We start from the raw sequence: 115,343 nt of genomic DNA, 5'->3' as shown, positions 1-115,343 counted from the left end.
TATCCAGTAACGTCAGCAGGAGTTGGCGTCCAGGGAAGTTGAAGCGAGTCACCAGCCAGGCCAGCAACACGCCAAACACCAGGTTCACCGGCACCGCAATCAGCGCAATCAGCACCGTAAGCCAGATCGCATGCAGCATGTCCGGGTCCGCCAGGTTCTGTAAAACCGGCATTAATCCCTTGCTGAACGCCTGCACGAAGATGTAAATCATCGGCACCAGCAAAATAAACGCGGATACCAGCATGCCCGTGCCGATTAAAAACCATTTCCCCCAGTTGATGCGGGGTGCGCCATAGCGTTTCAATTGGGTAATGTCTGCCATCAGTGACCTACCACGCGTCGACCAAAGCGACTTTGCAGGGTGTTAATTGAAAACAGCAGCAACAACGAAGCCCCGAGGATCACAGAAGCAATCGCGCTGGCGGCCGGGTAGTCAAACTCCTGCAGGCGAACAAAAATCATCAGCGAGGTCACTTCCGTTTTCCACGCGATGTTTCCGGCGATAAAAATAACCGCACCAAACTCACCGAGGCTACGGGTAAACGACAGCGCAACGCCCGCCACCAGTGCGGGTGACAGCTCCGGCAGCACCACTTTACGGAAACTCTGCCAACGCGTAGCACCAAGCGTTTCTGCCGCTTCTTCATATTCCGGGCCTAACTCTTCCAGTACCGGTTGTACGGTACGCACCACAAACGGAATGCTGGTAAACGCCATCGCTACCGCGATACCAAGCCAGGTGTAGGTCACCTTGATATCCAGCTTCGCCAGCCACTCGCCGTAGAAGCCATTAACCGAAAACAGTGACGCCAGCGTCAGACCCGCCACCGCTGTAGGCAGCGCAAACGGCAGATCCATCAGCGCATCCAACAGCGTACGGCCCGGAAAGCGATAGCGGGTTAAGATCCATGCCATCAGCAAACCGAATACGCCGTTAAAAATCGACGCCACAAACGCCGACAGCAGCGTCACTTTATAAGCCGCCACCACCTGCGGATTGGTAATCACATCCCAGTATTGCGCCCAGCTCATTTGCGCCAATTGCATCACCAGCGCGCTCAGCGGCAGCAGCAATATCAGGCAGACAAACAGTAAGCTGGTGCCCAGGCTCAAAGTGAAGCCGGGCAGCACGCGTCGGGAAGAAACAGCAAACATTTACTTACGCCCCGCCGCCAGCAGTTTGTCCAGCTCACCGCCGCTGACAAAGTGTGTTTTCATCACTTCAGGCCACGAGCCAAACTTATCTTCCACACGGAACAATTCGGTCTGCGGGAATTTATCTTTCAGCTTGTCCATTACCTGTGGGTTATTCACGCGGTAGTAGAAATCGGTAATGATGGTTTGCGCCTGCGGGCTGTACAGCCAGTTCAGGTAAGCTTTCGCCGCTTTTTCAGTACCGTTGGCCTGCACATTTTTATCTACCCAGGCCACCGGGAACTCCGCCAGAATGTTGACCTTCGGCACCACCACTTCGAAGCCCTGGTCTTCATACTGTTTACGGATATTGTTCACTTCCGATTCAAAGGTAATCAGTACGTCGCCCAGACCGCGCTCCACGAAGGTGGTAGTTGCACCACGACCGCCGGTATCAAATACTTCCACGTTTTTCAGAAACTGGGTCATGAACTGTTCGGTTTTAGCTTTATCCCCACCGTCCGCTTTATCTGCCGCGCCCCACGCTGCCAGATAGGTATAGCGTGCGTTACCGGAGGTTTTCGGGTTCGGGAAAATCAGCTTCACGTCCGGGCGAACCAGATCGTTCCATTCGTGGATATTCTTCGGGTTGCCCTTACGCACCAAAAACGCCATGGTGGAATAGAATGGCGAACTGTTATTCGGCAGGCGGCTTTGCCAGTCGGCAGGGATCAGCTTGCCTTTGTCATGCAGGATCTGCACGTCGGTCACCTGGTTATAGGTCACGACGTCAGCTTTCAGCCCCTGCAAAATCGCCAACGCCTGTTTTGATGACCCGGCATGAGATTGTTTAATCGTCAGTTTGTCGCCGCCGTTATCCTTCGCCCATTGCTGTTCAAACGGCGGATTAAGGGCGGCAAACAGCTCGCGGGAAACATCGTATGAACTGTTCAGCAGTTCCGTTGCCTGCGCCTGCCCCACCAGCAACAGCATGGCTGCCAGCGTCAGTGTTCTTTTTTTCAGTAAGTTAACGGCCATTGCGCACCCTTATAAATTAAATGACTTTCTTATGGTCATCATATTTATAACCAGTGCTAAAGGAGTAACGGTTTTATATACCGTTTGATGATTTGAAAGTTGAAAAGAGAATAAGGGGTACCTCCTCCCCAGCACATGGGGAGGAGACCGGCATCAATCAGACGCCGACGCTTACGCTTTCAGGCAAAGTGCTGCCGCCATCAATCACGTTTTGCGTGCCAGTTAAATAACTGGACTCATCCGATGCCAGGAACGCCGCCAGTTCGCCGACCTCAAGCGGGCAGGCCAGACGACGCATTGGGATCGCTTTCGCCATTTCGACTAAAACGGATTCAGGATCTTCCGGGTTAGACTGACGCGCAATGCTTTCCGCCATCGGCGTACGAACGTAGCCTGGGCAAATGGCATTCACGCGAATGCCGGACTGCGCATATTCTACCGCCAGAGATTTGGTCAAACCGATGATCGCGGCTTTCGACAGCGCGTAGGCCGTTTCGCCCGGGTCAGCAACCATATCGCCGGTCACCGATGACATCATCACGATGCGCCCGTCTTTGCGCGCAATCATCTCCGGCAGAACGGCTTTCGTCACGTTCCAGACGCCTTTAATGTTGATATCAATGTGGAAATCGCGATCTTCATCGCTCATATCAAGGAAGTTGCCGAGGCGGCATACGCCGGCATTGTTCACCAGAATATCGATTTTGCCTTCAATCTGCTTCGCGCGCGTCACCGCTTCCTTGACCGACGCAAAATCTCTGACGTCAGCGTGAACGGCTGTGCAACGGTGCCCACGCCCAGCCAACTCATCCGCCAGTTTTTCAATCTCATCGGAGATATCCAGCAGGATTAAGTTCGCACCATGGCGGGCAAACGTTCTGGCGATACCCTCGCCAATACCCTGAGATGCGCCCGTAATCAATGCTGTTTTGCCCGTGAGTTTTCCCATTTCAATATTCTCCTTTTGAATATGAAGCCTTCGCTTCATTCACGCAGAAGATACAGCAATAACAAATTAGTGCTGAGGAATAGCTCACTAAATCAGGTTAATCTCAGGTAAAAAAAATCCCCGACGATGCGGGGATGTCTATTTCGTGGCCGATAACAGGATCAGCTCACCATTACAGCGCCATTAAACGGTCCAGCGACGGTGCAAAGTAATAGCCGCCGGTTACCGGTTTGGTGAAGCGCAGCATCGCATCACGCTTACCGTCAGTGTCACCAAACATGCTCAGCAATTGTTGTTCAATGTTGTGCAGACGAGCGCAGTAGGCGCAGAAATAGAGACCATGCGTGCCGCTGGCAGTACCGTATGGCAGGCTCTGGCGCACAATTTTCAGCCCTTTACCGTCTTCTTTGAGGTCAACACGGCTCAGGTGAGAGGTGACCGGACGGTCATCACCGTCGATCTCTTCGTTGGCTTCCTTGGTGCGACCAATCATCATTTCCTGGTCATGGATGCTCATGCGATTAAGCTGCTTCAGGTTATGTTCCCAACGCTGTACAAACACATAGCTGCCACCGGCATCCACGCCATCTTTGATAACGGCAACTTCACGGCGCGTTTCTTCGCCTGCCGGATTTTCCGTACCGTCAACAAAGCCGCTGAGATCGCGCTCTTCGACCCAACGGAAACCGTGGATTTCTTCTTTGACTTCAATACAGTCGCCAAATGCTTCCATTGCCGCCTGCGCAACGGAGAAATTCACGTCATGACGCAAAGAGAGAATATGGATCAACACGTCATATTGGGTTGCTGGTGCCAGACCTTTACCGTAAGGGATAAAGTCTTTTAACTCTTCAGCACCGACGCCGCCGCTCAATGCACGCCAGGTGTTGTTGCCAAAAGCGACAACCGCGCCCAGATGCGCATCCGGGAACTTAGCTTCAAAGGTCGCCAGCTTATCGGCGAAGGTTTTGCTGGCCGCACGCAGGGCATCAACGTCGCCTTTAACATTGGCTTCAATCCAAATCGCCGCACGGCAATGTTCTGGCAAAATGCCACTCTGAACCTGAGACATTGTTCCTCCTGAAAAAAAGATGCCACGACATCGTGGCATTGATGGGCGCTATTCTACCTGTTTTTTTAACAAGCCGATTTGTTCAGACGCAAATTAACGCCGCCAGATAATTTTGCTTACTTTCCACGCTTTCAGCGTGTCGTCAGACGGCATTATATCCTCAGGCCCGCTCCATTCACCGGAAAAAATATAGCTAATATGTTGACTTCCCTCAGCTTTACACTCAACGCCCGCGCTGTCATCGCCGGTTGCTTTTTGGCAATTACCGAAAGCTTTAGTGTAAAGGTCGCTAAACGGTGTACCGATTTCGACACCCGCGGCTGACGAAATATCGTGATCTAATATATCAATACGACTGATGGTTCCCTGGCTGCCGTTGATGACTATCGCCAGCTTGTCGTCTTTCATCGCTTCATAGAAGCGCACCACATTACCGTTATCGGTCTTCATTCCGCTACGCAGGCGGTAATCACCGTCCAGCGCATCAGCAATGGCTTTTTCATCCAGCGGCGTAGCGCCCGTTAACGCTCCGACGCCCTGCTCTGTGACCTGCGTTGAAGAACCAAACCAGTTCCACGGATTGGCGGCAGACCAGTTCACCGAGGACAACGTTGAACACCCGGCCAGTAGCAGCGGCATCGCGCATAAAGTCAAACGCAGTGATTTCATTTCACTTCCTTCCTTATTTATCAACGTTGCTTGGAGTCCGGTTTCCCCAAAAAGTGCCGTTATTCTTTCTCAAGGGAAAAACAGGCGCGCAGACGTTGATTGGTTAACAGCCAGATCAGCGCGACAATATCCGCCACCAGCAGCGCCAGCCCGACGCCATTGAGCGGATCGCCTGCCAGCCACATCACCGGCTGCCAGCACAGCAGCACTAGTTGAGCGAGAATCAATAATCCACGCAGCCAGCGCCAGATCACCGGAAACGCAAAGCGTCGCCCGCTGAGTAAAAACGCCAACACGGCGGGAACGCCGGGAAGCAACCCCAGCCAGAATGCGTCATGATCGGGATAAAACAGATTCAGCAAGGTGTTGCCCTGCTCACGGGAAGAACCGGCAATCACAAACAAAACCCAGGTGCGTGCCTGCAACAGCAGTACGCACCAGAAGAGAAAAGGCAGGCGCAGACGCCCATGACCATCATAGTCGGCCGGATGAAACTCAGTACTCTTCATCTTCGATCAAACGCTTGCCCAGATTGAGTACATCCGCATGTTCATAGCCCAGACGTTCATACATGCCCTGTACGACGTCGTTATCGTCACGCACCATGATTTGAATCTTCGGACAACCGCGGGCAATGAGCTTTTTCTCCAGCCGGTTGAGCAGCGCATTGGCAATACCGCGTCCGCGAAACTCAGGATGCACGCCCAGGTAATAGGCGGAACCGCGATGCCCGTCGTATCCGCCCATCACCGTGCCGACCACCTCGCCGTTCACTTCAGCAACGAGGAACAAGCTGACGTCATGATTGACTTTACGTTCGATGTCCATTTCGGGGTCGTTCCATGGACGCAGCAAATCACAACGCTCCCAGAGGGTAATCACCTCTTCGAAATCTTCCTGGCGAAAAACGCGTATTTCCATGGTATTGGGTACCTTTTCAGGACGTTAAAAAGCGATTATGGCGCGAACGGCTGATTTAGCCAATATCTGACGCGAAGCGGCGGAAAAAATGGCATAATACGGAATTGTCACGTATTGAAATGAAAAGTAAAACAATTCTTATCTCGATCCGTCGCAACGGACTACGCGATACGATATAACGTTTAGAACCTTTTTTTTACAACTCAGGCCGTATGAGCACTTTTAAACCACTAAAAACACTCACATCGCGCCGCCAGGTGCTGAAAGCCGGGCTGGCCGCCCTGACGCTGTCAGGCATGTCACAAGCCATCGCTAAAGAAGAAGCGCTAAAGACCAGCAATGGACACAGCAAACCGAAAGCGAAAAAATCCGGTGCTAAGCGCGTTGTTGTCCTTGATCCGGGGCACGGAGGGATTGATACCGGCGCAATTGGTCGCAACGGCTCGAAAGAAAAGCACGTTGTGTTAGCTATTGCCAAAAACGTGCGCTCGATCCTACGCAACCAAGGGATTGATGCACGCCTGACCCGCTCCGGCGATACGTTTATTCCGCTCTACGATCGCGTCGAGATCGCCCACAAACATGGTGCCGATCTGTTCATGTCGATACACGCCGACGGTTTTACCAATCCGAGCGCTGCGGGTGCTTCGGTCTTTGCCTTATCCAATCGCGGCGCCAGTAGCGCCATGGCGAAATATCTGTCCGATCGTGAAAACCGGGCCGATGAAGTCGCCGGAAAGAAGGCCACTGACAAAGATCATTTGTTGCAGCAGGTGCTGTTCGATCTGGTGCAAACTGACACCATAAAAAACAGCCTGACGTTAGGCTCGCATATTCTTAAGAAGATCAAGCCGGTACACCGTCTGCACAGTCGCAGCACGGAACAGGCCGCCTTCGTGGTGCTAAAATCACCTTCGATTCCGTCGGTCCTGGTCGAAACCTCGTTCATCACCAACCCGGAAGAAGAACGATTGCTGGGTACGGCGGCGTTTCGGCAGAAAATCGCCACCGCTATCGCCAATGGCATCATCAGCTATTTCCACTGGTTTGATAACCAGAAAGCCCACTCGAAGAAACGTTAACCATGAAGCCCGATGCACAGCGCGTAAAACAGTTCCTGCTCAGCCTGCAGGATGAGATTTGTCAGCAGTTATCCACCGTAGACGGCAGCGAATTTGTTGAGGATAACTGGCAACGCGAAGCGGGCGGCGGCGGGCGCAGTCGGGTGTTGCGTAACGGCGGTATTTTCGAGCAAGCGGGCGTCAACTTCTCTCACGTCCACGGCGATGCGATGCCGGCCTCGGCTACCGCCCACCGACCAGAGCTTGCCGGGCGCAGCTTTGAAGCCATGGGCGTCTCGCTGGTGGTGCACCCGCAGAATCCCTACATTCCAACCAGCCATGCCAACGTACGGTTTTTTATCGCGGAAAAAGCGGGGGCCGATCCCGTGTGGTGGTTTGGCGGCGGCTTTGACTTAACACCCTACTACGGCTTTGATGAGGATGCGGTTCACTGGCATCGCACGGCGCGGGATCTGTGCCAGCCGTTTGGCGATGACGTTTATCCACGTTACAAAAAGTGGTGCGATGACTACTTCTTCCTCAAGCACCGCAACGAGCAGCGCGGCATTGGCGGGCTGTTTTTCGATGATTTGAATACCCCTGATTTCGACCACTGCTTCGCTTTTATGCAAGCGGTGGGTCAAGGTTACACCGAGGCGTATCTGCCCATCGTCGAACGCCGCAAAGCGATGAGCTGGGGCGAGCGCGAGCGTAATTTCCAGCTTTATCGTCGTGGGCGCTATGTGGAATTTAATCTGGTGTGGGATCGCGGCACGTTGTTCGGTCTGCAGACCGGCGGGCGCACCGAATCGATTCTGATGTCGATGCCGCCGCTGGTACGCTGGGAGTATGACTGGCAGCCGGAAGCAAGCAGCCCGGAAGCTGCCCTTAGCGAGTTTATTCAGGTCCGCGACTGGGTGTAATTGCCTGATGGCGCTACGCTTATCAGGCTTACAACAATGGCAAACCCGTAGGCCGGATAAGACGCGTTAGCGTCGCATCCGGCACAATAGTCTCATCATGCCCACTGGCGCATACGCTGATGCAGCGTCAACGATGGTTTCTCCGCAAACAGCTGCTGGTAGTCGGTGGCAAATTGCCCTAAATGCCAGAATCCCCACTGCATGGCGGCGTCTTTCACCGTCGCACTCTGCGACCATGGGCTTATCAACTCACGGCGCACGGCGTTCAGGCGAATACGTTTCAACCATGCATTCGGGCCAATACCGAGGATCGCGTGAAAGGCGTTTTGCAATGTCCGGCGGCTAACGTGCAGTTGATTGCATAAGTCGAGCACGGTCAGCGGCTCTGACATATTTTCCAGCACATATTCGCGCGCACGCGACAGCAAGCGACGATAACTCTGATGGCTGATGCTCTCCGCAGTCATAATCGGCTGCGCTTCTTCCAGCATGGTGCCCATCGCCAGCAGCAGGTTATCGCCCAACACTTTGCGTACCGCAGGTTGGTGAAGGTTTTCCGGATTTTCACTAAACGTCGCCAGCGCCTGCTGCACAAAGCCCCATAGCGCGGCTTTGTGTTGTTCTTTAACTTCCAGCGCCGACTGATTGCGCAGCATATGCAACACCCTTTCCGGGTTATGCAGGAAGTTGGCCTGACGAGCAATGGCCTCTTCCGAAATGACGACACCCAAAATGGTGTAATCATCTGGTGTACTTAATTCAAACTCCGTCCCGCCTGGGCGGGTGGCAATTTCAGCGCTACCCAAACACTGGGTACCAATAAATCCCTGCTCGCCGCGCGTGGCCGGAATGCCAAACCAAAATGAGTTTGGCCAGACAAGGCACGACTGACGCAGCGCCAGTCCGGTGTATTCACGGAACACCTGAATATCGTCGAGCAGGATTTCCGTGAACTCGCCATGAAATTTTCCCGGATGCAACTGGTCGTAGATCTGCTGCCAGGCGGTAATCGTCAGCGCGTGCTCATACACATCCGTTGTTCGCCGTTGGTGAACGTTGTCCACTTCCACTTTCGGCGTCAGTTTAACGTCTTCGGGTAATGCTTCATGATAAAGATGGTGCAGGTTTGCAGTACGGTTCTTTTTCATGATCTTTTAAGCCGGAAGCTTCAACGAAGCCCCCGGCCCTCCGACAGGTTAATTTTTTAAGCGATAGCGACTACTGCGTTTACGCAACGCTCCGTCAGAAAAGAGCTGTTCCAGCGCCTTTCTGGCTTCATCAAGTGACCAGCCAAAGTGGGCAGCCACTTCCCCTGCCGTCATTCCTTGACGGACCGATGCTAACAGCGTCAGAAGTTGGGCAGAGGATTCAGACGTCACTGGGGCGTCCTGCGTCTTCTCTGCTTTTACGTCTGTTTTCACTTCTGGCTTCTGTTCTGGTTTCTTCGGCTGGCGCTTAAAACCGCCGATCAGCCACTGGGTGTCATCGTCCGGTCGGCCTATCTCCTTACGGCTGATAACACGGCCCGTACGCGCTGCGGCGGCGCTGCCGGCATCCAGCGCTGCGCGGCATGCCGCCAGATCGCCTTCCACCACCAGCGTCAGCCGACCAGGATCGAGCACTTCGTGGCTAAGCAGACGCACGTTCGCGGCTTTCAGCATGGCATCGGCCGCGTCCACGGCAGCCACCATGCCATCCACTTCCAGTAATCCCAGTGCATTGATCATCACTACCTCTCTTACGCGCGCTGGATTGGATTACGGGCAATATCCAGAACGGCATCGGTAAAGGCGTTACATGCGGCTTTACAAGCGGCCTGGCTACCGGTCAAAAACGCGGCTGAATAGTTAGTTTCTGACGGCGGTGGTACATAGGTCACCAGTTGTACATCGGCAGATTTCAGCGCAGCATCAATACCAAATGTCGCTTCCAGCGGCGGAGCGACCAGATACGCCATCGGATCACCCAGTCGGCATCCCGCGGTTGCGGAGAGATACGAACCGGTACGCGAAACCACATGCGCCAGGAAGGCGGTATCTTCTGCGTCATTCGCCCACTGGAATGCCGCCCCGCTTTCAATATTGGCCACCATCGCGTCCAGACCCGCGCGAACTTCGGCCGGGTTTGGTCCACCGAGCATAATCAGCACTTCGCCCGATGTTGGAGAAGGACTGTGCGCCGCACCGGCATACAGCGAGCGGCCATAAACCACTTCCACCATCGCCTGTTTTGTCGCTTCATCTGCGGCAATATACGCCACGTCATCAGAGTCTGCTGTGATGAGTCCGAGGCTACGTATATGTGGCGGCAATTTAAGTTCGCGGGCAAAACCGTCATTTACCGAGGCAATCACGCGCATCGCGGTGACTGAAGGTCTAATCAAATCTAATGCTGGCATGATGCCTCCTTAACGGGTCATATTGATGCCGGAGGCTTTTTGCTCCAGCATGCGCTTGGCCAAATCCACAATTACTGCTGCCGCTTCAACCGGAGGCGTACCGCCCTGGTGAATGTTCGAGATGCAGGTACGGTCAGCTTCAACGGTCGTCGCCACGCGCGGCGAATAGACGGCGTAGCAGGAGAGACTTTCCGACTGGCCGAGGCCCGGACGTTCGCCCACCAGCAAGATCACCGCTTTCGCGCCCAGCAGTTCGCCGATCTGATCTTCGATTTTCACGCGACCATAGCGAACGAAGAACGGGGTCCCGACCTTCAGTCCGGCCTGTTTTAAGCCTGACAACAGCGGCGGCAGAATCTCTTCGTAGTTGGCAGTGATGGCATCGGTAGACAAGCCATCAGAGATAATCACCTGCACATCCGGGTTCATTACACACTGCGATTTCAGCGCTTCAATGGCTTCCGCACTCAGACGACGGCCAAGATCCGGGCGCGTCAGATACAGGTTTTTGTCACTGATTTCCGAACGCACCTCCAGCAGCCCTTGCGCTTTTACCCACTCTTCCGGCACTTCTTTTAACACCGTATCTTTCGAACGCGAGTGGTCGGCCAGGAAGCGCAGCAGCGCCTGGGTACGCGGACGAGGACCGGCACGACCGGTACATACACGCGCAGCGGTGCTACGGCGAAGTTCAGTCAACACCTCTGCACGGTGCGGATTCTCTACGCCAATCCATGCTTTGGCTTCGGCTGAGCCTAAGTCCATCGCGCAGCTTTCACCGGTCGGCGCGGCGCACTGCGTGGTGCTGCATTTTGCTGGTGCTGACGGTTCTTGAGCCTGCGGTTGAGACTCACCCATTGACGCCATTACGCTGCGTACAATTTCTTCAATCTGTTTTTGATCCATCGTGTGTCATCCCCGCGTCATCAGAAGAACAGTGACGGATCGCCCGCCCGTTTGGTCAGGCGACCGTTTGCCATAATGCCCATGGTTTCCAGCCAGCGTTCAAACTCCGGCGACGGACGCAGGTTCAGCAGCTGACGCACGGTCGCGGTGTCGTGGAAGGCGGTAGTCTGATAGTTGAGCATGATGTCGTCACCGAGCGGCATGCCCATGATGTAATTGCAGCCAGCGGTGGCGAGCAGAATCATCAGGTTTTCGTTAAGGTTCTGGTCAGCATCAGCATGGTTGGTGTAGCAGCAGTCGCAGCCCATTGAGATGCCGCTCAGCTTGCCCATGAAGTGATCTTCCAGACCGGCACGAATAATCTGACGGTCGTTGTAGAGATACTCCGGCCCGATAAAGCCCACCACGGTATTCACGAGGAACGGATCGTAGTGCCGCGCCAGCCCGTAGTTACGCGCTTCCATCGTCACCTGATCGGCACCGAAGTTCGCGCCCGCGGAAAGCGCAGACCCTTGCCCGGTTTCGAAGTACAGGCAGTTTTCCCCGGCGATACGGTTGAACTCAGCGCCCACGGCACGAGCTTCATCCAGCATGGCCAGCTCAACGCCAAACTCTTTTAAGCCTTTTTCGCTACCGCAGATACTCTGGAAAATCAGCCCGCCCGGCGCACCGCGACGAATCGCTTCGATCTGGGTAGTCACGTGTGCCAGTACGCAGCCCTGGGTCGGGATGTTGAATTTGTCGATAACGCCGTACACGGTATCCAGTACGCGGCTTAAGTTTTCCACGTCATCCGTTACCGGGTTAACACCAATCACCGCATCGCCCGCCCCGAAGGACAGCCCTTCGTAGATTTGTGCCGCAATACTCTGCACGTCATCACGGGTGTCGTTCGGCTGTAAACGGCAGCTGAAGGTGCCCGGCAGACCGATGGTGGTATTGGCCTTTTTGATCACCGGCATTTTCTTACCGCCGTAGATCAGGTCCGCGTTAGAGCAGATTTTTGCTACCGCAGCGACCACTTCCGACGTTAACCCTTTGCGCGTAAACGCAATGTCATCAACGGAGGTTTCATCGCTCAGCACGTACTCGCGCAGCTCGCTGATACTCCAGTTTTTGATACGGTTATATGCCGTTTCGTTGACGTCATCCTGAATCAGACGCGTTACACAGTCCTCTTCATAGGAAATCACCGGGTTATTGCGGATATCCGCCACCGTCATTTCCGACAGTACCTGCTTGGCCGCCACACGTTCCTGTGAACTGGTTGCAGCTACCCCTGCCAGCACATCCCCCGAACGCAGTTCGTTGGCTTTGGCCAGCACCTCTTTAACATCCTTAAACTGATAAACATTGCCGAACAATGTGGTCTTTAGTTTCATAAGTCGTTCCCTCAGGAAGGAAATGCGAGTGATTTCACCGTCACCGGCACAACCGATCCGCCAAAAAGAGGCGTACCAATGTCGATATAGTCCCCCGCCCGGACAACCACCTCATCGATGACTGCCAGCGGGTGTTGCTGTAACTGTGGGCGTAACAGCATGCCCAGGGCCTTACCAAAATCCTGCTCGGCTACCACCAGCAGGGGATGCGGATTCGGATAGCGCGCGACAAAGGCCAGCAGCGCATCTATCACCGTTAACAGCGCGGCGTAGCGCACCGGCAGTGAACCGGGCAGCGCCAGCACGTAGGCGTCCGTTTGCGGGTCCAGATCGAGCTGCATTAGCGCCTGTTGCCAGGCGGCCACCAAATCAGCCTCATCAACCGGAATCGCCACCGGCAGATTGCGCAGCGGAAGCGCCACACCTTCCAGCCAGATAGTGCTGCCCGAAAGCGACAGCGTATGTGCACCAGCGCCAATCACCGTGGCGCGCACGGTTTGCGCCGGGAACTGCACGTTCATCTCACGCAGGCGCGGATGTTCATGCAGAGCCGTCGCTAACAGCGGGCCAATGTCGGAAAAACAGAACGGGTCGGCGGGTTGGTTGCGGTAGCACTCGCCCACCCCGCCGGACAACGTAATCACTTCCGGTTTCATGCCCGCCGGTAACAGGCCGGTTTGCATCAGCGCCTGTGCCAGCGGTGATAACGTGCCGTCGATCACCTCCACAATCAGCGCCGCCATCCGTCGGGCTACCTGAACAAGCTGCGCCGCATTGAGAGTTCGGGCATCAGTGCCCGGACCAAATACGTCATCAACAATCATCTGCCCCGGCTGATGCGCATGCACTACTCGCCCCTGGCCGTCCGTTTCCAGCAGTCGTCCGCCGACGTTGAGGCAAGCCGAACCGCTGACCTTTCCGGCATCGAACAGAACGTAGTTCGACGTACCGCCACCGATGTCGATATTCAGTACGCGGCACAACTTCTGCTCGGACAGGGTTTGTGCCCCCGCGCCGTGACCGGCAATCACCGATTCCAGATGCGGACCGGCGCTGGCAACCACGAAGTCCCCCAGCGACTGAGAGAGCGCCATCACCGCCGGACGCGCATTACGGGTTTTGGCACTTTCTCCGGTGATGATGATCGCGCCGGAATCAACAGTCTCAGGTGCAATACCCGCCGCCTGATACTGGGCGAGGATCAGCGCCTTAAGTTCGGCCTCTTTCAACCCGCCCTGCTTATCAACGGGGGTAAAGAACACCGGGCTTTGCCAGCTAATTTCGCGTTTGATAAATTCGTAGCGCGGCACCTGCGACACTGCCGCACGGTTGACCAGCTCAAGGCGCGAAAAGATCACCTGAGTGGTGGTGGTGCCGATATCGATACCGACGCTCAGTAGCTGGCGAGTATTCACGATTGCGCCTCCGGGTTGGTTTCTACTTCTGCTGGCACATCTTCATCTTTCGGTACCAACAGCATAGCCACACCAATCGCCGTCACACCGCCAATCAACTTGCCGACAATCATCGGGAAGATCATCGCGTTCATGTTGGCTGCGGCGAAGCCTAAGTGGTCACCCAGTGCAAAGGCCGCGGAGACCGCAAAGGCGCAGTTGATCACTTTGCCGCGGGTATCCATATTCTTCATCATGCCGAACATTGGGATGTTGTTCGCCAGCGTCGCAACCATACCGGCAGCAGCAATATTATTGATTTTTAACAGGTTGCCGACGCTCATCAGCGGTTTTTCAAACCAGCGGGTCAGCAGCAGTACCATTGGATACGCACCGAGCAGTACGCAGGAAATAGAACCGATAACTTCGATGGCGCGCATCACTTCACCCGGCTTGTCGCCCGGAGCCATGAAGATAGGATCAAGACCTGGGATCAGCTCCCAGCCGAGCAGGAATTTAACCACCGCTGCTGCCAGGCCGATGGTGATCAGCGCCACCAGGAATTTCGCGAAGATCTGGAAGCCGTTGATCATTTTTTCCGGGATGAATTTCAGTCCCAGCGCCACCAGCACAGCCACGATCAACACCGGGATCATATTCATCAGGATCAGCGCGAAGGTGAACTCCACCGGCTGCCCGTTGATTTCGACGCCGGAGTACATCGCAATCAAACCGCCCGCAATACAACCAATCGGAATGGTGACAATACCCGCCAGCACGCCCAGCGCCAGATAACGACGGTCAGACGGTTCAATAATCCCCAACGCAACCGGAATGGAGAAGACCAGCGTCGGCCCCATCATCGCCCCGAGGATCAGGCCAGAGTACAGCCACGCCGCAACGTCGCCGCCCGCCAGTTCTTTCGCCAGGAAGAAGCCGCCCATATCGCACGCCAGCAGCGTTCCGGCAAACATCGACGGGTTCGCACCCAACATTTCATACAGCGGAATAATCACCGGCCCGAGCACATGCGCCAGAACCGGCGCCAGCGCGGTCATACCGACCATCGCCAGACCCAGCGCGCCCATCGCCATAAAACCTTCTTCAAACTGGCCGCCCGATCCCTCAATACTCTTACCGAATTTACCGAGGAAGCGTGCCGAACCGCCGAACTGCGACAGGATCCTGTCCACGGCGGCAATCAGCATAAAGAACATCATGATGTACATGATGATTTCGTTAATTCCCATAGCCCCTACTCCCTGTCATTTGTGATTTGTAGGCCGGATAAGACGTTTACGTCGCCTCCGGCATTAACGCCGTGTTATTGCCGGATGACGGTGCGAGCACCTTATCCGGCCTACAGGCATTACCCGGCAGCCGCGTACAGGTCGATGATCTGTGCCTGCGTGGCGGTCCGTGGGTTACTGCGAATACAAATATCCTCCAGCGCGGCGTGAGCCCATGCGCTGTGCTGCTCGGGCTTTGCCCCAACGTCAGAAAGTCGTTTGGTCTGGCCCACTTCGCTAATCAACTCGCTGACCGCGTTGATAGCATCACGATCGTCCGATTTCTTGTTGGTTAACGCGCGTCCGATATGGCTGAAGCGCTCACGACACACCATGCGGTTGAACCCCATTACCGTAGGAAGCAGCATGGCGTTAGCCTGTCCGTGTGGAATGTGCAACGTCGCCCCCGGCTGGTGCGCCATCGCATGGCACAGGCCAAGCCCAGCGCTGGAAAACGCCATCCCGGCCATACAGGAAGCCAGCAGCATGCTTTCGCGCGCAGCCAGATCCTGACCGTAGCCGACGGCCTTCGGCAGCGATTTACCGATCATCGCTATCGCACCAATCGCCAGGCTGTCGGTAAACGGCGTCGCGTTCAGCGCGCTATACGCTTCAACGGCGTGCGTCAATGCATCAATCCCGGTCATCGCCGTTACGTGTGCAGGCACGCCTTCCGTCAATGCGGCGTCAAGGATCGCCACATCCGGCATCAGGGTTGCGTGGGCCAGCACTTTTTTGAGTCCGGTCGCGGCGTCAATAATCACCGTGACGTTCGTGGTTTCTGAGCCCGTTCCGGCGGTAGTCGGTACGGCAATCAGCGGCAGACGCGGGCGTAACACGCTACGCTCGTCCATGTCAGCCAGCGTCTGGGTAGGATTGGTCACCAGCAACGCCACTGCCTTGGCGGCATCCAGCACGGAACCGCCACCGAAAGCCACGACGCCGTCGCACTTTGATTCACGCAGTTGCGCGACTGCCGCGCAGACGTCCGTAATGCACGGTTCACCTACCGGACAAGGCCACAGCGTCATTGCCACACCTTTCATCGCCAGGCTGCGCTCCAGTGCGGCGGTCATCCCCGCCTGATGCAGAAAGCTGTCAACCATGACGAACATATGCGTCAGTCCGCGCGTTTGTGCTTCCTGTCCGCAGGTACTGAGCGCTCCCAGTCCACATAACGTAACCGGGGGAACGCTAAACGTTTTTACGCGTTGCAGATTCAGGGTATCGAATGCCTGAAAGAGCGCGGTCTGCAATTCAGCTTGCATAGATTCCTTCCGCTTTTTCTTTTCCGCTGTTTGCAATGGCCAGCGGAGTCATAAACAGGCTGTGCTGGGGTAAATGCACCTGCAGTTCCGGGAAACGCTTACGGAACAGTTCATCAACGCCTGGCTGCATACAGGAGCCACCCGCCAGCCACAAATCAGCGACACTCTGTCCGGCAATATGGTGCGCCACGATTTCCGCCATCTTTTCGTAGACAGGCTTCACCACCGGCCAGATTTCTTTGCCATTGCTGCGCTTGTACTGCTCGGCTTCCTCCAACTGGATACGACGGTTCCCGGCCAGCGTCAGAGAGATATGGTGCCCGCCGGTCGCTTCATCAGCGGAGTAAGTCACTTTTCCCTGTTTAACAATTGCAATCCCGGTAGTGCCACCACCAATATCCACCACTCCGGCGTTATCAAGCTGCAACAGATCCGCCACCGCGGTTGGTTCGTCGAGGACATGGCTCACTTCAAGCCCGGCAGACTCCAGCACGTTAATAGAGATGCGTGGGTCAGTTCCCGGTGGAAACGAGGTTGCCGCATGGGTAAAACGGCAACCCAGCTGTTGTTCGAGCGTATCGAGATGGCGACGAACGATGGTCACCGCACCAAAGAAATCCCAGACGATGCCATCGCGCACGACATCGGCCCAGTCCAGGCAAACCGCGACCGGTTGTCCGTCACTGTCCACAACCATCGACACCACATCACACGTTCCCAAATCAATGCCCAACCACAGCGGTGAATCGCTCTTTGCGGGCGTCTGGTTACATAGCGTTGCCGCTTTTAGCAGTCTGGGTGTCAACCAACGTTGTTCGTCGTGCGCCATCTCATTTACTCCTTATACAATTCTGAAGGCGTCTACCAACACACAGCGACGCAGACGCACAAACGTACGCGCACTGGTCACCCCTTCCCCGGTTGGTGTGGTAATGGTCATCGTGGTCCAGCCTTCACCGCCCAGTCCAAGACCGGCAATGCACGGTCCGTTCTTAACGAAGATGCTGGTATCAATGGCGTTTGCCATACGGTTCATATTTTCGATATTGCGTGAGTGCATCGCCGCCGTATGGTGGCAGCCGCCTTCCAGCTTGACCGCCAGTTCAATGGCTTCATCGACGTTGGCAACCCGTACGACCGGCAGCACCGGCATCATCAGTTCGGTAACGGCAAACGGATGCGTCGCTGAGGTTTCGACGAATAACAGACGGGTTTGCTCCGGTACATTCAGACCAATCGCCGCAGCGATTTTTCCGGCATCGCGCCCGACCCAGTCACGACTGACTGTGCCTTTACCGCGCTCATCGATATTTTTCAGCAGCACCGGCTGCAGCTGTTCGACCTGAGCCGCGGTCAGTTTCACCGCATGCTGGCTTTCCATCAGACGCATCAGTTCATCAGCGACGCTATCGACCACGATCAGCACTTTTTCGTCGGCGCAGATGATGTTGTTGTCAAACGATGCACCTTTGACTATCGACTGCGCCGCGCGTGCCAGGTCAGCCGTTTCATCAACCACCACTGGCGGATTACCCGCACCAGCGGCAATCAGACGTTTGTTGGTGTGCTTACGCGCAGCGTCCACTACGGCTTCACCGCCGGTCACCACCAGCAGGCCGATACCTGGGTACTTGAACAGACGCTGGGCAGTCTCGATATCCGGGTTGGCAACCGTCACCAACAGGTTTGCCGGACCGCCTGCGGCAACTACCGCCTGGTTAAGCAGAGTGATAGCGCGCTGAGAGACTTTTTTCGCCGCCGGATGCGGTGCGAAGACCACGCTGTTGCCAGCGGCAATCAGGCTGATAGCGTTGTTAATGACGGTCGCGGCCGGGTTGGTGGACGGGGTTACCGAGGCCACCACGCCCCACGGCGCATTTTCAATCAGCGTCAGACCGTTATCGCCGGTCAGAACCTGTGGTGACAGGCATTCCACCCCCGGCGTGCCGCGCGCCTGCGCCACGTTTTTGGCAAATTTATCTTCGACGCGTCCCATGCCGGTTTCAGTGACGGCAAGTTCCGCTAATTCTCTGGCGTGCTTTTCGCCCGCCTCACGTAGGGCCGTGATAGCCAGTTGGCGCATGGCGACGCTTTTCAGCCCCTGCTGGGCCAGTTTTGCTGCCGCCACTGCGTCATCCAGGGAGGCAAAAACGCCCATTTCTTGAACGGCACTGACGGGTTGGCTGCTGTCTTTCATTTTCAGCAGTACCGCTTTCACGACCTGTTCAATATCCTGTTGATTCATGATTTTCTGCCTTATTTATGGAAGATCACCTGACCACCTGCCACCACTTCATCGACAATGCCAATCACGCACAGATCGACAGGCGATGATTCATTCCGGTGCGCCTGACGGGCGGAGCTTCCGCTGACCAGCAGCACCCACTCTCCGGTTCCCGCCCCGATGCTGTCGATAGCAACAGCACATTGCCCATCGGGATTTCCCTGGGCGTCAATCATTTCCACCATCAGCAACTTGTCGTGCGCGAGCCCCTGATGGCGTACGGTACAAACAATTTGTCCTGTAACGATTGCCAGTTTCATACGCGCCTCCGTGGCATATTTCAGGTAAAACCTCCCCCTACCCTCCGCAGAAGGTAATGTGAAAAGGAGAGAGGGTGACGCCAGCAATGAAGTCTGTGGCGTCACATGGACGACTTACATGTCGTTGCTGTCGCCTTTAAAGCTGATCGGGAACACTTCTTCCAGATCGCCGTGCGGACGTGGGATCACGTGTACTGAAACCAGCTCGCCAATACGCTGTGCAGCCGCAGCACCTGCGTCCGTTGCGGCTTTACATGCCGCTACGTCACCACGGACCATGGCAGTAACCAGACCGCCACCGATCTGCTTCACGCCAACCAGTTTCACGCGTGCTGCTTTAACCATTGCGTCAGAAGCCTCAATCAGTGCAACCAGGCCCCGGGTTTCAATCATTCCTAATGCTTCCATTGTGTTTTCCTCTCATTAAGGGGTCCAGAACGGGACCTAAACAACCAGTGTTTGTGAGGCGTTTTCACGACTCACGTCAGTCTGGCGCGGCACTGCTGCCACCAACGCCAGTTCGATAATTTCCTGTACGCTACAGCCACGAGAGAGATCATGAAGCGGTGCGGCAAGCCCCTGAATCAACGGACCTACTGCGCGATACCCTCCCAGACGCTGGGCGATTTTGTAGCCAATGTTGCCTGCCTCCAGCGATGGGAAGACCATCACATTGGCATTGCCCTTTAACGGGCTGGCGGGCGCTTTTTGCGCAGCGACATCCGGAACAAAGGCGGCATCAAATTGTAGTTCTCCGTCCACGGTAAGCTGCGGGGCACGCTCACGAACGATCTCGGTCGCCTGCTGCACGTTAGCGACGTTGGGATGGCGAGCACTGCCATTACTTGAAAACGACAGCATGGCCACGCGCGGCTCTTCACCGGTAATCGCCTGCCATGTCTGCGCGCTGGCAATCGCAATATCCGCCAACTGTGCGGCGGTGGGCTGCGGCACGACGCTGCAATCGGCAAAGCCCAATGACGGCCCAAGGTACTGCGGCAGCATCAGGAAAATTGACGACAGCGTTTTACAGCCAGGCTGTAGCCCGATAATGCGTAATCCGGCACGCAGCACGTTCGCTGTTGATGAAAGATTGCCCGCAATACAGACGTCTGCTTTGCCCGCGCTGACCATTGCGGCGGCAAACATCAGCGGATCGTTGAGTTTTTCCAGCGCATCTGCAGGCGTTTTATCTCCCGCGCGGGCCAGCCAGCGCAGCGCAAATTCTTCGCGCATTGGCAGGTTGCTTTGCGGATCGATAACCTGAATGCCATCCATTGCCACCCGGTGGCTGAGGGCAAACTGGCGCAGCGCAAACGGACTGGCGACGAGAATGGGATGTGCCAGACCGTGCTGATGCAGGTAATTCGCCGCCTTCAGCACCCGGACATCCAGCGCATCCGGGAACACCACCCGTGCCGGTGAGCGTTGGGCGAGTTGACGAGCACGTTCAATGATCATTGCTTCTCCCCCAGTCGCTGTTGAATTTGGTTAACCGTCAGCGGATGCTTCGCAACGCTCAGAATCATCATCACGTAGACCGTACTGGAAAGGCGGTTGAGCGCCTGCATGATGTCCGGCCGCATAACTTCAAAACTGCGAGTGATGAACACCTGGGCCGCCACCGTCTCCGTTTCACGAACTTTGGTACGCAGCAGATTAAGTAGCGCGCAATCGCGTCCGTGGCTGGCTTCAGGCACCAGATGGTCGTGATCCAGATAGCGCAGCGGTTGATGCGAAAGACGGTGTAAATCTTCGTCACTTAACCCCACGACAGCTTGTGCTGCCAGCGGCTCATCCATGGCGTCAGCGCGCATAATATTGCCCAGGCGCGAGCGGATATCCGCCAGCCACGGCTGCCACTGTTCTGCCATCTCAATCTGCAACCACACGGCCAGGGCGATGGTGCTGTCCAGCGCGGCGCGAAATCCCAGCCGAGGGTCACTTTTGGCGACCATCTTGTCCGCCGTCAGATGCGTCAGGGTGTCCGGTTTCTTCGCCACCGGTTGATGGCACAGTTCGCAGCTGGCCTGTGGATGCGTATCACTGCTGGTTAATCCATGCACCGGCTGCGGCTGCTGTTCTTCGTCATCAATAAACAGGCTGCCCTGCTCGTCGATAAACTTAATACGCAGATGTCGGCTTTCCAGTAATTCCCGGGCAGACGGCGTCAGGCGAGCGTCAGCGGGGAGATGAATTTCAGCCCCTTCGCTGAGCGTATGATTCGCTCTGAGCCATGCTTCGGTAATGAAATCCTTCATACATCCGCCTTAGCAGGACTGCCAGTTCGCAGGCCAGGCCACATACAGAAACTTCACCGTCGATGGCGTACCAAATTCGATGCTGGAACCTTTCGGGATAAACATTACGTCCCCGGCTTTTGCAATCATGGTTTCGCCTTCGTGGCGAACGTGCAGCTCGCCTTCCAGAATCATGTCGATTTCGTCGTAGTTCAGCGTCCATGGGAAAAAGGCGTTATCCCACTGCATAAACCCGGCGGCCATACTGCTACCGTCCTGGTCGGTCACCAGATCGGTTAAGCCCACGCAGTGCGGCTGCGCGCCGTCAAAACGACCAAACTTCACGCTGCTGCCGTCGATGACTTTGACGCCGCCTTTGCCGGTTACCGAGCTAAAACTCGGCTGCATTCCGCCCTGCTCCAGCGACTGCTTCTCCTTCATAACTTTGTCCATCAGCTGGGCGACCAGGCTTTCGGTAAACTGCCCTTCCGGTAACTGCGCAATGATGGTTTCGCGAATGCGCTGGCTTTCCGTTTTGCCATCATCAACCGCCGCCGGTACAGCAGCAGTTGGCGCGGATTCATCGCATTCACTGATGGTAACGCCCAGCAGCTCCGCAACTTCGCGCGCCTCCGGGGTGATGATGCTGGCGCGCAGAACAACCGACATTTCCTGTTCGCCGCGTGCGTGGGCCGCACGAATATCGTTAGCTGTGATGAGTTTTTTCACCTGCCCTTTCCTCCTTTTGGCTGAGCTCAGTCAGATAATCCACCAGGTGCTGCACGCTGCGCGGGTCATGGCTATTGAGCTCAAAAATCGGCTCCTGAAACCCCATCCCGCGAAGTAGTTGTCGCGTTGCGGCGACGTCGGCATCCGGCATGTCCGTTTTACTGATAACGGCGATTTGTCGTTTACTGGCGCCGATATCCAACAGCCCGGCAGGTAAGCGACTTTCTTTGTCATTTGCCGCGTGTATATAAATCAACGTATCGACATCCTGCAGCGTGGTAATTAAGGCGTGATACCAGCGCGGATGGCTAAAATATTCCCCTGGCGTGTCGATATCGCCATTTTCATTAAACTCCACGGCCTGAGTTTTTCTGGCGAGGGAATAATTCCCCTGTAGCGCATTAAAGAGCGTTGTTTTCCCCGCCCCCACCGTACCGACAAACGCAATACGTTTCATCGCCGCCTCTGATTAACTTTTTGTCAGGTTACACAAAGTGAAATTTAATAATCGACCCAGACCGCTTACCGTCTGTAATAACGCTTCTTCTACTGCGCCTACCGAGCCGTAGATCACCAGTGCGCCGCTGAATCTATCGAGAAAGCCGATATGTACATCCGCCGCCTTCATGGCTAAGTCACCGGCAATCATCGCGGTTTCGCCTGGCGTCAGCGTCATGATGCCGATAGCGCCCGCTTCGGGAACGCCGATCTTTTTCGCTAATTCCTCGCCGGGGTGCGCAATGAGATGCGCCAGCGTGACCTGTTTCCCCGGCACAAATTCCTGAATAATGCGTTCTTTTTCCATTGCTCACCGCCTCCGCTAAAACTGCCCTCATCGTGGCAATTTTTTGTCAGAGTAAATAACAAAATTCGGCAACCAGGTTTAAAAGGTGAAGTAGATCACTAAGAAAGGGAAAATAAAAAGGCGCGGGAGAAACCCGCGCCGGAAATAAATTAAAGTGAAATTACAGCGGCTGCGTTTGGGCTTCTACAACCGCCAGCGCCACCATATTAACGATACGACGAACAGAGGCGATCGGCGTTAATACGTGAACAGGTTTCGCAACCCCCATCAGCACCGGGCCAACCGTTACGCCTTCAGAACTGGAAACGCGTAGTAAGTTGTAACTAATACGGGCCGCTTCCATATTTGGCATCACCAGAATATTCGCTGAGCCTTTCAATGGACTGTCCGGCATGCGGTCATTACGGATGCTTTCCACCAGCGCGGCATCGCCGTGCATTTCGCCGTCAATCATCAACTCTGGCGCACGCGCCTTAATCAGCTCCAGCGCGTCGCGCATTTTGCTGGCCGACGGGCAGTTAGAGGAACCAAAGTTGGAGTGCGACAACAACGCCACCTTCGGTTCAATACCAAAGCGGCGCACGGTCTCTGCCGCCATCACGGCGATTTCCGCCAGTTGCTCAGGCGTAGGATCGTCGTTGACGTAAGTATCGGCGATAAAGGTGTTACCGCTTGGCAGCAGCAAGGCGTTCATCGCTCCGGCAGTATGCACGCCGTCGCGATGACCAAACACCTCTTTTACCACGCTGAAGTGCTCATGGTAGTCGCCAATCGTACCGCAGATCATCGCATCCGCTTCGCCGCGCTGTACCATGATTGCGCCGATCACCGTGGTGTTGGCAATCACCGCACGCTGCGCCTGCTCCTGGGTAATCCCACGACGCTTCATAATCTGGTAGTACTCGCTCCAGTACTCTTTAAAGCGCGGATCGGACTCATTGTTGACGATTTCAAAATCGACACCCGCTTTGATCTGCAGACCCAGCTTCTGGATACGCATTTCAATAACGCTCGGACGCCCGATCAGGATCGGTTTTGCCAGCCCTAACGTGATCAGCTCCTGGGTAGCGTGCAGTACGCGCGCTTCTTCCCCTTCGGTCAGCACCACGCGCTTCGGCGCTTTGCGTGCCAGGGAGAAAATCGGCTTCATGAACAGGTTGGTTTTGTAGACGAACTCGGTCAGCTTATCGATGTAAGCGTCAAAATCGGCAATCGGACGCGTTGCCACGCCGGAGTCCATCGCCGCTTTCGCTACAGCAGGGGCGATTTTGACGATCAGACGCGGGTCGAACGGTTTCGGAATGATGTATTCCGGGCCGAAGCTCAGGTCCTGATCGCCATAAGCAGAGGCCACCACTTCACTCTGCTCGGCATGCGCCAGCTCAGCAATGGCGTGCACCGCCGCCAGTTTCATCTCTTCGTTGATGGCCGTCGCACCAACGTCCAGCGCACCGCGGAAGATGAACGGGAAGCACAGGACGTTGTTAACCTGGTTCGGGTAGTCTGAACGACCGGTACAGATGATGGCGTCGGAACGCACCTCTTTTGCCAGCGGCGGCAGGATTTCCGGCTCCGGGTTGGCGAGTGCCAGAATCATTGGCGCACGCGCCATCTTCTTAACCATTTCCTGCGTCAGCACTTTCGGGCCCGAGCAGCCGAGGAAAATATCTGCGCCGTCAATAACATCATCCAGCGTGCGCTTACCATCATCCACCACCGCGTAAGCCGCTTTGGTTTCCGCCATGTTCGGTTCGCGGTCTTTGTAAATCACGCCTTTGGAGTCACAGACCACAATATTGTGTTTCTGCATACCCAGCGCTACCAGCAGGTTCATACAGGCAATCGCCGCCGCACCTGCACCAGACACCACCATGCGCACGTCAGAGATATTTTTCTCAACCACCCGCAGACCGTTCAGAATTGCGGCAGTACTGATGATTGCCGTACCGTGCTGGTCATCGTGGAAGACCGGAATATTCATGCGTTCGCGCAGTTTTTGCTCAATGTAGAAGCACTCCGGCGCTTTGATATCTTCGAGGTTGATACCGCCAAACGTGGGTTCCAGGGCCGCAACCACATTGATAAATTTATCCGGATCGAGTTCATCGACTTCAATGTCGAACACGTCGATCCCGGCGAATTTCTTAAACAGAACGCCTTTACCTTCCATCACCGGTTTGCCGGCCAACGCGCCAATGTTGCCGAGACCCAGCACCGCTGTACCGTTGGAAATAACCGCAACCAGGTTGCCGCGCGCGGTGTATTTGTAGGCTGCCAGCGGGTCCTTTTCAATTTCAAGACACGGTGCAGCCACGCCCGGCGAATAGGCCAGCGCCAGGTCGCGCTGCGTTGCCAGAGGCTTGGTTGGAGAAACCTGGATTTTACCGGGTACCGGAAATTCGTGGAAATCGAGGGCGCTTTGTTTTAACTGGTCATCCATCTTGTTGTTCCTTTCACGTATCTATCAAAAAAGTGGCGCGGGTAACCATTCTACTGAGCCGCACATTATCACCTCAGTCAACGGCACAAACTTTGAAGGTCCCCAAACTCTCACCATTCAAAGAAAGAATTTGTTATCAATTTATAACAGCCATGTTACCTGCTTAATCCAGCAATACCATGCTTGTCTGCTATGCTTTTTGCTGACAACGCCCGCAATTTTCCCAAAAGTGTGAATCACAACACGCATCTAACACTTTACTTTTCAAGGAGTATTTCCTATGACCCGTAAAGAGCTTGCCAATGCCATTCGTGCGCTAAGTATGGATGCCGTCCAAAAAGCAAACTCCGGCCACCCTGGAGCACCAATGGGGATGGCCGATATCGCCGAAGTGCTGTGGAACGATTTTCTACGCCATAACCCGGCCGATCCCACCTGGTACGATCGTGACCGGTTTATTCTGTCCAACGGCCACGCCTCAATGCTGCTTTACAGCCTGTTGCATCTTTCCGGTTACGACCTGCCGATCGAAGAATTAAAGAACTTCCGTCAGCTCCATTCGAAAACGCCAGGTCACCCGGAAATTGGCTACACACCGGGCGTGGAAACCACCACCGGACCGCTGGGCCAGGGGTTAGCCAACGCCGTCGGCATGGCCATTGCCGAGCGAACGCTGGCAGCGCAGTTTAACCAGCCAGACCATGAGATTGTTGACCACTTTACCTGGGTCTTTATGGGCGACGGCTGTCTGATGGAGGGTATTTCACACGAGGCTTGTTCGCTGGCGGGCACGTTGGGGCTTGGCAAACTCATCGGCTTCTACGATCACAACGGCATCTCGATTGATGGCGAAACCGACGGCTGGTTTACCGACGATACTGCAAAACGCTTTGAGGCTTATCACTGGCATGTGGTGCACGAGATTGACGGTCATGACCCTGAGGCGGTGAAAAAAGCCATTCAGGAAGCGCAGGCTGTTACCGATAAACCGTCGCTGATTATCTGCCGCACGGTGATTGGTTTTGGCTCACCAAATAAAGCCGGAAAAGAGGAAGCGCACGGAGCTGCGCTGGGCGAAGAAGAGGTGGCGCTGACCCGGCAGAGACTGGGGTGGCATCATCCTGCTTTTGAGATCCCCAAAGAGATTTACCGGGCGTGGGACGCACGCGAGAAAGGCGAAAAAGCGCAACAGGGCTGGAAGGAGAAATTCGCAGCTTACCAACAAGCCTACCCGGAACTGGCGGCAGAGTTTACTCGCCGGATGAGCGGTGGACTGCCGAAGGAGTGGGAGGCAACAACACAGAAATATATTACCGAGCTGCAGGCTAATCCGGCCAAAATCGCCACCCGTAAGGCCTCGCAAAATACCCTTAACGCCTACGGGCCTATACTGCCTGAGCTGCTTGGCGGATCGGCGGATTTGGCCCCCAGCAACCTGACCATCTGGAAAGGCACCTCCTCTCTTAAAGAGGATCATGCAGGAAACTACATTCACTACGGCGTGCGGGAATTTGGCATGACGGCGATTGCCAACGGTATCGCCCATCACGGGGGCTTCGTACCGTACACCGCTACGTTCCTGATGTTTGTCGAATATGCCCGTAATGCCGCGCGTATGGCGGCGCTGATGAAAGCCCGACAAATCATGGTTTATACCCACGACTCGATTGGTCTTGGGGAAGATGGTCCCACGCACCAGGCCGTTGAACAGCTCGCCAGCCTGCGTCTAACGCCTAATTTCAGCACCTGGCGACCATGCGATCAGGTTGAGGCGGCGGTAGGCTGGAAGCTGGCAGTCGAACGTCACGACGGGCCAACCGCGCTGATCCTCTCACGGCAGAATCTGGCGCAAGTTGAGCGCACGCCTGAGCAGGTACAGCAAATTGCCCGCGGCGGCTATGTGCTGAAGGACGGCGGCGGTAAGCCGGATATTATTTTGATTGCTACCGGTTCAGAAATGGAAATCACGCTGCTGGCGGCGGAAAAACTGACCGGCGAAGGTCGTAACGTGCGGGTAGTTTCTCTGCCCTCAACCGATATCTTCGACGCCCAGGATGAGGCGTACCGGGAATCGGTCCTGCCGGCAAACGTCAGCGCGCGCGTGGCGGTAGAAGCAGGGATTGCTGACTACTGGTACAAATATGTCGGGCTGAAAGGGGCAATTGTTGGGATGACGGGTTATGGAGAGTCGGCTCCGGCGGACAAGCTGTTCCCGTTCTTTGGCTTTACGGTGGATAACATCGTCGACAAAGCGCACAAGGTGCTTAACGCGTGATCCACAGCGTGGGCCAGGCATCTGGCCCATGCCAGTTATCACAACTTGGCTCCTGGGCATAGCGCACCAGGCGAAAACGTTGCCCGTCGTAGCGCCAGCGGGTCTGGATACCGCAATCTGCCAACCCTCGTCCTTTAGCGAGGGTAACCAGCTCCCGCGACTTCTCGTCAAACGTCGCGTTGGTCAGCTCCATATCGCGACTTTCCGCCTCCGTTTTAAAAGGCAGGCTTAAACGTACCGCGCGTGAAGTCAACGGAGTAGTACGTGAAACCACCCACGCCAGATCGATAGTGTTATACGCCCCGGCCTCACAACTAATCATAAGCAGCGCTTTATCATCCGTTAGGGCCGTGACGCGCATCTCGCGACGCAGCGGATCGATAGAGCAGCGAATACCGTTGATTCGCCAGTTACCATAGTCCAGCAGTTCACTGCGCTCCTGCTGTGTGAGAGGCGTTGGCGTTGGATTAATGACCGCTACACCTTTCAGCGCGGGGGCCGGAGGTACGCTGAGCGGAGGCTCGTCACCTTTTTCAATCCATGCGGTTTCGCTCCCCACCCGTTTTTGCTGGGCGTCGATAAACAACAACGCGGCTTTTAGCCCGACCAGCGAAAGGTTTTGCGCACCTTTTTGCAGGGTAATCGCCTTCGCGTCCTGTACGGTTTGTAAAAATGCGCTGATGGTGGTGGGATCATCGGTCGTCAGCTGCCAGGGAGTTATGCGCCAGTGCTCGCCGCTCAGCGAGAGTGGCGCACCATCCAACAGCAGACGCGGCGCAATATCGCTCTCTTTGACGCTGGACGATTCCAGCCCGCCCAGCTCAATACGCAACACGGCATCGGTATGTGCCCCGGCGCTGCGGCTCAAGGTCATGACCAGGCCGTGGTGCTCTCCGGTATTACGCGCCACGCAAAAATTTTGGTTATTACACGTTACCTGCCAGTCAGAAAACGCCTGTTGCGCGGGCGCAGCCCACAGCAATCGGGCGGGTAGCAACCCGAGCAGGAAAAGGAGAATAACGCGATAGCGCATGGACGGTACAACCCCGAAGTCAAAACACACAGCCTAAGCGGTATCTTCCTTGCGCGACTGATGTGGCTCAATAAGAATCGTCGGATTGGCCGTAAATTTGTAAAGAAATATAAATCCCGCGCATCAGTCCATGAGATGCGATGACTGCAAATAGTTCAGTAATAGCACCGTTTTACCGTCACGGATCTCACCTGTTTTGATCATTTCCAGCGCCTGTGTGAACGGCAGTTCCAGAACTTCAATATCTTCATCTTCCACGCCGCCACCCGCGTTTGCACGCTGGCTGTCACTGTATTGTGCGATGAAGAAGTGGATTATTTCCGTCACACCGCCCGGCGACATGTATAGCTCAAACAGTTTACGTACTTCACCCACTTCAAAGCCGGTCTCTTCAATCGCCTCTTTTCGAATACATGCTTCCGGTTCGTCGTTATCCAGCAGCCCGGCGCAGGTTTCAATCAGTTGACCGTCTTCGTTACCGTTGACCCATGTCGCAACGCGAAACTGGCGGATGAGCACCACCGTTTTCTTCTCCGGGTTATACAGCAGGATTGTGGCGCCGTTGCCACGATCGTAAACCTCACGTTTGTGACGGATCACCTCTCCATTCTTACGGGTCAGGTCATAAGTGATATTGCGCAGGACGAAGTAGTTATCGGAAAGGACTTTATCTTTGATGAGGGTAATTTTTTGCGACATACCGGCTCCACAGCAAGAAGTGAGAAATAATACTACGCTGTGAAACCGGGTTTGTCTTGGAACAATGTAGGCCTGATAAGCAAAGCGCCATCAGGCATTCATGCGGCACATTGCCGGATGGCAACGCTAACGCATTTTATCCGGCCTGCTCGCCGATTAATGAGATTTGACTGATTTTACGCCCAGCCAGTCGACGATCCCCTGGGCGGCGTGCCGCCCTTCCGCCATAGCCGTCACCACCAGGTCTGCACCGCGTACCGCGTCACCACCGGCAAAGATTTTCGGGTTACTGGTTTGATAACGGTATACGCTTTCAACATCGGCGGCAATGCGCCCCCAGTTATCGACCTTAACGCCATGCGACTCCAGCCACGGCATGCCGTGTGGGTGAAATCCAAACGCCATGATCACCGCATCTGCGGGCATAACAAACTCACTCCCGGCGATGGGAACCGGGCGACGACGGCCCTGCGCATCAGGTTCGCCAAGTTGGGTTCGTAAGAAACGCACGCCGCTGACTCGCCCATCGGCATGCAGCACCAGCTCAACCGGCTGGACGTTAAACTCGAAGCTTGCCCCCTCTTCCCGGGCGTTCTTCACCTCTTTTTTTGAGCCGGGCATGTTGGCTTCATCACGACGATAGGCGCAGGTCACCTGGCTTGCGCCATGACGCAGGGCGGTTCGCACACAGTCCATTGCCGTATCGCCTCCGCCCAGCACAACCACGTTTAGTCCGGCGGTATCGATAAACGGTTCTTCAGGCAGTTCCTCCAGCCCCATCACCTGCTTGGTGTTGGCAATCAGGAACGGCAGCGCATCATACACGCCAGGCGCATCTTCATTTGGCAGGTCCGCCTTCATGGAACGATAGGTTCCTACGCCCACGAACACGGCATCGTAATCCTCCAGCAGCTTTTCAAGCGCGACATCCTTACCCACTTCACAGTTAAGTTCAAAATGAATACCCATGGCGCTGAAGATTTCACGGCGACGCGCCAGCAGCGATTTGTCCAGCTTGAAGGCCGGAATACCGAACGTCAGCAAACCGCCAATTTCAGGATGGCGATCGTAAACGGTGGTGCTGACGCCGCTGCGCGCCAGCACATCCGCACAGGCCAGACCCGCCGGACCCGCACCGATGATGGCAACACGCTTGTCCACTTTCTGCACATGGCTTAAGTCCGGTCGCCATCCTTTACTCAGCGCCCGATCGGAGATGTAACGCTCAATATTACCGATGGTGACTGCGCCATGCTCGCTACGCACCGTGCATGCCCCTTCGCAGAGTCGATCCTGCGGGCAAACGCGTCCGGTCACCTCCGGCAGGCAGTTGGTCTGGTGAGAAAGCTCAACCGCCGCGTCGATATTCCCGGCTTTGACCAGTTCAATCCACTGCGGAATGTGGTTATGCAGTGGACAGGTCCATTCGCAGATACTGTGGTCGCCGCATTTCAGGCAGCGAGAGGCTTCGCGCTCCGCCTGTGCCGTACGAAACGGCAGATAGATCTCTTCAAAGCTGGTTTTCCGGGCTTCAATCGCCAGTTTATCCGGCTCCCCACGCGCAGGCGTCGCCTGCATTTGCTCACGTTTAGTGATGACATGTGGAACAAAATCGGTAGTGCTGGCATGCCATGGCTGGCTTTCCAGACTTGCGGCACGTAGCCTGCGCGCTTTTGACAGACCGGTAAGCGAATTTTCCGTCACCAGCTGTAACGCCTGCGCCGGACAGTTCTCTACGCAGGCGGGTCCCTGTTCACGCCCCTGGCACAGATCGCATTTGTGCGCGGTAGCTTTCACCTTCCCTTTGGCGACGGGAGTGAGTACGATCTGCATCGTGCCGAAAGGACAGGCAACGACGCACGATTTACAGCCAATGCACTTTTGCGGGTTCACCTGAATGCTGTCGTTATCATGGCTAATTGCCCCGTTTGGGCAACTTCTGGCGCAGGGTGCATCTTCGCAGTGGTGACAGGTCACCGCGCTGCGCTGCTGCTGATGCTTAATGACGGTAATTCGGGGCTGAAAATGCCGTTGGTCCAGGACATGCTGTTCGCCATTGTGAGCCATGACGCAGGCGACCTCACAGGCATGGCATCCCAGGCACTGCTGGCTATTGACCATAATAAAACGATTCATGGCTTCCTTCTTTTTTGGTTGCAAAAACCTTATTCTTTATAAGAGTGTTATTAACCGACACGGAAGGAAGCGGCAATGTTCATTTGCCCAGGAAGCACAACTATTTATCCAGAACCTGTGGCAGATCAATTTATTTCATCGCATATGAAATTGTGTTTCAGTTACCATCCAGTTTCATGGCGTTTTATTAACATTTATCAAATACACCGCATCGTTCACGCTGTTTTCAGGCGCGACGTGTATTGTGTGAGGATGCACAAGTGACGGTAAAGCGTCCGGTCTCGGCCAGTCTGGCTAAAGCTTTTTTCTACATAGTGCTGCTGTCAATTCTCTCAACGGGTATTGCGCTGCTCACGCTGACCAGCAGCTTGCGAGATGCCGAAGCCATCAACGTTGCTGGCTCGTTGCGCATGCAAAGCTACCGTCTGGGTTACGATCTACAAAGCCAGAGCCCGCAGCTTAACGCCCACCGCCAGCTTTTCCAGCAGGCGCTAAACTCGCCAGCACTACAGAATCTGAACGCGTGGTATGTGCCACAAGCGGTAAAAAGCCGCTATGGACGACTGCATGCTAACTGGCTGGAAATGAACGCCCGCCTGATCGACGGCGATTTGAAATGGTACCAGGCCAACATCAACAACTACGTCGATCAAATCGATCTCTTCGTGCTGGCGTTGCAGCATTATGCCGAACGCAAAGTGATGCTGGTATTTGGCATCTCGCTGGCGGGCGGGATAGGCATATTCACCCTCGTCTTCTTTACCCTGCGGCGCATTCGCCAGCAGGTGGTGCGTCCGCTGAATAAACTGGTGATGGCCAGTCAGCAAATTGAACACGGTCAGTTTGATATCCCACCGCTGGATACCGGTTTGCCCAATGAACTGGGATTGCTGGGCAAAACGTTTAGCCAGATGTCGAGTGAATTACACAAGCTGTATCGTTCGCTGGAAGCGTCTGTGGCCGAGAAAACTCACGATCTCCACGAAGCCAATCGCCGTCTGGAGGTGTTGTATCAGTGCTCCCAGGCGTTAAATACCAGCCAGATTGACGTGCACTGCTTCCGCCATATTTTACAGATCGTCCGCGAACATGACGCCGCGTATTTCCTTGAACTCACCGTCGGTGATAACTGGCGGATTAGCGAAGGGACTAAAAGCCCCGAGCTGCCGATGCAGATCCTGCCTGTCACCATGCAGGAAACCGTCTACGGCGAACTGCACTGGCAAAGTCCAAACGTCAGTGCTTCTACTCCGCTGCTCAACAGCGTCTCCTCGATGCTGGGACGTGGGTTGTACTTCAACCAGGCACAAAAACATTTTCAGCAGCTGTTGTTAATGGAGGAGCGAGCGACGATTGCACGCGAACTGCACGACTCACTGGCGCAGGTGCTCTCTTATTTACGTATTCAGCTCACGCTGCTTAAGCGTTCAATTCCGAAAGATAACGCCCCGGCCCAAAGCATTATGGCGGATTTCTCCCAGGCGCTGAACGATGCCTACCGTCAGCTACGAGAACTGCTCACCACCTTCCGTCTGACCTTACAGCAGGCAGACTTACCCTCCGCCCTGCATGAAATGTTGGAAACGCTGCAAAATCAAACCTCAGCTAAACTCACACTCGACTGTCGGTTACCCACGCTAGCGTTGGATGCTCAAATGCAGGTGCATCTGTTGCAGATCATTCGTGAAGCGGTGCTGAACGCCATTAAACATGCGAGTGCGAGCGAAATTGCCGTCAGCTGCGTAACGGCTCCGGACGGCAACCACACGGTTTATATCCGCGATAACGGCATCGGCATTGGCGAGCCGCATGAGCCTACAGGGCACTATGGACTAAATATTATGCGTGAACGGGCGGAAAGACTGAGCGGCACGTTGACCTTCTCTCAACCTTCCGGAGGGGGAACGTTGGTGAGCATCAGTTTCCGTTCGGCTGAATCAGACAGTGAGCTAACGTAAAGAACCGCAAAGCGCCGTCGAGTCTGGATCCAGGCCTGACGGCGTTGGCACGAAAGGTATGCTGTAAACGGGCATGATAATTTACATTATCTTCTTTTTTTCTCCACGTTTGACCCGTACCTTGCCGCTAAAGTGAAGCAAGCCATACCCATAACGATACGCAGAAACACGAGGTCCTCTTTTAATGGCGAATTTTTTCATCGATCGCCCCATTTTTGCCTGGGTGTTAGCTATCCTGTTGTGCCTGACAGGAGCCCTGGCTATTTTTTCACTGCCCGTTGAGCAATATCCCGATCTGGCACCGCCAAACGTGCGGGTCACCGCCAACTATCCCGGCGCTTCGGCTCAGACTCTGGAAAACACCGTCACCCAGGTTATCGAGCAGAACATGACCGGTCTCGATAACCTGATGTACATGTCATCGCAGAGCAGCGGGACAGGTCAGGCGACGGTTACGTTGAGCTTCGTTGCCGGAACCGATCCTGACGAGGCCGTCCAGCAGGTGCAAAACCAGCTGCAATCGGCAATGCGTAAACTGCCGCAGGCGGTACAGGATCAGGGGGTCACGGTGCGTAAGACCGGGGACACCAATATTCTGACTATCGCCTTTGTCTCCACCGATGGCTCAATGGATAAGCAGGACATCGCCGACTATGTCGCCAGTAACATTCAGGATCCGCTTAGCCGTATTAACGGCGTGGGAGATATTGACGCTTACGGCTCACAGTACTCCATGCGGATCTGGCTTGACCCGGCCAAACTGAACAGTTTCCAGATGACTGCTAAAGATGTGACCGACGCTATCGAGTCACAGAATGCGCAGATTGCCGTCGGACAACTCGGCGGCACGCCTTCGGTGGACAAGCAGGCGCTGAACGCGACGATCAACGCCCAGTCGCTGCTGCAGACTCCGGATGAATTCCGCGCCATTACGCTACGCGTCAACCAGGATGGCTCAGAAGTTAAACTGGGCGATGTGGCGACGGTCGAAATGGGCGCAGAGAAATATGACTATCTCAGCCGCTTTAACGGCAATCCCGCCTCTGGTCTGGGGGTGAAGCTGGCTTCAGGTGCCAATGAAATGGCGACGGCGGAGCTGGTTATCAACCGTCTGAACGAGCTGTCGCAATATTTTCCACACGGGCTGGAATATAAGGTGGCATATGAAACCACCTCCTTTGTCAAAGCCTCAATCATCGACGTGGTAAAAACCCTGCTGGAAGCGATCGCGCTGGTATTCCTCGTGATGTACCTGTTCCTGCAAAACTTCCGCGCCACGCTGATTCCCACCATCGCCGTTCCCGTCGTCCTGATGGGTACCTTCTCCGTGCTTTACGCCTTTGGCTATAGCGTTAATACCTTGACGATGTTTGCGATGGTGCTGGCGATCGGCCTGCTGGTCGATGACGCCATTGTGGTAGTGGAAAACGTCGAGCGTATTATGAGTGAGGAAGGACTCTCTCCGCGGGAAGCGACACGGAAATCGATGGGGCAAATCCAGGGTGCGCTGGTCGGTATCGCCATGGTGCTGTCAGCGGTGTTTATCCCGATGGCCTTCTTCGGCGGCACTACCGGGGCTATTTACCGTCAGTTCTCGATTACTATCGTCTCCGCTATGGTGCTGTCTGTTCTGGTGGCGATGATCCTGACCCCCGCTCTGTGCGCCACCCTGCTCAAACCGCTGCATAAGGGCGAGCATCACGGACAAACCGGTTTCTTCGGCTGGTTTAACCGGATGTTTAATCGCAACGCCGAGCGCTACGAAAAAGGCGTTGCCAGAATTCTGCACCGCAGTCTGCGCTGGATACTGATCTACGGCCTGCTGCTCGGCGGGATGGTTTTCCTGTTCCTGCGCCTGCCAACCTCCTTCCTGCCGCTGGAAGACCGCGGCATGTTTACCACCTCGGTACAGTTGCCCAGCGGCTCCACGCAGCAGCAAACATTGAAAGTGGTTGAGGAAGTGGAGAAGTATTACTTCACCCATGAGAAAGACAACATTATGTCAGTCTTTTCCACGGTCGGTTCTGGCCCTGGCGGGAACGGTCAAAACGTGGCGCGTATGTTTGTCCGCTTAAAAGACTGGGGTGAGCGCGACACCACTACCGGAACCTCTTTCGCCATCATCGAACGTGCGACCAAAGCCTTTAATAAGATTAAAGAAGCCCGCGTCTTCGCCAGCAGCCCTCCGGCTATCAGCGGCCTCGGAAGCTCTGCCGGTTTCGATATGGAGCTGCAGGATCACGCCGGTGCGGGCCATGATGCGTTAATGGCCGCGCGCGACAAACTCATTGAGCTGGCCGGGAAAGACACCTCCCTGACCCGCGTTCGTCATAACGGTCTGGACGACAGCCCGCAGTTGCAAATTGATATCGATCAGCGCAAAGCCCAGGCGCTGGGCGTTTCCATCGACGACATCAACGACACATTGCAAACGGCCTGGGGTTCCAGCTACGTCAATGACTTTATGGACCGGGGCCGTGTGAAGAAGGTTTACGTGCAGGCGGCAGCAAAATATCGCATGCTCCCGGACGACATCAACCTGTGGTACGTACGCAATAACAACGGTGGCATGGTGCCTTTCTCGGCCTTTGCGACTTCACGCTGGGAAACCGGTTCACCACGTCTGGAGCGCTATAACGGCTACTCCGCGGTCGAGATTGTCGGCGAAGCCGCGCCGGGCGTCAGTACCGGTACGGCAATGGACATAATGGAATCGTTGGTGCGCCAGTTGCCGACCGGGTTCGGCCTCGAATGGACGGCGATGTCCTATCAGGAACGGCTGTCGGGTTCTCAGGCCCCCGCCCTGTACGCCATTTCTCTGCTGGTGGTATTCCTGTGTCTGGCGGCCCTGTATGAAAGCTGGTCGGTACCCTTCTCCGTCATGCTGGTCGTGCCGTTGGGGGTTATTGGCGCGCTACTGGCGACCTGGATGCGCGGCCTGGAAAACGATGTTTATTTCCAGGTCGGGTTACTTACCGTTATCGGGCTATCGGCGAAGAACGCAATATTGATTGTTGAATTCGCCAATGAGATGAACGAGAAAGGACACGATCTGCTCGACGCCACGCTCCATGCTTGTCGCCAACGTTTACGCCCAATCCTGATGACCTCACTGGCGTTTATCTTCGGGGTGCTGCCGATGACCATCAGCAGTGGCGCTGGTTCTGGCGGTCAACATGCGGTGGGGACGGGCGTAATGGGTGGGATGATTTCAGCCACAATCCTGGCGATTTACTTCGTTCCCCTGTTCTTTGTGCTGGTGCGCAGACGCTTCCCATTGAAGCCACGCCCAGAATAATCGGACACAAAAAAGGCGACTTACGTTGAGTCGCCTTTTTTTATCCTTTACAGGATATGAATTTCTTCCAGAAAATTATTTACGAAGCATCACTTCGATAAAGTCTTTCCAGTTCCCCAGTTCACGTTCAATCATAACAACCTCTCTTATTATTATGGGCATTCTACGAAATCATCATCATTAAAAGAAGGCAATTTAACCGATGGTTGCGATTGATTCCTCCAGTGTTTGGGGTTTATGTGATCACTATGCGCTATACCCATAAATTTTATGTGACTTACTGCATTATTTTGAAATATTCATACATCATCTACTACTTTTGCAATTCTGATGGAAAAACAGGCTGATGCAAACAGGCAGATTCTGATTTTTAGTTATACGGTATTTTTTGGAGCTTTCAGGAATCATTATTCACTGTTGTTCAACAATGTTATATTTTTCTATAACGATTGAATGACAATATGTATTATTCATTGCCACAGAATAAAAGAATAAATATTCAAATTACGTCAATAAGGATTCAAATGTTCACCCTCTACGGCATTAAGAATTGCGACACGATTAAAAAAGCCAGACGCTGGTTGGAGGCTCAAGGTATTGACTACCGATTTCATGATTATCGCGTCGACGGTCTGGACAACACGCTATTACAGTCCTTTATCAGCGAATTAGGTTGGGAGGCGCTGCTCAATACGCGTGGAACCACCTGGCGTAAACTCGATGAATCCACGCGCAGTCAAATCACCGATGCTGCTTCCGCCGCCGCGTTGATGATTGAAATGCCAGCAATTATCAAACGCCCATTGCTCTGCGCGCCGGGTAAGCCTATGCTGCTTGGTTTCAGTGAATCCAGTTATACTCTGTTTTTTAATGAGGTGTAGTCTATGTCGTGCCCGGTCATTGAGCTGACACAGCAGCTTATTCGCCGTCCTTCCCTGAGCCCGGATGATGCCGGGTGCCAGGCGTTAATGATTGAACGCCTGCGCGCGGTAGGTTTTACCGTTGAGCGAATGGACTTTGGTGACACACAGAATTTTTGGGCATGGCGCGGTAAAGGTGAGACCCTGGCATTTGCCGGTCACACTGACGTAGTGCCTGTCGGCGATGTCGATCGTTGGATTAACCCGCCGTTCGAGCCGACCATTCGCGATGGCATGTTGTTCGGGCGTGGCGCTGCCGATATGAAGGGTTCACTGGCGGCGATGGTCGTGGCCGCAGAACGTTTTGTCGCCCAGCATCCAAACCATCAGGGTCGTCTGGCGTTTTTGATAACGTCTGACGAAGAAGCCAGCGCTAAAAACGGCACCGTGAAGGTGGTTGAAGCGCTGATGGCGCGTAATGAACGACTGGATTATTGTCTGGTGGGTGAGCCGTCCAGCACGGAGATCGTTGGCGACGTGGTGAAAAATGGACGTCGTGGTTCACTGACCTGCAACCTGACCATTCACGGCGTGCAGGGCCACGTGGCCTATCCGCATCTGGCCGATAACCCGGTACACCGCGCGGCCCCCATGCTCAATGAACTGGTGGGGATTGAGTGGGATCAAGGTAACGAATTCTTCCCGGCAACCAGCATGCAGATTGCCAATATCCAGGCCGGAACCGGCAGCAACAACGTTATCCCTGGAGAACTGTTTATCCAGTTCAACTTCCGTTTCAGCACTGAGCTGACCGATGAGATGATTAAAGCACGGGTTCACGCGCTGCTGGAAAAACATCAGCTGCGTTATACCGTCGACTGGTGGCTTTCCGGTCAGCCGTTCCTGACCGAACGCGGTAAACTGGTGGATGCAGTGGTGAACGCCATTGAGCACTATAATGAGATTAAACCGCAGTTACTGACTACAGGCGGGACGTCCGACGGGCGTTTTATTGCCCGCATGGGGGCGCAGGTAGTAGAACTTGGGCCGGTCAACGCCACTATTCATAAAATTAATGAATGTGTTAATGCCGCCGACCTGCAGCTGCTTGCCCGTATGTATCAACGTATCATGGAGCAACTCGTCGCCTGATGAGTGTTCCTGTAAGAGGAAATGAGCATGGACTGGCTGGCAAAATATTGGTGGATTCTGGTGTTGGTGTTTCTGGTAGGCGTGCTGCTGAACGTGATTAAAGATCTCAAGCGCGTCGATCACAAGAAATTTCTTGCCAACAAGCCGGAGCTTCCCCCGCATCGTGACTTTAACGATAAATGGGATGACGACGACGATTGGCCGAATAAGGACCAACCGAAGAAATAATTAATAGGCAGATAAGTCCCGTAGGCCCGGTAAGCGTTAGCGCCACCGGGCGTTACGTGCCGGATGGCAACGCTTCGCGTTTTATCCGGCCTACGGTGATCAATCAGATCATGGCAATCACATCATCATCGTGAGGCTTACCGCCGCTCAGCGCTTCATCAAAGTAGTGCTTCGGTACGGTAAAACGCAGATGATCGAGCGCAAACTGCATGCTGCGTTCATCAATGGCGTGCCCCAGATTTTCGACGATATCCAGCGTCACGTCTCCACCAGCGCGCATTAACGCTTCCTGCGCGGCAACGGCATGAGATAACTCAATTACCCGGTCTTCACCACCGTGAATCAAATGCACCGTCGTCGCGGTGGTTGCAGCCTCTGGCAAGGTGGCATAGCGGCCATTGAAGGCGATGACCCGCGATGCCAGCCCCGGCTCAGCTTTGATGCTCTCAAGTGACATAATCGCCCCCTGAGAAAAGCCAATCAGCGCGGTTGCCTGCGGCGAAACGCCGCTGTGCTTCTGCCAGTAGCGCACGGTTTCGATAAATACCGGCATAATGGCGTCAACACGTTCCTGACGATTCTCTTCAGTTACGCCCTGCACCGAAAACCACTGACGTCCGGACGTCGTACCGTAAGGCTCTGCCCCGCCAATGCTAACGATTAGCGCATCCGGAAACAGCGGCGCAAACCAGGAGCCAATTTCACCCATGGCAACCGGGTTATCGCCGACGCCATGAAACAGCAGCAGTAGCTGTTGAGCGGGTTTATCGGGACTTTGAACAACAAAATGGTCATGTTTCATGGCGATCTCCTTAACTGATGAGATTCATTCTACGCCGCTTAACCGCAATGACCATGCCAGGAAATTGAAGAAGTTAGTGAAAAAATTGCCATTGCATAATGCGATTATGTAGCCGCTGTTCACGCTCTGCATCCAGCTGATTTAATGCCTGCGCCGCTTCGGCGCGCTGAATGACCAGCAACGCTTTACGACCAGAAATCTTGAGCTGTTGGCACAATTCGGCGTCGCTACGTTTAGCCTGTATGCGTCCGCGTAATGCCGGAAGAGGTAACTCACTGTGCTCAAGCAGACGACTCAGACAGCCTAGCGACGTCAATAATGGCCGATGCGCGAAGGCAAACCCAGCCAGCTCAGCCCAGTCATCCTCATTAAGCGTAGCTTCTTTCAGAGGGACCAGCGGAATGTTCTCACCGTTCCATCGCGCAAGGATTTCCGCATCACGACGCAAATGCTGGTGCTCCCGCTCGGCAAGGCGTTTCCCCGCTTCGCTAATGGGAAGTAACGCCATGGCGGTATAACAGCCGCTGCTGGCTTCCCGATGATTTCCCATTCGCACCAGCACAAAACCGCAGCGCTGCCAGAAACGCCATAGTTCAGCCGTATACCCAAAACTGACCGACAGATAGTCACACGATGTGGAATAGCGGTGGGCCAGCATAATCAGCTGTTGCCCAATACCTTCTCTTTGGCGCGCAGGATGAACCGCAATTCGACTGACCCGTCTCCCGACGAGCGTCGCCGCCAACGGGTCACCACCGTGCGCCGCCAGCGACTGCGCAACCAGATTCCCTCTCGGTCGACGATATCCGGCCCAGACGGCCTGGCTTAATTCCGCGGATAGTCCCCCTTCATCGACCAACCAGACAGCCCCCGCCACTGAGTCAGCGGTTGATGCCTGAAGAAAATGCTGACCAGGCGCGTCCATCATCCGCCGCAGGTCCAATGGCGAGGTGCGATAATGCGCTCCAGAAAGCAGCAGGTATACCGCTAACGGCAGCGCCGGATTAGCATGCCAGCACTGTTGCTCAAATGCCGAGAAGTGAAGCTCTCCCAATGGGGCATGCGTGAACGTTTCATCATCAAACACCAGCGCATCGCTGACGATTTGCTCCAGCGGACATCCCTGCGCCCAGCGTACCGGTTGCTGCAACTCATAGCGTTGAAGATTGGGGAAGCGGGCACAGAATTTCAGCAAGAAGCCTCTCCCCGTTCCCTCGTAGCCTTGTACTGTAGTGGTTAACAGCGTACGAGGAAAACGCGCCACCAGTTGGTGCAGCAGCGGCGCGGGGATCGCGGCGGCTTCATCCACAATCAGCCAGTCTGCGATTGCAGAACTGCTTAACAGCGCATCCGGGGCCATAAAACGGTAACGCTCTCCGGCAAATTGCGCCAGCACATCGGTTGCCGCTTTGGCAGGCGCTGTCACAATCGCAGTGCCGTTAATCCGCGCTATGAGTTGCCCTGCCAGAGCGGACTTGCCCCGACCCCGTGCGGCCGTCACCGCAACCACACCGGGAGGCATAGCCAGCAAATGATTTAATATCATCGCCTGTTCTGGCTGGGGTTCGCCGGTTGCCGCGTGCCAGGCTGCGCGAGCAGGAAAATGCGGACAGGCAACCGGCTGATGCTGATGCTGTTGCCAGTGCAGAGCCTGTCTATCGCGGGAAATCACCCGTTTGACGTGTTCAATAAAGTGCGGTGTAGGGATAGGTTCAGCACAATCGCTCCAGCGTAGTGAATCCGCGTCCGGATGCGTGTGCCAGGAATGCCAGGGTGGGGTCAGCAATACCAGCCAACTGCCAGCAAGCAGTGTGCCGCTTAAGGCGGCAAACGCCGCAGCGTCAAAACCTTGCCTGGCGTCAAAAACCGCATGACGAAACTCGCGCCCTAATAATGTTTTTAGCGCCTGCGGCGTACAGCACGGCTCGGTAGGGGCTTGCTCCCCTACCCACAGCCAGTCGCCGGGTAACGTGCTGCGTAGCGCTAATGCCTGTTCCTGACACCAGTTATCCTCGCCGCTGATAATCAGCAGACGACGGATCCCATCGTGGGTCATTTGTTCGGTTAACGCGCTCAGCGCCGTGTTATCGGACATCCCTGCCTCAGTATCTTAAATACCTTTACCAAAAGTATTACATTGCCCCGGATCGCCGCTGTCAAAACCGCGTTTGAACCAGGTAAAACGCTGTTCAGAGGTTCCGTGAGTAAAGCTGTCCGGCACGACGCGTCCTTGTCCCTGCTGTTGCAGACGATCGTCACCAATGGCCTGTGCGGCGTTCAGTGCCTCTTCCAGGTCACCAGACTCCAGTACGCCCTGCTGCTGCATGCTGTGGCCCCAGACACCGGCAAAGCAGTCTGCCTGCAGTTCCATTCGAACGGAAAGACGGTTCACTTCTGCCTGTGAGGCATTCTGCTGCATCTGACGAACTTTAGGTTCAATACCCAGCAGTTTCTGCACGTGGTGACCCACTTCATGGGCGATAACATAGCCCTGAGCAAAATCACCATCAGCGCCCAGCTTGTTTTTCATGTCGTCATAGAATGAAAGGTCGATGTAAACCGTACCATCTGCCGGGCAATAAAATGGCCCCATCACGGACTGACCCGCGCCGCAGCCGGTACGCGTCGCGCCCCGGTACATCACCAGCTTCGGCTGTTGGTAGGTGCGACCCATTTTTTCAAACTGCTGTCCCCAGGTATCTTCTGTTGTAGCCAGAATCACCGAGGTAAATTTTGCCGCTTCATCATCGTTTGGGCTGATGGAGCGTGATGATTGCTGTTGGGAGACCGGCTGGCCAGTCATTAGCCCGGTGAGATCCACGCCATAGTAACCCGCCACCAGCACCACAATCAGCAGGATGATGCCTCCTTTACCACTGGGCAGACGAAAACCAGGCCCACCCATAGAGGGGCCGCCAGAGCTGTTTCGTCTGTCTTCCACGTTGTCACTTTCACGACGCCCTTGCCAGCGCATAATCACCTCAACTTTTTATTCATTATGATGATGATCGTAGGCGGTTCGGAACAGGATTACCATAAGAAATAGTAATCAAATCAGGTGGGGTTAATGAGCCGGAGAGCGATCGCCGGCTCAGGGGAAGATTAGTCTAACTTCACACCCAGGCGATGCGCGACGGCTTCATAGGCTTCGATCAGGCCGCCCAGACTCTGGCGGAAGCGATCTTTGTCCATTTTATCCAGCGTTTCTTTGTCCCACAGGCGGCTACCGTCCGGTGAGAATTCATCACCCAGGACCACTTCACCTTTATACAAACCAAACTCAAGTTTGAAGTCGACCAGAATCAGACCAGCATCATCAAACATCTTTTTCAGCACGTCGTTAGCTTTGTAGGTCAGCTCTTTCATACGTGCCAGATTCTCTTTGCTCACCCAACCAAAAGTTTCGCAATAGGAATCGTTAATCATTGGATCGTGCATAGCATCGTTTTTCAGGAACAGATCAAACAGCGGCGGATTCAGTTCAATACCTTCCTCAACGCCTAAACGCTTAACCAGAGAGCCTGCCGCGCGGTTACGTACCACACATTCAACCGGTACCATCTCCAGTTTTTTCACCAGACATTCGGTATCAGAAAGCAGTCGCTCCATCTGGGTAGGAATACCCGCTTCTTGCAGTTTAGTCATAATGAAATGGTTGAATTTGTTGTTCACCATGCCTTTACGGTCAAACTGTTCAATGCGCGCGCCATCCCCTGCTGACGTATCATTGCGGAATTCGAGCACCAACAGGTCCGGGTTTTCCGTGCTGTATACGGTCTTCGCTTTACCACGATACAACTCAGCTTGCTTTTGCATCTTTATTACTCCTGGGTGTGAATTAACGATAAATATTGCGTTTTTCTGCCGACGCACACGTTTGCGTATCATATCAGAAAAAAAGGGCTGGAGTTATCCAGCCCTTTATTTTTACTTACTGAACGCTGCCTGGAAGACGGCGACCAGCGCGTCGTTCTGGCTTTGCGTCAGGGTATGCCCCTTCGGATCGATAAACTGCAAGCTACTGCGGTTGTCTAAATCACCGACCTGCAGTTTATAGTCGCCGGATACCAGACCCGGGTCGCTTGCACCCAACTCCTGCCAGTTGCTATCGGACAGTGGTTTGTAGGTCACCGCGATGCTGCCCTGAGAACGGGTGCTGTCGGTTACCTTCATCCCCACTTTCTCAAGCGCTGCCGGCAGACGCTGCCACACCACGTTGAACGGCCCGCGTACCACCAGCATTGGTAAACCGGTGTCATCGGCGGCGCTCTGAACATCCATGGTGGCTGCAGAGCGGTTCTGCGCGGCATTCGCGGCGTCGGTGGCGTTCTTATCCAGACCAGCAGAGATAACGTTCATCATCTCAGCGCTGTAGCGCTGCATTGATGCCGCATCGGCTACGGGTTTACCCGCCTGCTCGAGGTTAACCAGTTTCACCGTTACCGCTTGCTGATAGCCCTGCGGTTTAACCGAGATTTGATAACGTCCACGGTACTGCTCGTCTTCATCCAGACGGTTCCAGTCAACCCAGTCGGTGGTCAACGTCTGGCTGGCATCATCACGTTTGGTGATCGTGTAGTTTTTAGACTGAATGACGCTAACGACCTGCGGCCACAGTGTGTTGCCACGACCGTTTTCCACCAGTAATGTCGACGTATCACCCGCGATCTGTGTGCGAGCACCGGTGACTAATGCTAACGGCTGAGCCGGTGGACGAATATCCAGCGCTTTACCCACGGCACCACTGCCGTTGGTTACCGGGATATTATAGTCGCCCGACATAACCGGCAAAATCATCCCAGCTGGAGCATGAAGCTCAGCAAGCGGTGCGGCCTCCAGATAGGATTCATCACCGCTCACCTGGCGCTTATAGCGCGAGTCAGAGCTACAGGCCGCGAGCAACATAACAAGCGAAACACCCGCAACCTTGGCCAGGCGCGACTTTTGTACTGAGTAAGCCATCAAATCTCCCTAAACTTTACAGCAAACCGGCATGCTTAAGCGCCGCTTTGACGATTTCACGAGCATTGTCCGTGATTGGCGTCATCGGCAGACGTAGCGTATCGGTCGCCACAAGTCCCAACTCCTTACACGCCCATTTCACGGGAATAGGATTGGGTTCGACAAATAGTTTGTTGTGTAACGGCATCAGACGCTGGTTAATCACCCGCGCCTCGGCAAATTGCCCGGCTGCCGCCAGTTTGCACATTTCAGCCATATCACGTGCCGCAACGTTAGACGTTACGGAAATCACGCCATGACCACCGAGCTGCATAAAATCCAGTCCGGTCGCGTCATCACCGCTGAGCAGAATAAAGTCGTCCGAAACCAGCTCTTTGATCTGGTGAACGCGACTTAAGTTCCCCGTGGCCTCTTTAATAGCGATAATATTTTTAACTTTCGCCAGACGACCAACGGTTTCCGGCAGCATATCGCAGCCAGTACGGGACGGCACATTATACAGAATTTGCGGCAGGTCAGTATGCTCAGCGATGGCTTTGAAATGCTGGAACAAACCTTCCTGGGTTGGGCGGTTGTAGTAAGGCGTCACCGTCAGGCAGCCGACAACACCGCTGTCGTTGAAACGCTGCGTCAGACTAATGGCTTCCGCGGTCGCATTGGCGCCGGTTCCGGCAATCACCGGAATACGCCCGTCAGCCAGTTCCAGCGTCATCATCACCACATCGCCATGTTCATCATGACTCAGGGTGGCGGACTCACCGGTGGTGCCAACAGAAACGATCGCCGAGGTGCCGCTGGCGACATGATAATCAATCAGTTTTTTCAGGCTCGACCGGCAGACTTTACCTTTCTCATCCATCGGCGTAACAAGCGCGACAATACTTCCCGTGAACATGGGCCATCCTCTGTGCAAACAAGTGTCTCAATGGTACGTTTGGTACGACAATAAAAGCAAGCGACCAGAGCCGTTCTGATTGTTGTATGCATGTTTTTTTTATGCTTTCCTTATGATTACCTCACCGCTCAAAGGAAGAACAGGTTTGACATCGTCATCGCAACACTATCTGGTCATTACTGCGCTGGGTGCCGATCGCCCAGGAATTGTGAACACCATCACGCGTCATGTCAGCAGTTGCGGCTGTAATATCGAAGACAGCCGACTGGCCATGCTGGGTGATGAGTTCACGTTTATCATGTTGCTGTCGGGAACCTGGAATGCCATCACCCTGATTGAATCAACCCTGCCATTAAAAGGCGCAGAGCTGGATTTACTCATTGTGATGAAGCGCACGACCGCGCGCCCCCGTCCGGCAATGCCTGCTACGGTATGGGTGCAGGTCGATGTCCCTGATTCTCCCCATTTGATTGAACGCTTCACCGCTCTGTTTGACAGCCACCAAATGAATATTGCGGAACTGGTTTCACGCACGCAACCGGCTGAGAATGGAAAGGCGGCGCAGTTGTTTATTCAAATTACCGCACATAGTCCTGCGTCACATGATTCGGCAAATATTGAAGATGCGTTTAAAGCACTCTGTACAGAACTCAATGCGCAAGGCAGTATTAACGTCGTCAATTACTCACAGCATGATGAACAGGATGGAGTTAAGTAATGAACCCACTGAAAGCCGGTGATATCGCACCGAAATTTAGCTTGCCGGATCAAGACGGAGAACAAGTAAATTTAACCGACTTCCAGGGACAGCGTGTTCTGGTTTATTTTTACCCGAAAGCCATGACACCCGGCTGTACCGTACAGGCCTGCGGCCTGCGCGATAACATGGATGAGTTAAAAAAAGCGGGTGTTGAAGTGCTGGGGATCAGCACTGACAAACCAGAGAAGCTTTCCCGATTCGCGGAGAAAGAAGTCCTGAATTTCACGCTCCTGTCCGATGAAGATCATCAGGTTTGCGAGCAGTTCGGCGTCTGGGGTGAGAAGTCATTTATGGGCAAAACCTACGATGGCATCCACCGCATCAGCTTCCTGATTGATGCCGAAGGGAAAATTGAGCATGTGTTTGATGACTTCAAAACCAGCAACCACCACGACGTGGTAATGAACTGGCTGAAAGAGAACGCCTGACCGTGAAATGCCGGATGGCGGTGTGAACGCCTTATCCGGCCTACAAATGCACGCACGTATGCCGGATAAGACGTTAGCGTCGCCATCCGGCAGATGACCGCCCGGTTACTCAAACGTCCCTTTCACGCACGCTTTCTGCTCTTTCACCACGGCTTTTCCCTTCGCCCACAGGTGATGAACTTCCAGCGCGTCGTTGAGCACCAGAATGTCCGCATCGCATCCCACCGCCAGACGCCCTTTATGCTCCAGTGCCAAAAATTCTGCGACCGTACGCGTCAGCGGACACAGCGCCTGTTCCAGCGGTATGGCATGAACCGTCACCAACTGGCGCACCGTCTCAGCCAGTGATTCAAACCCCGCGACACCGATGCCGGTGAGATTGCCAAGCTCATCAAATTCCGGCTGGCTGCCGTTGCCATCCGAGCTAAGGGTAATGCGCGACAGCGGCACGTTCTGGCGCAGCGCCGTGGCGATAGCCGTGGCCGGGTCGACGGGCTCATCAATGCTGCTGGTAATGTCGATATAACCGCCTTTACGGGCATACTCCAGCGCCGCCTGGAACAACGGTTCCGCACGGTTAACGTGTGTCGGCAACAGTTTAGTAATCGGCACATCGCAGCAGTCGAGGATCTGGTACAACGGTTCCAGCATGCGCGGGCTGTCGCCCATATGGAAAACGCTGATCCCCGGTTTGCGCCCTAACAATCCGCCGACACGCGACTGCGCCGCCATATTTGCCAGCGCCGAGGTATCCGGGGCTGAGGAACGATGGTCCGAAACCGCACATTTCACACCAATAACTTTATCAATCAGCGCCACATCGCGATCGATACTGCCGGTGATCGTCGGGGAAGGCAGAGAATACGCCCCGGTCAGCATCCATGCGCTGATGCCTTCAAACTCCAGCGCGCGGGTTTTTGCCAGCAGCGATTCCGGGTGACGGGTAATGCCATCGGTACCCAGCAAACCCACCACCGACGTGACGCCAGCTTCAACCAGCCGTGACAAGCGCACTTCCGGGGTGCGGGTATGCGGCCCCGCCTCCCCACCGCCGCCAATAAGATGGACGTGTTGATCGATAAATCCTGGGCATACAATCGCGCCGTCAAGATTGATACACTCGCAACCGGGAAAGTCTTCAGGAGAAATTGACGGGGCGATGGCAACAATTTTGCTGCCGGAGACCAGTATATCCTGTCGCTCTAAATCTTCCGGCGCATACACGTGTCCCTGCTGGAACAACGTCAAATCAAGAATTGAACAGTTCATAACCTTCCTTGTCAGGCAATAACCTGCATAACCCAAATAGAGAGCAGCGCATTAATGACGCATACCGCAATAATTAGCGGGTAATAACGAGGATGAACCCCCGCGGTCCCCAGACAACGGCCCACATTTTGCACCGGATTTCCCATCAGGTAGATAGCCGGTAACAACACCGTGGCATCATGTCCCGAAAGCGTACCGGCGACAACCAGGCTGGCGCACACGCCGACGCCGCCTCCCATACTCATCACCGCTGCCAGCAGCACAGTGGCAGATTCCCCCGGCAGCCCCCACAGCGCCATTACCGGCTCGCATACCCGCCCGACAACCTCGAGCAGCCCTGTCACCTTCAGCGCCTGAATAATCACAAACGCCATCACCACGTTAGGCAACAGACTGGTTGTTGCAATGGTAAACCCGCGCCGTGCGCCATCAATAAACATATCCATGACGTTTTTACGTACCTGTGTTGTCATCTCACGCCTCCTGCTGCATACGGCGATTTTCCAGCTGCGCGATCCATACACGCAACAGGTTCGCGCCCACAAATTTGAAGACAAGGATCACCGCCAGCGGCGTAATCACCGGAACGGTCACCATCGTAAACAGCGCTGCGCCAGAAGAAAAATAGTTGGTAATGCACGCGCTGCCGCTGGTTTGCCAGCAGGCAAAAATAGCGCGTTCCTGCTCTGTGATAATGCCCTCTTCCGCCATTTCTTTGGTCATCCCGGCCGCGGCATCGGTATTTTGCAAATTCGCAATCAACGCCAGCGAACAAATACCCGGAATGCCCAGTAACGGACGCAGGGCCGGCGTCATCAGCTGTTGTGCCGCGCGCAACCCACCCAACCCTTCGGTGACAGAAATAATCCCAAGCGAAAGAATGACGGAAGGTGCCAGCTCAAGCGCGAATAAGAAACCGTCTTTGGCCCCCATCCCTCCAGAGCCACGAAAAGAGACCGCCGTGCCGCCCGCAGCATTAATCTGCCCAAACGCACCGTTGAGGACGGTGAAGTCAAAGACCCGCCACCATTCGGTACTTTTCGCAAACATGCCGGAAAAAAGAATAATCGTAATAAAAAAAGCGAGATAACCGCCCCATCCCACCTTTTGCTGCGTGTGTGTGCTGTGACCCATTTTGTTCTCCTGTTGGCCTTAATCCTTGTGTGACTAAAAGACATCACGATGGTCAAGTTAAAGACAAACGCGGAGAAAAACGACACCAGAGGAGATTATTCAGAAAGAGTGGATAGAGGTCAGACAAGTTCAGATCCGGCGACATGATATCGCCGGATCTTGCAGATTAGGGTTCGTCAACGACCTGACCATCCGGCCAGGCATGCATTACCGCTTTGATTAACGTCGCCAGAGGAATCGCAAAGAATACGCCCCAGAATCCCCACAAACCGCCGAAAATCACCACGGAGAGAATAATGACCAGTGGATGCAGATTGACCGCCTCGGAGAACAGCACGGGAACCAGCAAATTGCCGTCCAGCGCCTGGATTATCAGGTACACGGCAAAACAGCTCCAGAACTCAGTGCCAAGGCCAAACTGGAACAGCGCCACGCCAACCACCGGAATCGTCACCACAAAAGCGCCGATATACGGGATCAGCACAGAGAACCCGACCAGCACCGCCAGCAGCAGCGAATAGTTGAGACCAAACAGCAGGAAGCCGAGCCAGGTCGCTACGCCGACCACCACCATTTCCAGCACCTTTCCGCGGATATAGTTGGTGATTTGCTGATTCATCTCTTTCCATACCTGCCCAGCCAGCCCGCGGTTACGCGGCAGCACCCGGCGCACGGCGTTCAGCATCTGTCCTTTATCTTTGATCAGGAAGAACACCATCAATGGGACAAGAACAAGATAGACCGCCAGGGTCAGCAATCCAACCAGTGAGGCTAACGAATATTTCACCACCGAATCGCCCATGGTGAGCATTCGCGAGCGCATATTTTCCGCCATCGCATCAATGATGCCTGCATCCATCAGCGCCGGGTAACGTCGTGGCAAGGTGGCGGCAAAATCAGACAATTTATTGAGCATGCCGGGCATGTCGCGGATCAGGTAAATTCCCTGCTGCCACGCAACGGGCATCACCACAAAGGCCATCAGCAGTAAAATACCGACAAACACCACCAGCACAATCGATGTCGCCCAACGCCGGGAACAACCAATATGTTCCAGCCGCACTGTCGGCCATTCAAGCAGGTACGCCAGCACAATGGCGACCAGCAGCGGCGCCAAAAGGCCGCTAAAGAAAAACAGGATGCCAAAACCGGCAACAAGAATAATCAGCAGGGCGATGGCTTCGGGGTCGCTAAAGCGGCGACGATACCATTGCATCAACATTTCGAGCATAAAACCCTTCCATGAACCCAATAGCGGGATTGCGATCCCGAATTGTATCGAAATGTCACAAAAAAGACTTCGCTTTTTATGGCTGATTACGCAAAGTGAAAAGACATTTTTCCTGGGTGTTCATCGTCAGGTTTCGCAGTTACACTCCGTAAGCTTGCGGAGTGTGAACGATACTTCACAGCATCGGTCAAATGGCTATCTCAAAAAAGAATACAGGACAGAGGTTATGTTCAGGCAGTTGAAAAAAAACCTGGTTGCTACCCTCATTGCCGCACTGACTATCGGTCAGGTTGCGCCCGCATTTGCTGATACTGCGGACACCCTGCCTGATATGGGAACGTCGGCAGGCAGTACGCTTTCCATAGGACAGGAAATGCAGATGGGCGATTATTACGTACGCCAACTGCGCGGCAGTGCGCCATTAATTAACGATCCATTGCTCACCCAATACATTAATGCGCTGGGGATGCGTCTGGTCTCGCACGCCGACTCGGTAAAAACGCCCTTCACCTTCTTTTTGATTAACAACGATGAAATCAACGCCTTTGCTTTCTTTGGCGGCAACGTTGTCCTGCACTCTGCACTATTTCGCTATTCCGACAACGAAAGCCAGCTGGCATCGGTTATGGCGCACGAAATTTCCCACGTTACGCAGCGTCACCTGGCGCGTGCCATGGAAGATCAGAAACGCAGCGCGCCACTAACGTGGGTTGGTGCGTTAGGTTCAATTTTATTAGCAATGGCCAGCCCGCAGGCGGGTATGGCGGCGCTGACCGGTACGCTGGCGGGTACACGTCAGGGAATGATCAGCTTTACGCAGCAAAACGAACAGGAAGCAGACCGCATCGGTATTCAGGTACTGCAACGCTCGGGATTCGATCCCCAGGCCATGCCAACGTTCCTGGAAAAACTACTCGACCAGGCTCGTTACTCTTCGCGTCCGCCGGAAATTTTGCTGACTCACCCCCTGCCGGAAAGCCGTCTGTCTGATGCCCGTAACCGCGCCAACCAGATGCGCCCGGTGGTCGTCCAGTCGTCAGAAGATTTTTATCTGGCTAAGGCACGAACCTTGGGCATGTACAACTCTGGTCGTAACCAGTTAACCGATGACCTGCTGAGTAACTGGTCGAAAGGCAACGTACGTGAGCAACGTGCGGCGCAGTATGGCCGGGCATTGCAGGCGATGGAAGCCAGTAAATATGACGAGGCGCGTAAAGCGCTGCAACCGCTGCTGGCGGCAGATCCTAACAATGCCTGGTATCTCGACCTGGCAACGGATATCGATCTCGGCCAGAAGAAAACCAGTGATGCCATTAACCGCCTGAAAAACGCCCGCGACCTGCGCACTAACCCGGTTCTGCAGCTCAACCTGGCGAATGCCTATTTACAGGGTGGACAAGCCAAAGAGGCGGCGACCATCCTGAATCGCTATACGTTTAACCATAAAGATGACCCTAACGGCTGGGATCTGTTAGCGCAAACGGAAGCCAACCTGAGCAACCGCGATCAGGAGCTGGCGGCGCGCGCGGAGGGGTATGCCCTCGCGGGACGTCTGGATCAGGCTATTTCGATGCTCAGCAGCGCAAGTTCTCAGGTGAAACTGGGTAGCCAGCAGCAGGCCAGATACGATGCCCGTATTGACCAGCTACGCCAGCTGCAAGAACGCTTTAAACCGTACACGAAGATGTAATTATCGAACCTTTGCCGGATGGCGACGCTGTAGCGTCTTATCCGGCCTACGTCAGACGCAATATGTAGGCCGGATAAGGTCTTTTGGCCGCCATCCGGCAGTATTGTTATGCAAGGAGAAGTCATGTCAGACGCGATTAAAATCTACCATAACCCACGCTGCTCCAAGAGCCGTGAAACGCTGGAATTACTGAAGTCCAACGGCGTGGACCCGGAAGTGGTGTTGTATCTGGAAACGCCGGCTGATGCAGCAACCCTGCGTGAACTGCTGCAAATGCTCGGTATGTCCAGCGCGCGTGAACTGATGCGCCAGAAAGAGGATCTTTATAAGTCGCTTAACCTGGCGGACAAAAATCTGAGTGAAGATGCGCTGATTCAGGCAATGGTGGAAAACCCGAAACTGATGGAGCGCCCGATCGTGGTTGCCAAAGGTCAGGCTCGAATTGGACGCCCGCCGGAGCAGGTACTGGAAATCGTCGGTTAACTTGCAACCTGCCGCAGTCTTCCCGGCTGCGGCGCTTACAGCTTCAGAATTTCTTTTACGAAAGGAATAGTCAGCTTACGCTGGGCGGTGATTGAAGCATGATCAAGCTGATCCAGCGTCATAAACAGCGTACGCATTTCTCGATCCAGACGCTTTAGCAGAAAACGTCCCACATCTTCCGGCAGTTCAAATCCACGAAGTCTGGCGCGTAATTGCAACGCCTGCAGCTTATCTTCATCAGAAAGTGGTTGCAGCTTGTAGATTTGTCCCCAGTCCAGGCGCGAGGCGAGATCCGGCAACCCCAGATTCAGCTGTCTTGGTGGACGATCGCCGGTGATCAGCAGGCGCGTTTTCCCCGACTCCAGAATGCGGTTGTAAAGATCAAAAATCGCCATTTCCCACAGCGAATCACCAGCCACACATTCGATGTTATCGATGCATACCAGCGATAAATGCTCCATCCCGTCGAGCACCTCGGGGACGAACCAGGTGCGTTTGTCGAGCGGCACGTAGCCTACCGCATCGCCGCGCGCGGAGAGTTCCGCACAGGCTGCATGCAGCAAATGACTACGGCCAGCGCCTTCACGCGACCAGAGATAAATATACCCGCTATGTTCCTGACGCAGCACGTTTTGCAGTGCAGCCAGTAAAGAGGAGTTATCCCCCGGCCAGAAACTTGCGAAAGTTTCGTCGTCAGGAAGATAAAGTGGCAAAGAGAGCTGTGCCGGTGTGTTCAGAGATACCTCAACCCAGGATTTCATAAAATCGCGTTGAGTTTAACACAGAAATACGTCGCGATAGAACCGGGCAGCGTTGCCGCCCGGTCAGAGATTTACTGTTGCGGACTGTCTGCATCTTTCGCGTCAAGCACGACTTCTTCCGGACGCAGCAGGCTGATAACTTTGAAAATCAGGCTCAGACAGACACCAACGATGGTCGCCAGCGCCATGCCTTTCAGCTCTGCGGCACCGATGTGAACTTTCGCGCCACTTACGCCGATGATCAAAATAACCGAAGTCAGGATCAGGTTCTGCGCCTTGTTATAGTCAACCTTCGACTCGATCAGTACGCGAATACCAGAAGCGCCAATTACACCGTACAGCAGCAGTGATACGCCGCCCATAACCGGCAGTGGAATGATTTGGATCGCTGCAGCCAGTTTACCCACGCAGGAGAGCAGAATGGCGAAAATTGCCGCACCGCCGATAACCCAGGTACTGTAAACGCGGGTGATCGCCATTACGCCGATGTTTTCGCCGTACGTGGTGTTCGGCGTAGAGCCGAAGAAACCAGAGATTACCGTAGACAGACCGTTAGCAAACATAGAACGATGCAGGCCAGGATCGCGAATCAAATCTTTTTTCACGATATTCGCCGTTACCACCAGGTGCCCGACGTGTTCAGCGATGACCACCAGCGCTGCTGGCAGGATGGTCAGAATGGCAACCCATTCAAAACGCGGCGTGTAAAACGTCGGCAGCGCGAACCAGTGGGCCTGCGCAATCGGCGTAGTGTCCACAACGCCCATCACGAAGGAGAGCGCATAACCGGCCAGCACCCCGATCAGAATCGGGATAATCGCCATAAAACCGCGGAACAATACGGAACCAAAGACCGTTACCGCCAGCGTTACCATAGAAATGATGATGGTTTTTGAATCCGGTAATTGCCCCTCAGCAGGCAGTAACCCCGCCATACCCGCAGCAACGCCAGCCAGCTCCAGACCGATGACGGCAACGATTGCGCCCATCGCCGCAGGCGGGAACATGACATCCAGCCAGCCGGTTCCTGCCTTCTTAACAATGAAAGAAACCAGGCAGAACAGGACGCCACACATAATGAAACCGCCCAGCGCCACTTCATACCCTAACGGCAGCAGCAGCAGTACCGGGGAAATAAAGGCAAAGCTGGAACCCAGATATGCGGGAATTTTACCCTTACAAATAAAGAGATACAGCAACGTACCAATGCCGTTAAACAGCAGAACGGTAGCTGGGTTGATGTGGAACAGGACTGGCACCAGCACCGTTGCGCCAAACATGGCGAACAGGTGCTGCAAACTAAGCGGGATTGTCTGTAAAAGCGGCGGTCTTTCACTCACCCCGATAGCACGGCGCGTCATAGTGTTTTCCTCTGAGTGTTGTTTGTTATTAGCCATTGGGTTGTTTTATTCAAAAAAAAGCCGACTCTTAAAGTCGGCTTCTTTTCACTTATTCGTTTACTTAGTACCAAAAATCTTATCGCCGGCATCGCCGAGCCCCGGAATAATGTATCCGTGCTCATTCAGTCCCTGATCGATGGAGGCGGTGTACAACTCCACATCCGGGTGCGCTTTTTCCAGTGCCGCGATACCTTCCGGTGCAGCAACCAGGACCAGCACTTTAATGCTGGTGCAGCCTGCATTTTTCAGCAGGTCGATGGTGGCGATAACAGAGCCGCCGGTTGCCAGCATTGGGTCAACGATCAGCGCCATACGCTCATCGATGTTAGAAACCAGCTTCTGGAAGTACGGAACCGGCTCCAGCGTCTCTTCGTTACGGTACATACCGACCACGCTGATACGCGCGCTCGGAACGTTTTCCAGAACGCCTTCCATCATGCCCAGGCCCGCACGCAGGATTGGCACAACGGTGATTTTTTTTCCTTTGATTTGGTCAACTTCAACTGGACCGTTCCAGCCTTCAATGGTCACCTTTTCGGTTTCCAGACCAGCGGTTGCTTCATAAGTCAGCAGACTGCCAACTTCCGAGGCGAGTTCACGAAAGCGTTTAGTGCTGATGTCGTTTTCACGCATCAATCCCAGCTTGTGTTTGACGAGTGGGTGTTTGACTTCCACGATCTTCATACTCTTCTCCTTTCCTCAGACGAGTGGCAACCACAAAAAAAATCGCCGGATTATACCGCTTTTCGTCTCTGGCGCAACACTGCATACGCTTGATATGGATCAACCAAAGTCATTTACGTCTGGATAATGAGTATAAAACAAGCCCCGCACCGATGGCGGGGCTAGCTGTCAACACTCTGAATTTTAAAGGTATTCAGCATTGGTCTGGATGACATTTTGATACCATGAAAAAGATTTTTTAGGTGAGCGAGTTAATGTCCCGCTACCGTCATTATTTTTATCGACATAGATAAACCCATAGCGTTTTTTCATCTCTCCCGTCCCGGCCGAGACTAAATCAATGCAGCCCCACGGGGTATATCCCATCAGATCCACACCATCCTCCACCACCGCTTTTTTCATCTCACGTATGTGGGCGGCAAGGTAGTCGATACGGTACTGGTCGTTAACTGTACCATCGTCCTCGCGCACATCAATGGCGCCAAATCCATTCTCCACAATAAATAGTGGCAGCTGATAATGATCCCAGAACCAGTTCAGTGAATAACGCAGGCCAACCGGATCAATCTGCCAGCCCCAGTCTGATTTCTGCACGTACGGGTTGGAAACCAGGCTTTTCGACTCGTCGTAATCCAGCTGTGGGTTGTCCGCCGTTGCCTGGGTCGCGAAAGACATATAATAGCTAAAGCCGATGTAATCAACGCAGCCCTCGGTCAGCGCCTGACGGTCTTCCTCGGTGATATCCAGTTCAAAGCCACGACGGGCAAAGTAGTTGAGAAGATGCTGCGGGTATTTGCCGCGCACATGGACGTCAGTAAACCAGTAACGCCGGTGCATGGCATTCATCGCCATCATCATATCGTCTGGCGCGCAGGTCAGCGGATAGATTGGACACATGGCAATCATGCACCCTATCTGTAATTCCGGGTTAATCTCACGCGCGACCTTTACCGCCAGCGCGCTTGCCACCAGCTCATAGTGCGCCGCCTGGTACATGACCGGCTCGCGGTCTTCGCCGGGCTGGTATTTCAGACCTGAGTTAGTAAAGGGCGCGAAATCTTCGTGATAATTTGCCTGGTTGTTAATCTCATTAAACGTCATCCAGTACTTCACTTTGTGCTGGTAACGAGTGAATACCACCCTGGCAAAACGGACAAAGAAATCGATAAGCTTGCGGTTGCGCCAGCCGCCGTACTCCATCACCAGATGGTAAGGCATCTCAAAATGCGACAGCGTAATCACCGGCTCAATGCCATATTTCAGGCATTCGTCAAACAGGTCATCATAGAACTGTAGGCCAGCCTCATTGGGTTGTTCTTCATCGCCTAAGGGGAAAATACGTGTCCAGGCAATAGAGGTGCGAAAACATTTAAACCCCATTTCGGCAAACAGCTTTATGTCGTCTTTATAGCGATGATAAAAATCGATGGCCTCGTGGTTAGGGTAATTTTTACCGGCAATCACACCGTCGGTAATTTCACGCGTCACACCATGCGCTCCCGCGGTCATGACATCGGCAACGCTAATGCCTTTTCCGCCCTCCTGCCAGCCACCTTCCAGTTGATGAGCCGCGACAGCACCACCCCACATGAATTCTGCTTTAAATCCTGACATACCCTTCCCCTATCGTGATGACTCTGCGCAAAACGCTGTTGATGAGGTCCGCAACAGAAAACAGAAACCGGTTTCAGTAAGATACTGTGCATTCGGCTAACAGGATTCAAGCACAAGACTGTACCCGGTTTCATTTTCGTGGCGCAGCTCAAACAAATAGATAAATGATTGTAAAATGCTGAAAAAACCAGCAGATAAAACTTGATGCAGAGCAGGCTCGCAAACGTTTGCTTTCCCTGTTAGAATTGCGCCGAATTTAACTTTTACTGCAAGTAAACATGTGGGGAAGCAGGCAGTGACCGATAAAACCTCTCTTAGCTACAAAGATGCCGGTGTTGATATTGATGCAGGTAATGCTCTGGTTGATCGAATCAAAGGCGTAGTAAAGAAAACGCGTCGTCCGGAAGTTATGGGTGGTCTGGGTGGCTTCGGTGCGCTGTGCGCATTGCCGCAAAAATATCGTGAACCAGTACTGGTTTCCGGCACTGATGGCGTTGGTACAAAACTGCGTCTGGCGATGGATCTGAAACGCCACGACACTATCGGCATTGACCTCGTCGCAATGTGCGTCAACGACCTCGTGGTTCAGGGCGCTGAGCCGTTGTTCTTCCTCGACTACTATGCAACCGGCAAACTGGATGTGGACACCGCAGCCAGCGTCATTAACGGGATTGCCGAAGGCTGCCTGCAGTCTGGCTGCGCGCTGGTCGGTGGGGAAACAGCTGAAATGCCGGGGATGTACCACGGCGAAGATTACGACGTGGCAGGTTTCTGCGTTGGCGTCGTCGAAAAATCAGAGATTATCGACGGTTCAAAAGTAGCTGACGGTGACGTACTGATTGCGCTCGGCTCCAGCGGCCCGCACTCCAACGGTTACTCTCTGGTGCGTAAAATTGTAGAAGTCAGCGGTTGTGACCCAGAAACCACCGAGCTTGAAGGCAAGCCGCTGGCCGATCACTTACTGGCCCCTACCCGCATTTACGTGAAATCCATTCTGGAACTGATCGAGAAGGTTGATGTGCACGCCATTGCCCACCTGACCGGCGGCGGCTTCTGGGAAAATATTCCGCGCGTTCTGCCGGACAACACGCAGGCAGTGATCGACGAATCTTCATGGCAGTGGCCAGCCGTCTTCAACTGGCTGCAAACGGCGGGTAACGTCAGCCAGCATGAGATGTATCGCACCTTTAACTGCGGTGTAGGTATGGTTATCGCCCTGCCAGCTCCGGAAGTGGACAAAGCCCTTGCTTTGCTCAATGAGAAAGGTGAAAACGCATGGAAAATCGGTATCATCAAAGCTTCTGATTCCGAACAGCGTGTGGTCATTGAATGAAAAACATTGTGGTGCTCATTTCCGGCAACGGAAGCAATTTGCAGGCGATAATAGACGCCTGCGAACAGAAAAAAATCAATGGCACCATACGTGCAGTATTCAGTAACAAGGCCGATGCGTTCGGCCTTGAGCGCGCACGCGAAGCGAATATTCCGGCACACTCGCTGGAAGCTGCCCAGTTTGCCAGTCGCGAAGCATTCGACCGCCAACTGATTCAAGAGATTGACGCCTATGCGCCCGATGTCGTCGTGCTGGCCGGTTATATGCGTATCCTCAGTCCGGCATTTGTCGCTCACTATGCTGAGCGATTGCTGAATATCCACCCGTCTTTATTGCCGAAGTATCCCGGCCTGCATACGCACCGTCAGGTTCTGGAAAACGGCGATGAAGAGCATGGTACCTCCGTCCACTTCGTCACTGATGAACTGGACGGCGGACCGGTTATTCTTCAGGCCAAGGTTCCGGTATTTGAAGGTGACAGCGAAGATGATGTCACGGCACGAGTCCAGGCTCAGGAGCATACCATTTACCCACTGGTGGTAAGCTGGTTTACCGATGGTCGCCTGAAGATGCGTGATAACGCTGCATGGCTGGACGGCGTTCGTCTGCCGCCACAAGGCTACGCCGCCGACGAATAATAAAATTCAACCTGTAAGCCGGATCTCATCATCCGGTCTACAGGCATAACTACCTTTTCCGGTTAATACTACCGGTATTCATCTACGCTCCCCCTTTCTCTTTGCTATCAGACGGTTTATTGTCATATTTTTCTGGCACAGTTGGACATCTGAGAGCAATGCTCGCCATAATAAATCGGTAGTGTCCCGTGAATGAAACGGAGTAAAAGTGGTAATGGGTCAGGAAAAGCTATACATCGAGAAAGAACTCAGCTGGTTAGCGTTCAACGAACGTGTACTCCAGGAAGCTGCTGATAAGTCAAACCCGTTGATCGAACGGATGCGTTTCTTAGGCATCTATTCCAATAATCTCGACGAGTTTTATAAGGTTCGTTTTGCAGAACTGAAGCGCCGAATCATTATTAGCGAAGAACAGGGTTCAAACTCTCACTCCCGCCATTTGTTAGGCAAAATCCAGGCCCGCGTATTAAAAGCCGATCAGGAATTTGACGGCCTGTACAACGAGTTGCTGTTGGAAATGGCGCGCAATCAGATTTTCTTAATCAACGAACGCCAGTTGTCGGTCAATCAGCAAAGCTGGTTGCGTCATTACTTCAAGCAATATCTTCGCCAGCACATCACGCCGATCCTGATTAACCGCGAGACGGATTTAGTCCAGTTTTTAAAAGATGACTACACCTATCTGGCGGTAGAAATTATCCGTGGTGATACGATACGCTACGCGCTGCTGGAAATCCCTTCCGACAAGGTTCCCCGTTTTGTGAATCTGCCGCCGGAAACCCCGCGCCGTCGCAAACCGATGATCCTGCTGGACAACATCTTACGTTACTGCCTTGACGACATTTTCAAAGGGTTCTTTGACTACGACGCACTGAACGCCTATTCGATGAAAATGACCCGTGACGCCGAATACGATTTGGTGCATGAGATGGAATCGAGCCTGATGGAGCTGATGTCATCCAGCCTGAAACAGCGTCTGACCGCAGAACCTGTACGTTTTGTCTATCAGCGAGACATGCCCAATGCGCTGGTCGAAGTACTGCGTGAAAAACTGACAATTTCTCGCTATGACTCGATTGTTCCCGGCGGGCGTTATCATAACTTCAAAGACTTTATTAACTTCCCTAACGTTGGCAAAGCTAACCTGGTGAACAAACCGCTGCCGCGTCTGCGCCATATCTGGTTCGACAACGAGAAGTTTCGTAACGGCTTTGACGCCGTTCGTGAACGCGACGTGCTGCTGTATTACCCCTATCACACCTTTGAGCACGTTCTTGAACTGCTGCGCCAGGCCTCTTTCGACCCGAGCGTGCTGGCTATAAAGATCAACATCTACCGTGTGGCAAAAGATTCACGCATTATTGATTCAATGATCCATGCCGCGCACAACGGTAAGAAAGTTACCGTGGTGGTGGAATTGCAGGCCCGCTTCGATGAAGAAGCCAACATCCATTGGGCCAAGCGTCTAACCGAAGCAGGCGTTCACGTCATCTTCTCCGCGCCAGGCCTGAAAATTCACGCCAAACTGTTCCTTATCTCGCGTAAAGAAGGTGATGAAGTCGTGCGCTATGCGCATATCGGGACGGGGAACTTCAACGAAAAAACGGCACGCCTGTATACCGACTACTCATTGCTGACCGCAGATTCGCGCATTACCAACGAAGTGCGTCGGGTGTTTAACTTCATCGAGAATCCGTATCGCCCGGTGACGTTCGATTATCTGCTGGTTTCCCCGCAGAACTCACGCCGTCTGCTGTACGCAATGATCGACAAAGAAATCGCCAACGCGCAGCAAGGACTGCCTTCCGGCATTACGCTAAAACTGAATAACCTGGTCGATAAAGGTCTGGTTGACCGCCTCTATGCGGCCTCAAGTTCAGGCGTGCCGGTCAATTTGTTGATTCGCGGAATGTGCTCGCTCATCCCGAATCTGGAAGGTATCAGCGACAATATTCGCGTTATCAGCATCGTTGATCGCTATCTTGAACATGACCGGGTCTATATCTTCGAGAACGGGGGTGACAAGCAGGTGTATCTCTCCTCCGCTGACTGGATGACAAGAAACATCGACTATCGTATCGAAGTTGCCACACCGCTTCTTGACCCGCGCCTTAAGCAACGCGTGCTGGATATTATCGATATCCTGTTCAGCGACACGGTGAAAGCCCGCTTTATTGATAAAGAACTGAGTAATCGCTACGTACCGCGCGGAAACCGCCGTAAGGTTCAGTCACAATTGGCGATTTACGATTACATCAAATCACTCGAGCAACCTGACTAAAGATATGCCAATACACGACAAGACTCCACGACCGCAGGAATTTGCTGCGGTCGACCTTGGTTCAAACAGTTTCCATATGGTCATTGCCCGTGTGGTCGATGGCGCAATGCAAATTATTGGGCGACTGAAACAACGCGTACATCTGGCGGATGGCCTCGGCGAAGATAACAAGCTGAGCGAAGAGGCCATGGAGCGCGGGCTAAGCTGTTTATCACTGTTCGCCGAACGTTTGCAGGGGTTTCCTCCATCAAGCGTATGTATCGTGGGAACCCATACTTTGCGTCAGGCACTGAATGCGACTGATTTTCTCAAGCGAGCGGAAAAAGTCATCCCCTACCCAATTGAGATTATTTCCGGCAACGAAGAAGCCCGATTGATCTTTATGGGCGTTGAACATACGCAGCCGGAAAAAGGTCGCAAGCTGGTTATCGATATCGGCGGCGGCTCAACCGAATTAGTGATCGGCGAGGATTTCGAGCCTAAACTGGTCGAAAGCCGCCGCATGGGCTGCGTCAGTTTTGCTCAGATGTATTTCCCAGGCGGTGTAATTAACCGTGAAAATTTCCAGCGTGCCCGCATGGCGGCTGCGCAAAAGCTCGAAACCTTAACCTGGCAGTTTCGCATTCAGGGCTGGAACGTTGCGCTGGGCGCATCGGGCACCATTAAAGCAGCCCATGAAGTGCTGCTGGAGATGGGTGAAAAAGACGGTTTTATCACCCCCGAACGTCTGGACAAGCTGACATCTGAAGTGCTGAAGCACGCGTCATTTGATGCGCTCAGCTTGCCGGGGTTGTCAGAAGAAAGAAAAGCAGTGTTTGTACCCGGACTCGCGATTCTGTGCGGCGTTTTTGACGCGTTAGCTATTCGCGAACTTCGCCTTTCTGATGGTGCGTTACGTGAAGGCGTGCTGTACGAGATGGAAGGCCGTTTTCGCCACCAGGACGTTCGTAGCCGTACCGCCAGCAGCCTGGCAAACCAGTACAACATTGACAGCGAACAGGCCCGGCGCGTACTGGAAACGACGATGCAAATGTACGACCAGTGGCATACGCAGCAGCCAAAGCTGGCCAATCCCCAACTGGAAGCGTTACTGCGTTGGGCAGCAATGCTGCATGAGGTTGGGCTGAACATCAACCACAGCGGTCTGCATCGCCACTCTGCGTATATCTTACAAAACAGCGATCTACCTGGTTTCAATCAGGAACAACAGCTGATGATGGCAACATTAGTTCGTTATCATCGCAAAGCGATTAAGCTCGACGACTTGCCCCGCTTTACGCTGTTTAAGAAGAAACAGTTTCTGCCGTTAATTCAGCTGCTGCGCCTGGGCGTGCTATTGAATAATCAGCGTCAGGCGACCACCACGCCGCCGACTTTGACCCTGATAACCGACGACAGCCACTGGACCTTACGCTTCCCGCATGACTGGTTTAGCCAAAATGCGCTGGTGCTGCTCGATCTGGAGAAAGAGCAGCAATACTGGGAAGCCGTAACAGGCTGGCGACTCAAAATTGAAGAAGAGAGCTCACCCGATATCGCCGCATAAGATCTCAGCAGGTGTCAGTTCATCTGGCACCTGTTTTTCCAAGGTTTCGTTCAACGGCAGTGGCTCACCAATCAGATACCCCTGCATGTAATCAATCCCCAGCGAAATCACCGCACTGCGTATTTCCTCGCTTTCGACGTACTCCGCAACCACCAGCATTCTTTTCATCCGCGCCAGATGGCAAATAGAGGCCACGATTTGGTAGTCGAGGCTGTTCGAAACAATATTGCGAATAAAGCTACCGTCAATTTTCAGGATATCGGCATTCACATTTTTCAGCCGCGCATAGCTGGCATATCCAGTACCAAAATCATCAATCGCAATCTGACAGCCCAGTGATTGCAGTTGCAGCAACGTTGCCTGTGCCTGTTCCGCATTGGTCAAGGCATTGCTTTCCGTCACTTCAAAGATAAGTTGCCATGCTTCAACCTTGTACTTATTCAGTAACTGATTGATGTCATTAGGAAGTCGCGCGCGACATACTGAGGTGGGTGATAAGTTGATAGCAAACCGGTGGGCGGGCATTTTTTCCCGATTCTGCGCCATAAATTTCAGCGTATTTTCAATCACCCACAGATCGATACGGGAGGACAAACCAAACTCATGGGCTACCGGCAAGAAGCTATCAGGGGCGATAGTTTCACCGTCATCCCCCTCAAGCCGCAGCAGGATTTCGTGATAAACGTCGCCACGTACGCCAAAAATCGGCTGCGCCTTCAGGAAAAAGCGATTGTTCTCCAGCGCCTGCTGAATACGGTTCATCATCGCAACTTTATCTTTCAGGTCACGTTGCAGGTGCATCACACCACGCCGCTGCAAATTCTCTGGTGAATTGGTTGCCAGCGATAATTCGGCAATGGTACTTAACTCTCCCAGCAACAAATAGATATGGTTAACAGGAGAACGGACATAGCAAAAGCTGATCCCAACCTGCGGTTGCAAAGGCATACCGTCCCAGACAAAACGAAACTGCTTGATATGCCTGTCCAGTGCTTCAATGCGTTCCTGGTGTTGCTCAGTGTTAAAACGCAGGATTAAATCATTACCCGATAATTGATAGACATGCTCATCCTGTTCAAGCAGCGGCGTTATCCACTGAGCCAGTTTTTGCTTGTACTGGATACGCAGCATAATGCCGTAATTTTTTACCAGCAGTTCCATGCCCGGGACACCCAAAAAGCAAAGCACTGACCATGGCGAGTTTTTCAAATCCCGGTTCAAAGCGCGCAAATTCGGAATATGCACCATAGGGTCAAAGAAGGCCAGGCGATGGTTGCGCCGGGTAACAAACCGTTGACGTGTTGCCAGTACGGCAATGAAATTCACAATGAAAGAAAAAACCAGATAACTTGATGAGGTAATGGCAAGCTGCGTATCGTAACCCGAATACCATGGCATATAGCGCTGATAATAATGAATTGCGGTAATAAGTACGACCGCCCATATCAACGAAATAAATTTATACCCGTAACGCATTGCCCCCCACAGCATGACAGGCAGTAACAGTGACAATGTATAATTCGTGCTGAATATTGAGCTTTGTTCATTGAGCGGCATACACAACATTGCCATTAGCACAGTCAATATAATCAACCAGACCGCAAACTCTGTTTTAGTCACTTTGGTATCAAACTGCTGCTTTAACTGAGAAAAATAGCCTCTCAGATGCAAGGGGTTGCGAATTGTTCGAATGATGAAATAACACAGCGGCACACCTACAAGATTCCCTGCGAGTATGGACTGATAGTTGATCAATGTGCCTGTATTGAAGGGCATAACGCCCACCATGCCAGATTTGCTTTCATAAACACCCACAAATGCGGCAAACTGAAAGAGTATCAGAAACAGCGTAGCCGGGCAGAAGACCTGCCAGAACATACGCTGAAACAGCAGGTGAGAGTCGCCGTGGGAAACATTGTTTCGTCGGGGAGCAAATACTTTATATCCTCCCCAGCTAAGCACGATCGTAACTATAAAGTGCGAAATTATTGAAAGTGTTTCAAATAACCCGACCTGCGGATATTTGTACCAGATAATGGAAATGATAATTCCTGGCAATGCCGCCCAGCCAAAAAAAAGCATCAGGCTAATCATCAGCGCTAAAGGCAGATAGAAAAGAATTACGGTCCCCGTACTAATATGGGCGTAGGTAGTAGCAGTGCTCAATACAGGCAACAACAAAGAAGGTAAGATGAGAGGTAATGCCCACCATCTGTCTCTAATACCAATATAATTTTTATTGAGTTTCATAGATGCTCAGTAGAATCCCGCACATCCTGTAGTGGGTATTCAGACAGGCATCCCACCTGACCTTAAAACGATAGAATAAAATACATCACAATGATTCATCGATTTTAGTTGTCAACAAAGTGTGATGTTTGATACATATCAAAAAAAATAGCCCTCATTCATCAATTATTACTCTTTTCATTATTTTTTATCGTTAATACATTATTCATGCAAATAATAATATTAATTTCCATAACATAAGAAGATAAAACAACTGAAGCAATTTTACATAAGGAAGAATTGACCATTCCCTCCCAATGTGCCTTAATGTGAGTATCGCCCTCAGTTGGGTACACTACAAGGAACCTTTTGTGAGCCAGGTTACCAGCCTACGCAAACGACACCGATTTAACAGTCGCATGATCCGGATCGTACTGCTTATCAGCTTTCTCTTCTTCTTCGGACGCTTCGTCTACTCCGCCATTGGTGCGTGGCATCACCACCAGGACAAAAAAGAATCTCAGCAGACTACTCAGCCGCAACAGACATCTCCTGCACAAACCGACGTACATTGATCGCTCGCGCCTGTGATATCCCCAGCATTAAGATTCCTTACCGGATGGCTAATCGCCTGGCATTTAACCATCCGGTAAGGGATTTGAGTGATGAAACTTAACACACGTCCCCTACCACTCTCGCTGAATTATCGGATAATCGGCCGTATTTTTCGCACAAATACACAATCTTTTCATCCCACTTCACCGCACCATTCGCGCTGATTTTTTTACGTTCCGGTTTAACGAACATAAAAAAGACAAACAGTGCTCAAATAAATGCTAATTAATATCATCAGCAAATATCACTGACGAAAATATTTATATTTCGCATGAAATTAAATAGTTATTTGAATTGTTATCATTTTAAATGAAATAGGGTAATACCATGAGTGGTTTTTTATTATTCCCGAAAATAAGAAGCGGTCTTGAGTGGATCTCCGGGCACAGCGATGCAGTCATTCAATTCGGCTGGAATATCGTTGCCGCCGTGATCTTATTGTTTGTCGGTAAATTTATCGCTCGCCTGCTCTCTCGTGGGCTGGAAAAGTTACTGCTTAAACGTAAAGTCGACAGAACCATCATTCAGTTCTTCACCGCGCTGGTACGTTACATCACCCTCGCTTTTTTCGTCGTCGCTGCGTTGGGCCGCATCGGTATTGAAACATCCTCCATTATTGCCGTCATCGGTGCCGCCGGACTCGCTATTGGCCTCGCGCTACAAGGCTCGCTTTCCAACTTTGCCGCTGGTGTATTACTGGTTTCTCTGCGGCCCTTTCGCGCCGGGGAAGTGGTACAGATTGGTGCAGTCACCGGAACAGTGGAAAAGGTGCACATTTTCTCCACTACCCTGCTCACCGCCGACAGCAAAGAAGTTGTGATTCCAAATGGTAAGATCATCGCTGACAACATCATTAACTATTCCCGTCACCCTTTTCGCCGTATCGATCTGGTAATTGGTGTAGGCTACCAGAGCCGAATAGCAGACGTTAAGCGCGTGATTAACCATATCATCGAGCAGGACAGTCGCATCGATAAGCAACGTGGAGTAACCGTTCGTCTGGGCGAACTGGGCGCTTCAGCGTTGAATTTTTACGTGCGCGTATGGGTGCCCAACATCGAGTACTGGAACACCTATTACGATCTGCTGGAAAACATTAAAGAGGCGCTGGACGCCAACCATATTGACCTGCCCTATCCACAGATGGATGTGCGTATTCAGAATGTCGCACCTCAGCATCAGCCTCAACTGCAACTGGTCGATTAGCGTACTATCCGACAGAACATACGCCAGAAGTATTTACTGAAGTATTTGCTGAAATGCGTGCAATAAAAAAACCCTCTGTAAACAGAGGGTTTTTTACATATTACCGGTTCAAAAACCGCTAACGGAAAGGGATATTATTCCCACTCAATGGTAGCCGGCGGCTTACCGCTGATGTCATATACGACACGGGAAATACCGTTCACTTCGTTGATAATGCGGTTGGATACGCGGCCTAAGAAGTCATACGGCAGGTGTGCCCAGTGCGCGGTCATAAAGTCGATGGTTTCAACCGCACGCAGGGAAACAACCCAGTCGTACTTGCGGCCATCGCCCATCACGCCAACGGAACGTACCGGCAGGAACACGGTAAATGCCTGGCTTACCTTGTTGTACAGGTCAGCTTTGTGCAGTTCTTCAATGAAGATAGCATCCGCACGACGCAGCAGGTCGCAGTACTCTTTCTTCACCTCGCCAAGCACACGTACGCCCAGACCCGGTCCCGGGAACGGGTGACGGTACAGCATATCGTACGGCAGACCCAGCTCCAGACCAATCTTACGCACTTCGTCTTTGAACAGCTCACGCAGCGGCTCAACCAGACCCATCTTCATCTCTTTCGGCAAACCGCCCACGTTGTGGTGAGATTTGATAACGTGCGCTTTACCGGTGGCAGATGCCGCGGATTCGATCACGTCCGGGTAGATGGTGCCCTGCGCCAGCCACTTAACGTCTTCCAGCTTCAGCGCTTCTTCATCGAATACTTCCACGAATACGCGGCCGATGATTTTACGTTTAGCTTCTGGGTCGTTCTCGCCTTTCAGCGCGTCCAGGAAACGCTGCTCGCCTTCCACGTGAATGATGTTCAGGCCAAAGTGGTCGCCGAACATATCCATCACCTGCTGAGCTTCGTTGAGACGCAACAGACCGTTGTCAACGAACACGCAGGTCAGGTTTTTGCCGATAGCACGGTGCAGCAGCATCGCGGTGACGGAGGAGTCAACGCCGCCGGACAGGCCGAGGATAACTTTATCATTGCCAACCTGCTCACGAATGCGGGCAACGGCGTCATCGATAATTTTTGCCGGCGTCCACAGCGCTTCACACTGGCAGATGTCGCGCACAAAACGCTCCAGCATGCGCATACCCTGACGGGTGTGGGTAACTTCCGGGTGGAACTGCACGCCGTAGAAGCGTTTTTCTTCGTGCGCCATGATAGCGAACGGGCAGCTGTCGGTGCTGGCAACGGTCACGAAACCTTCCGGAATGGCGGTCACTTTGTCGCCGTGGCTCATCCACACGTCCAGCAACGGTTTGCCGTCTGCGGTCAGGGAGTCTTCAATACCGCGGACAAGCGCGCTGTCGGTCTGAACTTCAACCTGCGCATAGCCGAATTCACGTTCGTTAGAACCTTCAACATGACCACCGAGCTGCATTGCCATGGTCTGCATGCCGTAGCACACGCCGAACACCGGCACGCCCGCATTGAAAACGTATTCCGGCGCACGCGGGCTGTTTTCTTCGGTGGTACTTTCCGGACCACCAGAAAGAATGATACCGCTTGGGTTGAATTCGCGAATTTGTGCTTCCGTAACATCCCATGCCCACAGTTCACAGTAGACGCCCAGTTCACGTACGCGACGTGCAACCAGTTGAGTGTACTGCGAGCCGAAATCGAGGATGAGAATGCGATGTTTATGAATATTGTCTGTCATTGACGCTAATTCCGAGGCAAGTGAAACAAATTCGCCCGGCATATAGCCGGGCGCGGAAACTTATCAGGAGCCCATGCGGTAGTTAGGGGACTCTTTGGTGATGGTCACATCGTGAACGTGACTTTCCTGAATACCCGCACCGCTGATGCGTACAAACTCTGCTTTCGTTCGCAGCGCGTCGATAGTACCACAGCCGGTCAGACCCATACAGGAGCGCAGGCCGCCCATCTGCTGGTGAATGATCTCTTTCAGGCGACCTTTATAGGCAACGCGACCTTCGATACCTTCCGGGACCAGTTTGTCAGCGGCGTTATCGCTCTGGAAGTAACGGTCAGAAGATCCTTTGGACATCGCGCCCAGAGAACCCATACCGCGGTAAGATTTGTAAGAACGGCCCTGGTACAGTTCGATTTCGCCCGGGGATTCTTCAGTACCCGCCAGCATGGAGCCAACCATCACTGCGGCAGCACCAGCAGCAATCGCTTTAGCGATGTCGCCGGAGAAACGAATACCGCCGTCGGCGATAACCGGAATACCGGTGCCTTCCAGTGCTTCAACGGCATCAGAAACGGCAGTGATCTGCGGAACACCGACGCCGGTCACGATACGGGTGGTACAGATGGAGCCAGGGCCGATACCCACTTTAACAGCGCTGCAGCCGGCTTCAGCCAGTGCGCGAGCACCTGCGCCCGTAGCAACGTTACCGCCAATGATCTGCAGGTCAGGATATTTAGCGCGAGTTTCACGGATACGCTGCAGAACGCCTTCAGAGTGGCCGTGAGAGGAGTCAATCAGCAGAACGTCTACGCCAGCGGCAACCAGCGCGTCTACACGCTCTTCGTTACCTGCGCCAGCACCTACCGCTGCACCAACGCGCAGACGACCATGCTCGTCTTTACAGGCGTTAGGTTTACGTTCTGCTTTCTGGAAATCTTTTACGGTGATCATGCCGAGCAGGTGGAAGCTGTCATCAACAACCAGCGCTTTCTCAACGCGTTTTTCGTGCATTTTGGCAAAAACGACATCGCGCGCTTCGCCTTCACGAACGGTCACCAGACGCTCTTTTGGCGTCATATATACGCTAACCGGCTGGTTCAGGTCAGTCACAAAACGCACGTCACGGCCGGTGATGATGCCGACCAGTTCGTTATCTTCAGTCACCACCGGGTAGCCTGCAAAGCCGTTACGCTCGGTCAGTTCTTTCACTTCGCGCAGAGTAGTGGTTGGCAGTACGGTCTGAGGGTCAGTTACCACGCCAGATTCGTGTTTCTTCACGCGGCGAACTTCTTCAGCCTGGCGCTCGATGGACATGTTTTTGTGGATAAAACCGATGCCGCCTTCCTGGGCCAGGGCAATTGCCAGGCGCGCTTCCGTCACGGTGTCCATTGCTGCGGAGAGCATAGGAATGTTCAGGCGAATGGTTTTCGTCAACTGGGTGCTGAGGTCAGCAGTATTCGGCAGAACGGTAGAATGAGCGGGAACGAGGAGGACGTCGTCAAACGTCAGGGCTTCTTTTGCGATACGTAGCATGGGCAATATCTCACCTGGGAGGTTATTAAATATTGCCGCGGCATTATACAGAGCGTAACCGATTGCATCCACACTTTTTTGCAAAAAAACCTTGCGCTCCTCTGTGAGCATGTTACTTTCGACTGAATAACTTGCTGATTTAGAATTTGATCCCGCTCACATGTTATCCTCTCAGACCACCTCAATTTTTACCGTAAGCCGCCTAAATCAGACGGTTCGTTTGCTGCTTGAGCAGGAAATGGGACAAGTTTGGATCAGCGGTGAAATCTCGAATTTCACTCAGCCGTCCTCCGGTCACTGGTATTTCACGCTCAAAGATGACACCGCCCAGGTACGCTGCGCGATGTTTCGCAACAGCAATCGACGGGTAACGTTCCGCCCACAGCACGGTCAGCAGGTCCTGGTACGCGCCAACATTACGTTGTACGAACCGCGTGGCGACTACCAGATAATTGTTGAGAGCATGCAGCCAGCTGGTGAAGGCTTGTTGCAGCAAAAATATGAGCAACTCAAAGCCAAACTGCAGGCTGAGGGGCTATTCGATCAGCAGTTCAAAAAATCACTACCCTCTCCGGCTCACTGCGTTGGGGTCATTACCTCGAAAACCGGGGCTGCGCTGCACGACATTCTCCACGTGCTGAAGCGTCGTGACCCATCCCTGCCCGTTATTATCTACCCGACCGCTGTCCAGGGCGACGATGCGCCAGGACAGATCGTTCGCGCCATTGAGCTGGCGAACGCGCGGAGCGAGTGCGATGTGCTTATCGTTGGGCGCGGCGGCGGTTCTCTGGAAGATTTGTGGAGTTTTAACGACGAACGCGTAGCGCGGGCAATCTTTGCCAGCTGCATTCCGGTAGTAAGCGCCGTCGGCCACGAAACAGATGTCACGATTGCCGATTTTATTGCAGATTTACGGGCGCCTACGCCATCAGCTGCGGCGGAAATTGTCAGCCGCAATCAACTGGAACTGCTGCGTCAAATTCAGCATGGCCAGCAGCGTCTGGAGATGGCGATGGACTACTACATCGCCAACCGTACTCGTCGCTTTACCCAGCTTCATCACCGTTTGCAACAGCAACATCCGCAACTGCGTCTGGCCCGTCAGCAGACCGTGCTGGAGCGGCTACGTCAGCGGATGAATTTCGCTCTTGAGAATAAAATTAAGCAGGCCAATCAGCGCCAACAGCGCGTAAATCAACGCCTGAGCCAGCAAAACCCACAGTCGCGCATTTATCGGGCGCAAACCCGTATTCAGCAACTGGAGTACCGTCTGGCAGAGAATATCCGCGCGCGTTTAAGCGCACAGCGAGAACGCTTCGGTAATGTGGTGACGCATCTTGAAGCGGTGAGTCCTCTCTCGACGCTCGCTCGTGGTTATAGCGTCACTACCGCGACGGACGGCAAAGTGCTGAAGCAGACCAAACAGGTAAAAACCGGTGATGTGCTCACTACCCGCCTGTCAGACGGTTGGGTAGAGAGCGAAGTGAAAGGCGTAACGGCGGCAAAGAAAACGCGGAAGAAAAAGTCAGATTAAACCGGCACAAATTCCACACGTTTCTTCGAAATCAGACCATGGCCATTCTGACAGAAGTAATCCACCGCTCCGCAGGCTTTTAACACCTGGAGCGACTGATGGCACTCCGGACAGCGCGCTTCTAACGGAATATCTTTTTTACAGTTTTCACAGTGTGCCACACCGTTTTGTGGTTCCAGTTCTGCGTGACAATCCGGGCAGGTCATCGACATGGTGACTCCTTTAAATGGCGTTCAATTCTGCGCTAATTTTACCATGATACGCTTAGTGTGAACCACGCAACTGTTGCTGTAGGATCAGTAATCGTTCGACCTCCTCCAGCCTGCGCTGCGTCGTGCGACTCACCTCCTGCGGGCTGCGCTCAAACAGACTTTGCGCCCCCAGAATATGTTCCGCCAGACAATGGGCATAAATCGTACCTGGCAGACACCAGCGTTGCACAACATCACCGTCAATCAATTCGAGCACATCGTCGGCACCCCGTCGGTCGTAGCTGATGATACGCCCATCACGCAGATAAAGGCGCAGACCTTTTTGTCCGCCAGCGGGCCCCGCGTATTTATTCAGCCAGATATCCAGCGGTACACCGCTAATCAGCCCTTGCAGATGCGCCTCTCCTTCAGGCGTGGTCAGGTCACCCTGGATGATGTTATGTCCAAGACGGTCTTTAGCGCTCTTCACCTGCAGGGTCATGCTGTCATTACCACCCAGGTAACGCACCGTTTCACGCAGCATGGCCAGTACGTGTGCGCCAATGTCCAGAATCACACCGTCCGGGTGGCGAAGCTCACGCGTATCTGGCTCACCAGTGGCAAAGTTGAGCGCGATCGGCTCTCCTGTAGCGTTAAATCCGCTCGGCTCCTGCAAAAAACCGTCGATTTTAACAACGTCTGAAAAGTGAGAGACAAGTGCCTGTTGTGGGTTATCGCCCTGCCACTGCGTACCGAGTTTTCCCAATGCCAGCTCCATTGCGCCATTGCGCGCCATCCAGTGGTCGAGCGCCAGCACACGGTCGGCAGCGTCGGGTTGCTCCAGCAGCGTTTTCAGTTTTTCAATTTGGGAAAGCGTGGCAACAATCGGTTTTTCAACCACGATTCGTGCGATGGGAGCGGCCAGCGCCTGTTCAAGCACATCGAGATGATGCAGGGATGCGGTGGTGATAAACAGGGTATCAAGTGGTGTTGCAAGAAGTTCAGCGAGCGATGCACAGCGTGTCACACCAGCGGGCTGTTTTGCGGGTTGCACGTCAAATCCCACACAGCACAGGGAATCACCGTAAAGTTTACGCAATGCGGGCAAGTATGCCGTTTCAACGACTGCGCCAAGCCCAACAAACCCTAACAGCATGTTCTCACCTCGTAAATGAATTGGCCGGGACATCACGTCTGCCCCGGCACAATCGAGGTGTTATCAGGCGCTAGTAGCCGGTTTAGTTTGCGTATTCTCCAGCATGCGACGGATCGGCACAATGAGGACGATCAGTACCGCGGCGCAGATAAGCAATGCAATCGAGCAGCGAGCGAAGAGATCCGGCAGCATATCCAGTTGGTCGGCCTTCACATGACCACCAATCAGACCTGCGGCCAGGTTACCCAGCGCGCTGGCGCAGAACCACAGGCCCATCATCTGCCCGCGCATTCTTTCCGGGGCCAGCAGCGTCATGGTCGCCAGACCGATCGGGCTCAGGCACAGCTCACCAAGTGTCAGCATCAGGATACTACCCACCAGCCAGAATGGGGAAACACCTGCACCACCGTTACTGAGAACGTTTTGCGCTGCCAGCATCATCAGACCAAAGCCTGCAGCGGCACAGAGAATACCGATAACGAACTTGGTGATGCTGCTCGGACGAATGTTCATGCTCGCCAGTTTCGGCCACGCCCAGCTGAATACTGGTGCCAGCAGAATGATAAACAGCGCGTTTATCGACTGGAACCAGACCGCCGGGATTTCAAAATCGCCGATCATACGGTTAGTGTAGTCGTTAGCGAACAGGTTGAACGAGGTTGGCTTCTGCTCAAACGCAGACCAGAAGAACGCGGCGGAAACCAGCAGGATAAAGCAGACCAGCAGTCTGGCGCGCTCTTTGCGATTCAGACCAGCAAAGACAAACAGGTAGATAAAATAGAGCGCGACAGAGGCGGCAATCACATACACCAGCATACTGGCAACCGCGACCGGATTTATCACAATCACGCCCTGCGCAATCAGCGTAACGATAACGGCTACGCCGACGGCCAGCGCCAGCAGCCACGCGCCCACACCGTTACGTTTCACTACCGGGCTGTTCCAGGTTGAGTCCAGCCCCACTTCGCTGTCATAACGTTTCATCGATGGAACGGCAAACACGCGGAAGATGATCAACGCCACCAGCATCCCGATACCACCGATGCCAAAGCCCCAGTGCCAACCGTGGGATTTAATCAGCCAGCCGGAGATCAGCGGCGCGATAAACGACCCCATATTGATGCCCATATAGAACAGCGAGAAACCGCCGTCGCGACGCGCATCGCCTTTTTTATACAGCGTGCCAACCATCACTGAGATACAGGTCTTAAACAGACCGGAACCGAGCACGATAAACATCAGGCCGATAAAGAACAGGTTGTTCCCCATAATGGCCGAGAGCGCGATCGACAAGTGACCGAGCGCAATCAAAATGGAACCGTACCACACCGCTTTCTGTTGGCCGAGCCAGTTATCCGCCAGCCAGCCACCAGGCAGCGCGGCGAGATACATCGTACCGGCAAAGATACCCACAATCGCCGAGGCATTTTCACGCGCCAGCCCCATGCCGCCGTCATAAACGGTAGCAGCCATAAACAGGATCAGTAACGGGCGAATGCCGTAAAACGAAAAACGCTCCCACATCTCTGTGAAGAATAGCGAGCCGAGCGGATAAGGATGACCGAAGAAAGTTCGGCTTTCTTTTTGATTAACAGAGGATTGCATAATTCTCCCGAAAGTTATGTCGTCGTGCGTGTAAACACCGAGATGTACGCCAGCCAGTTACGTATCTGACCGATTTTTTACATGCGGCGAAAAGTTATTTAACCATTTGATAACCTAAGGCTAGTTTTGTCTAGTACCAGCCCCCGGACTTTAAGATGAAAACTCGACAAATGTCTACTTTCTTAGATTTAAACTTGGCAAAAAACGAATAGTGATTGACATCGCACGGGCTGAGGTTGGCGTTGGAATAACGAAAAAAAACCCGCGACAAGCGCGGGTTTTCATCTGCATCAGCAACGATTACTTGCTTTTTTTGATGTGCTTAATCAAGCGCTTACGCTTACGCATCTGAGTCGGAGTCAGCGTATTGCGTTTGTTTGCAAACGGGTTTTCCCCTTCTTTGAACTGAATACGGATCGGCGTCCCCATTACGTCCAGAGATTTGCGGAAATAGTTCATCAGATAGCGCTTGTAAGAATCCGGCAGGTCTTTGACCTGGTTGCCGTGAATCACCACGATTGGCGGGTTATAACCACCAGCATGGGCATATTTCAGCTTCACGCGACGACCACGCACCAGCGGCGGCTGATGATCTTCTACTGCCATGGTCATGATGCGCGTCAGCATCGCGGTGCTCACGCGACGGGTGGAGCTGTCATACGCTTCGCGAACCGATTCAAACAGATTACCCACACCGCTGCCGTGCAGCGCAGAGATAAAGTGTACGCGCGCAAAATCAATAAAGCCCAGACGGAAGTCCAGCGTCTCTTTGACCTGCTCTTTTACTTCCTGCGTCAGGCCATCCCACTTGTTCACAACGATAACAAGTGAGCGCCCACTATTGAGGATAAAGCCCAGCAGCGACAGGTCCTGATCGGAAATCCCTTCGCGCGCGTCAATCACCAGCATCACCACGTTGGCATCTTCAATCGCCTGCAACGTTTTGATCACTGAGAATTTTTCTACCGCTTCGGTAATTTTGCCGCGCTTACGCACGCCCGCGGTATCGATGAGCACATATTCGCGCTCATCGCGCTGCATCGGAATATAAATACTGTCACGCGTGGTTCCCGGCATGTCGTAAACCACTACGCGGTCTTCGCCGAGAATACGGTTAGTAAGTGTGGACTTACCTACGTTAGGACGGCCGACAATTGCCAGTTTAATCGGCAAATCCTGCGGGTTGAAATCGTCTTCTGGCTCTTCTTCACCGTTTTCTTTGGCTTCCAGCTGCGCCCAGTATTCTGCGTCTTCATCCACTTCTTCCTGAGGAGCGACGTCATCCATCCACGGCAGCAGAACATGCTCCAGCAGGCTGAGAACGCCACGACCATGGGATGCCGCGATCGGATAAATTTCACCCAGACCCAGAGAGTAGAAATCAACAACCGCCTGGTCAGGATCGAGTCCGTCAGTTTTGTTGGCGACCAGGAACGTCGGTTTCTGGCGCGAACGCAGATGTTTAGCAATAGCTTCATCCGCAGGCATCAGGCCAGCACGCGCATCCACCATGAACAGCACAACGTCTGCTTCTTCGATAGCCAACAGCGACTGTTCCGCCATACGGGTTTCAACACCGTCTTCGGTGCCATCAATACCGCCGGTATCAATACAGATAAACTCACGGCCTTCAATTTCCGCACGACCGTACTTACGGTCACGAGTCAGACCCGGGAAATCCGCAACCAGCGCATCTCGGGTGCGAGTTAGACGGTTAAATAACGTGGATTTGCCAACGTTAGGGCGCCCGACAAGCGCGACCACAGGTACCATGTTTAAAGCCTCATTTAAAAAATCATCAGACAACGGGCACATTTTTGCGCCGTTGTTAAAAACAGTAAAACGGCCCCTGCACCAGGAGCCGTTTTTCAAAGCGAGCGGCCGGGACGATTAACGCGTAATGGAGTACAGCGTACCGTCTTTCGCCTGGATCAGCAGTTTACCATCAGCAGAGACCGGCTCGGTCAGGAAACCTGAGCTGTCGACTTTCTGCTGGGCAACAAAACGACCATCGTCAACGTTAATCCAGTGCAGGTAGCCTTCGCTATCACCGACGACCAGATTGCCATTATACAATACCGGGGACGTCAGCAGACGGTGCAGCAGATCGCTTTGCGTCCACAGCGTCACGCCGCCATCGGTGGTCAGCGCCAGTACGCGGTCATTCTGGTCAACCAAGTAGATACGGTTACCGTCGACGATGAAATCATTCACCGAGCCTAGTTCGCGTTTCCACATAATTTGACCGCTGCGCAGATCCAGCGCCGTCAGGTTACCATTATAAGCCAGCGCGTAAACAACGCCATTGACGATAACCGGCGTGGTATCAACGTCGCTCAGACGATCGATTTCCGTTGGGCCTGTCGCCTGAGAGATACGCTGCTGCCAAATCATCTGGCCTTGCTGCATCAGCACGGCGCTCACGCGACCGTTATCACCGCCGACAATAGCTGCGCCAAAGGCAGTTGCCGGAGCGGATTCACCACGCAGAGACAGGGAAGGCATGTCGAGGTTAACGGTCCATTTGATGGCGCCATCAGCTTCGTTTAATGCCTGCAACTGGCCGTTGCTGGTGTGGATCAGTACTACGCCATCGCTCACAACAGGACGAGACAGCGCTTCACCGGCGACTTTCGTCTGCCATGCGGTGGTACCGTCGCTGGTATTCAACGCATAAACCTGTGCTTTTTCGCTGCCAATGTAAACATGTCCGCCAGACACGGTTACACCGCCAGAAAGCTGTGCAGATGCACGGGAGAACCAGCCGTCTTTCTCACCCAGATTCACAGACCAGACTTCTTTACCGTCGCCTGCGTTCAATGCTTTCACTACACCAGCGCGATCGGCTGCATAGACAACGTTATCCGCCAGCGCAGGGTGAAGATTGGAATAGAAATCACCAATACCGTTACCTACGGAGGTGCTCCATTCCGTAGACGGAGTAAACTGGTTTTCAACCACCGGTAATGGGGACATCTTAACGACATCTTCTTCGCCACTAAACAGTGAACAGCCGCTCAATAGGGTAACGGAAAGCAGCCCTGGCAGAAGTAATTTACGCAATTGCATCGGGTCCCTCTCAGATGGACAAATTATTGATTTTCATCTGCATCATTTCGCTCAGAGCAGGAGAGGCATCGCTTTTCACACCCGCTTCCCATGCGCTACGCGCACCTTGTTTGTCGCCTTTACTCAGCAACGCTTCACCGCGCAGATCGGCAACAATAGCCGTCCACCCTTCACCTTTAATGGTGTCGAGCGTTTTCAGCGCGGTATCAGCCTGTTTAAGCTGAACCTGAACACGAGCCAGACGCAGGTTAATCACCGCTTTGAGATTCTCATCGCTGGTTGCAGCTAAGCCCTGTTGCAGCTGACTTGCGGCTTTCTCAAGTTCATTTTGGTCAACAAACTGCTGCGCCAGTTCCAGTGAAGCCAGCGCGCCGTAGGTATTTTTATTCTCTGCAGCAAATTTCTCAGCGGCAGGAATGCTGTCCGGTTTACCCGCGCTAACCGCAGTCACCGTATTTTGATACGCCAGAGAAGCAGAGCGTGCGGACTCCGTCTGATGGCTGGTCCAGTAACGCCAACCAACCAGCGCGCCAACCCCTAAAATGATCCCAACAGCCAGCGCCTTGCCGTTTTCAGCAAAGAAGCGTTTTACCGCATCAACCTGGTCGTGTTCGTTCTCGTAAATTTCCACGCTGTCCTTCTCCTTAGCCCAGTAAAGTGCGCAAATGCGCGGCAACGCTATCCTGCGCTACTGCCGTTTGCTCACCAGAGCGCAAATCCTTCACTACAACAGTACCGTCAGCCACTTCGGACTCGCCCAGTACCAGTGCAACGCGGGCGCCCCACTTATCGGCACGGGCAAACTGTTTCTTAAAGTTGCCGCCACCGTGGTTTGTCATCAGTTTCACACCAGGAACTTCATCGCGCAGACGTTCTGCAAGCGTCATTGCCGCCGACTGCGTGTCCGCCCCTGAAGCAACCAGGTATATATCGACAACAGGATCTGCGTTAAATTCCGGATTAACTGCCTGAACTAACAAAACAAGTCGTTCCAGACCCATAGCAAAGCCCACGGCAGGCGTTGCACGACCGCCAAGTTGCTCTACCAGACCGTCGTAACGACCACCGGCACACACGGTGCCCTGAGAGCCCAGGCTGCTGGTGACCCACTCAAATACGGTGCGGTTGTAGTAATCAAGACCACGAACCAGACGCTGATTGACGGTGTAGGCAATGCCTGCGGATTCCAGCAGTTTGCACAAGCCCGCGAAGTGCTCGCGAGAGTCGTCATCAAGATAGTCGCCCAGTGCAGGCGCGTCGTTGAGCAGCGCCTGTACTTCCGGGTTTTTGGAGTCGAGAACGCGCAGCGGATTGGTGTACATACGACGCTTGCAGTCTTCGTCCAGTTTCTCTTTGTGTAATTCCAGGTAGGCGACCAGCGCATCACGGTAGTTAGCGCGGGCTTCAAGCGAACCGATTGAGTTCAGCTCAAGGCTAACATGCTGAGAAATACCCAGCGCGCGCCACCAGCGAGCGGTCAGCATAATCAGCTCCGCATCGATGTCCGGGCCTTGCAGGCCAAATACTTCGACACCCAGCTGATGGAATTGACGATAGCGTCCTTTCTGCGGACGTTCGTGGCGGAACATCGGCCCGATATACCACAGACGCTGTTCCTGATTGTACAGGAGACCATGTTCGATGCCGGCGCGTACGCAGCCCGCAGTCCCTTCAGGACGCAACGTCAGGCTGTCGCCATTACGGTCCTCAAAGGTATACATCTCTTTTTCAACCACGTCGGTAACTTCACCGATCGCGCGTTTGAATAACGGGGTCTGCTCTACAATCGGCAAGCGGATTTCACTGTAACCGTAGCTACCGAGCACGTTTTTGAGAGTGCCTTCAATGCGCTGCCAGATGGCGGTTTCGCCAGGCAGATAATCGTTCATGCCGCGAATGGCTTGAATGTTTTTTGCCACGTTTATTCTCTTTATGAATATAAAAATGAACCCTCAGCGCTAACCCGAACAATGCGGGCGCCATGCGGGTTCAATCATACACGGGAAGCACGCCGCTTCCCATCACGTTGTTATTTTTCAAGCTGCTGCACGTCGATACGACGCGCTTCGTCCAGAATACTCGCTTTAGCGCGGATGCGGGCTTCAAGCTGCGTAATCATGTCGTCGTTATCGAGTCTGTCCTTACGCACGCCGTCTTCATACAGGCCGCTTTTCTTGTTACCGCCCGTCACGCCCAGCGTAGAAACCAGCGCTTCACCAGGACCGTTTACCACGCAGCCGATGATCGAAACGTCCATTGGCGTAATGATATCTTCCAGGCGTTGCTCCAGCGCGTTAACCGTACCAATAACGTCAAACTCCTGACGCGAACAGGTTGGGCAAGCGATGAAGTTGATCCCGCGCGCGCGAATGCGCAGCGATTTCAGGATATCGAAACCCACTTTGATCTCTTCCACCGGATCGGCTGCCAGAGAAACACGCAGCGTATCGCCGATCCCTTCAGATAACAGCAGGCCAAGGCCGATCGCGGACTTCACCGAACCACTACGCAGGCCACCGGCTTCGGTGATCCCCAGATGCAGCGGTTGATCGATCTGTTTCGCCAGCAGGCGATAGGATTCTACGGCGAGGAAAACGTCAGACGCTTTAACACTGACTTTGAATTGATCGAAGTTCAGACGATCGAGGTGATCCACGTGGCGCATAGCGGATTCCAGCAGCGCCTGCGGCGTCGGTTCACCGTATTTTTCCTGCAGATCTTTTTCCAGCGATCCGGCGTTGACGCCGATACGGATAGGAATATTTTTATCACGAGCGCAATCCACCACCATGCGAATACGCTCTTCACTGCCGATATTACCTGGGTTAATACGCAAGCAATCAACACCGTATTCCGCTACCTTCAGCGCGATACGATAGTCGAAGTGAATATCGGCAACCAGCGGGACGTTAACCTGCTGTTTGATAAGCTTGAACGCTTCTGCGGCATCCATTGTCGGTACAGAGACACGAACAATGTCTGCGCCTACGCGTTCCAGCGCTTTAATCTGATTAACCGTCGCTTCCACATCCGTGGTACGCGTATTAGTCATAGACTGTACGGCGATGGGCGCACCATCGCCGATCGGCACGTTCCCAACGTAAATGCGTGTCGATTTTCTACGTTGAATTGGAGCCTGGTTATGCATTAAAAAATCTCCCGCATTGCCGTCTGTTACTGAGCCGGTGATTGTTCGGCATTAACGGTCAGACGCGCAACCTGGTTAGTTCTGATAAAACGACTCAGATCGACAGGTTTACCCTGGAACTGAATCTGCACTGCCGCCGGGGCGCCAATTTTCAGTTTGTACGGCGCTTGACCGGTCAGGTTTAGATTGCCGTCTTTACGCTGCATCCCGCTGAACAGTTTTTTACCGGTCGCATCGGTTACTTCCAGCCAGCAATCGGCGGTAAAGTTCATCACCAGCGCGTTAGGATCGGCTGCAGGTGTAGTCACACCTGCCTGATCGGTCGGCAGAGGAGCCGCTGTAGCTGGCGCTGTTGGCGCTGCGGTTGCGGTATCGACGTTAGCCTGAGATGGGGCAACAACGGCGTTCTGTTGCGCATCAGCGGCGGGTGCCGGGGTCGCAGCAACGTCTGGCGTTGGCGCTGCGTCCGCCACCGCACCATCGTCAGGAGCCGGAGGGGTATCCTGCCCTGCTGCTGCGCTGGTATCTAACGGTACGTTCTGCGCACCCTCTTTACCGGCATTCAGCTCAGCAGAGGATTGATCGGCCATGGTGGTGATCTCTTCCTGCTGCGCTTTATGGTTCTGCCACCACCAGGCGCCTGTCAGTCCGACAACGACAAACAGCACCAGCCAGGTAAAGGTCATTAACCAGCCGTCACGTTTCTTACGACGCTTACCGAGCGAAAAGCTCTGCATCGGTGCGACCTTAGCTGGTCGAATCGGAGCCTGTTTTTCCAGCCCTGGCAACAGTTCTTCTTCAGGAATATGCACCAGACGCGCATAAGAACGGATATACCCGCGCAGGAATGTTGAAGCAAGATCGGCTGGCGCCTTATCTTCTTCAATATCGCGTACCGTGGAGACCTTCAGGCAAAGTCGCTCCGCGACTGCCTGCTGGCTGAATCCGAGTTGTTCACGGGCATTGCGCAGACGAACGCCGGTGGATAGTGTTTCATTTTTGTCGTGCGTGGCTTCAGTATTCATTCGCTACAGCTGCGTAAATTTGGGTTCTGATGCCGGCGAGCCACAATGCTCACCCACACCGCGAAACATCTGGTCAGTTAACCTTCGTCAGACAGTATAAAACGGTCAGACTATCAATGACAAAACGGCGTAAACCTGAGGGCTAAACACTTGTTACGCCGTTACATACTGCCTTAAAGTCGACAAAAACGCACCGTTATTATTGACCTGACGACGACAACAAAAAACCTCATATGGCTTACGTTGCACTACGGTACAGGAATTATACCGTAGTGCGCCAACATCAAACGGTCTTAATGTCGATAGCGTCGCCCTGCATACGCTTACGCAGAGTACGCTTGGTACGGTCGATAACGTCGCCCGCCAGCTGACCGCAGGCTGCATCGATGTCATCACCACGTGTTTTACGCACGATGGTAGTGAAACCATAGCTCATCAACACTTTGGAGAAACGATCGATACGGCTGTTAGAACTACGGCCATACGGCGCGCCCGGGAACGGGTTCCACGGGATCAGGTTGATCTTACACGGCGTATCTTTCAGCAGTTCTGCCAGCTGATGCGCGTGTTCAGTGCCATCATTGATGTGATCTAACATCACATACTCAATGGTTACACGACCCTGGTTAGCGTTGGACTTCTCCAGATAACGACGAACCGCACCAAGGAATGTTTCGATATTGTACTTTTTGTTGATAGGTACAATTTCGTCACGAATTTCATCGTTCGGCGCATGCAGAGAAATCGCCAGCGCGACGTCAATCATATCACCCAGCTTATCCAGCGCAGGGACAACGCCTGAGGTGGAGAGCGTGACGCGACGCTTGGACAGCCCAAAACCGAAGTCATCGAGCATGATTTCCATCGCCGGAACCACGTTGGTCAGGTTGAGCAACGGCTCGCCCATCCCCATCATCACCACGTTGGTAATAGGACGCACGCCCGTAGCCTTCACCGCACCAACGATCTTCGCCGCGCGCCAGACCTGACCAATGATCTCCGATACCCGTAGGTTACGGTTAAAGCCCTGTTGCGCCGTAGAGCAGAATTTACACTCTAATGCGCACCCGACCTGTGAAGAAACACACAGGGTCGCACGATCGTCTTCCGGGATATACACCGTTTCAACGCGCTGATCGCCAACCGCGATAGCCCATTTGATCGTACCGTCAGAAGAACGCTGCTCTTCCACCACTTCCGGGGCGCGAATTTCAGCCACTTCTTTCAGCTTGTTACGCAGCACCTTGTTGATGTCAGTCATGTCATCAAAGTTGTCGCTGCAATAGTGGTACATCCACTTCATGACCTGATCGGCACGAAACGGTTTTTCGCCCATCTCTTTGAAGAATTCGCGCATTTGCTGACGGTTCAGATCCAGCAGGTTAATTTTTCCATTTTTATTTGGAACCGCAGGAATGACGACTTCAGAGGTGTTAACTAATTCAGACATAATTTTTTCCGGCCTCGTTGTTACACGTTGTGGCCCGTGGAGGGTTAAAAAGAAACGCCCCGGCAAGCGATCTGCTCTTCCGGGGCGTTGCATTGTACAAAGTCTGGCGCAGGGATGCCACGTTTGCACGAAGCATTAGCGAAAATAATATGTAAAGGAAGATCGTAGGCCTGATAAGACGCATCAGCGTCGCCACCAGGCAAAGCAGAGCCGGATGCGCAAACGCTTATCCGGCCTACAGGACGAGCTTATTAGCGCGTACGCGGGCAAACCTCGCCTTCACCAAAGAAATAGGCGATTTCGCGCGCCGCTGACTCAACGGAGTCGGAACCGTGAGTACCGTTCTCGGTGAAGCTGTCAGCATAGTCTGCACGCAGAGTACCAGCCAGCGCATTCGCCGGGTTGGTTGCGCCCAGCAGATCGCGATGACGCTGTACGGCATTTTCGCTTTCCAGAACAGAAACAACGATCGGACCGGAGGTCATAAATTCAACCAGACCGTCAAAGAACGGTTTGCCATCGTGCTCAGCATAGAAGCCACGTGCCTGCTCAACGGTCAGGTGCAGCATTTTAGTGCCGACAATTTTGAACCCTGCTGCTTCAAAGCGCGCAAAGATGCTCCCAATAACGTTTTTTGCCACCGCGTTTGGTTTGATGATGGAAAAAGTACGTTCAATAGCCATGATAACCTCTGTAATGTGTTCTGTTGTTGTCTATATAGATGTACGACCTGGCGCGGATTATAAAGAGCATCCCGGCAATTGACTATTGATGAAGGTAACATTTCTTTAAAATAAGATGAATTTTAGCAACAAACAGTCACCAACTGATCTACTGCATCGAAAATCTCACCGTCGCTACCTGACCAGCGTCATCCATCACCAGCAGTTGATAATCCCCTTTAGTCGCCAGCCGTAGCGTAAGACGACGTCCACGTTCTTCCAGCCTTTCACCGTTAAGAAACCACCAGCGTTCACCACTCCCACCACTGGTTTGCACCGGCAATGAGGCTTGAGCAGAACCGGGTAAACGCTTCACAATCGCGCCATCACGAATACCTGTCAACTGCAACGGCTGTGAAGCGTCTTGTCCCAGCGGCGGACACGTGGCAGAAACTGGCGGTAATCTCGCCCCACGGCGTTCTGATTCCGGTAGCCATGGCTCCAGCGGCAACGGCCAGACGATTAACGTTTGCTCGTGCGCCTGCGGGCAATCCGCCGCCACACGTTTGCCTTCATCATCCAGCCAGACAGGAAAACGAATGCCATTAACGCCTTCCTGCACGGGCAATAATAACGTTGGCGGCTGACTGCCATCCAGTAACCAGGTTGCCAGACGGCGACGGCAGTTGCTGTCTCCGGGGGCAAGGGATTGCCCGCCCGGCCAGCACACCACGCCGCGACTCACGGATTCAGGACGAGGATCTTCCGGCTGATTTGTCCCGCGAGAGAGCAAAAGATTGTTGACCTGATTGAGCAGCGGCACGGCGCTGGCAAATCCAAACTGGCCCACCACCGGCGTTCCGTCTGGTCTGCCAGTCCAGATACCGATCACATAACGAGCGTTAACGCCAATCGCCCACGCATCGCGATAGCCATAGCTGGTGCCCGTTTTCCACGCCAGCGGAACCACTCTGCTCAGCGCGTTATCGGGCAATGGTTGCGCTTCGTCAGCCATAATGCGGCGAATAATCCACGCCGCACCCGCCGACATCAATGGACGTTCAAGCAGTGGGTCGCCCGGCTGCAGACGCAGTTTTCCCGCTTTTCCCTGACGGGCAAAGGCGCTGTACGCTGCAGCCATATCTTCCAGCCTTGCCCCCGCGCCACCTAAAATCAGCGACAGATTCGGCGCGGCCCCTGCGGGCAGATACAGCGGTAAGCCGACGTTACGTAACGATGCGGCAAAACGCTTCGGACCATAAGCTTCGAGTACCTGCACGGCGGGTAAATTCAACGACCTTACCAGCGCTTCGCTCATGCTCACCGGGCCATGAAAACCGCTGTCAAAATTCCCCGGCCGATAGTCCCCGGTACGCCGCGGCACATCCTGCAACAACGAAGCGGGATGAATGAGTCCGTCATCCAGCGCCAGACCGTAAACAAACGGCTTCAGCACCGAGCCTGGCGAACGGATCGCATTCACCATATCCACATGACCAAAGCGGGAGTCGTCATTCATATCTACCGACCCCACCCAACCACGCACGCTCATATCGGTGTGATCGACCACAATCATTGCCAGCGAACTGCGTGCAGGTAAGCGCCCCTTCCAGTTCTGCGCCAGCTCTTCCAGTTGACGCTGCAATCCGGCATCAAGGGTAGTCACGATTTTATCGCTCCGGCTTTTTCCCAGCATCATGCGCGAGAATAACGGCGCTAACTGCGGCATTTGCCGGGGCGCCAGCCAGACTGGCTCTTCACGCGACTCCTGTACCTGTCTGGCAGGCCAAATGCCCTGGGTCGCCATACGTTCGAGCACTTTATTACGCGCCGCTTCAGCACGGTCCGGCCAACGGTCCGGGCGCAGGCGACTCGGTGCCTGTGGCAAAACAGCCAGCAGCGCGGCATCGGAGTAACTCAATTGCGCGGGTGATTTACCAAGATAGGCCCAGCTTGCCGCCCCCACACCCTGCAGCGTACCGCCAAACGGCGCACGGTTGAGATACAGTGTCAGGATGTCGCGTTTGGAGAGATGCCATTCCAGCTGCAATGCGCGCCAGAGCTGGCGAAACTTGCCGCCAAAGGTTCGCGGATGAGGATCGAGTAATCGTGCGACCTGCATGGTGAGCGTACTGCCGCCCGAAACCACGCGCCCAGAGGAGAGGTCCTGCCATGCTGCGCGCAGTACTGAAAACGGATTGACGCCGGGATGCTTCCAGAACCAGCGGTCTTCGTAGTTAATTAGCGCCTCAAGGTAGCGGGGCGACACCTCATCAATCGTTACCGGATACCGCCAGATACCTTCGGCATCGGCAAAGCGCCAGAGTGGCGTACCATCATGTGCCACCACGACCCGTGCCGGATCGACTTCGTGCAAGGGCAGCGGCCAGATTTTATCTGCCGCCCAAACTGCCGCCACAATCAATAGCGCAACGGCTGCCAGCCAGAGCCAGCAGCCGCGTTTACCCAACCCGCGCATCATTTACGGTCTGACAATCAAAAGTCCCTCTGTCGCACCGGTCGCGCGCCACTGCGGAACATACATTGATTCCACCTGTGGGACGGGAACCTGGTAGGTCCCCGGCGTCACCGCTCGCGCCAGATACACCAGCGTAACCGGTTGTCCTTCATTGACCGCCACCGCAGCGACAAAGCGATCGTCACGGAACTCAACGTGCTGGATATCTGCCTGCTGCATCTGATTAAGCAGATTCGCCACTTCGCTGCCGCTATCCTGCAGGCTGGCGCTGCCGTTGGCCAGATTCTGGTTTTCCAGTTCCAGTCCTGCTGGCAGTAAGTCAACCACCAGTGCATCCGGCACATTCTGGCTGGCTTTCACCTCCAGCCAGACCAGCACCAGCTCGCCGCTACGCAGAGAATCCAGCGATTTGCTGTTTCCGTCGAGCCCCAGAATTTGACGCTCAATATGCAGAACGTTGCTGGCAGGCGTCGGTGAGGTTTGCGGATAACCGCTCACATCCAGACGCAGCCACAGCGGTTGATTACCGGTATTGGTGACGCTCAGCGTAGACAGCGCATCGGCATCCAGATTACGCGTCTGTGATTTCTCCCCGGCTAACGGTTGCTCCGAGAATGACGTTTGCGCCTGCCATGTGCCTGGCAAGTCCTGTAACGTACGCGCGGCAAGGAACAACGCATTATTTTCCTGAGTCGAGAGCCAGCGCTGCCCAAAGGCCTGTTCTGACAACGTGTTCAGCAGCGTATTCTGCACGTCAGGTTTGAGCTTGTTCTCTTCGAGCAAGGCCAGCATCAACGCGTTATCCCGCAACGCACTGCCGTAATCCGCCATCCACTGTTGCGTATCGCGGCGCGGCGTATTCAGCGCTACCGTCAACGCCTGTTCACTGCGGTTAGCATCGCCCATATTTTTCAGCGCGATTCCCAGTTGTAACAGCGGTAAACCAGAGGCCGCTTGCGCACGACGCTCCCAGATCTCACGCAATGCGCCGAGCGGGGCTTTTTGCTGACGCGCCAGAACCAACGCGGCGTAGGCTTGTACGGCAAACCGGCTTGCTGAAGAGTCGTCGGTATAGCGAATCGACAACATTCCTGGATCCTGCAAATAGCGCAGCAGCCGCTCGTTGCCACGGTTAATGACCTCTACCGGGACGCTGTAGCCCTGTTCATTTGCCCGAACGAGGAAATCCATGACATACGCGGTCAGCCAGTACTCTTCCGACCCGTTTTTATCCCACAACGCGAAACCGCCGTTATCACGCTGCATCTGCACTAAACGAGAAATCCCAATATCGACTGCAGCACGGCGTTTTTCATCGCTATCACCCACAATACCTAACGCCTTCAATTGCGCAGCGTTGGTGTATAAGGATGGGAACAACCCGCTCGCCGTTTGCTCCAGGCAGCCGTAAGGGTAAGCCTTCAGTTCGCGGATATAACGCGCCAGATTTAGCGGCGGCTTACCGCTGAACAGCAGTTGTCCCTGCATCGTTGCAGGGGAGAAATTGGTCAGTTCTTCGCCCGGAAGCTGCCAGGTTGCGCCCGGCTGAAGTGCGACACCGTTATTAACGGTTTGCGCCGGGAACGCCGGACGCACGCCAATCTTCCACTGTTTATGCTGAACTGGCAGCGTTTCACCCGGTAAAGTCAGACCGCTAATTTCTGCCTGAATTTCGCCATCGCCAAACCCCTCCCGCGCACGCACCGGAATAAACAACGTAGTCCGTACGCCTGGTGCCAGATTTACCGGAGCAGGATCTTGCCCCATCAGCTCCAGTAAGCCATTGGACGCGAGCTTAATATTCAGCGTTTGCGGTTTGTCAGTCAGGTTAGTCACGTCCAGCGTCAGGCGCGAGGTATCGCCTCCCGCCAGAAAACGCGGCATATTCAGTTCAGCAATTACCGGCGCGGCAACAATCACCTTGCTTTCACTACTGCCAAAGTCATCCGCCGTCCAGGCCTGTGCCATTACCCGTAGCTCGCCGTTGAAATCACCAATCGGTAGCGTCACCGTACCTTCGCCCTGCTCGTTGAGCGTGACCGGCAGCGCCTGTTGCGCCACGATATTGACGTGATTAACCGGTGGCTTACCGCCGCGTTTTAATTCATCGCCATCTCCACCAAAGCGCAGCGCCGCCAGCCGCCCTTGCCCTTCGATCACCTGGCCGTAAATATCATAAATATCCGCGCCATAGCGTTTTTGCCCGAAAAACGCCTGCCACGGATCTGGCGTGGCGTAATCGGTAATGTTCAACACCCCGCTATCAACGGCAGAGACCAGCACGTTAACCTGTTTTGGTACGTCGCCATTTTTGACGCTGGCTTTAATCTTGACGGTCAACGGCTGGTTTGGCCGTATTTTCGCCGGGTTTTCCAGCGCCAGCGTCAGACGACGGTTTTCATCACCTAACGGCAAATGCAGTAAACCGACCGCCCGTTTTGGCGTGGCCGAACGGGACTTGTCGCCAGGACGAACCACCAGCGCACTGAGATACAAATCGTGGCGATTCCAGGTTTTATCGATTGGGATGGAGATATCGAGACCATCCGCCGGTACGTCTATTTCTTGCCACCACAGCGGGCCTTCGCTGGATTCCACCATCGCATAACCTTTGCCAGCAGCGGGAGCGGCAACGTGCAGCTTCATGGTATCGCCAGGACGATAGCTGGGTTTGTCCAGTTTCAGAGTCACGCGATCGGGACGCACAGCCCCACTGCCATCGCTGTTATCCTGCCAGCTATAACCTGCCCAGAAGCGTACGCTGCTCACCGCATCATTCGGGGCTTTCACTTCCAGACGATAGGCACCCCACTCAACCGGGAAGCTGACTTTACCGGTTTCATCGGCCTTAAGATCCAGAGTCTGCTCACCTTCAACCAGATCCTTTTGATCGAACTGTGATTGCCAGCCCTCGCCTTCAGACCAGTTCCAGTAGTAATCCCGGCGCTCGCGGATCAAACGCACCTGCAAACCGGACACCGCTTTTTTCTCGCCCTGCGCATCGGCATAAACAATGTCGAAAGCGGCGTTGCTGTTTTCATCAACGATAGGCTGATTCACAGTGGTATCAGTGCGGTAGTCATAGACGGCTTTTGCCGCAAACTGCGGACGAATACCCGGCAGCGTGTCCGCAGGCCAGATGGCTTGTTCAGCCCGACGCGTCACCGGGCGGCCACCAGATTCCAGCAGGCTGGCTTGCAGGATCACCTGTAACGGAGAATGCGTCTCCTGCCATTGGCTGTTGGTGGTCACTTCGCCGCGACCGTGTTCATCCAGCGTAAGCTGAACTTCATCGAGGCTGCGGGACAGGTTTTCTTCGGCAATATTACCAAATTGGAACCCCGGCAATGCCTGCACCGCTTCGCGCAGCGGGCGCAGGAAAAGCTGTCCTTGCAGAGCATTGCCGTTAGCGGGCGCGCCGTACAGGTAGTAGCCCACTACCGAGAACTTCACTTCATCAGCCGGAGCTACCGGAATCTTATTGGCGGAGAGATTGAGCGCCATCCGCTCAGGCATAAAATCTTCGACGTGGAAATCCCACATCCGTGACTGGTTGTCGCCCGTATTAGCACGAATATGCCACATACCGGTTGGCGCGTTAGTGTCCAGCGGCCAGCTAAAGCGGTACAGACCGTTCTCCGGCTGGCTAACCACCGAACGTAACACTTGCCCGTCGGGCTTTACGACCTCCAGCTTCACCGGCTGGTCGGGCAACGTTTTGCCGTCGCTGTCACGCAGTAATCCGTTGAGGATCACCGTTTCGCCAGGACGATAGAGGTCACGGGGACCAAACATAAAGAACTGTTTGCTGTATCCCGGTGCACCGGCAATATCAAATTCAGCCAGATCCAACGCCGGGAGTTTCAAATCCAGCAGCGTGGTTTGCCCGTCTTTGCGGGCCAGCAATAAAGCCGCGTCTTTATCAGTCTCCAGTTTGACATGACCCTGCGCGTCGCTGGTAGCCTGCGCCAGCGTCTGTCCTTTTTCGTTGAGTAACGTGACCTCAATACCCTGCTGCGCAGCGCCATTTTCCAGACTCTGTGTAAAGACATCCAGTTGATTATGGTAACGGTGCGCAGACACACCAATATCGCTGAGCGTGAACAGCGTAGCGGCATTACTGTAGTTGTATTGTCCAGCCTGATTCATCACCGCGATGTAAACACCTGCTTGCTGCAACGGCTTGATATCGCTCAACGGCAGCAGCAGCTTCTCACGGGTGTTACGCGCAGGATTGAGATCAAAGCGTCCGGTATACACCAGTTCCGCCATTTTCAGCAGATTGTCAGATTCCCAGTTCGTCAACGAATTGCGGTATTCCCACTGGCTGACAAATGCGCCGAGCGATTCAGGCTTCACGCGAAAGAAGTTCACATCCACGCTGTTAACGTTGAGGGCCATTACCGGCAGGCCTTCAATTACTTTTCCCGGCAGCAGCGAGCCGCGACTGGCAAACCCTACGCTTGGCTGTACATCGCGGGTGGTAATGTTTTTTTCATAATCAATAGCGAACGTCGCTTTATTCAGCGCCAGCAAATCACGCTCAATGGTCACCACCAGTTCCCGGTTAGGTTCCAGATGGCGTAAGCGCAGCTCTTTCAGATTTGGCGCCAGCTCCCAGGCACCATCCACTTTGCCGCTTTTTTTATCAACAACGTGCACGACGCGGGAAAAATCTTGTTCTGGATCGAGGGGAATGGAGAAGGTCAAAACGAGCGTTGCCGCACCGTCGAGCTGGACCTCTGAGGCATCCAGCAGCGTCAGCGACTTGCCCTGGCTTTGCTGCACCAGCTTTTGTAATTGAGCTTTATCTTTTGCTGGCGCAGTCTGTGGCGCAGGTGCATCAGGTTTCGCAGCCGTCGGTGATTTTTCGTTATTATTATCGCACCCGACCAGTGCCAGCATCAGCATGCAGGCCGCTACGCGTAAATGTTTCATTTTTCATCCCTGGCCGTAGTGGCCCGTTAGCTACGTAGAACAACTATTATGCGTCAGATTTCCGGCTGTGGAAGTCAGTAACTGAACAACGTTGTCTTAATTTAAGTGATTAATGTGGATTCACCTGACAAATCAGCCTGTTTTACTTGTCGCTTTACGGTAAACATCCGACAATTTGCCAAAACCTGGTAAAAATGGAGATGCCTATGACCACCGCCTTCTTTGTCGCTGCCGACTGGCTTGCCGAACACATTGACGACCCGGAAATACAAATTCTTGATGCCCGGATGGCACCTCCAGGACAGGAAGATCGCGATGTTGGCGAGGAGTATCGTGAGGGCCATATTCCTGGCGCAGTATTTTTTGATATTGAAGCGCTTTCCGATCATACCTCACCGCTACCGCATATGATGCCACGCCCCGAAGCCTTTGCCGTTGCGATGCGCGAGCTGGGCGTTGATCAGGATAAGCATCTGGTTATCTACGATGACGGTAATCTGTTTTCCGCGCCACGCGCATGGTGGATGCTGCGGACATTTGGCGTCGAAAATGTCTCCATTCTGGCAGGAGGTCTGGCAGGCTGGAAGCGCGATGAGCTAATGCTCAAGGAAGGCGATGAGGATGTACCTGAAGGTGAATTTAACGTGGCCTTTACGCCTGACGCAGTTGTGCGCGTTACCGATGTACTGCTGGCCAGTCATGAAAAAACGGCGCAGATCGTCGATGCACGTCCGGCTGCGCGTTTTAATGGCGAAGTTGACGAGCCGCGTCCTGGTCTGAAACGTGGTCATGTGCCGGGTGCGCTTAACGTACCGTGGACAGAACTGGTTCGTGACGGCGAACTGAAAACCACCGATGAGCTGGATGCTATTTTCTTCAGCCACGGCGTGAGCTTTGACCGCCCTATTATCGCCAGCTGCGGCTCCGGCGTAACGGCTGCCGTCGTCGTGCTGGCACTTGCCACGCTGGGCGTTTCTGACGTCGCATTGTATGACGGCGCATGGAGCGAATGGGGAGCACGCAACGATTTACCGGTAGAACCGCAATTATAAAGCTGGAAAAGCCGGATAGCGCTTCGCTTATCCGGCCTACAATTTAGATAATCCGGTTCTGTTTAAAGTCGCGCAGGAAACCGCCCCAGCGGCGTTCGTAGAACGGTGCGATATGCTCAGTGATAAAGTGGCTCACGCCCTTCTCACCCTTCTTCACCTGGCAGATATCAATAGGTTCATCGCCCGGCAGCGTATCGGTCGCGACGCTGCCAGCAGCGTGGATGATCTCTTCAATATCCCCTTCTGCTTCAATACCAATCAGCAGATTCGGCTGGGCTTCCGCGCTTTCTTTGATTGAGCAGAGAAACGCGCGTTTTACCGGCTTAATGGTTTTAAACAGCGTAGTCAGCGAGTCAATCATTTGCGCCGGAGGTTCAGCGACTTCAGAGAGGATCAGCGATTCACCACCTTCCAGTACTTCCTGGGTGCTGAGCGGATTCCCCTCTTCCCCCATCAGCAGGCTGATTTCACGCGGCATAAACTCTTTACCGGTCGGCAGTTTCGCGTTGAGAAACAGCGTTTCGCCGAGCGTCATTTCAAACAACGTACGCACCGGCATAACGACAAATGCTTGCTCATCTTCCACCGCCTGCTGCAGGGCTTCCAGAGAGGTGAAGAACGGGATCACGGTCGTGCCGTCTTCTTTTTCCCAGTGCTGCAGGTCGAGAGCGCTGTCTTCAACCACCGCCTCGCCTTCTGCGGCAGTACCCGGAACCCAGACGGTGGATTCCAGTAAAGTACGGAAAAATGCCGGACGATGCGCAGGCTCTGTTGCCGCTTGCTCCAGCAACGTTTCTAATTCGTTTTTTGTTTCGGACATAAGTATCACAAATTGGATGAATACATGTAGGCCGGATAAGCGTAGCGCCATCCGGCAATACAGTAATAAATTATGCGGTCAGCAGATTCGCAATCGTGCGCACACCCAGACCGGTTGCGCCCGCAGACCACTGTTCAACCGGCGCTTTGCGATAGGTTGCGGAGCAGTCGATGTGCAGCCAGCCCTGCTGGTAGTTTTCCACGAAATGGGACAGGAAGCCCGCCGCGGTGCTTGCACCAGCCGGGTAAGCCGCGCTGCCGGTGTTATTCAGTTCGGCAAAGTTAGACGGCAACTGACTACGATGGAACTCTGCCAGCGGCAGACGCCAGAACGGTTCGTTTTCTTGCGCCGCACTTGCCAGCAGGCGAGCAGCCAGCTGATCATCAAAGCTAAACAGCGCGTGGTAATCATTGCCCAGCGCGGTTTTCGCCGCGCCGGTCAGCGTGGCAGCATCAATAATCAGCTCCGGTTTCTGCGCGCTGGCATCGATCAGGCCATCGGCCAGCACCAGACGTCCTTCGGCATCGGTATTCATCACTTCAACTTTTTTACCGTTGCGATAGTGAATGATATCGCCGAGCTTAAAGGCGTTGCCGCTAATCAGGTTATCCGCGCAACACAGATACAGCTTCACGCGCTTGTTCAGACCACGGGTGATGGCAAATGCCAACGCGCCGGTGACCGTTGCCGCACCGCCCATGTCGGACTTCATTGAGTCCATAAATGCGCTTTGCTTGATGCTGTAACCACCGGAATCAAAAGTAATTCCCTTACCAACCAGGCAGGCATAAACCGGGGCTTCTTTGTCGCCTGTTGGGTTGTAGTCCAGCGCCAGCAGCACCGGCGGACGTTCAGAGCCGCGACCCACGGTATGCAGACCCATGTAGTTCTGCTCGCGCAGATCTTCACCTTTGGTGATGCGGTAAGAGACGTTATCGCACGCGACGGAGCACAGCAGATCAACAGCGCGCTGCGCCAGCTGTTCAGGGCCCAGCTCTTCTGCCGGGGCGTTAATGGTATCGCGCACCCAGTCAATAATCTTCAGACGGCTATCCAGCTCTTTGCGCTGCGCTTCGTCCAGAGCGGCCCACTCAACTTTGCGGGTGCCTTTTGGTCCCTTGTAGCCCTGCCAGAACGCCCAGCTACGTTCGGTATCCCAGCCTTCACCATCCAGTTGAACGTGTTTAATACCCAGGCCGTCGATTTTACGCGCGGCACGCTGGATAAGGCCGAGGTCATCTTTTCCGTTCAGGTGCAGGGTAATGCCGTCATTATTAATGCTGTATGTCGCCTTTTCACCCCAGCGGGCATCGGCGGGTTGCGTGGAAAGCGTAATTTTCATGGCTTCTGTCATTTTATTTATCCTTATTTTCGCGCATACAGGAAAACGGGCCACCCGTGGGCAGCCCGTTGACTTATTCGGCTTCGTCCAGCCAGACCAGCAAAATGGCCTCAAGGATTTTTTCGTTCGATGCCTGAGGATCATCATCGAACTCTTCCAGGTCACAGATCCACTGGTGCAGATCGGTGAAACGAACGGTCTTGGGATCGAGATCGGGGAAAGCGTCATACAGCGCCTCGCCGATTTCGCGGCTATCGGTCCACTTCAGTCCCATACTACCCTCTGTTAATGCTCACGCGCATGATTGATTGTGTAACGTGGGATTTCGACCACTAAATCGTCCTCGGTTACCCGCGCCTGACAGCTTAAACGGCTCTCCGGCTCCAGTCCCCAGGCTTTATCCAGCATGTCGTCTTCTTCTTCTGTGCTTTCCGGCAAAGAATCAAAACCTTCACGCACGATGCAGTGGCAGGTAGTACAGGCACAGGATTTTTCACAGGCGTGTTCAATCTCGATCCCGTTACGCAGGGCAACGTCGAGAATGGTTTCGCCGGTCTCAGCTTCCAGAACTGCGCCATCGGGACAGAGATCCTGATGAGGCAAAATAACAATCTTTGGCATATTAAACCTCGTCCACGGAATGGCCTTTCAGCGCGCTACGGACGGATTTGTCCATGCGGCGAGCGGCGAATTCCTGGGTTTGTTTGTCTACGTTTTTAATGGCTTGTTCTATCGCGTCAACATCGTCACCCTGTGCAACCTCGCTCAAGTGCGCGGCGGCGGTGTCGATAGCCTGACGTTCTGCGGCGCTTAACAGCGCGGCATCAGCGTTCAGCGCACCGGATAAACTTTCCAGTACGCGTGCCGCTTCGACTTTCTGTTCTGCCAGCATACGGGCTTTTACGTCCTGCTCGGCAAAACTCATCGAATCCTGAATCATGGAGGCGATTTCACTGTCGGTCAGACCGTAGGACGGTTTAACCTGGATTGAGGACTCAACGCCTGTGGATTTCTCCATGGCGGTGACGCTCAGCAGCCCATCAGCATCTACCTGGAAGGTCACGCGAATATGCGCGCCGCCTGCTGGCAATGCCGGGATGCCGCGCAGCGCAAAACGCGCCAGGGAACGGCAGTCCTGCACCAGTTCACGCTCGCCTTGCATCACGTGAATGGACATCGCGGTCTGGCCATCTTTAAAGGTGGTAAAGTCCTGCGCGCGCGCCACTGGGATAGTGGTGTTACGCGGGATCACTTTCTCCACCAGACCGCCCATGGTTTCCAGTCCCAGAGACAGCGGGATAACGTCCAGCAGCAGCATTTCGCTGTCCGGCTTATTCCCGACCAGAATATCCGCCTGAATTGCCGCACCGATAGCGACCACTTTGTCCGGGTCAATAGAGGTCAGCGGCGTGCGGCCAAAAAATTCACCGACGCGTTCACGTACCAGAGGCACGCGCGTTGAACCGCCAACCATCACAACTTCCAGCACATCTTGCGGCTCCACGCCCGCATCTTTCAGCGCGCGACGGCAGGCCAGCAGCGTACGCTTGACCAGTGCGGAAATGAGTTCATTAAAGGTTTCACGAGTGATTTCACCCTGCCATCCAGCCACGTTAACCGTTACAGAATCAGCGTCGCTAAGTGCGATTTTCGCTGCAATCGCGGCATCCAGCAGTTCACGCTGAACGCGGTTATCGCTGCGATCGGCCACGCCCGCCTGCTCGCGAATGTAATCGGCCAGCAGATGGTCAAAATCATCGCCGCCGAGCGCGGAATCACCGCCGGTCGCCAGCACTTCAAACACGCCACGGCTCAGGCGCAGAATAGAAATATCAAACGTACCGCCGCCAAGATCGTAGACTGCGATCACGCCTTCCTGACCGGAGTCCAGACCATACGCGATCGCCGCTGCGGTCGGTTCGTTCAGCAGACGCAATACGTGCAGGCCCGCCAGACGCGCGGCGTCTTTGGTCCCCTGACGCTGTGCATCGTCAAAGTAAGCCGGAACGGTGATTACCACGCCGTCCAGTTCGCCGGACAGCGATTCGGTAGCCCGCGCGGCCAGCGCTTTCAGAATATCAGCGGAGACACGCACCGGGTTAAGCAAACCGGCTGCGGTTTCAATCATCGGCAAAGCGTTTTCGCTCGCGTGGAACGTATAAGGCAGATGCGGGTAACGCGCCTGAATATCCGCCAGAGAGCGGCCCATCATGCGTTTTACCGAGCTGACGGTGTTGGCCGTATCCAGCGCGGCATTGGCGCGGGCATCATAACCGACAGAGTAGCCCTGCTGCTGATAGTGAACCACTGACGGCAACAGGTGGCGACCTTCATGGTCTGCCAGCGTTTCGGCCTGGCCGCTGCGTACGGTCGCAACCAGGGAGTTGGTAGTGCCTAAATCGATACCTACCGCCAGACGACGCTGGTGCGGCGCGGCGCTCAGACCAGGCTCACTAATTTGTAATAAGGCCATTTTCGCTTCCGGAAATTAAAAATCGAGCAGTTTTTCTTCGAGTTGTTCTGCACTGCTTCGCAGTTTATCGAGAAAACGCAGCTTACGCACGGTATCTGCCGCTGCGTCCCACGTCTCGCTATCCAGCTGTTCCACCATCAGTTGATGGCGAACGTTATACATTTCGCTGACGCGTTTCATAAACGCATCTAAACGTTGACTGTCTTTTGCCTGTTCAATCTCGTCCAGCTCTTCACGCAGCTCAAGTTGCTCCATCAGGAACGCGGTATCGCGCACCGTGTGCTGCTCGCTGCGGATATCAAAACCGTGTAAAGACAATAAGTATTCTGCGCGCATCAAAGGATGACGCAGCGTTTGCCAGGCCTGGTTGATAGTGGCGGACTGCGAAACCGCAGCAAGTTGTTCCGCCTGGGAACCGCTGGCGAATTTATCAGGATGATACTGACGTTGTAGATCCTGAAAACGTAGGCTCAGCGCCTGAGTATCGAGCTGATAACGGGCCGGTAAGCCAAAGAGGGTGAAGTAGTCCATAACATTCTCAGGGCATCGATTCTCTGTTGTTCGATGAGGCAAAACCAGAGAGTCAGGTAAAACAAACCCCACGCGCAGGCGACCACGGTGGGGTTATCAGTAAGCGCGTTACACGTGGAAGCTTTCGCCGCATCCACATTCGTCTTTCACGTTCGGGTTAGTGAACTTAAACCCTTCGTTCAGACCTTCTTTGACGAAGTCTAACTGCGTACCGTCGAGGAATTGCAGGCTCTTACCGTCGATCACGACTTTTACGCCTTTGTCTTCAAACACGGTATCTTCAGCCGCCGGCTCGTCAACAAATTCCAGTACATAGGCCATACCTGAGCAGCCGGAGGTTCTCACGCCCAGACGCAGACCAAACCCTTTACCGCGGTTTGCCAGGAAGGTATTTACACGCGCTGCTGCACTGTCGCTTAAGGTAATCGACATAATAAAACCTCAACTCTTAATTATTTTGCTTCACGTTTGCTTTTGTAATCCGCAATCGCGGCTTTAATCGCGTCTTCAGCCAGAATAGAGCAGTGAATTTTCACCGGTGGCAGTTCAAGCTCGTCGGCGATATCGGTGTTTTTAATCGCCTGTGCTTCGTCCAGAGATTTCCCTTTTACCCATTCGGTAACCAGAGAGCTGGAAGCAATAGCGGAACCGCAGCCGTAAGTCTTGAAACGCGCGTCTTCAATGATACCCTCATTGTTGACTTTGATCTGCAACTTCATCACGTCGCCACAGGCCGGTGCACCCACCATGCCGCTGCCCACGTTCTCGTCGCTGTTGTCAAAAGAGCCCACGTTACGTGGATTCTCGTAATGATCGATTACTTTTTCGCTGTAAGCCATGCTGAATTCTCCTTATCGGTACCGATTAGTGATGTGACCATTCAATGCTGTTCAGATCCACGCCCTGTTTGAACATTTCCCACAGCGGAGAAAGGTCGCGCAGGCGGCCGATGGAGTTGCGAACCAGATTGATGGCATAGTCAATCTCTTCTTCGGTAGTGAAACGACCTAAAGAGAAACGAATTGAGCTGTGTGCCAGCTCGTCGGTCATCCCCAGCGCGCGCAGCACGTAGGATGGCTCCAGGCTTGCAGAAGTACATGCAGAACCGGAGGATACCGCCAGGTCTTTCAGCGCCATAATCAGCGACTCGCCTTCAACAAAGTTGAAGCTGACGTTGAGAATGTTTGGTGCGCCCTGCTCGAGGTCACCGTTGAGGTACACCTCTTCCATATCTTTCACGCCATTCCACAGACGGTTACGCAGACTGCGCAGGCGCGCCATCTCTGTTTCCATCTCTTCTTTAGCGATACGGTAAGCTTCACCCATACCGACGATCTGGTGCACAGGCAGCGTACCGGAACGCATACCGCGCTCGTGACCGCCGCCGTGCATCTGCGCTTCAATACGAATACGCGGTTTACGACGAACGTATAGCGCGCCGATACCTTTCGGACCATAGATTTTGTGGCCGGAGAAGGACATCAGGTCAACTTTCAGTTGGCTCAGATCGATAGGCAGTTTGCCCACGCTCTGGGTCGCATCAACGTGATAGATGATGCCGCGAGCACGGCACATTTCGCCGATAGTCGCGATATCCTGCACCACGCCGATTTCGTTGTTCACATGCATGATGGACACGAGGATGGTGTCGTCACGCATTGCCGCTTCAAGTTCTTTCAGGTCGATAATGCCGTTACGCTGCGGGGCGAGGTAGGTAACTTCGAACCCTTCGCGCTCCAGCTGACGACAGGTATCCAGCACGGCTTTGTGTTCGGTTTTGCTGGTGATGATGTGCTTGCCTTTTTTCTGATAAAAGTTGGCTGCACCTTTAATCGCCAGGTTATCGGATTCAGTCGCACCGGAAGTAAATACGATTTCACGCGGGTCAGCGCCCACGAGGTCGGCAATCTGGTTACGGGCGATATCTACCGCCTCTTCAGCCTGCCAGCCAAAACGGTGTGAACGAGACGCTGGGTTACCAAAGTTTCCGTCCAGGGTCAGACACTGCATCATTTTCTCGGCAACACGCGGGTCCACCGGCGTGGTTGCGGAGTAATCGAGATAGATCGGTAATTTCATTGCTCTATAAACTCCGTACATCGCTTCAATGCAAGGAATCAGGCAACCGGCTGGATGTACGACCGAGTTAACGGGGTGTGTAGCACCCCGGCCTGATTCTAAAATACTTTTATTATGCGCGTAACTTAACGTCGATCGCGTCTTGAGCACGATTAGTGCGTGGAGCGTCATGGGTATGCTGGCGACCAGACACATCCAGGACTTCCTGATTATTTACCAGTTCGCCCAACGTAATGTTGTTGAGGAAACCGGTCAGACGATCGCTCAGATCGCGCCACAGCGCGTGGGTCAGGCATTTATCGCCGCCCTGACAACCGCCTTTGCCCTGGCAACGGGTCGCATCTACAGACTCGTCAACAGCGCTAATCACTTCACCTACTGCGATGCTGCCGGCATCTTTACCCAGCAGATACCCGCCGCCTGGTCCACGTACGCTGGAAACCAGACCGTTTTTACGCAAACGGGAAAACAGCTGCTCCAGATATGACAGGGAAATTCCCTGACGTTCAGAAATATCAGCCAACGGTACCGGGCCCGTTTCGGAGTTGAGCGCAACGTCCAACATTGCGGTCACGGCATAACGCCCTTTTGATGTCAGTCTCATGTCTTACTTAGCCTCAAACTCGCCCCTGCCCGGGGTTTTTTATTGTAAAATGGGGGTATTGCATAGCAGGGGCAAGTCTGACATTCCCGACTAAATCAGTCAACTATTTACTTGACTAATTTAGTCAGGTATTTAACCTTCAGTGCCATTTTCGCTTGCCGGATGCGCTTCGCTTATCCGGCCTACGAATCGTGCGGCCTGTAGACCGGATAAGCGAAGCGCATCCGGCATTAGTACAGTTACTTGCTTTTATTCTGCTGCTCGATTGAAGCTAAAATCCCGCGCAGGATGTTCAACTCCTGGCTTTCTGGACGCGCACGGGTAAACAAACGGCGCAGCTTATTCATCACCTGTCCCGGGTGCCCTTCACGGATAAACCCGGTCGACAGCAGCGTTTGCTCCAGATGACCGTAAAAACGCTCTAAATCATCGACCAGCGGATACTCAGCTTCTTCGTATTCTGCTGCCTTGTCGCTTTCCTGCGTTGCCAGCCAGGCCATGCGCACTTCATAAGAGATGACCTGCACTGCCATCGCCAGGTTGAGCGAACTGTATTCCGGGTTCGCGGCAATGGCGACGTGATAATGGCACTTCTGCAGCTCTTCGTTGGTCAGACCAACACGTTCACGACCAAAGACCAGCGCCACCGGCGAGTTCGTCGCTTCAGAGACACTTTTTAAACCGCATTCACGCGGATCCAGCATCGGCCACGGCAGCGTGCGGGAGCGCGCGCTGGTGCCTACCACCAGGCTACAGCCCGCCAGCGCTTCATCGAGCGTATCGACGATCTGCGCGCTGCCGATCACATCACTGGCACCCGCTGCCAGGGCGATGGCCTGGGAGTCCGGTTTAACCAGTGGATTTACCAGCCACAGATTGGTTAAACCCATGGTTTTCATTGCGCGGGCTACAGAGCCCATGTTGCCAGTGTGAGAGGTTTCCACCAGCACGATTCGAATATTTTGCAGCATTGTATTTCTTCGGCTAAAGATTATTCGGGCATATTATCATAAAACGAAGACATATTCCGAACTCGCTGCTATACTCTGCGCCGTTTTCCCGTTCTTTAACATCCAGTGAGAGAGACCGATGCATCCGATGCTGACCATCGCCGTGCGCGCAGCGCGCAAGGCGGGTAATGTAATTGCCAAACACTACGAAACCCCAGACTCTGTAGAAACCAGCCAGAAAGGCAGCAATGATTTCGTGACTAACGTCGATAAAGCCGCCGAAGCGATTATTATCGAAACGATTCGCAAATCTTACCCACAGCACACCATCATCACCGAAGAAAGCGGTGAACATGTTGGTGAAGATTTGGATGTTCAATGGGTTATCGATCCACTGGATGGCACCACCAACTTCGTAAAACGTCTGCCGCACTTCGCGGTATCCATCGCAGTACGCATCAAAGGCCGTACTGAAGTCGCCGTTGTTTACGATCCAATGCGTAACGAACTGTTCACCGCAACCCGTGGCCAGGGCGCACAGCTGAACGGCTACCGTCTGCGTGGCAGCACCGCCCGCGATCTGGATGGCACCATCATCGCCACCGGTTTCCCGTTCAAAGCCAAACAGCACGCCGCTTCTTACATGAAAATTCTTGGCAACATGTTTACCGAATGCGCGGACTTCCGCCGCACCGGTTCTGCTGCGCTGGATCTGGCTTACGTTGCCGCTGCGCGCGTTGACGGGTATTTCGAAATTGGCCTGCGCCCGTGGGATTTCGCCGCAGGTGAGCTGATTGCCCGTGAAGCTGGCGCACTGGTTTGCGACTTTACCGGCGGTCATAACTACATGGCGACCGGCAACATCGTTGCAGGTAACCCACGCGTAGTGAAAGCCATGCTGGCGAACATGCGTGACGAACTGAGCGACGCGCTGAAGCGTTAATCTGCTGTGGTGCCGGATGGCGGCTAGCGCCTTATCCGGCCTACCAGGGAAGTTCCCCGTAGGCCTGATAAGCGAAGCGCCATCAGGCATTCATCCTACAACAGTGCTAAAACGGTCTTATCCCTCGCCCTACCGGCACCGCACTCATCCACATCACTACCGCAGCAGCGATCAGCACCGCACCACCGGCTAACGCCAGCGTCGTCCAGCCAATCTGTCGCCACAATACCGGCGCTTTATGCCCGCTAAGTTTCACCGCCAGCGAGCGGAAACTGTGTACCAGCAGAGCCAGTGACGTAATCGTCAAAGATGTTCCTGCCGCCATCGCCAGCGCCGACGCCATACCCCAGCTAAAAACGCCAATCACTTTGCTGAACAGTAAGACCATGATTGCCCCCGAGCACGGGCGCATCCCCATAGACAGCACGATCATCAACCGGGCACGCCAGTCATCACCATTTTGCAGCTGTTCAGGATCGGGCAAATGCTGATGCCCGCAGCCGCAACCCTCGTGATGCACATGATGCGGCGTGAAGGCAGTGAATTTTGGACGGCGCAGCAGCTGGCGCAATTTCTTCAGCGCACGGACGCACAATAAAACACCCAACACGCCAACCAGAGCATAACTCCCTTTCTCCAGCCAGAAACTACTCATATGTAGCTGTCGTGCAGGCAACTGCAAGACTGTGAGTACTACAACCACCAGCCCGATAGCGACCAGCCCCTGTAATAAAGATGAGGCTAGCGTCAGGCCAATACTCGACTTCAGCTTCGAGGGGTGCGTTGCCAGCCAGGTGGTAATGACGACTTTTCCATGTCCCGGCCCCAGCGCATGCAGAACGCCGTAGAGAAAACTAAACAGCAGCAGCGATCCCCCGGCCTGGGCCGGCCTGGCAGCAACCGCTTTCAGCAACCCGCTCATCTGTTGGTTAACGTCGCGCTGCCAGACGACACTTTTCATCATCACCTGCGGCCAGGCCTGCCATAGCCACAGTATGCCGCCTGCCGCCAACAGCAAAAAGACAGCCAGCGGCCATAGCGTCAGCCAGCGACGTCTGGCTGCACGTTGTTGATAAACTACTGACATTGCAGCGTTACCGTCTGTGCAAACTGTTTACCCAACTCCATATCCTCCGGCGGTGCGTCTTCTTTATCCAGCGACTGCGCAAAGCTCAGCGTTTGTTCATTGGGCGTCGGCGTATGTACTGAAATCCGGCATTTCTGGCTTATGGCCTGCCCCAGCCTGGCGTCGCTGTCTTTGTCATAGCTCATATCAACGTAGTAGGTCGGGTCGAAGGTTGAAAGGGTATATTTTTGACCACTCAGCGGCTGAGCTTCGGCCAGCGGCAAAACGAACGTCAGCACCGCCTGATGTTCCTCACGCTCCATGCCATATTCCGTCGGTCTGTTTTTAAACTTTACCTTTTGCCCGTCGTGCCACACTTCGGTGAAATAGTGCTGCCCGAGAACGTTGGCCATCACTTCCGCCGCCAGTTTCTTCCAGATCTCATCACCAGGTTTGGCATTCCCCGCATCGTAAAGAAGATCCGCCGAGGTAATTTCATCCATCGTCCAGCGCATTTTCAGCGCGACGAACTGGTCATTCTCGCTCACTATCTCAGTTTTCAGATGGATAAAGCTGTGGGGATGCGCGCCTGCGCCAAAGGACAGGACAGCGAGAAACAACGTGATAATGATACGTTTAACGCCTTGCATGAGTTCTCCACGATGAAAATCCACACCGCCACAAATAATGATGCCGGGTTTGGCGAAAGAGTGCTGAGGATACCATTGAACGAAAAAATATTGAGCACCCTTTTCCGGTATCGATTCAGTTCTCAATTTCGATAATTTCTTCTTCGGGAAATTCCATCCAAATACCTTTTCGGCGTCACAACCTAAGTCAAATGATAATAAATTGTTAATTTATAGTTTCATTTTAATATTTTATTAACAATAAACTTGAGCATCTGAATGTAAAAACATGCAAAATTAACTAATTATTAACCATTTTATTTCTATAAATTCACAATAATGGGCATAGATCACATTCATTAAACTTATGATTCATTCCCTCTTCCATTCATTGTTAACTTCACGCCGTGACATGTCCTGCCCCCTACGAAAGGTACAACTATGAAATTCAAACTCGCATTACTCAGTGCAACCCTGGTTTCTGCATGCATGTTGTCCGGCACGTCCTTTGCGGCGGAAAAATATGAAATTGCTGTGGTTGCCAAAGTCACCGGGATCCCATGGTTTAACCGGATGGAAACCGGCGTAAATGAAGCAGCAAAAAAACTGGATGTGAATGCTTACCAGACCGGGCCTTCAACGCCGGACCCGGCGCAGCAGGTGAAAGTGATTGAGGATCTGATCGCCAAAAACGTTAATGCGATCATCGTGGTGCCGAATGATGCCAAGGTCCTTGAGCCGGTACTGAAAAAAGCGCGCGATAAAGGCATCGTGGTGCTGACGCACGAATCCCCAGATGAGCAAATTGGCCAGTGGGATATCGAAACCATCGACAGTGAAAAATACGCCCAGGCCAACGTCGATGAGTTAGCGAAAAATATGGGCGGCAAAGGCGGGTATGCCATCTATGTTGGTTCGCTGACGGTCCCACTGCATAACGCGTGGGCGGATTATGCAATTAAGTACCAGAAAGAAAAATATCCGGAAATGTTCGAGGTCACTTCACGTCTGCCGGTCGCGGAAAGCATCGATAAATCCTACGCCACAACGCTGGATCTGATGAAAACCTACCCGCAGATGAAGGGCATTATCGGCTTCGGTTCACTGGGTCCAATCGGTGCGGGTCAGGCTGTGCAGAAAAAACGCGCCAAAGATAAGATCGCCGTCGTCGGGATCGCCATGCCAGCACAGGCTGCGCCTTATCTGATGCGCGGTGATATCAAAAAAGCGCTGCTGTGGGATCCAAAAGACGCGGGCTACGCGCTGGTAACAGTTGCCGATCAGCTGTTGCAGGGCAAAGAAGTGAACGCCGATCTGAGTATCGATGGTTTAGGGAAAGCCGATATCGACACGGAGAAGAAAGTGATCCGCTTTAACAAGATCCTCGAAGTCACCAAAGACAACGCACAATCACTTGGTTTCTAAGGCTTTAGCCAACACCAGGGAACCTTAACGCCGACCGTCTGGTCGGCGCTATCAACCAAACTAACACTCAGCGTCCCCCCGGACGCTCGCAGAGGTATTGTCCATGGCAGACACCACCGCATTTATCACTCTTGAGAATATCAGCAAACAATTCCCGGGCGTGCTGGCGCTGGATAACGTGAATCTGACGCTAAGAAAAGGCGAAGTTCACTGTCTGGCGGGTCAAAACGGCTGTGGTAAAAGTACCATTATTAAAGTGATCTCCGGGGTTTATCACCCGGAAAAAGGCGCGCAGATTTTACTCGATGGAAAATTGTTCCATCACCTGACGCCGCAGCTCTCTTCCCATTATGGCATTCAGGTTATTTATCAGGACCTGTCGTTGTTCCCCAACTTTAGCGTCGCGGAAAATATCGCGGTCAACCGCTATCTGCCGGGTGGCGATATCTGGGTGCGTCGTGGCGCGATGAAACAGCAGGCGCTGGCAGCCATGAAACGTATCGGGGTGAATATCGATCCCGATAAAAAAGTTGAAAAACTCTCGATTGCCGATCGACAGCTGGTCGCCATTTGCCGGGCGATTGCCGCCGATGCGCGTCTGGTGATTATGGACGAGCCCACCGCCTCGCTAACCCGCCAGGAGGTTAATGGCCTGCTGCGGGTCGTTAATGAACTAAAAGCGGCCGGAATTTGCGTGGTGTTTGTCAGCCATCGTCTGGATGAGGTGATGGAAGTGGCGGACCGCATCAGCGTAATGCGCGACGGCAAACTGGTGGGCACATACCCTGCCAGCGAACTCGACAGCCACGAGCTGGCCTTCCTGATGACCGGACAACGCTTCCACTACAGCCCGTTGCCGGAAAGGCCCGCGATTGAGCAAGAGCCGCTGCTTGAGCTGAGCAACCTCAGCCGCAGAGGTAAATACCAGAACATTAATCTGTCGCTGCACGGCGGCGAGATTGTCTCCATTGTTGGTCTGCTGGGTGCCGGGCGCACCGAGCTTTGTCTGAGCCTGTTTGGCATGACGCACCCGGAAAGCGGCGAGATTCGCATTAACGGCCAGCCGGTCACACTGCGCAATAACCATGACGCCATCAAACACGGGATCGGCTATGTCTCAGAAGATCGCCTGACGCAGGGGCTGATCATGGAACAGTCGATCTACGACAACACCATCGTCACGGTGTTTGATCAACTGCACACCGGTAGCGGCCTGCTCGATCATCGTAAAGCGCAAAAGCTGGTCGCCGATTTAATCCGCGAACTGAATATCAAAGTGTCCGATCCGCACCTGCCGGTCAAAACCCTTTCCGGCGGTAATGCCCAGCGTATCGCCATTGCCAAATGGGTGGCGACCAATCCCCGCATCCTGATCCTCGACTCGCCTACCGTCGGCGTGGATATCGCCAACAAAGAGGGCATTTACCAGATAGCCCGCGATTTGGCGGAACAGGGTATGGCGGTGCTGATGATTTGCGATGAAATCCCGGAAGCGTATTACAACAGCCACCGCGTGCTGGTAATGCGTCGCGGCAAGCTGGTGGCGGAATTTAATCCTCATCAATGCCGTGAAGAGGAGATTGCTGAAGTGGTCGAGGTAATCAATGAATAAGATGCATCTCTCCCGTTTAATCGGGCAACATGAGTTCTGGCTGGGCCTGCTGGTTGTAGCCCTTGCCGTTGGGCTGAGCGTCAGCACCGACGAGTTCCTGTCTTTGGGGAACCTGACGGATGTGGCCACCAGCTACGCGATTCTCGGCATCCTGGCCTGTGGACTGTTTGTGGTGCTGATTTCCGGCGGGATCGACATCTCATTTCCGGCGATGACCGCGATAGCCCAGTATGCAATGGCCAGTTGGGTTATCGGTCACGGCGGCAACTTCGCGCTGGCGTTAATCATTGCCATTGCGGTAGGCCTGCTGCTGGGGCTGATCAACGGTTTTCTGGTCTACTGGCTGCGCGTCCCGGCAATCATCATTACCATCGCGACGCTGAACGTCTACTACGGCCTGCTGGTTTACGCCACCAAAGGCACCTGGCTGTATGGCTTCCCGGACTGGTTTATGAACGGCATTAACTGGTTCTCGTTCACCGCGGCGGATGGCTACGACTACGGTTTGACCCTGCCCCTGCTGTGCCTGGCGGCGGTGATCATCTTTACCGCCGTGCTGATGAACTATACCCGTCTTGGCCGTCAGGTTTACGCCATGGGCGGCAACCGCGACGCGGCCTCGCGCCTTGGGCTGAATCTGCTGAAGCTGCATTTCTACGTCTATGGCTACATGGGCATTCTGGCAGGCGTTGCCGCCGTAGTTCAGGCGCAAATCACCCAGTCAGTTGCACCCAACTCGCTGCTCGGCTTTGAGCTGACGGTGCTGGCGGCGGTAGTACTCGGCGGAACCAGCATGAGCGGCGGGCGCGGTACATTGACCGGAACCCTGCTCGGCGTGGTTCTGCTGGCCTTCTTACAAAATGGTCTGACGCTGCTCAGCGTCTCCTCTTACTGGCACACCGTGTTCAGCGGCGCCATTATCCTGGTCAGCATTAGCGCCACGGCCTGGAACGAAAAACGCAAACTGGCAAGGGAGCTTTGAGATGAAAACAATCGCCAGATTTTTACCCGGTGATGCCATCATCCGTCTGCAATGCGTGATTATTGTGGTCGTCGCCCTGGTTTTCTCGGCCCTGCTCGGCAGCCGTTTCTTCAGCGTCGCTAACTTCCAGTCGATCGGCTCACAGCTGCCAATCCTCGGCATGCTGGCCCTCGGGATGGGCATGACTATGCTGACCGGCGGCATTAACCTGTCGATTATTGCCGGGGCGAACGCCTGCTCACTGGTGATGGCGGCGATTATCGTCACCCATCCGGATAACCCGCTGTTTCTGGTGCTGGCGCTGCTGGCAGGCGCTGCCGTGGCGGTGGCCATCGGCACGCTCAACGGTGCGCTGATTGCCTGGGTAGGCGTCTCGCCTATTCTCGCCACGCTCGGCACGATGACGCTTATCTCCGGGCTGAATATTCTGCTTTCCAACGGGACGGTGATTTCCGGTTTCCCGACCGCCATTCAATATCTCGGCAACGCCACGATTGCCGGTGTTCCGGTGGCGCTACTGCTCTTTTTCCTGGTGGCAATCCTGCTGTGGGTACTGCTGGAACACACCACGCTTGGGCGCAGCCTGTATCTCGTTGGTTCCAATGAACAGGCTACCCGCTACAGCGGCGTGAATACCGTGAGGGTACAAATTTCGGTGTACGTGATTTCTGCCCTGCTCGGCTGGGTCGCCGCCATTTTGATGATGGCGAAATTCAACTCAGCTAAAGCCGGATACGGTGAATCCTACCTGCTGGTCACCATCCTTGCCTCCGTCCTCGGCGGTATCAACCCGGATGGCGGCTTCGGGCGCATTATCGGCCTGGTGCTGGCACTGATTGTGCTGCAAATGCTGGAAAGCGGCCTTAACTTGCTGGGGGTCAGCAGCTATCTGACGATGGCGCTGTGGGGCGCGGTGCTGATCCTCTTTATCGCATTACAGAATCGTAAAGCCTGATTTCAGGAGAAAAAATTATGGCAAGTTACTTTATTGGTGTGGATGTCGGAACCGGAAGCGCCCGTGCTGGCGTGTTTGATCTCAACGGCAGAATGGTCGGTCAGGCCAGTCGGGCCATCGAGATTTACCGCCCGCAGGCCGATTTTGTTGAGCAGTCTTCCGATAACATCTGGCAGGCGGTATGTAACGCGGTTCGCGATGCGATTAACCAGTCGGATATCAACCCTATCCAGGTGAAAGGTCTCGGCTTTGACGCGACCTGTTCACTGGTGGTGCTGGACAAAGAAGGTAAACCGCTGACCATCAGCCCGTCCGGGCGCAGCGAACAGAACATCATTGTATGGATGGATCACCGCGCCATTACTCAGGCCGAGCGTATCAACGCCCTGCATCATCGGGTGCTGGACTACGTTGGCGGCATTATCTCCCCGGAAATGCAGACGCCAAAACTGCTGTGGCTGAAGCAGCATATGCCCAATACATGGGCTAATGCGGGCTACTATTTTGACCTGCCCGATTTCCTGACCTGGCGCGCAACGGGCGATGACACGCGCTCATTGTGTTCGACGGTGTGTAAATGGACCTATATGGGCCATGAAGACAAATGGGATGCCAGCTATTTCCGCCAGATTGGGCTGGAAGATTTGCTGGAGCATGATGCTGCCAAAATTGGTCGCTATGTGAAAACCATGGGCGAACCGCTCGGTCACGGGCTGTCTGCGCGCGCCGCCAGCGAAATGGGGCTGATTCCGGGGACAGCTGTCAGCGTCTCGATCATCGATGCCCACGCCGGTACCCTCGGCACGCTCGGGGCAAGCGGTGTTTCCGGCGAGGTGGCGGATTTTGACCGTCGTATCGCGCTGATTGGCGGCACCTCTACCGGACACATGGCAATTTCCAAAGAGCCACGTTTTATCGGCGGCGTCTGGGGTCCTTACTACTCAGCCGTACTGCCAGAATACTGGCTTAACGAAGGTGGGCAGTCGGCAACCGGGGCGTTAATCGACCACGTTATTCAGTCGCATCCTTGCTACGAAACCCTGCTGGCGCAGGCTAAATCTCAGGGGCAAACCATTTACGAAGTGCTGAATGCGCTGTTGCGTAAAATGGCCGGTGAGCCGGAAGATATCGCGTTTTTAACCCGCGACATGCACATCCTGCCCTATTTCCACGGCAACCGCTCGCCGCGCGCTAACCCAACGCTCACGGGCGCAATCACCGGACTGAAGCTGTCACGTACGCCGGAAGATATGGCGCTACAGTACCTTGCGACCATCCAGGCCATTGCGCTGGGAACCCGCCATATCATTGAAACGATGAATCAAAGCGGCTACACCATCGATACGATAATGGCCAGCGGCGGCGGGACGAAAAACCCGATCTTCGTTCAGGAACATGCCAACGCCACCGGCTGCGCCATGCTGCTGCCTGAAGAGAGCGAGGCCATGCTGCTGGGTGGCGCCATGATGGGAACTATCGCCGCGGGCGTATTCGAAACCTTCCCGGAAGCGATGTCGGCGATGAGTCGGATTGGTAAAACGGTTACCCCGCAAACAAATCGCATTAAGCAGTACTACGATCGCAAATATCGGGTATTCCACGAGATGTATCAGGATCATATGAAATATCGCCAGTTGATGCAGGAGGAAGCATGAGTAACTCCTGGTCTCAGGCTACCGGCGTATTTCAGCTCTATAGCGATGCCCTGGCGGGTCTGGGGCAGCATCTGACTGAACCGCTCTGGCAGTCGTTAATGGCGGAGCTGCGCGGTTGCCGGGGCAAAATCGTTGTCACTGGCGTCGGTACCTCCGGCATTGCGGCGCGTAAAGTGGCGCATATGCTTGCGTGCGTGGAACGCCCGGCGATCTACCTCAACGCGACGGACGCGGCGCATGGCGATCTCGGTTTTTTACGCGACAACGACCTGGTGATTATGCTGTCGCGTGGGGGGAATTCGGACGAACTCACCCGGCTGTTGCCCGGGCTGAATGCGCGAAATGTGCCGATTCTGAGCGTGACTGAAAACGCCGATTCAGCCATTGCTAAAGCGTCGAGATTGGTGATTTCCACCGGCGTCCAGCGTGAGGCCGACCCGCTGAACATGTTAGCCACCACCTCTATTTTACTGGTGCTGGCTATCTTTGACGCCGCCTGCGCCTGCCTGATGAGCGAAAGCGGTTACTCAAAGGAGACGCTGTTGTCTGTGCATCCAGGTGGTGATGTGGGATTAACGCTGAGCCGTGAGCAAATGCCGTAAGTTAAAGGAGACTGATCATAGCAATAACTGAGAGTGGAGCATCCGTAGACATTGAATTTTTTACCTCCAGCGTATTGCTACGTTCACCTTATGTTTTTCACTTCTCTGAAACGATACTGCCTGTGAACGTGTTAAGGGTACTATCGCCGTACCCTTAACAATCCCGGCTCCCCGCGGGAAAATTGTTGCTACGCAATACCCTCCGCTTATTCCTTCAGGCTACCGGGCCGGGCGCGAGGTAGCGTCCTTGCAAAGCGCGCCCTGAGCCAGCATCCATGCTGGCTCTCCCGGCCTTACGGAAACACGTCGGCAATTTTCAGCCGGACCAGCCCACACCTGACCATCTGCGTTTTTTGTTTAAACAGCAAAACGGGTTTCACTGGAAGTCAGAGCGTTGAAGCGATGACCCCGGTCCGGCTGAAAATCGATGAGACGTTGACGGCTGACCGGGGCTGCCCGCAGGGATGCGGGCAGAGGGGATGGCCTGCAGGGACGCAGGCTCGGCCCCGACCCGACAGGCAGACGGCATAAGACGAATGAATCGCATCGCGACGATTTTCCCGCCGGGAGCCTGGGTTGCAAGGGAGGCGGCGGTGAGCCTCCCTTGCACGTTCACGGGTATCTGCGCTTCAGAGAAATGACACCGTTCAGGTGAACGGAACCCCATAGCGGAATAAAATATTCTCCATCATGTTTAACATGACATGCAGTACATCTCTGGCATATCTAACCAAAAGATAAAACAGTGAAAAAGTGGATTAACGCGCTGCGTTCCACTACCGCTATCTGTTCCGCACGTTAAAAATTCTGTGACGCTCTCCAGCATTCCTGGTGGAAAGCATTCCATTCTCAAAATCTATGAGCAAACTTTAGCTATTCTTATCAAACATACTCACGGGAGATCCTACAGATGATGTCAACGCTTGCCCCACCATCTGTACTTTCCGCTCCCCAGCGCCGTTGCCAGGTGCTGCTGACGCTTTTCCTGCCGGGGCAAATCGCGACTACACAAACCTTCAGCAGCCTCAACGGCGTCGATGATGCCACGGTTCAGGAAGATATTATTGGCGCAGGACTCGAAATCCAGCGCTATCACCGGCTCGCGATAGCCACCGCGCAGAATGGTGGCTATACGATCGAAGGAACCCCGCTAAATCAACGTCTGTGTCTGTTGCAGTGGCTGCGCCGTGGCCTGCGGATTTGCCCTGCCTTTATCGCTCAGCAGTTTACCCCGGCGTTAAAAGCAGAACTTAAACAAAGGGGGATCGCACGTACGCTGTATGACGACACCAATCTGCATGCGCTCATTAATCTGTGTTCCCGGCGCTTGCAGAAACCGTTTGAGTGTCGTGACATCCAGTTCCTGCGTCTGTATTTACAGTATTGCCTGCTACAGCACCACGCGGGGATCACCCCGGAGTTTAACCCACTCCAGCAACGCTGGGCGCAATCCTGCGCGGAATATCCGCTCGCAGAGGAAATTGGCCGTCACTGGCAGCGCCACGTCATGCAGAGTGCACCACTGGGCGAATCGCTGTTTATGGCGTTGCTGTTCTCAATGCTTCGTATCCCCGACCCGATTCGCGATAATCACCATCAGGATCGCCGCCTGCGTCTTGCTATTGCGCGGCTGGTGCTACGTTTTCGCGAGTATGGCAATGTGCGCTTCAGCGATGAGCAAGGGCTGAATGACCAGTTGTATATCCACCTGGCTCAGGCACTGAACCGCAGCGTGTTTGCCATCGGCATTGATAACACGCTGCCGGAGGAGTTCAGCCGCCTTTATCCCCGGCTGGTTCGTACTACCCGCGAGGCGATTCACGGCTTCGAGGCCGAATACGATGTGCAATTTTCCGAAGAAGAGATCGGGCTGGTGGCCGTTATTTTCGGCGCCTGGCTGATGCAGGAGAAGGATTTACACGAAAAGCAGATAATCCTGCTGACCGGTAGTAATGAACAACTTGAAGTGCATATAGAGCAACAGCTACGCGAACTGACGCTGCTGCCGCTCAACGTAAAACATATGCCGATGCAGGACTTTCAAAAAGAGGGTGCTCCGCGCGGTGTAACGCTGATTATTACGCCGTACACCACGCCACTACCGCTATTTTCACCCCCGTTGATTCATGCGGATCTGGCGCTTACGCCGCATCAGCAGCAGCAGATCCGCAAAATTCTCGAATCATAACGTTGCAGGCTGCGCGACCACCTTCGGGCGCAGAACGATTGCCGGGAGCGCCACCAGCGCCATCACCCAGAACACGCCGCTGCCCAGATTCTGGTACAGATAGCCCGCGAATACGGTCATGATGGCGATACTGCCGCCCATCGCTATCGCGGAATACACCGCCTGCAAACGAATAACTTCGCTCCCCTGGCGTGCCGCGATATAACGCATTGCCGCCAGGTGGCAGACGGTAAAGGTTCCGCAATGGAGGATTTGCACCACGATCAGCCACGGCAGCTCGGTGCTCCAGCCCATCAATCCCCAACGCGCCACCCCGCAAACGGCGGAAAGCAGCAGCAGATCGCGGGCGCTAAAGCGACGGAACAGCTTGTGACTAAGCGCGAAAATAATCACCTCCGCCACCACTCCTAGTGACCATAAATAGCCCACCGCCGAAGCGGAATATCCAGCAGACTGCCAATAGATGGCGCTGAAACCATAATACGCAGCATGCGCCCCCTGTAGCAGACTCACGCAAGCAAGAAAACGCCAGCTCTGGGTTATCAGCGCGCGCCAGGCGGGCCATCCCGCACTCTCCTGCTGACGGTTTTCACCCGCTGGCTGCACGCTCGGGCGAATCATCATGCCCAGCAGCATCGAGGCGACGCCAAGCGATAGCAGGACCAGGATCACCCGATAGTCAAACAGGCTCACCAGTTTGCCGGTTAACGCGGAGCCGATCACAAAAGCCACGGATCCCCATAGTCGCACCCGACCGTAATCCATGGTGATTTGTTTCTGCCAGGTGTTGGCCAGCGCGTCGGTCAGCGGTACCAGCGGTGAGAAAAACAGGTTAAAGCCGATCATCACCACCATCAGCCACGCCACGTTGGTTCCCGCCCAGAAGGCCAGCGCAAACACCAGCGTCAACAGAGCCAGAATACGTAACGCTGAGATCAGCCGGGAGGGATCGCTCACACGCGGCGCAATCAGCAAACTACCGAGAAAACGGGCAATCAGCCCCGCGCCCAGCAGTAAACCGATGGTTTCCGGCGTCAGCCCTAACCCTTCGAGCCAGACGCTCCAGAAAGGCAGAAAGATACCGTAGCTAAAGAAATAGGTGAAATAACCGAGCGCCAGCCAGCGCGTGGAATGCAAAGCCATGGGTCCTCCTGTTTTGGAAGCCCTAGTCTAATGACTCAAACCACATTCTGAAGAGTACTACCGTTCACATTTACGAAATAATTGTGACAAACATCACCTTTAACCAACACGATTGGTCATCCGCATCCGCAATCGTTTACATCTGTATGATTTTACAGCAGAGAACATGCTGGGATGAATAAACAGTAATGCAAGGAATTGAATGGATTTTGCGAAAAATACTCAGATGAATAACAAAAGCCTTAATATCATCACAAGTATATGGCAATGCTGCCAACTTGCTGATTTAGTGTATAATGGTGTTTTTGAGGTGCTCCCGTGGCTTCAGTCTCCGTCTGCTGTCCCTCCTGTTCCGCTACTGAAGGCGTGATGCGTAATGGCAAAAGTACTGCCGGGCATCAACGTTATCTCTGCTCTCACTGCCGTAAAACATGGCAGCTCACCTTCACTTATGCCGCTTCTCAGCCCGGTACACACCAGAAAATCATTGATATGGCTATGAACGGCGTCGGTTGCCGTGCCACCGCACGACTAATGGGCGTGGGCCTCAACACCATTTTGCGCCATTTAAAAAACTCAGGCCGCAGTCAGTAACCTCCCGGATACAGCCGGGCAGTGATGTCATTGTCTGTGCGGAGATGGACGAGCAATGGGGCTACGTCGGTGCAAAATTACGTCAGCGCTGGCTGTTTTACGCGTATGACAGGATACGCAGGGCGGTGGTAGCCCACGTTTTCGGTGAACGCACTATGGCCACACTGGAGCGTCTTCTGAGCCTGCTGTCAGTTTTTGACGTGGTGATATGGATGACGGACGGCTGGCCGATGTATGAGTCACGTCTGAAGGGAAAACTGCACGTCATCAGTAAGCGTTACACGCAGCGAATTGAGCGACACAACCTGAATCTGAGACAGCATCTGGCAAGGCTGGGCAGGAAGTCCCTGTCGTTCTCCAAATCGGTGGAGCTGCATGACAAAGTCATCGGGCACTATCTGAACATAAAACACTATCAGTAAATTGGAGTCATTACC

The 115,343-nt window shown here is 54.0% G+C and carries 103 protein-coding genes (1 of these 103 running past the window's edge); 29 read left to right on the top strand and 74 right to left on the bottom strand.

Translation table 11 applies throughout. The features are described 5' to 3' along the window. The 8 genes from cysW to OGY37_RS10085 form a co-directional block, all read right to left on the bottom strand. Window positions 1-322, bottom strand: the 5' end (the start) of a protein-coding gene (cysW, locus tag OGY37_RS10120) for a sulfate/thiosulfate ABC transporter permease CysW (RefSeq protein ID WP_003038064.1). The gene continues 554 nt to the left of window position 1, outside the view; only the first 322 of its 876 coding nucleotides appear in the window; the start codon lies at window positions 320-322; its stop codon lies off the left edge, out of view. Next, window positions 322-1,155 (bottom strand): sulfate/thiosulfate ABC transporter permease CysT, encoded by an 834-nt coding sequence (gene cysT / locus OGY37_RS10115; RefSeq protein WP_003038061.1) that lies wholly within the window; start codon window positions 1,153-1,155, stop codon window positions 322-324. The genes cysW and cysT overlap by 1 nt, the downstream gene beginning before the upstream one ends. Next, entirely contained in the window at window positions 1,156-2,172 is a 1,017-nt protein-coding gene (gene cysP, locus OGY37_RS10110) for a thiosulfate/sulfate ABC transporter substrate-binding protein CysP (protein ID WP_003835019.1), read from the bottom strand. 157 nt (window positions 2,173-2,329) lie between these two features. Further along, window positions 2,330-3,121 (bottom strand): SDR family oxidoreductase UcpA, encoded by a 792-nt coding sequence (gene ucpA, locus OGY37_RS10105; RefSeq protein ID WP_003835020.1) that lies wholly within the window; start codon window positions 3,119-3,121, stop codon window positions 2,330-2,332. Window positions 3,122-3,293: 172 nt separating this feature from the next. Then, on the bottom strand, window positions 3,294-4,193 hold the full coding sequence (gene yfeX / locus OGY37_RS10100) for a porphyrinogen peroxidase (protein ID WP_003835022.1): 900 nt from the start codon (window positions 4,191-4,193) through the stop codon (window positions 3,294-3,296). A 93-nt stretch (window positions 4,194-4,286) separates the two neighbouring features. Then, a complete protein-coding gene (locus tag OGY37_RS10095; RefSeq protein ID WP_003835025.1) occupies window positions 4,287-4,862 on the bottom strand; it encodes an RpoE-regulated lipoprotein in 576 nt (191 codons plus the stop codon). Between the two features lie 59 nt (window positions 4,863-4,921). After that, window positions 4,922-5,371, bottom strand: coding sequence for a DUF2919 domain-containing protein (locus OGY37_RS10090; protein ID WP_003835027.1), 450 nt, complete (start codon window positions 5,369-5,371; stop codon window positions 4,922-4,924). After that, window positions 5,358-5,783: a GNAT family acetyltransferase gene (locus tag OGY37_RS10085; protein WP_003038048.1), complete on the bottom strand. Its 426-nt coding sequence runs from the start codon at window positions 5,781-5,783 to the stop codon at window positions 5,358-5,360. The genes OGY37_RS10090 and OGY37_RS10085 overlap by 14 nt, the downstream gene beginning before the upstream one ends. A 212-nt stretch (window positions 5,784-5,995) precedes the next feature. Here OGY37_RS10085 and amiA point away from each other — a divergent pair, with 212 nt between their 5' ends. Continuing rightward, window positions 5,996-6,865, top strand: coding sequence for an N-acetylmuramoyl-L-alanine amidase AmiA (gene amiA / locus OGY37_RS10080; protein WP_003038046.1), 870 nt, complete (start codon window positions 5,996-5,998; stop codon window positions 6,863-6,865). Window positions 6,866-6,867: 2 nt separating this feature from the next. Further along, window positions 6,868-7,767, top strand: a complete 900-nt coding sequence (gene hemF / locus OGY37_RS10075; protein ID WP_286620719.1) for an oxygen-dependent coproporphyrinogen oxidase — start codon at window positions 6,868-6,870, stop codon at window positions 7,765-7,767. 95 nt (window positions 7,768-7,862) lie between these two features. Here hemF and eutR read toward each other — a convergent pair whose 3' ends face one another. The 18 genes from eutR to maeB form a co-directional block, all read right to left on the bottom strand. Then, window positions 7,863-8,915, bottom strand: a complete 1,053-nt coding sequence (gene eutR, locus OGY37_RS10070) for an HTH-type transcriptional regulator EutR (RefSeq protein WP_279275646.1) — start codon at window positions 8,913-8,915, stop codon at window positions 7,863-7,865. A gap of 48 nt (window positions 8,916-8,963) precedes the next feature. Further along, complete coding sequence (gene eutK / locus OGY37_RS10065; RefSeq protein WP_286620717.1) at window positions 8,964-9,494, bottom strand: ethanolamine utilization microcompartment protein EutK; 531 nt, start codon at window positions 9,492-9,494, stop codon at window positions 8,964-8,966. Between the two features lie 11 nt (window positions 9,495-9,505). Beyond that, the gene (gene eutL, locus OGY37_RS10060; RefSeq protein WP_063941688.1) at window positions 9,506-10,165 is read right to left on the bottom strand and encodes an ethanolamine utilization microcompartment protein EutL; all 660 of its coding nucleotides are present in this window, start codon (window positions 10,163-10,165) and stop codon (window positions 9,506-9,508) included. Window positions 10,166-10,174: 9 nt separating this feature from the next. After that, window positions 10,175-11,071, bottom strand: a complete 897-nt coding sequence (gene eutC, locus OGY37_RS10055; protein ID WP_137360604.1) for an ethanolamine ammonia-lyase subunit EutC — start codon at window positions 11,069-11,071, stop codon at window positions 10,175-10,177. 20 nt (window positions 11,072-11,091) lie between these two features. Next, entirely contained in the window at window positions 11,092-12,453 is a 1,362-nt protein-coding gene (eutB, locus tag OGY37_RS10050) for an ethanolamine ammonia-lyase subunit alpha (RefSeq protein ID WP_003038029.1), read from the bottom strand. A gap of 11 nt (window positions 12,454-12,464) precedes the next feature. Continuing rightward, a complete protein-coding gene (eutA, locus tag OGY37_RS10045) occupies window positions 12,465-13,868 on the bottom strand; it encodes an ethanolamine ammonia-lyase reactivating factor EutA (RefSeq protein ID WP_003835041.1) in 1,404 nt (467 codons plus the stop codon). Continuing rightward, window positions 13,865-15,097, bottom strand: a complete 1,233-nt coding sequence (eutH, locus tag OGY37_RS10040; protein WP_003835043.1) for an ethanolamine utilization protein EutH — start codon at window positions 15,095-15,097, stop codon at window positions 13,865-13,867. The genes eutA and eutH overlap by 4 nt, the downstream gene beginning before the upstream one ends. Before the next feature lie 119 nt (window positions 15,098-15,216). Then, window positions 15,217-16,404 carry an ethanolamine utilization ethanol dehydrogenase EutG gene (gene eutG, locus OGY37_RS10035; RefSeq protein ID WP_286620715.1) on the bottom strand — a complete coding sequence of 396 codons (1,188 nt, stop codon included), beginning with the start codon at window positions 16,402-16,404 and terminating at the stop codon, window positions 15,217-15,219. Continuing rightward, complete coding sequence (gene eutJ / locus OGY37_RS10030; protein WP_063941690.1) at window positions 16,394-17,233, bottom strand: ethanolamine utilization protein EutJ; 840 nt, start codon at window positions 17,231-17,233, stop codon at window positions 16,394-16,396. Before eutJ ends, eutG begins: the two co-directional genes overlap by 11 nt. A 12-nt stretch (window positions 17,234-17,245) precedes the next feature. Further along, window positions 17,246-18,649 carry an aldehyde dehydrogenase family protein gene (locus OGY37_RS10025; protein ID WP_286620713.1) on the bottom strand — a complete coding sequence of 468 codons (1,404 nt, stop codon included), beginning with the start codon at window positions 18,647-18,649 and terminating at the stop codon, window positions 17,246-17,248. Window positions 18,650-18,660: 11 nt separating this feature from the next. Beyond that, on the bottom strand, window positions 18,661-18,948 hold the full coding sequence (gene eutN, locus OGY37_RS10020; RefSeq protein ID WP_003038011.1) for an ethanolamine utilization microcompartment protein EutN: 288 nt from the start codon (window positions 18,946-18,948) through the stop codon (window positions 18,661-18,663). A 114-nt stretch (window positions 18,949-19,062) separates the two neighbouring features. Continuing rightward, window positions 19,063-19,356 (bottom strand): ethanolamine utilization microcompartment protein EutM, encoded by a 294-nt coding sequence (gene eutM, locus OGY37_RS10015; RefSeq protein ID WP_003835054.1) that lies wholly within the window; start codon window positions 19,354-19,356, stop codon window positions 19,063-19,065. 36 nt (window positions 19,357-19,392) lie between these two features. Then, window positions 19,393-20,409, bottom strand: coding sequence for a phosphate acetyltransferase (pta, locus tag OGY37_RS10010; protein WP_181510565.1), 1,017 nt, complete (start codon window positions 20,407-20,409; stop codon window positions 19,393-19,395). Then, entirely contained in the window at window positions 20,406-21,209 is an 804-nt protein-coding gene (gene eutT, locus OGY37_RS10005) for an ethanolamine utilization cob(I)yrinic acid a,c-diamide adenosyltransferase EutT (RefSeq protein WP_148361672.1), read from the bottom strand. The genes pta and eutT overlap by 4 nt, the downstream gene beginning before the upstream one ends. Window positions 21,210-21,218: 9 nt before the next feature. Further along, a complete protein-coding gene (eutQ, locus tag OGY37_RS10000; protein ID WP_103285614.1) occupies window positions 21,219-21,917 on the bottom strand; it encodes an ethanolamine utilization acetate kinase EutQ in 699 nt (232 codons plus the stop codon). Then, on the bottom strand, window positions 21,895-22,374 hold the full coding sequence (eutP, locus tag OGY37_RS09995; protein ID WP_003037998.1) for an ethanolamine utilization acetate kinase EutP: 480 nt from the start codon (window positions 22,372-22,374) through the stop codon (window positions 21,895-21,897). Before eutP ends, eutQ begins: the two co-directional genes overlap by 23 nt. A 12-nt stretch (window positions 22,375-22,386) precedes the next feature. Then, complete coding sequence (eutS, locus tag OGY37_RS09990; protein WP_003037995.1) at window positions 22,387-22,722, bottom strand: ethanolamine utilization microcompartment protein EutS; 336 nt, start codon at window positions 22,720-22,722, stop codon at window positions 22,387-22,389. A gap of 160 nt (window positions 22,723-22,882) precedes the next feature. Next, window positions 22,883-25,162: an NADP-dependent oxaloacetate-decarboxylating malate dehydrogenase gene (maeB, locus tag OGY37_RS09985; protein WP_003835063.1), complete on the bottom strand. Its 2,280-nt coding sequence runs from the start codon at window positions 25,160-25,162 to the stop codon at window positions 22,883-22,885. Between the two features lie 280 nt (window positions 25,163-25,442). Here maeB and tkt point away from each other — a divergent pair, with 280 nt between their 5' ends. Next, window positions 25,443-27,437, top strand: coding sequence for a transketolase (gene tkt, locus OGY37_RS09980; RefSeq protein ID WP_286620710.1), 1,995 nt, complete (start codon window positions 25,443-25,445; stop codon window positions 27,435-27,437). Here tkt and OGY37_RS09975 read toward each other — a convergent pair. The 3 genes from OGY37_RS09975 to aegA form a co-directional block, all read right to left on the bottom strand. Beyond that, window positions 27,427-28,470 (bottom strand): DUF1176 domain-containing protein, encoded by a 1,044-nt coding sequence (locus tag OGY37_RS09975; protein ID WP_286620708.1) that lies wholly within the window; start codon window positions 28,468-28,470, stop codon window positions 27,427-27,429. The two genes, tkt and OGY37_RS09975, sit on opposite strands and share 11 nt — an antisense overlap. Before the next feature lie 123 nt (window positions 28,471-28,593). Then, entirely contained in the window at window positions 28,594-29,169 is a 576-nt protein-coding gene (nudK, locus tag OGY37_RS09970) for a GDP-mannose pyrophosphatase NudK (RefSeq protein WP_003835070.1), read from the bottom strand. A 156-nt stretch (window positions 29,170-29,325) separates the two neighbouring features. Beyond that, the gene (aegA, locus tag OGY37_RS09965) at window positions 29,326-31,305 is read right to left on the bottom strand and encodes a formate-dependent uric acid utilization protein AegA (protein WP_286620706.1); all 1,980 of its coding nucleotides are present in this window, start codon (window positions 31,303-31,305) and stop codon (window positions 29,326-29,328) included. Between the two features lie 260 nt (window positions 31,306-31,565). Between aegA and narQ the strand changes: the two genes are divergently transcribed. Then, the gene (gene narQ, locus OGY37_RS09960; RefSeq protein WP_126317581.1) at window positions 31,566-33,263 is read left to right on the top strand and encodes a nitrate/nitrite two-component system sensor histidine kinase NarQ; all 1,698 of its coding nucleotides are present in this window, start codon (window positions 31,566-31,568) and stop codon (window positions 33,261-33,263) included. A gap of 184 nt (window positions 33,264-33,447) precedes the next feature. Then, window positions 33,448-36,561 (top strand): multidrug efflux RND transporter permease AcrD, encoded by a 3,114-nt coding sequence (gene acrD / locus OGY37_RS09955; RefSeq protein ID WP_149384781.1) that lies wholly within the window; start codon window positions 33,448-33,450, stop codon window positions 36,559-36,561. A 75-nt stretch (window positions 36,562-36,636) separates the two neighbouring features. On the opposite strand, the gene ypfM is transcribed toward acrD, so the two are convergent. After that, complete coding sequence (gene ypfM / locus OGY37_RS09950) at window positions 36,637-36,696, bottom strand: protein YpfM (RefSeq protein ID WP_001386977.1); 60 nt, start codon at window positions 36,694-36,696, stop codon at window positions 36,637-36,639. Between the two features lie 389 nt (window positions 36,697-37,085). On the opposite strand from ypfM, the gene OGY37_RS09945 reads away from it, so the two are divergent. Genes OGY37_RS09945 through OGY37_RS09935 form a run of 3 tightly spaced genes read left to right on the top strand, consistent with a single transcriptional unit; the run spans window position 37,086 to window position 38,801 of the window. Beyond that, complete coding sequence (locus tag OGY37_RS09945; protein ID WP_286545907.1) at window positions 37,086-37,442, top strand: ArsC family reductase; 357 nt, start codon at window positions 37,086-37,088, stop codon at window positions 37,440-37,442. Between the two features lie 3 nt (window positions 37,443-37,445). Further along, window positions 37,446-38,573 (top strand): succinyl-diaminopimelate desuccinylase, encoded by a 1,128-nt coding sequence (gene dapE, locus OGY37_RS09940; RefSeq protein WP_148361663.1) that lies wholly within the window; start codon window positions 37,446-37,448, stop codon window positions 38,571-38,573. Between the two features lie 27 nt (window positions 38,574-38,600). Further along, complete coding sequence (locus tag OGY37_RS09935; protein WP_003835080.1) at window positions 38,601-38,801, top strand: YpfN family protein; 201 nt, start codon at window positions 38,601-38,603, stop codon at window positions 38,799-38,801. A gap of 103 nt (window positions 38,802-38,904) precedes the next feature. Here OGY37_RS09935 and ypfH read toward each other — a convergent pair whose 3' ends face one another. The 6 genes from ypfH to dapA form a co-directional block, all read right to left on the bottom strand. Further along, entirely contained in the window at window positions 38,905-39,603 is a 699-nt protein-coding gene (gene ypfH / locus OGY37_RS09930; protein ID WP_286620703.1) for an esterase, read from the bottom strand. Window positions 39,604-39,676: 73 nt separating this feature from the next. Further along, window positions 39,677-41,698 carry a tRNA(Met) cytidine acetyltransferase TmcA gene (locus OGY37_RS09925; protein ID WP_286620701.1) on the bottom strand — a complete coding sequence of 674 codons (2,022 nt, stop codon included), beginning with the start codon at window positions 41,696-41,698 and terminating at the stop codon, window positions 39,677-39,679. A 15-nt stretch (window positions 41,699-41,713) separates the two neighbouring features. After that, window positions 41,714-42,577 carry a KPN_02809 family neutral zinc metallopeptidase gene (gene ypfJ, locus OGY37_RS09920; RefSeq protein ID WP_032944186.1) on the bottom strand — a complete coding sequence of 288 codons (864 nt, stop codon included), beginning with the start codon at window positions 42,575-42,577 and terminating at the stop codon, window positions 41,714-41,716. 128 nt (window positions 42,578-42,705) lie between these two features. Beyond that, window positions 42,706-43,419: a phosphoribosylaminoimidazolesuccinocarboxamide synthase gene (gene purC / locus OGY37_RS09915; RefSeq protein ID WP_003835086.1), complete on the bottom strand. Its 714-nt coding sequence runs from the start codon at window positions 43,417-43,419 to the stop codon at window positions 42,706-42,708. A gap of 111 nt (window positions 43,420-43,530) precedes the next feature. Beyond that, window positions 43,531-44,565 (bottom strand): outer membrane protein assembly factor BamC, encoded by a 1,035-nt coding sequence (gene bamC / locus OGY37_RS09910; RefSeq protein WP_003835088.1) that lies wholly within the window; start codon window positions 44,563-44,565, stop codon window positions 43,531-43,533. A gap of 16 nt (window positions 44,566-44,581) precedes the next feature. Then, window positions 44,582-45,460, bottom strand: a complete 879-nt coding sequence (gene dapA / locus OGY37_RS09905) for a 4-hydroxy-tetrahydrodipicolinate synthase (RefSeq protein ID WP_003037957.1) — start codon at window positions 45,458-45,460, stop codon at window positions 44,582-44,584. A 145-nt stretch (window positions 45,461-45,605) separates the two neighbouring features. Here dapA and OGY37_RS09900 point away from each other — a divergent pair, with 145 nt between their 5' ends. Both OGY37_RS09900 and bcp read left to right on the top strand, forming a co-directional pair. Continuing rightward, a complete protein-coding gene (locus OGY37_RS09900) occupies window positions 45,606-46,178 on the top strand; it encodes a glycine cleavage system transcriptional repressor (RefSeq protein WP_003037954.1) in 573 nt (190 codons plus the stop codon). Continuing rightward, on the top strand, window positions 46,178-46,648 hold the full coding sequence (gene bcp / locus OGY37_RS09895; protein ID WP_003835095.1) for a thioredoxin-dependent thiol peroxidase: 471 nt from the start codon (window positions 46,178-46,180) through the stop codon (window positions 46,646-46,648). The genes OGY37_RS09900 and bcp overlap by 1 nt, the downstream gene beginning before the upstream one ends. Window positions 46,649-46,753: 105 nt before the next feature. Here bcp and iadA read toward each other — a convergent pair whose 3' ends face one another. From iadA to OGY37_RS09875, 4 genes are all read right to left on the bottom strand, one after another. Next, window positions 46,754-47,917 carry a beta-aspartyl-peptidase gene (iadA, locus tag OGY37_RS09890; protein ID WP_286620699.1) on the bottom strand — a complete coding sequence of 388 codons (1,164 nt, stop codon included), beginning with the start codon at window positions 47,915-47,917 and terminating at the stop codon, window positions 46,754-46,756. Window positions 47,918-47,928: 11 nt separating this feature from the next. Then, window positions 47,929-48,390 (bottom strand): YjiG family protein, encoded by a 462-nt coding sequence (locus tag OGY37_RS09885; protein WP_003835099.1) that lies wholly within the window; start codon window positions 48,388-48,390, stop codon window positions 47,929-47,931. 1 nt (window position 48,391) lies between these two features. Then, entirely contained in the window at window positions 48,392-49,051 is a 660-nt protein-coding gene (locus OGY37_RS09880; protein WP_286620697.1) for a nucleoside recognition domain-containing protein, read from the bottom strand. A 166-nt stretch (window positions 49,052-49,217) separates the two neighbouring features. Continuing rightward, window positions 49,218-50,282 carry an AI-2E family transporter gene (locus OGY37_RS09875; RefSeq protein ID WP_003037941.1) on the bottom strand — a complete coding sequence of 355 codons (1,065 nt, stop codon included), beginning with the start codon at window positions 50,280-50,282 and terminating at the stop codon, window positions 49,218-49,220. 226 nt (window positions 50,283-50,508) lie between these two features. Between OGY37_RS09875 and bepA the strand changes: the two genes are divergently transcribed. Both bepA and arsC read left to right on the top strand, forming a co-directional pair. Beyond that, complete coding sequence (gene bepA, locus OGY37_RS09870; protein WP_149281447.1) at window positions 50,509-51,972, top strand: beta-barrel assembly-enhancing protease; 1,464 nt, start codon at window positions 50,509-50,511, stop codon at window positions 51,970-51,972. Between the two features lie 123 nt (window positions 51,973-52,095). Continuing rightward, window positions 52,096-52,455, top strand: coding sequence for an arsenate reductase (glutaredoxin) (gene arsC, locus OGY37_RS09865; protein WP_003037937.1), 360 nt, complete (start codon window positions 52,096-52,098; stop codon window positions 52,453-52,455). Window positions 52,456-52,490: 35 nt separating this feature from the next. On the opposite strand, the gene OGY37_RS09860 is transcribed toward arsC, so the two are convergent. The 4 genes from OGY37_RS09860 to OGY37_RS09845 all read right to left on the bottom strand — a co-directional run bounded on the left by OGY37_RS09860 (window position 52,491) and on the right by OGY37_RS09845 (window position 56,914). Further along, on the bottom strand, window positions 52,491-53,192 hold the full coding sequence (locus OGY37_RS09860; RefSeq protein ID WP_211924219.1) for a DnaA inactivator Hda: 702 nt from the start codon (window positions 53,190-53,192) through the stop codon (window positions 52,491-52,493). A gap of 95 nt (window positions 53,193-53,287) precedes the next feature. Next, window positions 53,288-54,577 (bottom strand): uracil permease, encoded by a 1,290-nt coding sequence (gene uraA, locus OGY37_RS09855; RefSeq protein ID WP_003835107.1) that lies wholly within the window; start codon window positions 54,575-54,577, stop codon window positions 53,288-53,290. A 96-nt stretch (window positions 54,578-54,673) separates the two neighbouring features. Then, the gene (upp, locus tag OGY37_RS09850) at window positions 54,674-55,300 is read right to left on the bottom strand and encodes a uracil phosphoribosyltransferase (RefSeq protein ID WP_003835110.1); all 627 of its coding nucleotides are present in this window, start codon (window positions 55,298-55,300) and stop codon (window positions 54,674-54,676) included. Between the two features lie 183 nt (window positions 55,301-55,483). Further along, window positions 55,484-56,914: a 6-phospho-beta-glucosidase gene (locus OGY37_RS09845; RefSeq protein ID WP_286620695.1), complete on the bottom strand. Its 1,431-nt coding sequence runs from the start codon at window positions 56,912-56,914 to the stop codon at window positions 55,484-55,486. Between the two features lie 295 nt (window positions 56,915-57,209). On the opposite strand from OGY37_RS09845, the gene purM reads away from it, so the two are divergent. From purM to ppx, 4 genes are all read left to right on the top strand, one after another. After that, entirely contained in the window at window positions 57,210-58,247 is a 1,038-nt protein-coding gene (gene purM / locus OGY37_RS09840) for a phosphoribosylformylglycinamidine cyclo-ligase (protein WP_020996702.1), read from the top strand. Then, entirely contained in the window at window positions 58,244-58,885 is a 642-nt protein-coding gene (gene purN / locus OGY37_RS09835) for a phosphoribosylglycinamide formyltransferase (RefSeq protein WP_003835118.1), read from the top strand. Before purM ends, purN begins: the two co-directional genes overlap by 4 nt. 214 nt (window positions 58,886-59,099) lie before the next feature. Next, a complete protein-coding gene (ppk1, locus tag OGY37_RS09830) occupies window positions 59,100-61,166 on the top strand; it encodes a polyphosphate kinase 1 (protein WP_032944192.1) in 2,067 nt (688 codons plus the stop codon). Window positions 61,167-61,170: 4 nt separating this feature from the next. Further along, window positions 61,171-62,712 (top strand): exopolyphosphatase, encoded by a 1,542-nt coding sequence (gene ppx / locus OGY37_RS09825; RefSeq protein ID WP_003835121.1) that lies wholly within the window; start codon window positions 61,171-61,173, stop codon window positions 62,710-62,712. Here the strand turns inward: ppx and OGY37_RS09820 are convergent. After that, entirely contained in the window at window positions 62,692-64,962 is a 2,271-nt protein-coding gene (locus tag OGY37_RS09820; protein ID WP_286547472.1) for a bifunctional diguanylate cyclase/phosphodiesterase, read from the bottom strand. The two genes, ppx and OGY37_RS09820, sit on opposite strands and share 21 nt — an antisense overlap. Window positions 64,963-65,312: 350 nt before the next feature. On the opposite strand from OGY37_RS09820, the gene OGY37_RS09815 reads away from it, so the two are divergent. Then, the gene (locus OGY37_RS09815) at window positions 65,313-65,516 is read left to right on the top strand and encodes a YfgG family protein (RefSeq protein WP_286547470.1); all 204 of its coding nucleotides are present in this window, start codon (window positions 65,313-65,315) and stop codon (window positions 65,514-65,516) included. Window positions 65,517-65,883: 367 nt separating this feature from the next. Then, on the top strand, window positions 65,884-66,762 hold the full coding sequence (mscS, locus tag OGY37_RS09810) for a small-conductance mechanosensitive channel MscS (RefSeq protein WP_198579110.1): 879 nt from the start codon (window positions 65,884-65,886) through the stop codon (window positions 66,760-66,762). Between the two features lie 134 nt (window positions 66,763-66,896). Here the strand turns inward: mscS and guaA are convergent, their stop codons facing one another. Next, window positions 66,897-68,474, bottom strand: a complete 1,578-nt coding sequence (gene guaA, locus OGY37_RS09805; RefSeq protein ID WP_003835152.1) for a glutamine-hydrolyzing GMP synthase — start codon at window positions 68,472-68,474, stop codon at window positions 66,897-66,899. A gap of 63 nt (window positions 68,475-68,537) precedes the next feature. Then, window positions 68,538-70,004, bottom strand: a complete 1,467-nt coding sequence (gene guaB / locus OGY37_RS09800) for an IMP dehydrogenase (RefSeq protein ID WP_003037756.1) — start codon at window positions 70,002-70,004, stop codon at window positions 68,538-68,540. Window positions 70,005-70,164: 160 nt separating this feature from the next. On the opposite strand from guaB, the gene xseA reads away from it, so the two are divergent. After that, window positions 70,165-71,538, top strand: coding sequence for an exodeoxyribonuclease VII large subunit (gene xseA, locus OGY37_RS09795; protein WP_149384789.1), 1,374 nt, complete (start codon window positions 70,165-70,167; stop codon window positions 71,536-71,538). Here the strand turns inward: xseA and OGY37_RS09790 are convergent. The 13 genes from OGY37_RS09790 to OGY37_RS09730 form a co-directional block, all read right to left on the bottom strand. Further along, window positions 71,535-71,750 carry a zinc ribbon domain-containing protein gene (locus OGY37_RS09790; protein ID WP_191236325.1) on the bottom strand — a complete coding sequence of 72 codons (216 nt, stop codon included), beginning with the start codon at window positions 71,748-71,750 and terminating at the stop codon, window positions 71,535-71,537. The two genes, xseA and OGY37_RS09790, sit on opposite strands and share 4 nt — an antisense overlap. Before the next feature lie 52 nt (window positions 71,751-71,802). Next, window positions 71,803-72,885 carry a Gfo/Idh/MocA family oxidoreductase gene (locus tag OGY37_RS09785; RefSeq protein ID WP_063941706.1) on the bottom strand — a complete coding sequence of 361 codons (1,083 nt, stop codon included), beginning with the start codon at window positions 72,883-72,885 and terminating at the stop codon, window positions 71,803-71,805. 63 nt (window positions 72,886-72,948) lie between these two features. Continuing rightward, entirely contained in the window at window positions 72,949-74,490 is a 1,542-nt protein-coding gene (locus OGY37_RS09780; RefSeq protein WP_003835166.1) for a peptide MFS transporter, read from the bottom strand. A 300-nt stretch (window positions 74,491-74,790) separates the two neighbouring features. Next, on the bottom strand, window positions 74,791-76,263 hold the full coding sequence (der, locus tag OGY37_RS09775; RefSeq protein WP_003835168.1) for a ribosome biogenesis GTPase Der: 1,473 nt from the start codon (window positions 76,261-76,263) through the stop codon (window positions 74,791-74,793). Window positions 76,264-76,380: 117 nt separating this feature from the next. Then, window positions 76,381-77,559: an outer membrane protein assembly factor BamB gene (gene bamB, locus OGY37_RS09770; protein ID WP_008785453.1), complete on the bottom strand. Its 1,179-nt coding sequence runs from the start codon at window positions 77,557-77,559 to the stop codon at window positions 76,381-76,383. Between the two features lie 10 nt (window positions 77,560-77,569). Continuing rightward, window positions 77,570-78,190, bottom strand: a complete 621-nt coding sequence (locus OGY37_RS09765; protein ID WP_003835172.1) for a YfgM family protein — start codon at window positions 78,188-78,190, stop codon at window positions 77,570-77,572. A gap of 13 nt (window positions 78,191-78,203) precedes the next feature. Then, window positions 78,204-79,478: a histidine--tRNA ligase gene (hisS, locus tag OGY37_RS09760; RefSeq protein WP_003835173.1), complete on the bottom strand. Its 1,275-nt coding sequence runs from the start codon at window positions 79,476-79,478 to the stop codon at window positions 78,204-78,206. A gap of 110 nt (window positions 79,479-79,588) precedes the next feature. Then, entirely contained in the window at window positions 79,589-80,707 is a 1,119-nt protein-coding gene (gene ispG, locus OGY37_RS09755) for a flavodoxin-dependent (E)-4-hydroxy-3-methylbut-2-enyl-diphosphate synthase (protein ID WP_003037720.1), read from the bottom strand. 26 nt (window positions 80,708-80,733) lie between these two features. Beyond that, a complete protein-coding gene (rodZ, locus tag OGY37_RS09750; RefSeq protein WP_032944208.1) occupies window positions 80,734-81,732 on the bottom strand; it encodes a cytoskeleton protein RodZ in 999 nt (332 codons plus the stop codon). A 283-nt stretch (window positions 81,733-82,015) separates the two neighbouring features. Further along, entirely contained in the window at window positions 82,016-83,182 is a 1,167-nt protein-coding gene (gene rlmN / locus OGY37_RS09745) for a dual-specificity RNA methyltransferase RlmN (protein WP_003037713.1), read from the bottom strand. 251 nt (window positions 83,183-83,433) lie between these two features. Then, window positions 83,434-83,865, bottom strand: coding sequence for a nucleoside-diphosphate kinase (gene ndk / locus OGY37_RS09740; RefSeq protein WP_003037710.1), 432 nt, complete (start codon window positions 83,863-83,865; stop codon window positions 83,434-83,436). 148 nt (window positions 83,866-84,013) lie between these two features. Beyond that, window positions 84,014-86,326 (bottom strand): peptidoglycan glycosyltransferase PbpC, encoded by a 2,313-nt coding sequence (gene pbpC, locus OGY37_RS09735; protein WP_286620692.1) that lies wholly within the window; start codon window positions 86,324-86,326, stop codon window positions 84,014-84,016. Next, window positions 86,327-91,261, bottom strand: coding sequence for an alpha-2-macroglobulin family protein (locus OGY37_RS09730; RefSeq protein ID WP_286620690.1), 4,935 nt, complete (start codon window positions 91,259-91,261; stop codon window positions 86,327-86,329). A gap of 206 nt (window positions 91,262-91,467) precedes the next feature. Between OGY37_RS09730 and sseA the strand changes: the two genes are divergently transcribed. Further along, a complete protein-coding gene (gene sseA / locus OGY37_RS09725; RefSeq protein WP_286620688.1) occupies window positions 91,468-92,313 on the top strand; it encodes a 3-mercaptopyruvate sulfurtransferase in 846 nt (281 codons plus the stop codon). 43 nt (window positions 92,314-92,356) lie between these two features. Here sseA and sseB read toward each other — a convergent pair whose 3' ends face one another. The 11 genes from sseB to trmJ all read right to left on the bottom strand — a co-directional run bounded on the left by sseB (window position 92,357) and on the right by trmJ (window position 101,133). Beyond that, the gene (sseB, locus tag OGY37_RS09720) at window positions 92,357-93,133 is read right to left on the bottom strand and encodes an enhanced serine sensitivity protein SseB (protein ID WP_016157136.1); all 777 of its coding nucleotides are present in this window, start codon (window positions 93,131-93,133) and stop codon (window positions 92,357-92,359) included. A gap of 70 nt (window positions 93,134-93,203) precedes the next feature. Next, entirely contained in the window at window positions 93,204-94,487 is a 1,284-nt protein-coding gene (gene pepB, locus OGY37_RS09715) for an aminopeptidase PepB (RefSeq protein WP_008785461.1), read from the bottom strand. Between the two features lie 61 nt (window positions 94,488-94,548). Next, the gene (gene iscX / locus OGY37_RS09710) at window positions 94,549-94,749 is read right to left on the bottom strand and encodes a Fe-S cluster assembly protein IscX (protein WP_003037694.1); all 201 of its coding nucleotides are present in this window, start codon (window positions 94,747-94,749) and stop codon (window positions 94,549-94,551) included. An 11-nt stretch (window positions 94,750-94,760) separates the two neighbouring features. Then, window positions 94,761-95,096, bottom strand: coding sequence for an ISC system 2Fe-2S type ferredoxin (fdx, locus tag OGY37_RS09705; RefSeq protein ID WP_003037690.1), 336 nt, complete (start codon window positions 95,094-95,096; stop codon window positions 94,761-94,763). A gap of 1 nt (window position 95,097) precedes the next feature. After that, window positions 95,098-96,948 carry a Fe-S protein assembly chaperone HscA gene (hscA, locus tag OGY37_RS09700; protein ID WP_286620686.1) on the bottom strand — a complete coding sequence of 617 codons (1,851 nt, stop codon included), beginning with the start codon at window positions 96,946-96,948 and terminating at the stop codon, window positions 95,098-95,100. A gap of 15 nt (window positions 96,949-96,963) precedes the next feature. Beyond that, entirely contained in the window at window positions 96,964-97,479 is a 516-nt protein-coding gene (gene hscB / locus OGY37_RS09695; protein WP_003835201.1) for a co-chaperone HscB, read from the bottom strand. A gap of 108 nt (window positions 97,480-97,587) precedes the next feature. Next, window positions 97,588-97,911, bottom strand: a complete 324-nt coding sequence (gene iscA, locus OGY37_RS09690; RefSeq protein ID WP_003835203.1) for an iron-sulfur cluster assembly protein IscA — start codon at window positions 97,909-97,911, stop codon at window positions 97,588-97,590. Window positions 97,912-97,931: 20 nt separating this feature from the next. Continuing rightward, the gene (gene iscU, locus OGY37_RS09685; RefSeq protein WP_002913991.1) at window positions 97,932-98,318 is read right to left on the bottom strand and encodes a Fe-S cluster assembly scaffold IscU; all 387 of its coding nucleotides are present in this window, start codon (window positions 98,316-98,318) and stop codon (window positions 97,932-97,934) included. A 25-nt stretch (window positions 98,319-98,343) separates the two neighbouring features. After that, a complete protein-coding gene (iscS, locus tag OGY37_RS09680; protein ID WP_003835233.1) occupies window positions 98,344-99,558 on the bottom strand; it encodes a cysteine desulfurase in 1,215 nt (404 codons plus the stop codon). Window positions 99,559-99,670: 112 nt separating this feature from the next. Then, entirely contained in the window at window positions 99,671-100,162 is a 492-nt protein-coding gene (iscR, locus tag OGY37_RS09675; RefSeq protein WP_003037674.1) for a Fe-S cluster assembly transcriptional regulator IscR, read from the bottom strand. Window positions 100,163-100,401: 239 nt separating this feature from the next. Next, on the bottom strand, window positions 100,402-101,133 hold the full coding sequence (trmJ, locus tag OGY37_RS09670) for a tRNA (cytosine(32)/uridine(32)-2'-O)-methyltransferase TrmJ (protein ID WP_079939502.1): 732 nt from the start codon (window positions 101,131-101,133) through the stop codon (window positions 100,402-100,404). Window positions 101,134-101,251: 118 nt separating this feature from the next. On the opposite strand from trmJ, the gene suhB reads away from it, so the two are divergent. Further along, complete coding sequence (gene suhB / locus OGY37_RS09665) at window positions 101,252-102,055, top strand: inositol-1-monophosphatase (protein ID WP_003835237.1); 804 nt, start codon at window positions 101,252-101,254, stop codon at window positions 102,053-102,055. 106 nt (window positions 102,056-102,161) lie between these two features. On the opposite strand, the gene OGY37_RS09660 is transcribed toward suhB, so the two are convergent. Both OGY37_RS09660 and OGY37_RS09655 read right to left on the bottom strand, forming a co-directional pair. Next, on the bottom strand, window positions 102,162-103,142 hold the full coding sequence (locus tag OGY37_RS09660; RefSeq protein ID WP_286547462.1) for a nickel/cobalt transporter: 981 nt from the start codon (window positions 103,140-103,142) through the stop codon (window positions 102,162-102,164). Then, the gene (locus tag OGY37_RS09655; protein ID WP_079939500.1) at window positions 103,133-103,771 is read right to left on the bottom strand and encodes a DUF1007 family protein; all 639 of its coding nucleotides are present in this window, start codon (window positions 103,769-103,771) and stop codon (window positions 103,133-103,135) included. Before OGY37_RS09655 ends, OGY37_RS09660 begins: the two co-directional genes overlap by 10 nt. A 420-nt stretch (window positions 103,772-104,191) precedes the next feature. On the opposite strand from OGY37_RS09655, the gene OGY37_RS09650 reads away from it, so the two are divergent. From OGY37_RS09650 to csiE, 7 genes are all read left to right on the top strand, one after another. After that, window positions 104,192-105,175, top strand: a complete 984-nt coding sequence (locus OGY37_RS09650) for an autoinducer 2 ABC transporter substrate-binding protein (protein WP_003037665.1) — start codon at window positions 104,192-104,194, stop codon at window positions 105,173-105,175. A 103-nt stretch (window positions 105,176-105,278) separates the two neighbouring features. Then, complete coding sequence (locus OGY37_RS09645) at window positions 105,279-106,787, top strand: sugar ABC transporter ATP-binding protein (RefSeq protein ID WP_286620684.1); 1,509 nt, start codon at window positions 105,279-105,281, stop codon at window positions 106,785-106,787. Beyond that, window positions 106,780-107,769 (top strand): ABC transporter permease, encoded by a 990-nt coding sequence (locus OGY37_RS09640; RefSeq protein WP_071446845.1) that lies wholly within the window; start codon window positions 106,780-106,782, stop codon window positions 107,767-107,769. Before OGY37_RS09645 ends, OGY37_RS09640 begins: the two co-directional genes overlap by 8 nt. Before the next feature lies 1 nt (window position 107,770). After that, complete coding sequence (locus tag OGY37_RS09635; protein ID WP_003835248.1) at window positions 107,771-108,724, top strand: ABC transporter permease; 954 nt, start codon at window positions 107,771-107,773, stop codon at window positions 108,722-108,724. A 17-nt stretch (window positions 108,725-108,741) separates the two neighbouring features. After that, complete coding sequence (locus tag OGY37_RS09630) at window positions 108,742-110,379, top strand: FGGY-family carbohydrate kinase (RefSeq protein WP_003835250.1); 1,638 nt, start codon at window positions 108,742-108,744, stop codon at window positions 110,377-110,379. Then, a complete protein-coding gene (locus tag OGY37_RS09625) occupies window positions 110,376-110,981 on the top strand; it encodes a KpsF/GutQ family sugar-phosphate isomerase (protein WP_279275625.1) in 606 nt (201 codons plus the stop codon). The genes OGY37_RS09630 and OGY37_RS09625 overlap by 4 nt, the downstream gene beginning before the upstream one ends. A 910-nt stretch (window positions 110,982-111,891) precedes the next feature. Then, window positions 111,892-113,169, top strand: coding sequence for a stationary phase inducible protein CsiE (csiE, locus tag OGY37_RS09620; RefSeq protein ID WP_003835255.1), 1,278 nt, complete (start codon window positions 111,892-111,894; stop codon window positions 113,167-113,169). Here csiE and OGY37_RS09615 read toward each other — a convergent pair. Next, window positions 113,164-114,312, bottom strand: a complete 1,149-nt coding sequence (locus tag OGY37_RS09615) for a 3-phenylpropionate MFS transporter (RefSeq protein ID WP_125112739.1) — start codon at window positions 114,310-114,312, stop codon at window positions 113,164-113,166. The genes csiE and OGY37_RS09615 overlap by 6 nt on opposite strands. Window positions 114,313-114,630: 318 nt before the next feature. On the opposite strand from OGY37_RS09615, the gene OGY37_RS09610 reads away from it, so the two are divergent. Then, a protein-coding gene (locus tag OGY37_RS09610) for an IS1 family transposase (RefSeq protein WP_286619986.1) occupies window positions 114,631-115,328 on the top strand; the annotation gives its coding sequence in 2 pieces (ribosomal slippage) (window positions 114,631-114,880 and window positions 114,880-115,328; 699 coding nt in all). Window positions 115,329-115,343: the final 15 nt, after the last annotated feature.

Origin of the sequence: Citrobacter sp. Cpo030 (assembly GCF_030333005.1) — a bacterium.
Classification (GTDB): Bacteria; Pseudomonadota; Gammaproteobacteria; order Enterobacterales; family Enterobacteriaceae; genus Citrobacter; species Citrobacter portucalensis.
The sequence above is the reverse complement of the archived record's forward strand: the minus strand, read 5'-3'. Positions and strand labels throughout refer to the sequence as shown.

What these genes read in the sequence shown, in the direction of transcription:
- ypfH (WP_286620703.1), bottom strand. Translation starts at nt 39,603, where the DNA reads ATGAAACATGACCATTTTGTTGTTCAAAGTCCCGATAAACCCGCTCAA.
- iscX (WP_003037694.1), bottom strand. Translation starts at nt 94,749, where the DNA reads ATGGGACTGAAGTGGACCGATAGCCGCGAAATCGGCGAGGCGCTGTAT.
- iscR (WP_003037674.1), bottom strand. Translation starts at nt 100,162, where the DNA reads ATGAGACTGACATCAAAAGGGCGTTATGCCGTGACCGCAATGTTGGAC.
- upp (WP_003835110.1), bottom strand. Translation starts at nt 55,300, where the DNA reads ATGAAGATCGTGGAAGTCAAACACCCACTCGTCAAACACAAGCTGGGA.
- dapE (WP_148361663.1), top strand. Translation starts at nt 37,446, where the DNA reads ATGTCGTGCCCGGTCATTGAGCTGACACAGCAGCTTATTCGCCGTCCT.
- sseB (WP_016157136.1), bottom strand. Translation starts at nt 93,133, where the DNA reads ATGTCCGAAACAAAAAACGAATTAGAAACGTTGCTGGAGCAAGCGGCA.
- csiE (WP_003835255.1), top strand. Translation starts at nt 111,892, where the DNA reads ATGATGTCAACGCTTGCCCCACCATCTGTACTTTCCGCTCCCCAGCGC.
- OGY37_RS09730 (WP_286620690.1), bottom strand. Translation starts at nt 91,261, where the DNA reads ATGAAACATTTACGCGTAGCGGCCTGCATGCTGATGCTGGCACTGGTC.
- trmJ (WP_079939502.1), bottom strand. Translation starts at nt 101,133, where the DNA reads ATGCTGCAAAATATTCGAATCGTGCTGGTGGAAACCTCTCACACTGGC.
- OGY37_RS09945 (WP_286545907.1), top strand. Translation starts at nt 37,086, where the DNA reads ATGTTCACCCTCTACGGCATTAAGAATTGCGACACGATTAAAAAAGCC.
- hemF (WP_286620719.1), top strand. Translation starts at nt 6,868, where the DNA reads ATGAAGCCCGATGCACAGCGCGTAAAACAGTTCCTGCTCAGCCTGCAG.
- OGY37_RS09615 (WP_125112739.1), bottom strand. Translation starts at nt 114,312, where the DNA reads ATGGCTTTGCATTCCACGCGCTGGCTGGCGCTCGGTTATTTCACCTAT.
- xseA (WP_149384789.1), top strand. Translation starts at nt 70,165, where the DNA reads ATGTTATCCTCTCAGACCACCTCAATTTTTACCGTAAGCCGCCTAAAT.
- bamC (WP_003835088.1), bottom strand. Translation starts at nt 44,565, where the DNA reads ATGGCTTACTCAGTACAAAAGTCGCGCCTGGCCAAGGTTGCGGGTGTT.
- ucpA (WP_003835020.1), bottom strand. Translation starts at nt 3,121, where the DNA reads ATGGGAAAACTCACGGGCAAAACAGCATTGATTACGGGCGCATCTCAG.
- ndk (WP_003037710.1), bottom strand. Translation starts at nt 83,865, where the DNA reads ATGGCTATTGAACGTACTTTTTCCATCATCAAACCAAACGCGGTGGCA.
- purN (WP_003835118.1), top strand. Translation starts at nt 58,244, where the DNA reads ATGAAAAACATTGTGGTGCTCATTTCCGGCAACGGAAGCAATTTGCAG.
- cysP (WP_003835019.1), bottom strand. Translation starts at nt 2,172, where the DNA reads ATGGCCGTTAACTTACTGAAAAAAAGAACACTGACGCTGGCAGCCATG.
- hscB (WP_003835201.1), bottom strand. Translation starts at nt 97,479, where the DNA reads ATGGACTACTTCACCCTCTTTGGCTTACCGGCCCGTTATCAGCTCGAT.
- eutN (WP_003038011.1), bottom strand. Translation starts at nt 18,948, where the DNA reads ATGAAACTGGCAATCGTTACAGGACAAATTGTTTGTACCGTACGCCAT.
- eutJ (WP_063941690.1), bottom strand. Translation starts at nt 17,233, where the DNA reads ATGGCGCACGACGAACAACGTTGGTTGACACCCAGACTGCTAAAAGCG.
- pta (WP_181510565.1), bottom strand. Translation starts at nt 20,409, where the DNA reads ATGATCATTGAACGTGCTCGTCAACTCGCCCAACGCTCACCGGCACGG.
- suhB (WP_003835237.1), top strand. Translation starts at nt 101,252, where the DNA reads ATGCATCCGATGCTGACCATCGCCGTGCGCGCAGCGCGCAAGGCGGGT.
- pbpC (WP_286620692.1), bottom strand. Translation starts at nt 86,326, where the DNA reads ATGATGCGCGGGTTGGGTAAACGCGGCTGCTGGCTCTGGCTGGCAGCC.
- OGY37_RS09640 (WP_071446845.1), top strand. Translation starts at nt 106,780, where the DNA reads ATGAATAAGATGCATCTCTCCCGTTTAATCGGGCAACATGAGTTCTGG.
- tkt (WP_286620710.1), top strand. Translation starts at nt 25,443, where the DNA reads ATGACCCGTAAAGAGCTTGCCAATGCCATTCGTGCGCTAAGTATGGAT.
- OGY37_RS09650 (WP_003037665.1), top strand. Translation starts at nt 104,192, where the DNA reads ATGAAATTCAAACTCGCATTACTCAGTGCAACCCTGGTTTCTGCATGC.
- eutP (WP_003037998.1), bottom strand. Translation starts at nt 22,374, where the DNA reads ATGAAACGTATTGCGTTTGTCGGTACGGTGGGGGCGGGGAAAACAACG.
- yfeX (WP_003835022.1), bottom strand. Translation starts at nt 4,193, where the DNA reads ATGTCTCAGGTTCAGAGTGGCATTTTGCCAGAACATTGCCGTGCGGCG.
- rodZ (WP_032944208.1), bottom strand. Translation starts at nt 81,732, where the DNA reads ATGAATACTGAAGCCACGCACGACAAAAATGAAACACTATCCACCGGC.
- OGY37_RS09635 (WP_003835248.1), top strand. Translation starts at nt 107,771, where the DNA reads ATGAAAACAATCGCCAGATTTTTACCCGGTGATGCCATCATCCGTCTG.
- OGY37_RS10025 (WP_286620713.1), bottom strand. Translation starts at nt 18,649, where the DNA reads ATGAATCAACAGGATATTGAACAGGTCGTGAAAGCGGTACTGCTGAAA.
- OGY37_RS09645 (WP_286620684.1), top strand. Translation starts at nt 105,279, where the DNA reads ATGGCAGACACCACCGCATTTATCACTCTTGAGAATATCAGCAAACAA.
- ispG (WP_003037720.1), bottom strand. Translation starts at nt 80,707, where the DNA reads ATGCATAACCAGGCTCCAATTCAACGTAGAAAATCGACACGCATTTAC.
- OGY37_RS09925 (WP_286620701.1), bottom strand. Translation starts at nt 41,698, where the DNA reads ATGTCCGATAACACGGCGCTGAGCGCGTTAACCGAACAAATGACCCAC.
- mscS (WP_198579110.1), top strand. Translation starts at nt 65,884, where the DNA reads ATGAGTGGTTTTTTATTATTCCCGAAAATAAGAAGCGGTCTTGAGTGG.
- maeB (WP_003835063.1), bottom strand. Translation starts at nt 25,162, where the DNA reads ATGGATGACCAGTTAAAACAAAGCGCCCTCGATTTCCACGAATTTCCG.
- bamB (WP_008785453.1), bottom strand. Translation starts at nt 77,559, where the DNA reads ATGCAATTGCGTAAATTACTTCTGCCAGGGCTGCTTTCCGTTACCCTA.
- hscA (WP_286620686.1), bottom strand. Translation starts at nt 96,948, where the DNA reads ATGGCCTTATTACAAATTAGTGAGCCTGGTCTGAGCGCCGCGCCGCAC.
- ppk1 (WP_032944192.1), top strand. Translation starts at nt 59,100, where the DNA reads ATGGGTCAGGAAAAGCTATACATCGAGAAAGAACTCAGCTGGTTAGCG.
- eutT (WP_148361672.1), bottom strand. Translation starts at nt 21,209, where the DNA reads ATGAAGGATTTCATTACCGAAGCATGGCTCAGAGCGAATCATACGCTC.
- ppx (WP_003835121.1), top strand. Translation starts at nt 61,171, where the DNA reads ATGCCAATACACGACAAGACTCCACGACCGCAGGAATTTGCTGCGGTC.
- eutC (WP_137360604.1), bottom strand. Translation starts at nt 11,071, where the DNA reads ATGGATCAAAAACAGATTGAAGAAATTGTACGCAGCGTAATGGCGTCA.
- eutB (WP_003038029.1), bottom strand. Translation starts at nt 12,453, where the DNA reads ATGAAACTAAAGACCACATTGTTCGGCAATGTTTATCAGTTTAAGGAT.
- pepB (WP_008785461.1), bottom strand. Translation starts at nt 94,487, where the DNA reads ATGACAGAAGCCATGAAAATTACGCTTTCCACGCAACCCGCCGATGCC.
- uraA (WP_003835107.1), bottom strand. Translation starts at nt 54,577, where the DNA reads ATGACGCGCCGTGCTATCGGGGTGAGTGAAAGACCGCCGCTTTTACAG.
- purC (WP_003835086.1), bottom strand. Translation starts at nt 43,419, where the DNA reads ATGCAAAAGCAAGCTGAGTTGTATCGTGGTAAAGCGAAGACCGTATAC.
- fdx (WP_003037690.1), bottom strand. Translation starts at nt 95,096, where the DNA reads ATGCCAAAGATTGTTATTTTGCCTCATCAGGATCTCTGTCCCGATGGC.
- OGY37_RS09820 (WP_286547472.1), bottom strand. Translation starts at nt 64,962, where the DNA reads ATGAAACTCAATAAAAATTATATTGGTATTAGAGACAGATGGTGGGCA.
- rlmN (WP_003037713.1), bottom strand. Translation starts at nt 83,182, where the DNA reads ATGTCTGAATTAGTTAACACCTCTGAAGTCGTCATTCCTGCGGTTCCA.
- eutH (WP_003835043.1), bottom strand. Translation starts at nt 15,097, where the DNA reads ATGGGAATTAACGAAATCATCATGTACATCATGATGTTCTTTATGCTG.
- amiA (WP_003038046.1), top strand. Translation starts at nt 5,996, where the DNA reads ATGAGCACTTTTAAACCACTAAAAACACTCACATCGCGCCGCCAGGTG.
- OGY37_RS09625 (WP_279275625.1), top strand. Translation starts at nt 110,376, where the DNA reads ATGAGTAACTCCTGGTCTCAGGCTACCGGCGTATTTCAGCTCTATAGC.
- OGY37_RS09975 (WP_286620708.1), bottom strand. Translation starts at nt 28,470, where the DNA reads ATGCGCTATCGCGTTATTCTCCTTTTCCTGCTCGGGTTGCTACCCGCC.
- OGY37_RS09780 (WP_003835166.1), bottom strand. Translation starts at nt 74,490, where the DNA reads ATGCAATCCTCTGTTAATCAAAAAGAAAGCCGAACTTTCTTCGGTCAT.
- OGY37_RS09875 (WP_003037941.1), bottom strand. Translation starts at nt 50,282, where the DNA reads ATGCTCGAAATGTTGATGCAATGGTATCGTCGCCGCTTTAGCGACCCC.
- OGY37_RS10090 (WP_003835027.1), bottom strand. Translation starts at nt 5,371, where the DNA reads ATGAAGAGTACTGAGTTTCATCCGGCCGACTATGATGGTCATGGGCGT.
- arsC (WP_003037937.1), top strand. Translation starts at nt 52,096, where the DNA reads ATGTCAGACGCGATTAAAATCTACCATAACCCACGCTGCTCCAAGAGC.
- guaA (WP_003835152.1), bottom strand. Translation starts at nt 68,474, where the DNA reads ATGACAGACAATATTCATAAACATCGCATTCTCATCCTCGATTTCGGC.
- OGY37_RS09660 (WP_286547462.1), bottom strand. Translation starts at nt 103,142, where the DNA reads ATGTCAGTAGTTTATCAACAACGTGCAGCCAGACGTCGCTGGCTGACG.
- sseA (WP_286620688.1), top strand. Translation starts at nt 91,468, where the DNA reads ATGACCACCGCCTTCTTTGTCGCTGCCGACTGGCTTGCCGAACACATT.
- nudK (WP_003835070.1), bottom strand. Translation starts at nt 29,169, where the DNA reads ATGTCGCAAAAAATTACCCTCATCAAAGATAAAGTCCTTTCCGATAAC.
- iscA (WP_003835203.1), bottom strand. Translation starts at nt 97,911, where the DNA reads ATGTCGATTACCTTAAGCGACAGTGCAGCAGCGCGTGTAAATACCTTC.
- OGY37_RS09935 (WP_003835080.1), top strand. Translation starts at nt 38,601, where the DNA reads ATGGACTGGCTGGCAAAATATTGGTGGATTCTGGTGTTGGTGTTTCTG.
- OGY37_RS09630 (WP_003835250.1), top strand. Translation starts at nt 108,742, where the DNA reads ATGGCAAGTTACTTTATTGGTGTGGATGTCGGAACCGGAAGCGCCCGT.
- ypfJ (WP_032944186.1), bottom strand. Translation starts at nt 42,577, where the DNA reads ATGCGCTGGCAAGGGCGTCGTGAAAGTGACAACGTGGAAGACAGACGA.
- eutS (WP_003037995.1), bottom strand. Translation starts at nt 22,722, where the DNA reads ATGGAAAAAGAACGCATTATTCAGGAATTTGTGCCGGGGAAACAGGTC.
- iadA (WP_286620699.1), bottom strand. Translation starts at nt 47,917, where the DNA reads ATGAACTGTTCAATTCTTGATTTGACGTTGTTCCAGCAGGGACACGTG.
- guaB (WP_003037756.1), bottom strand. Translation starts at nt 70,004, where the DNA reads ATGCTACGTATCGCAAAAGAAGCCCTGACGTTTGACGACGTCCTCCTC.
- aegA (WP_286620706.1), bottom strand. Translation starts at nt 31,305, where the DNA reads ATGAATCGTTTTATTATGGTCAATAGCCAGCAGTGCCTGGGATGCCAT.
- bepA (WP_149281447.1), top strand. Translation starts at nt 50,509, where the DNA reads ATGTTCAGGCAGTTGAAAAAAAACCTGGTTGCTACCCTCATTGCCGCA.
- OGY37_RS09790 (WP_191236325.1), bottom strand. Translation starts at nt 71,750, where the DNA reads ATGTCGATGACCTGCCCGGATTGTCACGCAGAACTGGAACCACAAAAC.
- eutL (WP_063941688.1), bottom strand. Translation starts at nt 10,165, where the DNA reads ATGCCAGCATTAGATTTGATTAGACCTTCAGTCACCGCGATGCGCGTG.
- eutR (WP_279275646.1), bottom strand. Translation starts at nt 8,915, where the DNA reads ATGAAAAAGAACCGTACTGCAAACCTGCACCATCTTTATCATGAAGCA.
- OGY37_RS09785 (WP_063941706.1), bottom strand. Translation starts at nt 72,885, where the DNA reads ATGCTGTTAGGGTTTGTTGGGCTTGGCGCAGTCGTTGAAACGGCATAC.
- iscS (WP_003835233.1), bottom strand. Translation starts at nt 99,558, where the DNA reads ATGAAATTACCGATCTATCTCGATTACTCCGCAACCACGCCGGTGGAC.
- eutM (WP_003835054.1), bottom strand. Translation starts at nt 19,356, where the DNA reads ATGGAAGCATTAGGAATGATTGAAACCCGGGGCCTGGTTGCACTGATT.
- OGY37_RS10085 (WP_003038048.1), bottom strand. Translation starts at nt 5,783, where the DNA reads ATGGAAATACGCGTTTTTCGCCAGGAAGATTTCGAAGAGGTGATTACC.
- OGY37_RS09880 (WP_286620697.1), bottom strand. Translation starts at nt 49,051, where the DNA reads ATGGGTCACAGCACACACACGCAGCAAAAGGTGGGATGGGGCGGTTAT.
- eutK (WP_286620717.1), bottom strand. Translation starts at nt 9,494, where the DNA reads ATGATCAATGCACTGGGATTACTGGAAGTGGATGGCATGGTGGCTGCC.
- bcp (WP_003835095.1), top strand. Translation starts at nt 46,178, where the DNA reads ATGAACCCACTGAAAGCCGGTGATATCGCACCGAAATTTAGCTTGCCG.
- iscU (WP_002913991.1), bottom strand. Translation starts at nt 98,318, where the DNA reads ATGGCTTACAGCGAAAAAGTAATCGATCATTACGAGAATCCACGTAAC.
- eutG (WP_286620715.1), bottom strand. Translation starts at nt 16,404, where the DNA reads ATGCAAGCTGAATTGCAGACCGCGCTCTTTCAGGCATTCGATACCCTG.
- dapA (WP_003037957.1), bottom strand. Translation starts at nt 45,460, where the DNA reads ATGTTCACGGGAAGTATTGTCGCGCTTGTTACGCCGATGGATGAGAAA.
- OGY37_RS09885 (WP_003835099.1), bottom strand. Translation starts at nt 48,390, where the DNA reads ATGACAACACAGGTACGTAAAAACGTCATGGATATGTTTATTGATGGC.
- der (WP_003835168.1), bottom strand. Translation starts at nt 76,263, where the DNA reads ATGGTACCTGTGGTCGCGCTTGTCGGGCGCCCTAACGTTGGCAAATCC.
- cysT (WP_003038061.1), bottom strand. Translation starts at nt 1,155, where the DNA reads ATGTTTGCTGTTTCTTCCCGACGCGTGCTGCCCGGCTTCACTTTGAGC.
- OGY37_RS10095 (WP_003835025.1), bottom strand. Translation starts at nt 4,862, where the DNA reads ATGAAATCACTGCGTTTGACTTTATGCGCGATGCCGCTGCTACTGGCC.
- OGY37_RS09655 (WP_079939500.1), bottom strand. Translation starts at nt 103,771, where the DNA reads ATGCAAGGCGTTAAACGTATCATTATCACGTTGTTTCTCGCTGTCCTG.
- acrD (WP_149384781.1), top strand. Translation starts at nt 33,448, where the DNA reads ATGGCGAATTTTTTCATCGATCGCCCCATTTTTGCCTGGGTGTTAGCT.
- OGY37_RS09845 (WP_286620695.1), bottom strand. Translation starts at nt 56,914, where the DNA reads ATGTCAGGATTTAAAGCAGAATTCATGTGGGGTGGTGCTGTCGCGGCT.